The sequence below is a fragment of the Methylocystis sp. genome (assembly GCF_050246715.1).
Classification (GTDB): Bacteria; Pseudomonadota; Alphaproteobacteria; order Rhizobiales; family Beijerinckiaceae; genus Methylocystis.
Map to the genome: position 1 here is coordinate 113,893 of NZ_JBFWVN010000002.1, position 112,645 is coordinate 226,537.

Annotated in this window: 103 protein-coding genes, 1 other RNA gene and 2 pseudogenes (2 of these 106 running past the window's edge); 47 read left to right on the forward strand and 59 right to left on the reverse strand. The window is 63.0% G+C overall.

The annotated features are described in order from the left end of the window. The 3 genes from AB7I51_RS01835 to rpsA all read right to left on the reverse strand — a co-directional run. On the reverse strand, positions 1-80 hold the 5' end (the start) of the coding sequence (locus AB7I51_RS01835; protein ID WP_428404626.1) for a hypothetical protein. It extends 259 nt beyond the left edge of the window; the window shows 80 of its 339 coding nt (coding positions 1-80); its start codon is at positions 78-80; the stop codon falls past the left edge of the window. A 239-nt stretch (positions 81-319) separates the two neighbouring features. Next, a complete protein-coding gene (locus AB7I51_RS01840) occupies positions 320-1,234 on the reverse strand; it encodes a hypothetical protein (RefSeq protein WP_428404625.1) in 915 nt (304 codons plus the stop codon). A gap of 290 nt (positions 1,235-1,524) precedes the next feature. Further along, positions 1,525-3,267, reverse strand: coding sequence for a 30S ribosomal protein S1 (gene rpsA, locus AB7I51_RS01845; protein WP_428404624.1), 1,743 nt, complete (start codon positions 3,265-3,267; stop codon positions 1,525-1,527). 605 nt (positions 3,268-3,872) lie between these two features. On the opposite strand from rpsA, the gene AB7I51_RS01850 reads away from it, so the two are divergent. The 3 genes from AB7I51_RS01850 (at position 3,873) to AB7I51_RS01860 (ending at position 5,866) form a co-directional block, all read left to right on the forward strand. Continuing rightward, positions 3,873-4,106: a hypothetical protein gene (locus AB7I51_RS01850; RefSeq protein ID WP_428404623.1), complete on the forward strand. Its 234-nt coding sequence runs from the start codon at positions 3,873-3,875 to the stop codon at positions 4,104-4,106. An 81-nt stretch (positions 4,107-4,187) separates the two neighbouring features. After that, a complete protein-coding gene (locus AB7I51_RS01855; protein WP_428404630.1) occupies positions 4,188-5,033 on the forward strand; it encodes a DUF692 domain-containing protein in 846 nt (281 codons plus the stop codon). Continuing rightward, complete coding sequence (locus AB7I51_RS01860; RefSeq protein WP_428404622.1) at positions 5,030-5,866, forward strand: putative DNA-binding domain-containing protein; 837 nt, start codon at positions 5,030-5,032, stop codon at positions 5,864-5,866. Before AB7I51_RS01855 ends, AB7I51_RS01860 begins: the two co-directional genes overlap by 4 nt. Here the strand turns inward: AB7I51_RS01860 and fae are convergent. After that, positions 5,836-6,378, reverse strand: coding sequence for a formaldehyde-activating enzyme (fae, locus tag AB7I51_RS01865; RefSeq protein ID WP_428404621.1), 543 nt, complete (start codon positions 6,376-6,378; stop codon positions 5,836-5,838). The genes AB7I51_RS01860 and fae overlap by 31 nt on opposite strands. A gap of 221 nt (positions 6,379-6,599) precedes the next feature. Between fae and AB7I51_RS01870 the strand changes: the two genes are divergently transcribed. Beyond that, on the forward strand, positions 6,600-6,920 hold the full coding sequence (locus AB7I51_RS01870; protein ID WP_428404620.1) for a hypothetical protein: 321 nt from the start codon (positions 6,600-6,602) through the stop codon (positions 6,918-6,920). Positions 6,921-6,990: 70 nt separating this feature from the next. Here the strand turns inward: AB7I51_RS01870 and AB7I51_RS01875 are convergent, their stop codons facing one another. Genes AB7I51_RS01875 through AB7I51_RS01890 form a run of 4 tightly spaced genes read right to left on the reverse strand, consistent with a single transcriptional unit; the run spans position 6,991 to position 12,182 of the window. Continuing rightward, entirely contained in the window at positions 6,991-8,055 is a 1,065-nt protein-coding gene (locus AB7I51_RS01875; protein ID WP_428404619.1) for a quinone-dependent dihydroorotate dehydrogenase, read from the reverse strand. Beyond that, positions 8,052-8,396 (reverse strand): DUF952 domain-containing protein, encoded by a 345-nt coding sequence (locus AB7I51_RS01880; protein ID WP_428404618.1) that lies wholly within the window; start codon positions 8,394-8,396, stop codon positions 8,052-8,054. Before AB7I51_RS01880 ends, AB7I51_RS01875 begins: the two co-directional genes overlap by 4 nt. A gap of 49 nt (positions 8,397-8,445) precedes the next feature. Then, the gene (mdoH, locus tag AB7I51_RS01885) at positions 8,446-10,653 is read right to left on the reverse strand and encodes a glucans biosynthesis glucosyltransferase MdoH (RefSeq protein ID WP_428404617.1); all 2,208 of its coding nucleotides are present in this window, start codon (positions 10,651-10,653) and stop codon (positions 8,446-8,448) included. After that, positions 10,641-12,182, reverse strand: coding sequence for a glucan biosynthesis protein (locus AB7I51_RS01890; RefSeq protein WP_428404616.1), 1,542 nt, complete (start codon positions 12,180-12,182; stop codon positions 10,641-10,643). The genes mdoH and AB7I51_RS01890 overlap by 13 nt, the downstream gene beginning before the upstream one ends. A 247-nt stretch (positions 12,183-12,429) precedes the next feature. Between AB7I51_RS01890 and glmU the strand changes: the two genes are divergently transcribed. Beyond that, entirely contained in the window at positions 12,430-13,791 is a 1,362-nt protein-coding gene (glmU, locus tag AB7I51_RS01895) for a bifunctional UDP-N-acetylglucosamine diphosphorylase/glucosamine-1-phosphate N-acetyltransferase GlmU (protein WP_428404615.1), read from the forward strand. 74 nt (positions 13,792-13,865) lie between these two features. After that, positions 13,866-15,695: a glutamine--fructose-6-phosphate transaminase (isomerizing) gene (gene glmS, locus AB7I51_RS01900; RefSeq protein WP_428404614.1), complete on the forward strand. Its 1,830-nt coding sequence runs from the start codon at positions 13,866-13,868 to the stop codon at positions 15,693-15,695. Positions 15,696-15,700: 5 nt separating this feature from the next. Here glmS and AB7I51_RS01905 read toward each other — a convergent pair whose 3' ends face one another. Beyond that, positions 15,701-17,071 carry an NAD(P)-binding protein gene (locus tag AB7I51_RS01905; protein ID WP_428404613.1) on the reverse strand — a complete coding sequence of 457 codons (1,371 nt, stop codon included), beginning with the start codon at positions 17,069-17,071 and terminating at the stop codon, positions 15,701-15,703. A 288-nt stretch (positions 17,072-17,359) separates the two neighbouring features. Between AB7I51_RS01905 and AB7I51_RS01910 the strand changes: the two genes are divergently transcribed. Then, positions 17,360-18,184 (forward strand): ABC transporter permease, encoded by an 825-nt coding sequence (locus AB7I51_RS01910; protein WP_428404612.1) that lies wholly within the window; start codon positions 17,360-17,362, stop codon positions 18,182-18,184. Next, positions 18,174-18,986, forward strand: coding sequence for an ABC transporter ATP-binding protein (locus AB7I51_RS01915; protein WP_428404611.1), 813 nt, complete (start codon positions 18,174-18,176; stop codon positions 18,984-18,986). Before AB7I51_RS01910 ends, AB7I51_RS01915 begins: the two co-directional genes overlap by 11 nt. A gap of 10 nt (positions 18,987-18,996) precedes the next feature. Here the strand turns inward: AB7I51_RS01915 and AB7I51_RS01920 are convergent, their stop codons facing one another. Both AB7I51_RS01920 and AB7I51_RS01925 read right to left on the reverse strand, forming a co-directional pair. Continuing rightward, entirely contained in the window at positions 18,997-20,163 is a 1,167-nt protein-coding gene (locus AB7I51_RS01920) for an LptF/LptG family permease (protein ID WP_428404610.1), read from the reverse strand. Positions 20,164-20,282: 119 nt separating this feature from the next. Next, positions 20,283-21,176, reverse strand: coding sequence for a hypothetical protein (locus AB7I51_RS01925; RefSeq protein ID WP_428404629.1), 894 nt, complete (start codon positions 21,174-21,176; stop codon positions 20,283-20,285). A gap of 143 nt (positions 21,177-21,319) precedes the next feature. Between AB7I51_RS01925 and AB7I51_RS01930 the strand changes: the two genes are divergently transcribed. The 4 genes from AB7I51_RS01930 (at position 21,320) to hrcA (ending at position 26,075) form a co-directional block, all read left to right on the forward strand. Next, positions 21,320-22,597, forward strand: coding sequence for a glycosyltransferase (locus AB7I51_RS01930; protein ID WP_428404609.1), 1,278 nt, complete (start codon positions 21,320-21,322; stop codon positions 22,595-22,597). 98 nt (positions 22,598-22,695) lie between these two features. After that, positions 22,696-23,970: a glycosyltransferase family 4 protein gene (locus AB7I51_RS01935; RefSeq protein WP_428404608.1), complete on the forward strand. Its 1,275-nt coding sequence runs from the start codon at positions 22,696-22,698 to the stop codon at positions 23,968-23,970. Positions 23,971-24,129: 159 nt separating this feature from the next. Then, positions 24,130-24,906 (forward strand): outer membrane protein, encoded by a 777-nt coding sequence (locus AB7I51_RS01940; protein ID WP_428404607.1) that lies wholly within the window; start codon positions 24,130-24,132, stop codon positions 24,904-24,906. A gap of 83 nt (positions 24,907-24,989) precedes the next feature. Continuing rightward, positions 24,990-26,075, forward strand: a complete 1,086-nt coding sequence (gene hrcA, locus AB7I51_RS01945; RefSeq protein WP_428404606.1) for a heat-inducible transcriptional repressor HrcA — start codon at positions 24,990-24,992, stop codon at positions 26,073-26,075. 82 nt (positions 26,076-26,157) lie between these two features. On the opposite strand, the gene AB7I51_RS01950 is transcribed toward hrcA, so the two are convergent. The 4 genes and pseudogenes from AB7I51_RS01950 to AB7I51_RS01965 all read right to left on the reverse strand — a co-directional run. Continuing rightward, the gene (locus AB7I51_RS01950; RefSeq protein ID WP_428404605.1) at positions 26,158-26,433 is read right to left on the reverse strand and encodes a hypothetical protein; all 276 of its coding nucleotides are present in this window, start codon (positions 26,431-26,433) and stop codon (positions 26,158-26,160) included. Between the two features lie 140 nt (positions 26,434-26,573). Next, on the reverse strand, positions 26,574-28,817 hold the full coding sequence (locus AB7I51_RS01955) for a primosomal protein N' (protein ID WP_428404604.1): 2,244 nt from the start codon (positions 28,815-28,817) through the stop codon (positions 26,574-26,576). A gap of 93 nt (positions 28,818-28,910) precedes the next feature. Continuing rightward, entirely contained in the window at positions 28,911-29,192 is a 282-nt protein-coding gene (locus tag AB7I51_RS01960; protein ID WP_428406103.1) for a hypothetical protein, read from the reverse strand. 6 nt (positions 29,193-29,198) lie between these two features. After that, a pseudogene (locus AB7I51_RS01965) lies at positions 29,199-30,173 on the reverse strand (NAD(P)/FAD-dependent oxidoreductase); the annotation flags it as partial. Between the two features lie 203 nt (positions 30,174-30,376). Between AB7I51_RS01965 and rnpB the strand changes: the two are divergent. The 14 genes from rnpB to AB7I51_RS02035 all read left to right on the forward strand — a co-directional run bounded on the left by rnpB (position 30,377) and on the right by AB7I51_RS02035 (position 44,602). After that, an RNA gene (gene rnpB / locus AB7I51_RS01970) (RNase P RNA component class A) lies at positions 30,377-30,757 on the forward strand. Between the two features lie 305 nt (positions 30,758-31,062). Then, positions 31,063-32,067 carry a 16S rRNA (cytosine(1402)-N(4))-methyltransferase RsmH gene (rsmH, locus tag AB7I51_RS01975; protein WP_428403171.1) on the forward strand — a complete coding sequence of 335 codons (1,005 nt, stop codon included), beginning with the start codon at positions 31,063-31,065 and terminating at the stop codon, positions 32,065-32,067. Next, positions 32,067-32,474: a cell division protein FtsL gene (ftsL, locus tag AB7I51_RS01980; RefSeq protein ID WP_428403170.1), complete on the forward strand. Its 408-nt coding sequence runs from the start codon at positions 32,067-32,069 to the stop codon at positions 32,472-32,474. Before rsmH ends, ftsL begins: the two co-directional genes overlap by 1 nt. After that, the gene (locus AB7I51_RS01985) at positions 32,471-34,246 is read left to right on the forward strand and encodes a peptidoglycan D,D-transpeptidase FtsI family protein (protein ID WP_428403169.1); all 1,776 of its coding nucleotides are present in this window, start codon (positions 32,471-32,473) and stop codon (positions 34,244-34,246) included. The genes ftsL and AB7I51_RS01985 overlap by 4 nt, the downstream gene beginning before the upstream one ends. Then, a complete protein-coding gene (locus AB7I51_RS01990; protein WP_428403168.1) occupies positions 34,246-35,697 on the forward strand; it encodes a UDP-N-acetylmuramoyl-L-alanyl-D-glutamate--2,6-diaminopimelate ligase in 1,452 nt (483 codons plus the stop codon). The genes AB7I51_RS01985 and AB7I51_RS01990 overlap by 1 nt, the downstream gene beginning before the upstream one ends. Further along, the gene (locus tag AB7I51_RS01995) at positions 35,694-37,112 is read left to right on the forward strand and encodes a UDP-N-acetylmuramoylalanyl-D-glutamyl-2,6-diaminopimelate--D-alanyl-D-alanine ligase (RefSeq protein WP_428403167.1); all 1,419 of its coding nucleotides are present in this window, start codon (positions 35,694-35,696) and stop codon (positions 37,110-37,112) included. Before AB7I51_RS01990 ends, AB7I51_RS01995 begins: the two co-directional genes overlap by 4 nt. 9 nt (positions 37,113-37,121) lie before the next feature. Beyond that, on the forward strand, positions 37,122-38,204 hold the full coding sequence (gene mraY / locus AB7I51_RS02000) for a phospho-N-acetylmuramoyl-pentapeptide-transferase (protein ID WP_428403166.1): 1,083 nt from the start codon (positions 37,122-37,124) through the stop codon (positions 38,202-38,204). A gap of 2 nt (positions 38,205-38,206) precedes the next feature. Beyond that, on the forward strand, positions 38,207-39,634 hold the full coding sequence (murD, locus tag AB7I51_RS02005; protein ID WP_428403165.1) for a UDP-N-acetylmuramoyl-L-alanine--D-glutamate ligase: 1,428 nt from the start codon (positions 38,207-38,209) through the stop codon (positions 39,632-39,634). Beyond that, positions 39,631-40,785, forward strand: a complete 1,155-nt coding sequence (locus tag AB7I51_RS02010) for an FtsW/RodA/SpoVE family cell cycle protein (protein ID WP_428403164.1) — start codon at positions 39,631-39,633, stop codon at positions 40,783-40,785. Before murD ends, AB7I51_RS02010 begins: the two co-directional genes overlap by 4 nt. Before the next feature lie 13 nt (positions 40,786-40,798). Continuing rightward, complete coding sequence (gene murG, locus AB7I51_RS02015; protein WP_428403163.1) at positions 40,799-41,908, forward strand: undecaprenyldiphospho-muramoylpentapeptide beta-N-acetylglucosaminyltransferase; 1,110 nt, start codon at positions 40,799-40,801, stop codon at positions 41,906-41,908. 2 nt (positions 41,909-41,910) lie between these two features. Beyond that, positions 41,911-43,317 (forward strand): UDP-N-acetylmuramate--L-alanine ligase, encoded by a 1,407-nt coding sequence (murC, locus tag AB7I51_RS02020; RefSeq protein WP_428403162.1) that lies wholly within the window; start codon positions 41,911-41,913, stop codon positions 43,315-43,317. A 93-nt stretch (positions 43,318-43,410) separates the two neighbouring features. Further along, positions 43,411-43,830 (forward strand): GNAT family N-acetyltransferase, encoded by a 420-nt coding sequence (locus AB7I51_RS02025; RefSeq protein WP_428406100.1) that lies wholly within the window; start codon positions 43,411-43,413, stop codon positions 43,828-43,830. A 60-nt stretch (positions 43,831-43,890) separates the two neighbouring features. Then, positions 43,891-44,172, forward strand: coding sequence for a CopG family ribbon-helix-helix protein (locus AB7I51_RS02030; protein ID WP_428403160.1), 282 nt, complete (start codon positions 43,891-43,893; stop codon positions 44,170-44,172). Beyond that, positions 44,165-44,602 carry a type II toxin-antitoxin system VapC family toxin gene (locus tag AB7I51_RS02035; protein WP_428403159.1) on the forward strand — a complete coding sequence of 146 codons (438 nt, stop codon included), beginning with the start codon at positions 44,165-44,167 and terminating at the stop codon, positions 44,600-44,602. The genes AB7I51_RS02030 and AB7I51_RS02035 overlap by 8 nt, the downstream gene beginning before the upstream one ends. 104 nt (positions 44,603-44,706) lie before the next feature. On the opposite strand, the gene AB7I51_RS02040 is transcribed toward AB7I51_RS02035, so the two are convergent. Continuing rightward, on the reverse strand, positions 44,707-45,540 hold the full coding sequence (locus AB7I51_RS02040) for a class I SAM-dependent methyltransferase (RefSeq protein ID WP_428403158.1): 834 nt from the start codon (positions 45,538-45,540) through the stop codon (positions 44,707-44,709). A gap of 55 nt (positions 45,541-45,595) precedes the next feature. Beyond that, positions 45,596-46,327 (reverse strand): hypothetical protein, encoded by a 732-nt coding sequence (locus AB7I51_RS02045; RefSeq protein ID WP_428403157.1) that lies wholly within the window; start codon positions 46,325-46,327, stop codon positions 45,596-45,598. Here AB7I51_RS02045 and AB7I51_RS02050 point away from each other — a divergent pair. After that, positions 46,326-46,553 carry a hypothetical protein gene (locus AB7I51_RS02050; RefSeq protein WP_428403156.1) on the forward strand — a complete coding sequence of 76 codons (228 nt, stop codon included), beginning with the start codon at positions 46,326-46,328 and terminating at the stop codon, positions 46,551-46,553. The genes AB7I51_RS02045 and AB7I51_RS02050 overlap by 2 nt on opposite strands. 447 nt (positions 46,554-47,000) lie before the next feature. On the opposite strand, the gene AB7I51_RS02055 is transcribed toward AB7I51_RS02050, so the two are convergent. The 8 genes from AB7I51_RS02055 to AB7I51_RS02090 form a co-directional block, all read right to left on the reverse strand. Beyond that, entirely contained in the window at positions 47,001-48,770 is a 1,770-nt protein-coding gene (locus tag AB7I51_RS02055) for an OprO/OprP family phosphate-selective porin (protein WP_428403155.1), read from the reverse strand. Between the two features lie 270 nt (positions 48,771-49,040). After that, on the reverse strand, positions 49,041-49,556 hold the full coding sequence (locus AB7I51_RS02060; RefSeq protein ID WP_428403154.1) for an NADH-quinone oxidoreductase subunit B family protein: 516 nt from the start codon (positions 49,554-49,556) through the stop codon (positions 49,041-49,043). 10 nt (positions 49,557-49,566) lie between these two features. After that, the gene (locus AB7I51_RS02065; protein ID WP_428403153.1) at positions 49,567-51,084 is read right to left on the reverse strand and encodes an NADH-quinone oxidoreductase subunit C; all 1,518 of its coding nucleotides are present in this window, start codon (positions 51,082-51,084) and stop codon (positions 49,567-49,569) included. 17 nt (positions 51,085-51,101) lie between these two features. Beyond that, positions 51,102-52,550, reverse strand: coding sequence for a hydrogenase 4 subunit F (locus AB7I51_RS02070; RefSeq protein WP_428403152.1), 1,449 nt, complete (start codon positions 52,548-52,550; stop codon positions 51,102-51,104). Further along, positions 52,547-53,209, reverse strand: a complete 663-nt coding sequence (locus AB7I51_RS02075) for a hydrogenase-4 component E (RefSeq protein ID WP_428403151.1) — start codon at positions 53,207-53,209, stop codon at positions 52,547-52,549. Before AB7I51_RS02075 ends, AB7I51_RS02070 begins: the two co-directional genes overlap by 4 nt. Next, entirely contained in the window at positions 53,209-54,162 is a 954-nt protein-coding gene (locus AB7I51_RS02080) for a respiratory chain complex I subunit 1 family protein (protein WP_428403150.1), read from the reverse strand. Before AB7I51_RS02080 ends, AB7I51_RS02075 begins: the two co-directional genes overlap by 1 nt. Continuing rightward, the gene (hyfB, locus tag AB7I51_RS02085) at positions 54,159-56,156 is read right to left on the reverse strand and encodes a hydrogenase 4 subunit B (protein ID WP_428403149.1); all 1,998 of its coding nucleotides are present in this window, start codon (positions 56,154-56,156) and stop codon (positions 54,159-54,161) included. Before hyfB ends, AB7I51_RS02080 begins: the two co-directional genes overlap by 4 nt. A gap of 61 nt (positions 56,157-56,217) precedes the next feature. Then, positions 56,218-58,035, reverse strand: coding sequence for a SulP family inorganic anion transporter (locus AB7I51_RS02090; protein ID WP_428403148.1), 1,818 nt, complete (start codon positions 58,033-58,035; stop codon positions 56,218-56,220). Positions 58,036-58,315: 280 nt separating this feature from the next. Here AB7I51_RS02090 and AB7I51_RS02095 point away from each other — a divergent pair, with 280 nt between their 5' ends. Then, positions 58,316-59,035, forward strand: a complete 720-nt coding sequence (locus tag AB7I51_RS02095; protein ID WP_428403147.1) for a response regulator — start codon at positions 58,316-58,318, stop codon at positions 59,033-59,035. Further along, on the forward strand, positions 59,032-60,471 hold the full coding sequence (locus AB7I51_RS02100) for an ATP-binding protein (protein WP_428403146.1): 1,440 nt from the start codon (positions 59,032-59,034) through the stop codon (positions 60,469-60,471). Before AB7I51_RS02095 ends, AB7I51_RS02100 begins: the two co-directional genes overlap by 4 nt. Before the next feature lie 4 nt (positions 60,472-60,475). On the opposite strand, the gene AB7I51_RS02105 is transcribed toward AB7I51_RS02100, so the two are convergent. Then, positions 60,476-60,892 carry an Lrp/AsnC family transcriptional regulator gene (locus AB7I51_RS02105; protein ID WP_428403145.1) on the reverse strand — a complete coding sequence of 139 codons (417 nt, stop codon included), beginning with the start codon at positions 60,890-60,892 and terminating at the stop codon, positions 60,476-60,478. 134 nt (positions 60,893-61,026) lie between these two features. Between AB7I51_RS02105 and AB7I51_RS02110 the strand changes: the two genes are divergently transcribed. Beyond that, the gene (locus AB7I51_RS02110) at positions 61,027-61,947 is read left to right on the forward strand and encodes a dimethylarginine dimethylaminohydrolase family protein (protein WP_428403144.1); all 921 of its coding nucleotides are present in this window, start codon (positions 61,027-61,029) and stop codon (positions 61,945-61,947) included. Here AB7I51_RS02110 and AB7I51_RS02115 read toward each other — a convergent pair. Genes AB7I51_RS02115 through AB7I51_RS02125 form a run of 3 tightly spaced genes read right to left on the reverse strand, consistent with a single transcriptional unit; the run spans position 61,931 to position 63,086 of the window. Next, entirely contained in the window at positions 61,931-62,488 is a 558-nt protein-coding gene (locus AB7I51_RS02115) for a peroxiredoxin (RefSeq protein WP_428403143.1), read from the reverse strand. The two genes, AB7I51_RS02110 and AB7I51_RS02115, sit on opposite strands and share 17 nt — an antisense overlap. Positions 62,489-62,518: 30 nt before the next feature. Next, positions 62,519-62,818 carry an antibiotic biosynthesis monooxygenase family protein gene (locus tag AB7I51_RS02120; protein WP_428403142.1) on the reverse strand — a complete coding sequence of 100 codons (300 nt, stop codon included), beginning with the start codon at positions 62,816-62,818 and terminating at the stop codon, positions 62,519-62,521. A 31-nt stretch (positions 62,819-62,849) separates the two neighbouring features. Further along, a complete protein-coding gene (locus tag AB7I51_RS02125) occupies positions 62,850-63,086 on the reverse strand; it encodes a hypothetical protein (protein ID WP_428403141.1) in 237 nt (78 codons plus the stop codon). A gap of 345 nt (positions 63,087-63,431) precedes the next feature. Between AB7I51_RS02125 and AB7I51_RS02130 the strand changes: the two genes are divergently transcribed. Next, entirely contained in the window at positions 63,432-63,731 is a 300-nt protein-coding gene (locus tag AB7I51_RS02130; protein WP_428403140.1) for a hypothetical protein, read from the forward strand. Positions 63,732-63,748: 17 nt separating this feature from the next. Continuing rightward, positions 63,749-64,426: an SOS response-associated peptidase gene (locus AB7I51_RS02135; protein ID WP_428403139.1), complete on the forward strand. Its 678-nt coding sequence runs from the start codon at positions 63,749-63,751 to the stop codon at positions 64,424-64,426. A gap of 18 nt (positions 64,427-64,444) precedes the next feature. Here AB7I51_RS02135 and AB7I51_RS02140 read toward each other — a convergent pair whose 3' ends face one another. Genes AB7I51_RS02140 through AB7I51_RS02150 form a run of 3 tightly spaced genes read right to left on the reverse strand, consistent with a single transcriptional unit; the run spans position 64,445 to position 67,550 of the window. Continuing rightward, the gene (locus AB7I51_RS02140) at positions 64,445-65,287 is read right to left on the reverse strand and encodes a GNAT family N-acetyltransferase (protein WP_428403138.1); all 843 of its coding nucleotides are present in this window, start codon (positions 65,285-65,287) and stop codon (positions 64,445-64,447) included. Positions 65,288-65,338: 51 nt separating this feature from the next. Next, entirely contained in the window at positions 65,339-66,841 is a 1,503-nt protein-coding gene (locus tag AB7I51_RS02145) for a ribose-phosphate diphosphokinase (RefSeq protein WP_428406101.1), read from the reverse strand. 58 nt (positions 66,842-66,899) lie between these two features. Further along, positions 66,900-67,550 carry a dienelactone hydrolase family protein gene (locus AB7I51_RS02150; protein WP_428403136.1) on the reverse strand — a complete coding sequence of 217 codons (651 nt, stop codon included), beginning with the start codon at positions 67,548-67,550 and terminating at the stop codon, positions 66,900-66,902. A gap of 162 nt (positions 67,551-67,712) precedes the next feature. Between AB7I51_RS02150 and AB7I51_RS02155 the strand changes: the two genes are divergently transcribed. The 6 genes from AB7I51_RS02155 to AB7I51_RS02180 all read left to right on the forward strand — a co-directional run bounded on the left by AB7I51_RS02155 (position 67,713) and on the right by AB7I51_RS02180 (position 72,548). Then, on the forward strand, positions 67,713-68,276 hold the full coding sequence (locus tag AB7I51_RS02155; RefSeq protein WP_428403135.1) for a cold shock domain-containing protein: 564 nt from the start codon (positions 67,713-67,715) through the stop codon (positions 68,274-68,276). A gap of 10 nt (positions 68,277-68,286) precedes the next feature. Then, entirely contained in the window at positions 68,287-68,733 is a 447-nt protein-coding gene (locus AB7I51_RS02160; RefSeq protein ID WP_428403134.1) for an archease, read from the forward strand. Between the two features lie 15 nt (positions 68,734-68,748). Further along, complete coding sequence (locus tag AB7I51_RS02165; RefSeq protein WP_428403133.1) at positions 68,749-70,179, forward strand: RtcB family protein; 1,431 nt, start codon at positions 68,749-68,751, stop codon at positions 70,177-70,179. A 14-nt stretch (positions 70,180-70,193) separates the two neighbouring features. After that, positions 70,194-71,240, forward strand: coding sequence for a hypothetical protein (locus AB7I51_RS02170; RefSeq protein ID WP_428403132.1), 1,047 nt, complete (start codon positions 70,194-70,196; stop codon positions 71,238-71,240). Between the two features lie 19 nt (positions 71,241-71,259). After that, complete coding sequence (locus AB7I51_RS02175; protein WP_428403131.1) at positions 71,260-71,916, forward strand: phosphoribosyltransferase; 657 nt, start codon at positions 71,260-71,262, stop codon at positions 71,914-71,916. 62 nt (positions 71,917-71,978) lie between these two features. Further along, on the forward strand, positions 71,979-72,548 hold the full coding sequence (locus tag AB7I51_RS02180) for a L,D-transpeptidase (RefSeq protein ID WP_428403130.1): 570 nt from the start codon (positions 71,979-71,981) through the stop codon (positions 72,546-72,548). Here AB7I51_RS02180 and yidD read toward each other — a convergent pair. The 6 genes from yidD to rplJ form a co-directional block, all read right to left on the reverse strand. Further along, positions 72,545-72,901, reverse strand: a complete 357-nt coding sequence (gene yidD / locus AB7I51_RS02185; protein ID WP_428403129.1) for a membrane protein insertion efficiency factor YidD — start codon at positions 72,899-72,901, stop codon at positions 72,545-72,547. The genes AB7I51_RS02180 and yidD overlap by 4 nt on opposite strands. 161 nt (positions 72,902-73,062) lie before the next feature. Continuing rightward, positions 73,063-73,560 carry an AAA family ATPase gene (locus AB7I51_RS02190; protein WP_428403128.1) on the reverse strand — a complete coding sequence of 166 codons (498 nt, stop codon included), beginning with the start codon at positions 73,558-73,560 and terminating at the stop codon, positions 73,063-73,065. A 106-nt stretch (positions 73,561-73,666) separates the two neighbouring features. Continuing rightward, positions 73,667-77,845 (reverse strand): DNA-directed RNA polymerase subunit beta', encoded by a 4,179-nt coding sequence (gene rpoC / locus AB7I51_RS02195; RefSeq protein WP_428403127.1) that lies wholly within the window; start codon positions 77,843-77,845, stop codon positions 73,667-73,669. Positions 77,846-78,017: 172 nt separating this feature from the next. Further along, complete coding sequence (gene rpoB / locus AB7I51_RS02200; RefSeq protein WP_428403126.1) at positions 78,018-82,157, reverse strand: DNA-directed RNA polymerase subunit beta; 4,140 nt, start codon at positions 82,155-82,157, stop codon at positions 78,018-78,020. A 188-nt stretch (positions 82,158-82,345) separates the two neighbouring features. Continuing rightward, positions 82,346-82,732, reverse strand: a complete 387-nt coding sequence (gene rplL, locus AB7I51_RS02205; RefSeq protein ID WP_428403125.1) for a 50S ribosomal protein L7/L12 — start codon at positions 82,730-82,732, stop codon at positions 82,346-82,348. A 39-nt stretch (positions 82,733-82,771) separates the two neighbouring features. Next, positions 82,772-83,287 carry a 50S ribosomal protein L10 gene (rplJ, locus tag AB7I51_RS02210; protein ID WP_409978949.1) on the reverse strand — a complete coding sequence of 172 codons (516 nt, stop codon included), beginning with the start codon at positions 83,285-83,287 and terminating at the stop codon, positions 82,772-82,774. Between the two features lie 605 nt (positions 83,288-83,892). On the opposite strand from rplJ, the pseudogene AB7I51_RS02215 reads away from it, so the two are divergent. Next, positions 83,893-84,204 (forward strand): annotated as a pseudogene (locus AB7I51_RS02215) (transposase); the annotation flags it as partial. Here AB7I51_RS02215 and AB7I51_RS02220 read toward each other — a convergent pair. Together AB7I51_RS02220 and AB7I51_RS02225 are read right to left on the reverse strand one after the other, a co-directional pair. Beyond that, positions 84,099-84,455 carry a hypothetical protein gene (locus tag AB7I51_RS02220; RefSeq protein ID WP_428403124.1) on the reverse strand — a complete coding sequence of 119 codons (357 nt, stop codon included), beginning with the start codon at positions 84,453-84,455 and terminating at the stop codon, positions 84,099-84,101. The pseudogene AB7I51_RS02215 and the gene AB7I51_RS02220 overlap by 106 nt on opposite strands. Positions 84,456-84,471: 16 nt before the next feature. Further along, positions 84,472-84,750 carry a DNA methyltransferase gene (locus AB7I51_RS02225; RefSeq protein WP_428406102.1) on the reverse strand — a complete coding sequence of 93 codons (279 nt, stop codon included), beginning with the start codon at positions 84,748-84,750 and terminating at the stop codon, positions 84,472-84,474. Here AB7I51_RS02225 and AB7I51_RS02230 point away from each other — a divergent pair. Further along, on the forward strand, positions 84,731-85,729 hold the full coding sequence (locus AB7I51_RS02230) for a sulfotransferase domain-containing protein (RefSeq protein ID WP_428403122.1): 999 nt from the start codon (positions 84,731-84,733) through the stop codon (positions 85,727-85,729). The two genes, AB7I51_RS02225 and AB7I51_RS02230, sit on opposite strands and share 20 nt — an antisense overlap. A gap of 389 nt (positions 85,730-86,118) precedes the next feature. On the opposite strand, the gene AB7I51_RS02235 is transcribed toward AB7I51_RS02230, so the two are convergent. From AB7I51_RS02235 to AB7I51_RS02270, 8 genes are all read right to left on the reverse strand, one after another. Continuing rightward, positions 86,119-86,517, reverse strand: a complete 399-nt coding sequence (locus tag AB7I51_RS02235; protein WP_428403121.1) for a hypothetical protein — start codon at positions 86,515-86,517, stop codon at positions 86,119-86,121. After that, entirely contained in the window at positions 86,514-88,928 is a 2,415-nt protein-coding gene (gene pheT, locus AB7I51_RS02240) for a phenylalanine--tRNA ligase subunit beta (RefSeq protein ID WP_428403120.1), read from the reverse strand. Before pheT ends, AB7I51_RS02235 begins: the two co-directional genes overlap by 4 nt. 193 nt (positions 88,929-89,121) lie before the next feature. Beyond that, complete coding sequence (gene pheS, locus AB7I51_RS02245) at positions 89,122-90,201, reverse strand: phenylalanine--tRNA ligase subunit alpha (protein WP_428403172.1); 1,080 nt, start codon at positions 90,199-90,201, stop codon at positions 89,122-89,124. A 258-nt stretch (positions 90,202-90,459) separates the two neighbouring features. Then, complete coding sequence (locus AB7I51_RS02250) at positions 90,460-91,452, reverse strand: bifunctional enoyl-CoA hydratase/phosphate acetyltransferase (RefSeq protein WP_428403119.1); 993 nt, start codon at positions 91,450-91,452, stop codon at positions 90,460-90,462. A gap of 15 nt (positions 91,453-91,467) precedes the next feature. Further along, entirely contained in the window at positions 91,468-91,989 is a 522-nt protein-coding gene (locus tag AB7I51_RS02255; RefSeq protein ID WP_428403118.1) for a DUF3280 domain-containing protein, read from the reverse strand. Continuing rightward, positions 91,986-92,750, reverse strand: coding sequence for a M48 family metallopeptidase (locus AB7I51_RS02260; protein WP_428403117.1), 765 nt, complete (start codon positions 92,748-92,750; stop codon positions 91,986-91,988). Before AB7I51_RS02260 ends, AB7I51_RS02255 begins: the two co-directional genes overlap by 4 nt. 117 nt (positions 92,751-92,867) lie before the next feature. After that, positions 92,868-93,515: an SCO family protein gene (locus AB7I51_RS02265; protein WP_428403116.1), complete on the reverse strand. Its 648-nt coding sequence runs from the start codon at positions 93,513-93,515 to the stop codon at positions 92,868-92,870. Between the two features lie 72 nt (positions 93,516-93,587). Then, positions 93,588-93,938: a hypothetical protein gene (locus AB7I51_RS02270; RefSeq protein ID WP_428403115.1), complete on the reverse strand. Its 351-nt coding sequence runs from the start codon at positions 93,936-93,938 to the stop codon at positions 93,588-93,590. Positions 93,939-94,094: 156 nt separating this feature from the next. On the opposite strand from AB7I51_RS02270, the gene AB7I51_RS02275 reads away from it, so the two are divergent. From AB7I51_RS02275 to AB7I51_RS02290, 4 genes are all read left to right on the forward strand, one after another. Continuing rightward, positions 94,095-95,615, forward strand: coding sequence for a helicase HerA-like domain-containing protein (locus AB7I51_RS02275; protein ID WP_428403114.1), 1,521 nt, complete (start codon positions 94,095-94,097; stop codon positions 95,613-95,615). Between the two features lie 69 nt (positions 95,616-95,684). Then, positions 95,685-95,900, forward strand: coding sequence for a DUF2283 domain-containing protein (locus AB7I51_RS02280; RefSeq protein ID WP_428403113.1), 216 nt, complete (start codon positions 95,685-95,687; stop codon positions 95,898-95,900). A 180-nt stretch (positions 95,901-96,080) separates the two neighbouring features. Continuing rightward, positions 96,081-96,968 (forward strand): RNA polymerase sigma factor RpoH, encoded by an 888-nt coding sequence (gene rpoH, locus AB7I51_RS02285; RefSeq protein WP_428403112.1) that lies wholly within the window; start codon positions 96,081-96,083, stop codon positions 96,966-96,968. Positions 96,969-97,203: 235 nt separating this feature from the next. Next, positions 97,204-97,881: an SDR family oxidoreductase gene (locus AB7I51_RS02290; protein ID WP_428403111.1), complete on the forward strand. Its 678-nt coding sequence runs from the start codon at positions 97,204-97,206 to the stop codon at positions 97,879-97,881. A gap of 186 nt (positions 97,882-98,067) precedes the next feature. Here AB7I51_RS02290 and AB7I51_RS02295 read toward each other — a convergent pair whose 3' ends face one another. The 9 genes from AB7I51_RS02295 to AB7I51_RS02335 form a co-directional block, all read right to left on the reverse strand. Beyond that, a complete protein-coding gene (locus AB7I51_RS02295; RefSeq protein ID WP_428403110.1) occupies positions 98,068-98,844 on the reverse strand; it encodes an ABC transporter ATP-binding protein in 777 nt (258 codons plus the stop codon). Further along, on the reverse strand, positions 98,786-99,541 hold the full coding sequence (locus tag AB7I51_RS02300; RefSeq protein ID WP_428403109.1) for an ABC transporter permease: 756 nt from the start codon (positions 99,539-99,541) through the stop codon (positions 98,786-98,788). Before AB7I51_RS02300 ends, AB7I51_RS02295 begins: the two co-directional genes overlap by 59 nt. Further along, positions 99,538-100,521, reverse strand: a complete 984-nt coding sequence (locus tag AB7I51_RS02305) for an ABC transporter substrate-binding protein (protein ID WP_428403108.1) — start codon at positions 100,519-100,521, stop codon at positions 99,538-99,540. Before AB7I51_RS02305 ends, AB7I51_RS02300 begins: the two co-directional genes overlap by 4 nt. Before the next feature lie 358 nt (positions 100,522-100,879). Further along, a complete protein-coding gene (locus tag AB7I51_RS02310) occupies positions 100,880-101,617 on the reverse strand; it encodes an MBL fold metallo-hydrolase (RefSeq protein ID WP_428403107.1) in 738 nt (245 codons plus the stop codon). Between the two features lie 26 nt (positions 101,618-101,643). Beyond that, positions 101,644-102,978 carry a metallopeptidase TldD-related protein gene (locus tag AB7I51_RS02315; RefSeq protein WP_428403106.1) on the reverse strand — a complete coding sequence of 445 codons (1,335 nt, stop codon included), beginning with the start codon at positions 102,976-102,978 and terminating at the stop codon, positions 101,644-101,646. Positions 102,979-102,981: 3 nt separating this feature from the next. After that, complete coding sequence (locus tag AB7I51_RS02320; protein WP_428403105.1) at positions 102,982-104,490, reverse strand: TldD/PmbA family protein; 1,509 nt, start codon at positions 104,488-104,490, stop codon at positions 102,982-102,984. Between the two features lie 87 nt (positions 104,491-104,577). After that, complete coding sequence (locus tag AB7I51_RS02325) at positions 104,578-105,267, reverse strand: RluA family pseudouridine synthase (protein WP_428403104.1); 690 nt, start codon at positions 105,265-105,267, stop codon at positions 104,578-104,580. Positions 105,268-105,302: 35 nt separating this feature from the next. Further along, entirely contained in the window at positions 105,303-106,100 is a 798-nt protein-coding gene (locus AB7I51_RS02330; protein ID WP_428403103.1) for an SGNH/GDSL hydrolase family protein, read from the reverse strand. A gap of 75 nt (positions 106,101-106,175) precedes the next feature. After that, positions 106,176-107,219 carry an acyltransferase family protein gene (locus AB7I51_RS02335; RefSeq protein ID WP_428403102.1) on the reverse strand — a complete coding sequence of 348 codons (1,044 nt, stop codon included), beginning with the start codon at positions 107,217-107,219 and terminating at the stop codon, positions 106,176-106,178. Positions 107,220-107,507: 288 nt separating this feature from the next. Between AB7I51_RS02335 and AB7I51_RS02340 the strand changes: the two genes are divergently transcribed. Continuing rightward, positions 107,508-108,308: an enoyl-CoA hydratase gene (locus AB7I51_RS02340; protein WP_428403101.1), complete on the forward strand. Its 801-nt coding sequence runs from the start codon at positions 107,508-107,510 to the stop codon at positions 108,306-108,308. A 43-nt stretch (positions 108,309-108,351) separates the two neighbouring features. On the opposite strand, the gene AB7I51_RS02345 is transcribed toward AB7I51_RS02340, so the two are convergent. Beyond that, complete coding sequence (locus tag AB7I51_RS02345; protein WP_428403100.1) at positions 108,352-110,055, reverse strand: hypothetical protein; 1,704 nt, start codon at positions 110,053-110,055, stop codon at positions 108,352-108,354. A 139-nt stretch (positions 110,056-110,194) separates the two neighbouring features. Here AB7I51_RS02345 and AB7I51_RS02350 point away from each other — a divergent pair, with 139 nt between their 5' ends. Both AB7I51_RS02350 and AB7I51_RS02355 read left to right on the forward strand, forming a co-directional pair. Beyond that, the gene (locus tag AB7I51_RS02350) at positions 110,195-110,731 is read left to right on the forward strand and encodes a SixA phosphatase family protein (RefSeq protein ID WP_428403099.1); all 537 of its coding nucleotides are present in this window, start codon (positions 110,195-110,197) and stop codon (positions 110,729-110,731) included. A gap of 31 nt (positions 110,732-110,762) precedes the next feature. Next, entirely contained in the window at positions 110,763-111,944 is a 1,182-nt protein-coding gene (locus AB7I51_RS02355) for a hypothetical protein (RefSeq protein ID WP_428403098.1), read from the forward strand. Here AB7I51_RS02355 and AB7I51_RS02360 read toward each other — a convergent pair. After that, a protein-coding gene (locus AB7I51_RS02360) for a hypothetical protein (protein ID WP_428403097.1) crosses the window boundary here: on the reverse strand, positions 111,908-112,645 show its 3' portion. 63 nt of this gene lie beyond the right edge of the window; the window shows 738 of its 801 coding nt (coding positions 64-801); its start codon lies off the right edge, out of view; it ends in the stop codon at positions 111,908-111,910. The two genes, AB7I51_RS02355 and AB7I51_RS02360, sit on opposite strands and share 37 nt — an antisense overlap.

The window sequence follows — 112,645 nt, forward strand, 5'->3', positions numbered from 1 at the left end:
CGCGACTTGGCGAGCGCGTCGCCCGCCGCCAACAACACGAGGCAGGCGAGTCCCGCCGACAACATTTTATTCTTGCGCATCACGATCCCCTTTGGACTGAACGCTAGGCTTCATCATAGCGGATCGTTTCGCAAAAGCGAATTGGCGCGGCCATTTCCGGCGAGCAAATTCGTCGTCAGGGTGAATGCGTCGGCGGGAGGCGCTAGATCACGCTGCATTTGGACGGAATCTCCCAAATGCAGAAGAATTGATCGATCTCGAAAGTTTGGAGCGCGTTTTATGCGGAAAAGCCGGGTTCCACCTTTTCGCGAGCCGCGCTCTAGCGCATGGGCTGCGCGGGCTGACGCGTCGTCTTCGCATGCGAGCGGCGGGCGGCGTTCTTGCGACCCGGAATTGTCGCGGTCAGATCGTCGCGCGAGATATTGTCGCAAACCGCGGAACGGGACGCCGCCGCCTGCGTGAAGAATGCATTCAATTCAGGCCGATCCGGACTCGCAGTATAATCGATGCGGTCGAGCAGGCAGCCGAGCGCGACGCGGTCAATCGGCTTCGCCGCCTGGCCGCAGGCAAGGCCCGCGATTTCGATCGCAAGCTTTTTATCGATGAAGCGCGTCGCGAGACAGTTGCGCTCGCTTGCGCCGACGCCATCAGATGCAGGCTGGGACAATCGTATTTCCGCCGTCTCGAACGCGCCGAATTTGGCGATGAGTTCGCCTGGCTGACTGATTTTCTCGACATTCAGTCCCGCCTGTGCGGCATGTCGAGTCATGTCGAGGAAGAAATCGGCCGTCTTTTCCTTCTCGGCGATTTCCTGATGAATGTCGACGCGCATGAATGGCGCGCCCATAGCGAACTGCCCGAGGGAAATCGTGTCGATGCGGCCTGAGCCGTTCTCTCCATCGCGCGCGGCGATGGTCTTTTTCTCCCGTCTGAATTCGGGCGCCGATATGTCGAATACGCTGAAGGGCTTGGCCATCAGCGCGGACGCTTCGACGGCTTCAATGGAGATTTTGGTGGAAATCTTGCGCGGCGGCGCGATGGCGGCGCGCGGCGCGGGCTTTGCCGCGCCTTTCGGTTCGGCAATTTTGGGCTCGCGGGGAAAAATGATGAGGGCGGCGAGAAGAATGAGCGTCGCGCCGCCGCCCATTCCGATCGCCGCGCGCGCGCCGGCCGGCCGGGCGCGCAGCGGGCGCGCATAATGCCTGTCGTTCGGGTCGAATTCGGCAACGCTCATGGGACGCGACTCCGGCGGCCTGTAACGCCGCGCAAGAAAAACGCGTCGAGCTTGCATCGCCGCTTCGAAAATTACGGTTAACGGCCTCGGATGAATCGAGCTTTTGGTGAACGAAAGATTGACGCGGCGAAGCCGCAAGGTCCGCCGCGCCGCTTGCGACAGATCCATCCGCGCGCTTACGCCACCCCGCATAGCCGCGCAATGCGACCCTCATTCGCCGGGGCAGGGCGGACGCCCAAACAAAAACCCGCGCCTTTCGGTGCGGGCTTGAATGTCGCGTCCAAGGAAACTTACTCCTCGGACTTCTTGCCCTTCTTTGGCGTCTCCTCGCGGGCTTTCAGCGCCGCGCCGAGAATATCGCCCAGTGACGCGCCCGAGTCGGCGGAGCCATATTGGGCGATCGCCTCTTTTTCCTCGGCGACTTCCAGCGCCTTGATCGAGACCGAGACCTTGCGCGCCTTGCGGTCGAAAAGCGTGACGCGGGCGTCGACCTTCTCGCCGACGGCGAAGCGTTCGGGCCGCTGGTCGGCGCGGTCGCGGGCGAGTTCGCTGCGCTTGATGAAGGCGGTGAGATCGGTGCCGGTGATTTTTACGTCGATGCCGGAATCTTTCACCTCGGTCACTTCGCAGGTGACGACGACGCCCTTCTTGAGTTCGCCGCCTTCTTCGGCGCTCACCGAAGCGAAAGGATCGCCCGCCAACTGCTTGACGCCCAGCGAGATGCGCTCCTTCTCGACGTCGACGTCGAGGACCTGGGCGTTGATCATGTCGCCCTTCTTAAAATCCTCGATCACCTGCTCGCCGGGACGGTTCCAGTCGAGGTCCGAGAGATGGACCATGCCGTCGACATCGCCGTCGAGGCCGATGAAGAGACCGAATTCGGTCTTGTTTTTCACCTCGCCGGAGACAGTCGAGCCGACCGGATGTTTCTCGGCGAAGGCTTCCCACGGATTCTGCAGGCACTGCTTGAGGCCCAGCGAAATGCGGCGTTTGACCGGATCGACTTCGAGCACCTGAACGTCGACTTCCTGGCTCGTCGAGACGATCTTGCCGGGATGGACGTTCTTCTTCGTCCAGCTCATTTCGGAGACGTGGACGAGGCCCTCGATGCCGGGCTCCAGTTCGACGAAAGCGCCATAGTCGGTGATGTTGGTCACGCGGCCATGGAATCTGGCGCCGATCGGATATTTCGCCTCGATGCCCTGCCAGGGGTCTTCGAGGAGTTGCTTCATGCCGAGCGAGATGCGGTGCGTCTCGTGATTGATCTTGATGATCTTCACCTTGACGGTCTGGCCGATGGTCAGCACCTCGGACGGGTGGTTGACGCGCCGCCAGGCGATGTCGGTGACATGCAGCAGGCCGTCGATGCCGCCAAGATCGACGAAGGCGCCGTAGTCGGTGATGTTCTTCACGACGCCGTCGATCACCTGTCCCTCTTCGAGGTTGGCGACGATCTCATGGCGCTGCTCGGCGCGGCTCTCCTCGAGCACGGTGCGGCGCGACACGACGATATTGCCGCGACGGCGATCCATCTTCAGGATATGGAACGGCTGCGGCACATTCATCAGCGGGCCGACGTCGCGGATCGGCCGGATGTCGACCTGGCTGCGCGGCAGGAACGCCACTGCGCCGTCGAGATCGACGGTAAAGCCGCCCTTGACCTGATTGAAGATGACGCCGTCGACCTTTTCATTGGTCTCGAAGGCCTTTTCGAGCTTCACCCAGCTCTCTTCGCGGCGCGCCTTGTCGCGCGAGATGACGGCTTCGCCGAGCGCGTTCTCGACGCGCTCCAAATAGACTTCGACCTCTTCGCCGACCTGCGGGGCAGGGTCGCGCCCATAGCCGGTGAATTCCTTGATCGGGACGCGGCCTTCGGTCTTGAGGCCGATGTCGATGACGGCGACATCCTTTTCGATGGCGACGACCCGGCCCTTGATGACGGAGCCTTCGAAGGCTTCGTTCTGGCCGTAGCTTTCATCGAGGAGGGCGGCGAAATCTTCGCGCGTGGGGGCGCGATCGGTAGTAGCGGACATTTGTTCTCCTGAAGGCCCCGGAAAGGGCGGCGCCGGCGAAGTGTTAGCGTTGCGGGTCGGTCATCGACGATCGGACGTCCTCCGCGGCTGAAACGCGAGGGAAGACGAAAAGTTCGCTAAACGAACTGGCCGGCGCGGCCCGAGGTCGAAAACCAAAACGAATGCGCCGGATTGGTCTCCGGCGCGGGCGTTATCTATCAGCGACGCGCCGCCGCCGCAAGCGCTTCAAGTAGAAAGCGTTTCGGAGGGCGCAGCGGCAAAACCATGATATTGCAACGCAATATACCACTAATATACTGATTTAATATATTAAACATAAAATGAACGCGCGTTGCATTGTCGAATTTATTGCTAGCGGAATCGAAGTTGCATGCATAGTGTGCATGGCCAAGCTTGGATGCGCGGCCCGGATTCGCACTGATCCGCGGGCGCGAAATTGCGCAAACAGGAAGGAGCGCGCTGGAATCCCGCTAGCGCGCTGGTTCCTCCCGCCTGCCAGGGCCGAGATTAAGCCCGCGAGCGCTAAGTAGAAGCTGGCATACGCCGCGCCAGCGGCGAGCATCGACTTCCCCTCACAGCGAGGGGGATGTAAAGAGGAGAGAGAAATGAAACCCAATATTATTTCAGGATCGGCGCTTGCGGCCGCCGCCGTCGCCTTGGCCTTAAGCGGCGCGTCAGTCGCGCCCGCTCATGCGCATGGCGCCAAGGCGGTCCACGCCAAGACCCATTGCGGCGGCAAGTCGAGCTGCCGCGGCATGGCCAAATGCCATCACAAGGCCAAGTGTCACCATCATAAGGGGCACTGCAATATGAAGAGCCGCTGCCACACCAAGAAATAGTCGTCATGTGCGGGGGCGGTTCATTTGGCCGTCCCCGTGACCGGCTTCGGCGTGAGCGGCGGCGCCAAAGGGGGAAATACCATGGAAAAGCCCGCGCCTCTCGGCTACGGCTTAGGACTGAGGCCCGTCTATTACGACGAGATTCTGGCGTCGCGCCCGCCGATCGACTGGTTCGAAATTATCTCTGAAAATTACATGCTCGCCGGCGGTCGGCCGCTGGCGATGCTGGACCGCATACGCGCCGATTATCCCGTCGTCATGCATGGCGTCTCGATGTCGCTCGCTTCGACCGATCCGCTCAACATGGATTATCTGCGGCAATTGAAGGCGCTCGCCGAACGGGTCGAGCCGGCATGGATTTCCGATCATGTCGCCTGGACGGGCGTACATGGCGTCACGCTCCATGATCTGTTGCCCATTCCCTATACGCGCGAGTCGCTTGCGCATATCGTCGAGCGCATCCAGCGGGTGCAGGACTTCCTCAAGCGCCGGCTCGTCGTCGAAAACGCCTCGACTTACGTCTCCTTCGTCGACTCCGAGATGAGCGAACATGAGTTCGTTCACGAAATGGCGGAGCGCGCCGACTGCCTGTTGCTCCTCGACGTCAACAATGTTTTCGTTTCGAGCTTCAATCACGGCTTCGATCCCATCGCCTTCATCGACGGCGTTCCCGCCGAGCGCGTCATGCAGTTCCATATGGCGGGCCATACCGATAATGAGACGCATCGTGTCGATACGCATGACCAGCCGGTCTGCGACGAAGTCTGGGCGCTCTATGAGCATGCGCGCCGGCGCTGCGGCGACGTCTCCGCGATGATCGAGCGCGACGACAATTTTCCGCCATTCTCGGAGCTTCTCGACGAGCTGCAGCATATGCGCGACATTGACGCCCGCATCGCGAATGAGCAGGCGCTCAGCGCGGCATGAAGCTCGCGGATTTTCAGTCCCTTTTTCAGGAGAGCGTGCTGACGGGCGCCGGAGCGGCGGACAAGCCGCTCCTGAAAAAATTGCGCTCATCGCCGCGCGGCGCGACTCCAGAGACGCTGCTCGGCGTCTATCAAGGCGGCTATCGCCTGCGACTAGCCGATTTTGTGTCTCAGGATCATCCGGGACTGCACGCCGTCCTCGGCGACGAGGCGTTTGAAACGCTCATTGACGATTACATCGATCAGCGCCCGTCGCACGATCCCAACGCGCGCTTTTTTACCACCGGACTGCCGGATTTCATGCGGGATTGTCCGACGTGGCGCGACAATGCGCGGGCCGTATCGATGGCGCTGTTCGAACGCGCGATGGTCGACGCATTCGACGCCGCCGACGAAACGCCCTTGGCGGTGCACGCGCTCGCGGAATTTGCGCCTAATGATTGGCCGCAGCTCGCCTTCGAATTCGACCCGAGCCTTGCTCTGCTCGAACTCGCCGCCGGCACGATCGCCGCTTATGGCGCCGCGATCAGCGAGGAGGCTCCAGAAAAAATCGAAGCGCCGGCGGACGACGCCGTCGAACACGCCGCGGTGTGGCGCGTCGAACATGAATCGGCCTATCGCCAGCTTGAGCCCGATGAATATGTCGCGCTCTGCGAAGCCCGCGCCGGCCACGCCTTTGGCGACATCTGCCAAATGACCGCCTTCCAGCAATCGGGCGAGATTGCGCCGGAGCGGCTGGCGCAATGTCTCTCAAGCTGGTTTCAGGACGGCATGATTATCGGCGTGCGCGTTTGCAGCGAGGATCAGTCTTCGAACACGCCTTCAAGCGCGTAGTGCTGTACGCTCTTGCGGTTGGCGATGAGTTCGTCGGCCGTCGGCTCGCCCTTCATCGCGCGCGAGATCGCCAGCTTGGTCGCCTCATAATTGGTGCGATAGAGGTCTTTCTTGTCGAGCTTCTTGTGCTTGGCGCAACGCGGATCGAGCCAGACCATGATGACCATGCAGAGCTCGTTGAGCTGATCCTTAGGGAGGATCCCTTCAGCGACGCAGTCGACGATGGCGTCGCCGGTCGCCGCCTGCACGATTCCGCCGAGCAGCTCGACGTAATCTTCCGACTTCACCGTCATTTTGGTGGTCATCATCGTGGCGGGGCGCACCTGCTGGTTGAGGTCGCGGATGACGAACATGCGCGGATGGCCGGCGACCTGACCCGCCATGCTGGCAAAGGCGTGCCCGACCGGTCCCTTGACGTTGCCGATCATCACTTCCGGCATGGCGTCAGTATATTGTCCGTCAGCCGCCAGAACCGTCGCCTCGCCCGTCGCCAGCCAGATATGCTCGGTCATTTGATGTCCTCGTGTATGTTGTTGGCGGGAGATAGCATTGCGCGCTGTCACAGGGAAGATGGCGATCCTTGTGGGCGAGGGATTGCTGGCGCTTGCGCCGCGCGTCACAGTTGGCGCAAGCGATTTTCGCCATAAAGGGGCTACAACGGGGGGCGGCTGTGACAATCCATCGAAATAGGTCGTCCGTTCTTCTGTGCGTCGCCTTCGCCGCCGTTGCCTCCGTGGGAGCCGCAAGCTTCGCGTATGCCGGCTGTCCGAAGGCGCGTTCGCAAAACAGCAACGTCGCCACGACGATTACCTTCATCAATCAATCCGGCGAATATCGCGGCATTTACTGGAAGGATTTCTCAGGCGGGGACAAGAGCTACGGCGGTCTCAATCCAGGAGAGAGCAAAACGATCAGCACTTTTCTGACTCACCCCTGGGAAATCACCAACGGTCCCGGAGATTGTCTCCAGGTCGTGTTCCCGCGCCGCGGCGGCTCGACGGTGCGTCTGACGGCGCCTCGCAAGCGCGAACGTCGGCCCGCGCAAGAGGAATGACTCGCGACAGTCTTGGCTTCACCAGCAGCGGTGGCGAGACGCTGAGGCGGCAAGGCGAATGATCCGAAGCTTAATTGGCGTCGGATAACGCGGTCGCACGTTTGCCAATCCTCGCCGACAGCGCCTCTTTGTCGCGCGCAAGAACATCGATTAACCCGCGCTTGATGCGTGTGACGAGGTTCGGCCCCTCATAGACGAGCGCCGAATAAAACTGCACCAGCGTCGCGCCGGCTTCGATCTTGGCGAGCGCCGCGCCCGCGCTGTCGATTCCGCCGACGCCGATCAGCGGAAACTGTCCTTCGACGCGCAAAAAGGTTTGCGCGAGCATGCGCGTCGAGAGGCCGAAGAGCGGCGCGCCGGAAAGTCCGCCACCCTCCTTCGCCAAAGGCGAGCGCAAAGCAGCGGGTCGCGAAATCGTCGTGTTCGATACCATCATCCCGTCGATGCGCCTCTCGCGAGCGACGCGCACGATTGAATCGAGCTGATCGAGCGTGAGGTCCGGCGCGATTTTAAGGAGCAGGGGGGGCCGAACGCGCGCGGCGTCGCGCGCTTCAATCACGCGGGCGAGCAATTCGGAGAGCGCTTCCGGCTGCTGCAAATCGCGCAGGCCAGGGGTGTTGGGCGAACTGACGTTGATCGTAAAATAGCTCGCGACATCCGCGAAAGCGGCGACGCCCGCAACATAGTCGGCGATGCGATCGTTTGCGTCTTTGTTGGCTCCGATATTGACGCCGACAATCCCGCGCCGTGCGCGTTTGGACAGGCGCGCCAGCGCCGGCGTATGGCCGTCATTGTTGAAGCCATAGCGATTGATGACGGCGCGATCTTCAATGAGGCGGAAGGCGCGCGGGCGCGGATTGCCCGGCTGCGCGCGCGGCGTCAGCGTGCCGACTTCGACGAAGCCGAAGCCGAAGCCGAGCATCGCGTCGGGAATTTCCGCATTCTTGTCGAAGCCTGCCGCAAGGCCGATCGGATTGGGAAAGTCTAGACCGAAGGCTGAGACCGTAAGACGCGGATCGTCCGGCGGCGGCGCGCGCGGCGGTAGCGTTTTCAGCGCCGCGACCGTCGCGCGATGCGCCGTTTCCGCGTCGAGCAGGCGCAGCAGCGGAGATACGATCGCGAAGGCGTCGATCATTTGAGGACGCGGGAGAAGTCGTGCCGGCCGTCGGAGCCTATGGAAAGCGGATCGACGCGCGCGACGCTTTCGAGAGCGAGCGGCGCATAAAGATGCGGGAAGAGCGCGCCGCCGCGCGAGGTCTCCCATTTGAGCGCTTCGCCGAGTGCGGCGGCGTCCGCCGCGACGAGCAGCAGATCGGTTCGACCGGCGAAATATTTCGAGGCGGTTTCCTCGACCTGCTCGGCGGTCGAAAAGTGAATGAAGCCGTCGGCGATGTCGATCTCGGCGCCATTGAAGACGCCAGTCGCGTTCGCCGCGTCCCAGTCAGCGCGCGAGACGAGTTTGTAAATGAGAGTCACCGGCCGGCCAGCCTTATCTCAAGCGCGCTCACTCGGCGGCGTGCGCGGTTCACTGCGCCGCGGCGGCAAGTTCGGCGCGGCGCGGCAGACGCGCGATCATCCCGATCAGCGCGCGGTCGGAGAGCGCCACGAGCCGCTCGCCGCGGTTCAGCCAATTGACCGCGTCCTCGATCGTCTCGGCGTCAGCGATTTTAGCTTCGGCCAGGGCGCGGTCCGCGCTGATCTGCCCGCGCTGTCTCGAGCGACGGGTCGGCAACCAGTTTTCATGCAATTCCCGCAACTCCGGGTCATCGTGGATCGCCACCAGACCATTGACGTCGTCTTCGTCGGCGCGCCCCAGCGCCTTCGAAAGCGCCTTGCCGCGCTTGGCGATCGGCGGCGTCGTCGTTTCTTCGGGCGTGTTCAGCACGCCGGCGCGCCGGAACACCAGCCCGAGCCAACGCTGACTAGTCACCCATGAGATGAAAATCGCGAGCACCAGGCCGGCGATCGTCGGCGACATCCAGGCGACGAGCGAAGGCGAAATCATGAAGCCGGCGATCAGGCTCAGCAGTCCGAGCGCAACGTGCCAAATATGACGGCGGACGATGTCAGTGAAAGGCACGGAGCCGTCGTCGCGCCGCTGCGGATCCCAGCCAGTATCGAAACCAAAGACGATGTGCAGCACATGGCCGGTCTGAATGAGCATCATGATCGGCGCGAGCAAGGCGGAAAGCACGATCTCGAAAAGCGTCGAGATCAGCAGCATGATCACGCCGCCAGAGCCTTTGCGCGTTTCGGGCTCGCTTATGGCGACGATCAGGCCGAACAGCTTTGGAGCAAGCAGGATGCTCATCGTCAGTCCGAACAGTTCGAGCGACCGTTCGGCGTCGAACCGCGGGAACGTCGGAAACAGCACGAATTCGCCAGTAAAATATTCCGGCCGGAAATAGCTCGCCTGAAAGACGATGACGATGCCGATGAGCAGCTGCAAGAGCCACAGCGGCGAGGTCAGATAGCCGAAGATGCCGGTGAGGAAATGCTGTCGCGACGCCCAGTGAAAGCCTCTGCCAAACAACACGCGCGCATGCTGCAGATTGCCCTGACACCAGCGACGGTCGCGAATCGAGATGTCGATGAGCGAGGGCGGGCTTTCCTCATAGGAGCCGCCAAGCATCGGCATCATGTAGACGGCATAGCCGGCGCGCCGAATCAGCGCGGCTTCGACGAAATCGTGACTCAAGATATGGCCGCCCCAGGGCGGACGGCCGCGGAGGTCGGGCAGGCCGCAGTGGTTCGCGAAGGCTTCCGTGCGGATGATGGCGTTATGACCCCAATAATTGCCGTCGCGACCCATCCAGGCCGTTAGGCCCATAGCGATGACGGGGCCATAGATGCGCGCGGCGAATTGCTGGACGCGGGCGAACAGCGTGTTGCGGTTGATGATCAGCGGCAGCGTCTGGATAATGCCGCTGTCGGGATCGGCCTCCATCGCGGCGGCGAGTTGCACGATGGTCGGGCCGGTCATCAGACTGTCGGCGTCGAGCACGACCATGTGCTTATAGGCCCCGCCCCAGCGCGAGACGAAATCCTCGATATTGCCGGCCTTGCGGGCCGTGTTCTTTTCGCGCCGCCTGTAAAAGATGCGAGCCTGTGGGCCGAGCCGTCGGCGGACGGCGACGAAGGCGCGCTCTTCCGCGATCCAAATATCGGGATTGGTCGTATCGGAGAGGAAAAACCAATCGAAATGCGCGCCAAGGCCGGTCGCGTGCACGTCTTCATAGATGGTCTGCAAGGCGGCGAAGACCCGGCTTGCCGCCTCATTGTAGATCGGCATCACCACGGCCGTGGTCTCGGCGAGGCTCGACGGCAGCGGCGCGCGCCGGCGCTGGCGCATCAGCAGGGCGAAACCGACGACGCAACTCGCGAAAGAGAGCGCGATCCATGAAAAATTGAGCACGAACAGGGCCAGCAGCGCCCACTTCAACGTCGTCACGCCGCCGACGTCGACGACCTTATACATTTCATAAGCGCCATAGGCGGTCAGCGCGAAACCGCCGCCAAAGGTCAAAATCCTCGCCAGCCACGGCGTTCGCCACAGCCACGGCGCTTCGGGTTTCCGTCGCTGGCGCGCGTCGAACTTGAAGAGATGTTGCGCCGGCATGGACAACCGGCTCTCGATCGGCATCGGCGGCGCCGCGGCCGGATCGGAATCGCCGGCTCTCCGTTCCCTTGACGGCGGCGGGTCGTCTAAAGCGGCGAAATTCACGACGTCCATCGATAGAGCCAGGTCTCGCTGATCGGGCGTTCATCCGACTGCAGAACGAGCCGAAGCTCGCAGTAGTTCTCGCCGGAGGGGTCAACGTCGAAGACGACGCGGCACGACTTCCCTGACGCATTCAAATAGGTCTGAATATTGGTCGCCAATCCGGGAGAGGTCGTCAACGCCGCATTTAGTTGCGCCGTGCGCTGGGGGTCCGCCAGTAGATCGCCGGAAAAGACGACAACAAAACGGCGGAGCTTGACTCTTGGCGCACGGCCGGAGCGCGCGCTTGCGGCGATCGCCAGCGGCGGCCGCGCCGGCGGCTCCCAGCACCAGAACTGCCGATAGGCGAAGGACGCTTCCCTACCGGCGACGAGAGCGGTCTTGGGCCGCCAATAGGCGACAATATTGGCGTTATTTTCGGATTCCGAGGGAATCTCGACAAGCTGGAGGGCGCCTTCGCCCCATTCGCCGAGCGGCTCGACCCAGAGCGACGGACGACGCTCCCAGTGCTGCTGGTCGTCCTGATAGTCGTCGATATCGCGTTGCCGCATCAGCGAACCGAAGCCCTGCGGATTGACGTCGACGAAAGAGGAAAATTGCAAATTCTCGCGGTTGGACACAGGTCGCCAAAGCCATTCGCGCTGGCCGGTAAGCATCTGAATGCCGTTGATGTCGGCGACCATCGGCCGCCAATCGTCAGGCCTGGCGCGGTCGAGCGGCGTAAACAGCGAAGCCGCTGCAAAGCCGGCGAGCCCGAAATGATCGATCGCCGTTCGCGGGTAGAGCGTCAATTCCGTGTCGATGAGCGTCGCTTCGCCCGGCCGCAGCGTGAAGCGGTAAACGCCGGCGACGCTCGGGGAATCGAGCAGCGCGTGGATAACGAGCGCGTTGTCGCCCAGAGCCGGCTTCTCGATCCAAAAGCTTCGAAACGCTGGAAACTCCTCTCCGCGCGGATCGGCTGTCCGAATCGACAGGCCGCGCGCCGTCACGCCGAGATTCTGCCCCTGCGCGACCGCGCGATAGAAGCTCGCCCCTTGAAATATGGCGAGTTCCGCCTCGGCGGCGCCATTTTGCGTGTGAAGCACTCGAAAACCCGAGAATCCGAGGTCGGGCAGCGCCTCGGGAACATTCAGCGCGCCATAGTCGAAGCGGCGCCTTTCATAGGGCAGCCGCGCGGCGGCGCCGTTCTCGACAAGGTAAATGTCGACCGCAGCCGCAAAAATATGGCCGCGGTGAAGCGGCTCGATGCTGAAGCCGGCGTTGTCCTGACGCCAGATCGCAGAGTCTGGCTTTGTCTTGATTCCAACGAATTGCTCGTAGGAGAGATTGGCGAAAGGCTCGGGCAGGTCGGTCCGCGGCGCCGTATAGGGTTTTGCGGCCAGCGCGCGCGCCAGCTCTACGACCATGTCCCGCGAAAAAGGCGCCGGCTCGGGAGCCTTCGGGTTCGCCGTCTGGCCAGCCGCGCTCGCGCTTGCCGGCGGGACGATTCCCGCCGCGATTGCGCCCAAACCCGCTTTCAAAACATCTCGACGTTCGAACATGCGCTACCGAAGGAAGCCGATCCGAGCGGTCCAGAACGGGCGATTGAGCCTTTTTGCGGCGCTGGGCTGGCGACAGTCCCTCTATACAAGAAAGCTAAGGAGACAAAATGGTTTTCTTGGCGGTTTTTGAAGGCCGCGCGCGAAGGCCGCGGCGCGTTGCGTTTTGTGGCTCGAATCTGCCAGAACCGCGGCTCAAGCGGCGCCGCTCCGCCGTTCCCGTTCGCAACGTCTAGCCTTTGGGCGCCTGATGCCGACAGAAAGAAGCGCGCTCGCGATCGTCCTCGCCGCCGGCGAAGGCACAAGGATGAAATCCGACCGTCCAAAGGCGCTGCACGAGGTCGCCGGCCGGTCGATGCTCGCAAATGTTCTGTCGAGCGCCGTCAAAGCTGGCGTCAGCCGAGTGGCCGTGATCGTCGGTCCCGGACGCGACGACGTCGGCGCTGAAGCGCGACGCTGCATTCCCGACGCGGAAATGTTCGTCCAGAGCGAAAGGCGCGGCACGGCGCATGCCGTTCTCGCCGCGCGCGCCGCCATCGCGGCAGGGTGCGACGACCTCATTGTGCTTTTCGCCGATACGCCGCTCCTGACCGCGCCGACGATCGGCGCAATGCGCGCCGCCATCGCCGAGGGCGCCGCCGTCGCGGTTCTAGGCTTTGAAGCGTACAACCCCTTCGGCTACGGACGCTTGTTGCGCGACGCGGAGGGTCGCCTCGTCGCGATCCGCGAGGAGAAGGACGCGAGCGAGGACGAGCGCGCGCTCACGCTCTGCAACGGCGGCCTGATGGCGATCGACGGCGCCCATGCGCTGCGCCTGCTCGAAAAGATCGACAATAAGAACGCCAAGGGCGAATTCTATCTCACCGACGTCGTCGAACTGGCGCGCGCCGACGGCCGCGACGCCAAAGTCGTCATCGCCGACGAAAGCGAAGTGCTCGGCGTCAACGACCGAATCCAGCTTTCTCAGGCCGAAGCCGTCGCGCAGGCGCGCCTGCGTCGCGCCGCCATGGCGGGCGGCGCGACGATGATCGCGCCGGAAACCGTCTTTCTTTCCGCCGACGCGGTGATTGGCCGCGACGTGACCATCGAGCCGCATGTCGTCATCGGCCCCGGCGTGACGATCGCCGACGGCGCCGTGATCCATTCTTTCTCGCATCTTGAAGGCGCCAGCGTCGGAAAGGGCGCGACGATCGGCCCCTTCGCGCGGCTGCGGCCGGGCGCGGCGCTGGCGGAAAAAGCCAAGGTCGGGAATTTCGTCGAGATCAAGAACGCCACTGTCGCGCAAGGCGCCAAGGTCAATCATCTCACCTATATCGGCGACGCCGACATCGGCGCCAACGCCAATATCGGCGCGGGAACCATCACCTGCAATTACGACGGCTTCCTCAAATATCGCACGACGATCGGCGCCAACGCCTTTATCGGCTCCAATTCGTCGCTCGTCGCGCCGGTGACGATCGGCGCGGGCGCCTATGTCGGTTCCGGCTCCGTGATTACCAAGGATATCGCGCCCGATGCGCTCGCGGTGGCGCGCGGCCGGCAGATGGAGAAGGCGGGCTGGGCGGCCTCGTTTCGTTTGATGCAGGCGGCGAAGAAGGCGAAGGGGCGATAAGCCGGACTTTCTTTTCCGCTCCTGCGCCTGTCCCCTTTGTCGGCGCTCTTGCTACTATCGTTTCGGAGGTCGTCATGTGCGGCATTGTGGGAATTATCGAAACGGGTCCGGTCGCGGGGCGGATCGTTGAAGCGCTCAAGCGTCTCGAATATCGCGGCTATGATTCCGCCGGAATCGCCACGCTGGAGAACGGCCGGCTGACCCGGCTGCGGGCGGGCGGCAAGCTCAAAAATCTTGAAGAAAAGCTCGCGGCCGAACCGCTTTCCGGCGCCGTCGGCATCGGCCATACGCGCTGGGCGACGCATGGCCGCCCCACCGAGAACAACGCCCATCCGCACGCCAATGACCGCGTCGCGGTGGTTCACAATGGCATCATCGAGAATTTTCGGGAGCTGCGCGCCGAACTTTCGGCGAAGGGCCATGTCTTTTCGACCGAGACGGATTCGGAGGCCGTCGTTCATCTCGTCGCCGACGAACTGCGCAACGGCGCGACGCCGGAGAAAGCCGTCGCCGCGGCGCTGAAGCGGCTCAAGGGCGCCTTCGCGCTCGCCTTTCTCTTCGAGGGAGAGAATGATCTCCTGATCGGCGCGAGACGCGGTTCGCCGCTAGCGGTCGGCAGGAGCGACGAAGGCGTCTATCTCGGCTCCGACGCTTTGGCGCTCGCGCCATTCGCAACCTCAATCGCCTATCTCGACGAAGGCGACTGGGTGACGCTGACGCGCGAGGGCGTGCGCTTCCGTGACGCCAATGACGCTAATGTCGAGCGGCGCTTTCAGCCGCTCGTCGCCGGCTCCTTCCTGGTCGACAAGGGCAACTACCGCCACTTCATGGCCAAGGAGATTCACGAACAGCCCGAGGTCGTCGGCCGCACGCTGGCCCATTACCTCGATCTCGCCGAAGGCGCCGTGCGCTTGCCGTTCGACCTTAAATTCGATCCCAAGGCGCTGTCGCGGGTGACCATTTCCGCCTGTGGCACCGCCTATTACGCCGGGCTTGTGGCGCGCTACTGGCTGGAGCGCTTCGCCCGCCTGTCGGTCGAAATCGACATCGCCTCCGAATTTCGGTACCGCGAGGCGCCGCTGCCCGAGAACGGGCTGACCATTCTCGTCTCGCAGTCGGGGGAAACCGCCGACACGCTCGCCGCCTTGCGCTACGCTCGCGAGCATGGCCAGCACATTCTCTCGATCGTCAATGTCGAAACATCGACGATCGCCCGCGAGAGCGACACTGTCGCCCAGACATTGGCGGGCCCCGAGATCGGCGTCGCGTCGACGAAGGCCTTCACCTGCCAGCTCGCGGTCTTCGCCTGTCTGGCGCTGGCGCTGGGCCGCGCGCGCGGCGTTCTGAGCAAGGAACGCGAACGCGAACTCGTCGCGGAGCTTGTCGCCGCGCCGGGTCAGATGGCGCAGGCGCTCGCGCGCGAGGCGCAGATCGAACCTGTGGCGCGCGACGTGGCGCGGGCGTCGAGCGTGCTCTATCTCGGGCGCGGCCCCGCTTTTCCGCTGGCGCTCGAAGGCGCGCTGAAGCTCAAGGAGCTGTCCTATATTCACGCCGAGGGTTATGCGGCGGGCGAATTGAAGCATGGGCCGATCGCGCTCATCGACTACGCCATGCCGGTGATCGTGCTGGCGCCGCCGGACGCGAGTCTTGAGAAGACCGTCTCCAATCTCCAGGAGGTCGCGGCGCGCGGCGGACATCTGATCCTCATCGGCTCGCCGCATGCGCGAGACGCTGCGGCCGCCGAGCTTGCCGGCTTTATCGAAATGGCGGAGAGCGTCGCCGGGCCGTTCGCGGTCATCGCTTACGCCGTTCCCGCGCAGCTTCTCGCCTATCACGTCGCGACCTTCATGGGCAAAGACGTGGATCAGCCGCGCAATCTCGCAAAGAGCGTGACGGTGGAGTAGGGCGCTCAGCCCTTTTTGATGGTCTCGACGGCGCTCAGCGCCTCGACAATCGCGCTTTCCACCGCCGGCATTCCCTGGCCATCCGAATGCGCCAGCAGCACATTGCCGAAGCGCTTGGGTAGAGCGCGCATCGTCGCGACGATCCCCGGCGCGGCGATGAGGTGATGGTGCCCCCAGCGCGTTAGCCGCGCTTCGACAAGTCGGGCGCCGCCGAACGCCTCAGGCAGAAAGCGCCGCAACTCTTCGACGATCGGCGCGGCGAGGGCGGCGCGATCGCCCGCGAGCAGGCGCGCGCGGCCGGCGCGCGGGTCGCGGAACGGTGCGTAAACGGTGAGCACGCTATGATCCTTGGGACGCTCGGCGGCGGGAACGACGGCGGTCGCGTTGACCGCGTCACTAAAGCTTTGCGCGCCCAGCGCCCAATTGTCGTAACGCAGATCAGGGGGAGGCCCCTCGAAACAGCAATTGGCGACGAGATAGCTTCCCTGCCGCAAGCTTGTCATCTTCGCCGTGACGGCCGGGTCGACGCCGCGCAGAATGCGGCCGGCGAAGAAATAGGGGGCCGCGACCACCGCCCACCTTGCCTCGAGGCAGCGGGGCGCAGCTGGATGAAGCGCGTCGAACCAGCCGACGCGGGCGTAGCCCTCATCCGCCGGCTCGATCGCATAGACCGCGGCGCCGGTGACGATGCGGCCTTCGCCGGCGCGTGAAATGCGCGCCGCCATGGCGCGGGCGCTCGCGGCGTTGCCGCGCGGGAAGGCGTATATGGAAGTGTTGATCTCAGAAAGAAAATTGACGCCGGCATAGGCCGAAATTTCGGCCGCGGGCGCGCCGAGCGCCGACAGGCAATAGGCGTCGAGGAGGCCGAAGAGTTCGCCGCCGATATGTTCGCCGCGCAGGAAATCGAACAGCGACAGCCTGTCCAGCGCCAATGCCGACTCCGACGCCCTGGCGATCGGTATCGTCGGGAAGTCAGGCCCATCAGCGAGGCGGCGCAACAGCGCTTTGAGCGCCCCATAAGCATTTCGCCATCTCCCGCCGCGCGGATCGCCTTCGCCGCCGACGCCGCTAAGAACCCTGTCAACAGGCTCGCCGACGGCGCGCGGCGCGAGACCGAGCGTCTCGTAAAATTCGCTAAAAGGCTCCGATAGATCAACGATATATGCCGAGCCAAGCGCGTAGTCGACATCGCGCCACCGTGCGGATTTGGCGACGCCGCCGGGCTCGGTTTCACGCTCGAAAACAAGCAGGTCGCGGTCTCTCAGGAGGGCGGCGACGGCAAGGCCGGCAAGGCCGCTGCCAATAACGGCGACTTCAATACGCCGTTCGGGGCTCGGCAGTGGCGCGCGCCACAGCCCGTCGCGGATGGCGTGCATGGGCGAGAAACCGTCGCCCGTCCATTCGCTCAGTAGGTAGGGGGCTCTTGCGCAGCTCCCGCGCTTGGCAAGATCAGCTGCGCGCCCAAAGCTCCAAGGCCGGCGATCGCCTTGCGCCGCGTCACGATGGCGGTTTCCAAAGACAATTCCTGAGGGTTGAACGCCGCCATTGACATCGGGCCCCCTGAACTGGTCTATGCGGGCGACGCCACGCCCCGCGCTTCAGCGCGCAGGAACGTTCGGCGCTTTAAGAGATAAGGCTTTAAAAATAAAAGGACGCGCCGCCTCTTGCTTGCCTCTACCTCACCCGTCTATGTCGAGCCCTTTGAAAGGGCCTGGCGCAATCGGGAACTCATTCGCGCCGTTGTGCGGCGCGAGTTCATTTCCAGGTTTCGCGGCTCGGCGCTTGGACCGCTCTGGGCAGTGCTCTCACCGCTCTTCATGCTGCTCACCTATACCGCTCTGTTCTCCATCACCGTGCCGCAGCTTTCCGCCGGCCAGAGGGTCACCGATTATGCGAGTTCGATATTCATCGGACTTATCGTATTCAATCTGTTTAGCGAACTCGCCTATCGCGCGCCGATGCTTCTGCATGAGCATGTCAACTTCGTGAAAAAGTCAATTTTTCCAAGCGAGACCATAGCCTGGACCGCGACCATCCGCGCATTCACATATTCCGGCGTGGCTTTTGCCGTATATGTCGTCTTCCGATTGCTGACAGCAGGAACGATTCCTCTTACGATTATGTTGACACCGCTCCTGGTTGCGCCCTTCTTCCTCTTCATATTGGGGGTGGTATGGTTTCTTATGGCGCTCGGGGCGTTCACGCGAGACGTCGCCCATATCATGGCGTCGGTCGTGCCGATGCTCATGTTTGCAACGCCGATTTTTTACCGGATTGACCAAATCGCGGAAATATCGAAATCGGCCGCATTCTGGTTGCGGTTTAATATCGTGGGCGATTATATCGAGCTGCTGCGCGATCTCGCTCTCGACGGAAATATGCCGAACATTTACGCATACCTCGGGATTGTAGCCATCTCCTACGCGGTGTTTCTTGGAGGATACCAATTTTTCATGCGCTATAAGTCGGTGATCGTCGATGTCATCTGAGCTTGCCATTCGCTGCGAGGGCGTCGGTAAGGCGTTCCAGCTTTATGCGCATCAGAACGATCAGCTCAAGCAGATCCTGTTTGGCCTGATAAAGAAGTTCTATAAGGACAAATGGGTGCTGCACGACGTGAGTTTCACGGTAGCGAAGGGCGAACGCGTCGGCATCGTGGGGCGCAACGGCGCCGGCAAAACGACGCTGCTGCAGATCCTCTGCGGCATCACTCAACCGACGAAGGGCGACTTCGAGGTCAAGGGTCGGATCGCGCCGATCCTGGCGCTGGGCTCGGGCTTTGACGGTCTGCTCACCGGACGAGAAAACGCCCGTATCGGCGCGGCGATCCTCGGACTTTCGCGGAAAGAGGTCGACGCCTGCATCGAAGACATCGCGGCCTTCGCCGACATCGGGCCTTTCTTCGAACAGCCAATGCGCATCTATTCGATGGGTATGATCGCGCGCGTCGCTTTCGCAATTTGTGCTCACGCCAAAGCCGATGTGCTCATCGTCGACGAGGCGCTATCGGTCGGCGACGAAATATTTCAAAAAAAATGCGAGAAGTACATCGGCGAATTCGCCAGGCACGGGACAATTCTCATTGTCTCTCATGGCCTGGACTTTCTCCAAACGCTGTGCACGCGCGTATTGTGGCTCGAAGATGGAGTCGTGCGGGACATCGGCGATCCCAAAAGGGTGATCACCCATTATCGCGCGGCGATGAAAGCCGAACAGACTCAAGGGATCGCGCAGCGATGGTATCAAAATATCGCGCAGCGATGGTATCAAAATATCGCGCGGCGACGATAGCGGAGCAGGCTCAAAAGAGCGGCGTGGCGTAGGCGCCGGTCGCCTCCGCGCTCCAAGCGCTGGAGAGTCGGCGTGGTTTCGTGCTCCAGTTCAGCCGCGTGATGAGCCAAACAGACAGACCGACTTCGGCGACGGCGGCCGCGGCGAGCAGCAGGACGAACAGCCCGTTGAGGCGCAGCAGCGATTCGAGCGCGACCAGAAAGCCGATGTGCACTGCCGGAACCGCGATCGTGGTAAGGCCGCCCGCCGCGCCGCGCCGGCCGGTGATATTTCCGAAGGTCAGAACCAGCGCCATTGCGAGCAGCGTATGGGCGATGGCGAGCGTCGGCACGCCGAAGCGCTTGGCCGCTTCGGCCATCCATTCTCCGAGTTGGCGCGGATCGCGCTTCGCCGTGGCGAAATTGGCGATAAAATCGCCAGCGGACAATTCATAGACCCCTCGCCAGCCCCGGTCGGGCAGCGACGCGCTGCCCTGCATCGGCAACGCCATGGCGTATTCGTCGAAATTGGCGATGCGCACCTCGTTCGTGGTCAGCGAGTGCGTCTGGATGCTGCCGTTGGAGAGCGCGACAATGACGCCTGATTCGTTACGCCGGAATTCGGCGCGCGCCGCGGTCACCGTCTCTTCCTGCATCTTTTCGACCGAAAGCTGGCGAACGAACAGGTTGACTGCAAGGTCGGGCGTTTCCCAGCGCTCGATGTAGAGCGTCTTCACGCCATTATCGAAAGTATAGAAATGCGCGGCGTCGAGCATGCGGTGGTTGAGCGAATTGCGCACCACATTGAGCACGTCCTGCATTTCGCTCGAATAATGCGGCGCCGCGAAATTGGCGAGCAGATAGCCCAGGACGACCACGCCCGAGGCCAAGACCAGCGCCGGGCGACAGATGGCCCAGACCGAAAGGCGCAAGGCATAGAGGACAGCGATCATGCCTTCGCTCGCCATGCGGCCGAATTCGAGCGCTGTGGCGACGCCGACCGCCATCGGCAGCGTCACAAAGGCCACGGTCGGCGTCACGCCGATGAGGGCAGGGATGACAAGGCCGCCGCGCACCGCGGCGGGCGGCAGCTGGTAAAGCAGATAGGACAGGACGACGGGAATCGAGAGTGCGAACTGGACGACGAGCAGCCCAAACCCGATGCGCTTGAAGAGATAGAGGAACAGCAGGCGCGGCATGGCGGGCGTTTCGCTTTATCGTTCGCGGTTTCGCGCGGAAACCAGCATCCGCGCTGCGTCGCTTAAGCCGGAAAGCGGCGCTTCGCTGCGATACAGGGCGGGAAGCAAAGCGCGCGGCGTCACTGTTTGAACCTCGCCCAGGCGGCCTTCGAATATTCGGTCCATGCCTGATCAAAAACGCCACTTTTGGGCAAAGCGGTGGCGCCCGCCCAATGCGCGAAATAGATTTCCTTGCCTTCGTAATCGACCGGCTTGCCATTCTTGAATTCGACGCCCGGCGCTTTGTAGAAGCTTTCGTGCGAAGCGCCGGAGACCACATTTGGCAAGAGTTCGATTTTTACGCCGCGCCGGTGGGTGACGAAATTGACGAGCGGCTGGGCGAAAAGCTGACCGCGTTTGCGCACGTCGTGAAAGATCGCCGCGTCGTCGCGGATCGTGTCGATGAAGTCCGAGAGCTTCAGATATTGACTCGAGGTGATCCAGAAGCCGTCATTGAAGAGGAGCGCATCCTTCAAGAAGGGATAGCGGTCGCGCCGGTCGTTGTAGACATATTCGAAGCTTGGCGAGGCGACGATGAACTCCATCTTGCCCTTTTCAAGCCGGCCGAAGAGCGGCGTGAAGTCGCGAAACAAAATGACGTCCACGTCGACATAGGCGACTTCATCGAGCGGGAGCGCGAGCGCCTGAAGCTTTCTCAATCGACGGCGGTTGCTGTTGAAGACGCCGGGGTAGAGTTCATGCGAGAGCTTGTCAATTTCGGTCGGTTCTTCGCCGACGTAATGCGCGCCGTATATCTCCGCGGCGCGGCGCGTCATGGCGACATTGTCGTCATAGGGAATGAGATAAAGCGGCAATGACGAATTGGTGTCGCGGTAGCTTTCGAGGAAAGGCAACAGCCAGTCGATGATCTTGTCGTTGCCGACGATGGCGACGCCGTAACGCTTGGCCGGGACGCCGCTTGGCGCCGCCGCGCTCTCGGGCGATAAGACTGGATTTGGGAAGCGAGGCCTCATATAGGGGATGTATTTGAAAACGGCGGGCAAATGCAAGAGGCTGTCCGGTGACGGGCGAAGAGCCGATTCGAGACGCCGTTAGCGGCGAGGCCACGCGTCCGAATTTGTTACGGAATTTGAGACAACCACGATGTCGCAGCGCCATGTCTGATACGATGAGCCAAATTTCCTCATCCGCGACAGGTCGAGACCAGTCCCTGGGCGCAACGCCGCGCCCGTTTGCCGGCAAGACCGTGGCCGTCGTTCATGCCGCCTGGCACAGTTGCGGCAGCTATCAGGTGAACGTCGGTCAGATCGCCGCTTACAAGGCCCTCGGGGCGCGGGTCATTTCCGTGGCGATGATGGACGATCTCGCGCCTCGCCCGCCGCGCGGGGCGCGCTGGCCGACCTATATCGAAGCGTCGCAGGACATCGGCGCCGACCGCCGCTATTATTCGGGCGCGCCATTCTCGGCATTGGCGTCGCGACTTCTCGTCGATGGCTGGTGGCGACTGATCCACGGCGATCAGGCGTCATGGCTGATCGAACTCGCCAAACGCACGCCTTTGCCGGAAGGATTCGAGAGCGAAACGATCGACTTCATTCACGCCAATCATTATTTCACGCTGCCTTTCGTCGAGACGCTGATGCGCGGGCGTAAAGTCCCGGTGGTTCTGGAGACGCAGGACATCCAGGCGCGCCAATATATGCTGCGCAACAAGGGCGGATTCTTCATTCCGCCCTATGCGACGTACGACGACATGCTCGAGCTCGAACTCTCATGGATGCGCCGCGCCGATCTCTGCGCCCATCTCAACGAAGAGGAGCATCGCGATTTCCAAAAGCTGCTGCCGGAGCTTCGGCACGCGCTGATCTATCCGGCCGTGCTGTCGGCCCCATTGGCGCGCGGGCGCGACGTCATCATCGTCGCGAGCGACAATTACGGCAATTACGTCAGCCTGCGCTGGTTCCTGGAAGAAGTCGTCCCGTTGGCGCGCGGCGCGCGCGTCGCGATTTACGGCAACATCGACGGCGGCGTGAAGCGACGCGACGCAGGTCTTTATGAAGCGCATCGCAGCCTGTTCAAAGGCCGGGTCGACGACATCGGCGCGGTCTACGCCAACGCCGGCTGCGTGCTGCTCCCCACCGTCGAAGGCCATGGCCTGTCGATCAAGGCGGTCGAGGCGCTCTCCTGCGGCGTGCCGCTTGTCGCGACGCCGCTGGCGTTTCGCGGCATGCAGGTCGATCCGGCGACATTGGGCAATGTCGCGCTCGCCGAAAACGCCCAGCAATTTGCGGAACTGTGGCGCGACGCTCAGGCGCGGGCTGAAGGCGGACATGCGCCGTCGCCTGAGCGAAGCGACACCCGACGCCTGTATGAAGACGCGTTCAGCCAGGAGGCTTATGCGCGCGCCCTGGCGACCGCCGCCGCCGAGCTCTGAACATCGCCGCATTCCGGGTCGTTCAAGAGCGCGCCGGAAGATTGTCGGAATGCTCAAAGTCTGATTAGGCTGCGGCTCGCGCCAGTCGGAGGATCGGGTTGAGCGTTTCATCGAGTGACCGCTCGGCCTGCGCTGCGCGTCCGCTGCTCGGCCGGCGTGTCGCGCTCATCCATCCGGCTTGGCACTCCTGTGGCACCTATCGCGTCGTCCTTGGCCAAATCGCCGCCTATCGCGCGCTGGGCGCCGAAGTTTTTCCGATCGCAATCAGTTCCGATCCGGGCTTCGTTCCAGGCCGGAAGTGGATATGGAAGGCGTTCAATCGGGCGACTCCGGAGCTTGACGATGGCGCCCGTTTTTATGGCGGCGCGCCGCTTTTCGCGGTGTTCTCGCCGCGATTTCTGGGCAAGGCGCTGTGGCCCTATATCCATGGCGATCAGGCGGCAGTGCGCCTCGGCATGGCGGAACGCACGATTCTGTCGCCAGGTCTCGACGGCGCGATTTTCGATCTCGTGCATTGCAATCATTTTTTTCTGATGCCGGTCGCACGCCGACTGTCTCGCGGGACCGCCCCGATCCTGCTCGACACGCATGATCTGCAGGCGCGCCAATTCGCGCTGATCAACGAAACGATGCCCTGGCTTTCGCCCCGCGCCACCTATGAGTCGATGCTGGCGCGAGAACTCGAAGCGATGCGCGGCGCCGATCTCTTGCTGCATCTCAACGCTGAGGAGGCCGAGACTTTTCGCGCGCTGCTGCCCGAGAAGGCCCATGCGCTGCTCTATCCAGCCATTCCCGAGGCGCCGACCGGACCTGGCGGACCGGACATTGTTCTCGTCGCGAGCAACAACGCCGCCAATGTCGAAAGCGTGATCTGGTTCCTGCGCGACGTCGCGCCAAAGACGCAGGGCGTCGCAGTGAAGATCGTCGGCAATGTCGACGCCGCGATTCGCTCAAAGGCGCCTGAGCAATACGCCGCGTATAAGGATTGGTTCCTGGGCCGGGTCGACGATCCGCGCGCGGTCTATGCCAATGCGCGAATCGCTCTGCTGCCGACGATCAGCGGCACCGGTCTTTCGATCAAGTCGGTCGAAGCGTTGTCGAGCGGTCTGCCGCTGATCGCGACCACGCAGGCGATGCGGGGGATGGATGAGGAGGCGTTGCGCCTGCCGGGCGTCGTCATCGCCGATTCCGCTTCGGAATTCGCCGATGCGCTGAGCCGTGCGGCAGCGACCGCGCCTTTGGACGAATCCGCGCGTCGCGTCAGTCCGGCGCGCCGCTATTACGAGTCGCGCTTCTCGCTCGCCGCCTACAAGGCCAGCCTCGGCGTGCTGACGGGGGCGCTGATCAGCGCCGGCGCAGAGAATAGGACATGAGAAACAGTGCATTGCGCAAGGGTGTGGCGCATCGGCAACGGCACCGGGAAAACGGCGTTCCACCCTGTCGCGCTAATTACGTCTTAGGATTGATGATGCTACTTTGCCTCTGACACTGCCGCTCGTCCCGAGAGGACGGGCTTATTGGAGGCGCCTCGGATGTCTTTTAGAAGCTTTGTTGTCGGCGCCTTTGCGTCAGTGTTGGCAGTCAGCGCCGTGTCGGCGGCTGACCTTCCGATCTACAAGGCCCCGCCGCCTCCGCCGCCGCCGGTTTTCAGCTGGGAAGGCTTCCACATCGGCATCAGCGGCTCTTACGCGGGCGGCGACTCCAGCCATTATTCGCAGGTCTACCTGCTGTCGCCCGGACCCTTCCTCGCGATTCCAACAACGACTTCGATCGGAACGAGCGGCTATTTGGTCGGCTACCAGAACGGCTACAATTGGGTGTTCGCCAACAACGTCGTTGTCGGTTACGAGAGCGAATTCAACTACGCCAATGTTCACCCGACGAATACTGGGGCGTATTATTTTGGCGCTAGCGCCGGCAGCCGCCTGCAATGGCTTGGCATGGAGCGTCTGCGCTTCGGTTACGCTTTCGGCCGGTTTCTTCCTTACATCACCGGCGGCTTGGCCTATGGCAAGGTGCTTCCTTATGGCCAGTTTTGGGGGTCGGGATTCGCTGTCAACCGGTCCGTGTGGCAGGCGGGTTTCGCCATTGGCGCCGGCGTCGAATACGCCATCCTCGACAACTGGACCGTCAAGGCGGAGTATATCTTTACCCGCATGAACGGGTCTTCCAGCGCGAGCATCGCCCTCCCGTTCGCCTACCGCACCGCCACCGGCAATCACCTGGATACGAACATCGCCCGCGTCGGCGTCAATTATCAGATTAGGAGCTTCGGCGCGCTGATCGGCATGCCCGAACTCGGTATCTGATCGACCGTCCTCCCCGACGTCGACGAAGCCCGGCCTCGCGGCCGGGCTTTTTCGTTGGGGCCCGGATGCGATAGACTCGAACCATGATCCGCAACCCGCCGCATGCCCACCCTTCGGCTTTAAGCCTCGCGCAACTTAGCGACCGCGCCCGCGAAATTTTCCGGCAGATCGTCGACAGCTATCTTGCCTCCGGCGATCCGGTCGGCTCGCGGAACCTCGCCAGGCTTCTGCCGATGACGTTGTCGCCTGCATCTGTGCGCAATGTCATGCAGGATCTTGAGGAACTCGGCCTCATCTATGCGCCTCATACCAGCGCGGGTCGGCTCCCAACCGAGCTTGGGCTGCGCTTTTTCGTCGATTCCATGCTGCAGATTGGCGATGTCGAAGAAAACGAACGCGCGCGGATCGCCGCCGAGGTCGAAGCGGCGTCTAAGGACCATGATTTCTCCGGCGTTCTCGCGGAAGCGACGACTTTGCTGTCGGGCCTGACGCGCGTCGCCGGCGTCGTCGTCGCCTCCAAGGATAATGTGCGCCTAAAGCAGATTGATTTCGTTCGGCTCGAGCCCGAGCGGGCGCTCGTCATTTTGGTCGCCGACGACGGATCGGTCGAGAACCGGGTCATTCCCGTCGCGCGCGATCTTCCGGCCTCGGCGCTGACCGAAGCCGCGAACTATCTGAACGCGCGAGTCTGCGGTCGCACCATCGCGGAGGCGAGAGCGAGCATTGAAAGCTCGCGTCAGGCCGCGCAAAGGGAGCTCGACGAACTCGCCGCCCGTCTCGTCGAAGCGGGGTTCGCGACCTGGGCCGGCGCGATGGGCGAATCGCGGCAATTGATCGTGCGCGGTCAGGCGCATCTTCTCGAAGATCTGACCGCCGCCGCCGATCTTGAACGCGTTCGGCTGCTGTTCGCCGATCTGGAGACAAAGACCGAGGTCATCGATCTCCTGGAGCGCGCCGAACAGGGCGAAGGGGTGCGCATCTTCATCGGCTCGGAGAACAAGCTCTTCTCGCTTTCCGGCTCGTCGATGATCGCCGCGCCGCTGCGCGACAGCGAACGTCGGATCATCGGCGCGCTCGGCGTCATCGGCCCGACAAGGATCAATTACGCGCGTATCGTTCCGATGGTGGATTATACAGCGAGGATCGTCGCCCGCGTCGTCGGCGGATAATGGGTCGAAGACGGGAGGCGCGCCGCTTCCCGTCTTCCTTCGTCAACGTCCGCTCAGGCGCATCTTGCGCAATCCGTAATTCCTACCAGTAGCGGCGGCGCCAGTAGGGCCGACGCCAATAAGGCCGACGCCAGTAGGGCCGGCGCCAATAAGGCCGCGGCCCCCAGTAGCGCGGCCCCGGACGCCACCAGCAGCGTCCGTAGCGGCAGACCCATAGCGCCTTTTGCACGCCGGTCGCATCATCGACCGACTGTGAAACGCTGTTATCGAGCGGCATCGCTTTTGCCGCTGGCGCTCCGTAAGCCAGCGCGCCCGCCGCCAAGGCGGCGAAAAGACAGGTTCTCACATGTTTGATCATGCTCTGCGCCTCCTGCTCTTTGCGTGTGTGCAAATATGAGCGCAGCGCCGTCGCCTATGCGCTCACCAGCCGCTAACTAGATGTTTGCAACTTCGGTTCAAGACTCGTCATCTCATTTCTCGCCTTGCGATTAGTGTCGCTTACGAGAAGCTTTGCGGGTCGACATCGATTTGAACGCGCACGCCGCCTCGCTCCTTAGGTCCTGTGGCGAGCATGTCGCGTAGAAACGCCTGCATGTCGGCGCCGCGCGGTCCCTTCGCCAACAACCGAAATCGGTAGCGGCCGCGGATCAGCGCGATCGGCGCTTCCGCAGGGCCAAGCAGGGTGATTTCATTTTCCTCGGGCCATGCGCCGGGCGCGGCGACGCTGTAGCGCGGCGATGGCGGCAATTCATGCGCGGCTCTGGCCAGCGCGCGCGCATGCGCTTCCGCCGTGGCGGCGTCTTTGGCGGAAACGATCAGCGCCGCGAGACGGCCGAAGGGCGGAAGTCCGGCGCGCTCGCGCACGGCGATCTCCTGCGCGTAGAATTTCTCCGCGTCTCCAGAGAGCAGCGCCTCGATCACCGGATGCGACGGCTGAAAGGTCTGGATCAGCGCGCGTCCCGGCCTGTCGCCGCGACCGGCGCGTCCTGTCACCTGATTGAGAAGTTGAAACGTGCGCTCAGCGGCGCGCGGGTCGCCGCTGCCCAAACCTAAATCCGCGTCAATCACGCCGACGAGCGTGAGATAAGGAAAATTATGGCCCTTGGCGACGAGTTGCGTGCCGATGACGATGTCGAAGGCGCCATTTGCGATCTCCTCTAATTCGCGCCGCAGCCGCTCGGCGCCGCCAGGGAAATCCGACGAAAGAACCAGGATGCGGGCGTTGGGAAAGAGCGTCGCCGCTTCTTCGGCGAGTCGCTCGACGCCGGGTCCGCAGGCGGCGAGCGAATCTTCGCTGCCGCATTCGGGGCAGACGTCGGGCCGGCGCTCAACATGGCCGCAATGATGGCACATCAGCGCGCGGCGGAAGCGATGCTCAACCAACCAGGCGTCGCATTGTGCGCAGCGGAAGCGATGGCCGCATGTGCGGCAGACCGTCAGCGGCGCATAGCCGCGCCGATTGAGAAAGAGCAGCGCCTGCTCGCCGCGCGCGATCGTTTCGCCGACCGCCAAAGCGAGGCGTGGGGCGATCCATCTGCCGCGCGGCGGGCCTTCCTTGCGCATGTCGATCGCTTCGAGCGTCGGCATCAGCCGCGCGCGCGCCCGTGAATCGAGCTTAAGATAGCCGTAGCGTCCGCGCATGGCGTTGACGCGGGTTTCGATCGAGGGCGTCGCCGAGGCGAGGACGATCGTCGCTTCCTCCATCCGCGCGCGCACCACCGCCATGTCGCGCGCGTGATAGCTCACGCCGTCGTCCTGCTTATAGGCGCCTTCATGCTCCTCATCGACGACGATCAGCCGCAGTTTCGAAAAGGGCAGGAACAGCGCCGAGCGCGCGCCGACGACCACACGCACGTCGCCGGTCGCGCAGCCGCGCCAGATGCGCGCGCGTTTGCGGGCGCTGACGCCAGAATGCCATTCGGCCGGCCTCTCGCCGAAACGCGAAGCGAAGCGCTCGAGAAATTGAGTGGTGAGCGCGATTTCCGGCATCATCGCCAGCGCCTGTCCGCCGGCCTGTAGGGTCGCGGCGATCGCGTCGAAATAGACTTCGGTTTTGCCGGAGCCGGTGACGCCTTCGAGCAGAAAGGGCTTGAACGTCTGCGACGAAAGTGCCGTCTTCAGCGCGTCGGCGGCTTCTTGCTGCGCGGGCTCCAATACCGGCGTTGCGAACAAGGGATCAAGCGGTGGCGCAATCGGCTCTGGCGGCGCGGCGACCGCCTCCAGCGCGCCTTCGTCAACGAGCGCGTCGATGACGCCGGTCGAGCAGGCGGCGGCTTCGGCAAGCGCTTTCTTGGCGAATGCGACGCCGCCTTCCGCAGCCTTGAGGACGCGCGCGCGCGTCGGCGTCAATCGTTCCGGCGCCGCGCCGCTGGCGCAATAGAGCGTGCGCGGCGCTTCCGGTCCGGCGTCTTCCGCGGCCCTTGTGGCGAGGCGCAGCGCCATGCCGCGCGGCGTCAGCGTGTAACGCGCCAGCCAGTCGATGAAGTCGCGCAGTTTTCGCGAGAGCGGCGGACGGTCGAGCCGGGCGCTGACCGTCTTGAGATTGCCGCCCGGAGGGGAACCGCCGTCGATCGACCAGACGACGCCATAGGCCTCGCGGCGTCCGAGCGGCGCCCGGACGCTGTCGCCGGGCTGAAGACGCATCGCCGCCGGCGCGAGATAGGAATAGGTCGAGTCGACCGCGACGGGCGCCAAGATGTCGACGACTCGCGCTCGTTCTTCCTCGTCCTGCGCCGCATTCATGTGGAGGATTTAATCCATTCCGCTCTCGAGCGGAAATCTTGCAGCGCTAGCGGTGGCAATGACGGTTCGTTTTCGCGCCATGCTCGGATTGTCTCAGCGGATAATCAGCCGGGCGCCGCGATGGCTCGTCAGATAGGTCGCGATCCAACTCATCGCCACGAAGATGCGGCTGCGCAAATTCACCAGAAAATAAATATGCACGATGCTCCAGAACAGCCAGCCGGGGAACCCGGTCAATTCCAGCCGTCCCAGTTTGACGATCGCCGAGTTGCGGCCGATTGTCGCCAGACTGCCGTAGTCGCGATAGCGGAAGGGTTTGCGCGGCGAGCACCCCTTGAGACGCAACCGGATGGCGCGTCCGGCGTATTTGCCCATTTGCTTGGCGGCAGCGGCGAGCGCCGGAACCGGCGCCCCGTCGGGACCCGTCAGAAACGCGAGATCCCCGATCACATAGACGTCGGGCAGGCCGGGAACCGTTAGGTCCCCATTCACCGCAATGCGCCCGCTGCGATCGCCGTCGACGCCCAGCCAATTCGCCGCGGGCGACGCCTGCACGCCGGCGGCCCAGAGAATCGCGCCGGCGGCGATCTCCTTCTCTCCCGCGACAATTCTGTCTTCGAAAATGTGATCGACTGGCATGTCCGTCAGCACGTCGACACCGTTTCTTTCGAGCGAATTGCGTGCATATTGCGAAAGCCGTTCGGGAAAGCTTTCCAGAATGCGAGGCCCTGCTTCGAGCAGGATGATGCGCGCCTTCCTCGGATCGGCGCGGCGAAACTCAGGCGGGAGCGTTCGCTGGGCGAGTTCCGAAATGGCGCCGGCAAGTTCGACGCCCGTCGGACCGCCGCCGACGATGATGATGGTGAGCAGCCGCTCGCGCTCGATCGGATCGGCGCTGATCTCCGCGCGTTCGAATGCCAGAAGCAGTCTGCGGCGGATGCGCGCTGCGTCGGCGATGGTTTTCAGCCCTGGCGCCAAACTCTCCCAGTCATGGCCGAAATAGGAATGCGTCGCCCCCGTCGCGACGACGAGAAAGTCATAGCCGATCTCGCATGTTTTGGTCGCGACGACTTTGCGCGCGGCATCGACGCCGGTGACCGTGAGCATCGGCACGGTTGCGTCCTTCTGGCGCCGCATGACATGACGTATCGGCCAGGCGACTTCCGGCGCGGCTAGGGCCGCGGTCGCGACCTGATAGAGTAGGGGCTGGAAGCAGTGATGATTGGTGCTGTCCAATATCGTTATACGCGCGCCGGACCCGGCGAGCGCCTGGGCCGCCGCGATGCCGGCGAAGCCGCCGCCGATGATGACGACACGGGGGTCTCTCTTGGCGGCGCTGCTTTGCGGCATGACGAACCGTCCGGGAAAAACTTGTCGCCGCTATGATCAAGCCGCGCATGCGACTGGGACTTTAAGCGCTAAAACGCCTGCAAGGTTCCAGTTTCCGCGACCATCTCGCCGATTTCGAGACGCGGAATAAAAATCCGCAACTGCAGGCGTCGCGCTCGCGATTTCGCCAGTCTTGCATTCCGTCGCTTGGGCGCCTATCCCTCATTACGCCAGTCGGCTGGACGGCCGCTGCGTTAAGCAGAGGAAAGTCCGGGCTCCACGGAGACACGGCGCCGGATAAGGTCCGGCGGGGGCGACCCCAGGGATAGCGCCACAGAAAGCAAACCGCCGCGCAAGCGGTAAGGGTGAAAGGGTGCGGTAAGAGCGCACCGCCCGAGCGGCGACGTTCGGGGCACGGCAAGCCCCGCCGGGAGCAAGACCGAATAGGGGCGACGGAAGGCCTAAAAGCGCAAGCTTTGCGTCTTCGACCCGTCTCCGGGATTGTCGCCCGGGTTGGTTGCTTGAGGCGGGCGGCAACGTCCGTCCCAGAGGAATGGTCGTCACGTTCTGCAAAGGACGTACAGAACCCGGCTTACAGGCCGACTGGCGCTCACATCGACGATTTTGTCGTCAATCAAAAATTGCGGCAGGGAAGCTTTGCATCGCTCTTCGCCGCCACGAGGCCGCCAAATTCGAAGCTACCGTAAACGCTCCCTTAACGATAAAAAAGCCTAATGAAGCCGGTTGCCGAATTCGGCGCGTGGCGACCCGCCTGCTCCCGACGCCTCGCGGTTCCATGTCGATTAAAACCGCCCAGCCGCAAATACGCCGTCTCGACGCGCCTGCGCGCGCGGGACGCTTGGCGTCGCGCCGCCGGCCGCCTCGCGCCGCGCGCCGCCTGATGAGGAGCATGCCGATGACGTCCGCAGGGACGCATATTCCGGTGCTGCGCGATGAGGCGATCGCCGTTTTCGGCGTGCGGCGCGGCGGACGCTATGTCGACGCGACCTTCGGCGGCGGCGGCTATACGCGCGCCATGCTTGCAGAGCCGGATACGCGCGTGCTCGCGCTTGATCGCGATCGGACGGCGGTGACGGCCGGCGCTTCGCTCGTCGAAGAGATGCGCGGACGGCTCACGCTTGTCGAAGCGCGCTTTTCCCAGCTCGAAGATATTGCGCGCGCGCAAGGCTTCGCACCGGTCGACGGAATCGTCTTCGATATCGGCGTCTCGTCGATGCAGTTCGACGAAGCTGAGCGCGGCTTTTCCTTTCGCGCCGAGGGGCCGCTCGACATGCGCATGGGCGGGCAGGGCCGCAGCGCCGCCGACATCGTCAATGAGGCGGATGAAGAGACGCTCGCCGACATTCTGTATTTTTACGGCGAAGAGCGCGCCGCGCGGCGCATCGCCCGCGCCATCGTCCATGACCGCAACATCGCGCCGTTCGAAACGACGAAAGCGCTCGCCGGACTGATCGAGCGCGTCGCGCCCAATCGTCCGGGCGACATTCATCCGGCGACGAAGAGCTTCCAGGCGCTGCGCATTGCGGTCAATGAAGAACTCGAAGAATTGCTGAACGGCCTCGTCGGCGCCGAACGGCTGCTCGGCGAAGGCGGCCGGCTTGTCGTCGTGACCTTTCATTCCCTTGAGGATCGCATCGTCAAGCAGTTTCTCGCAGAACGCTGCGGACGGGGCGAAACCGGCTCTCGCCGCCTTCCCGGCGAAACGGCGCCGCCGGCGCCGAGTTTCGTCTGCCAGGGCCGCCAGCCCATCACGCCGACATCCGCCGAGACGGCGGCCAATCCGCGCGCGCGTTCGGCCAAGCTGCGCTATGCGACGCGCACGGCGGCGGCGCGGCATCCGCTCGACGCGAGGCTCGCGCGGCTTTCTCGCCTGCCCGATCGCGACAAGGGAAAAGCCTGATGCTGCGATTCCTCAACATCGTTGCGATCGTGGTCCTGGTCGGTTCGGCGGTCTACGCCTATTCGATCAAATATCAGACGAGCTATCGCGCCGAGCAGATTACGAAAACCAAGATCGAGATCAGGCAGGAACGCGACGCGATCGCGGTGCTGCGCGCCGAATGGGCCTATATGACCCGGCCCGAGCGCATTCAGCAGCTCGCTGACAAGTATCTCTCCGGCATGAAACAGGTCGATGCGACCCAGATCGTTTCCGCCCAATCGCTCCCCGAAAGATCGGCGCGCGTCGACTCGATCGGCGAGAAGCTCGACTCACTTGGATTGAGCATGCCGGCGACGCCGCCCGTCTCCGGCGGCGCGTCGACAACGACGCCCAAAGCGCAAGGACAAGAGCGACCCAAGCCATGACGCAGACCATGCGCGATCCGCCACCATCGCTTTCTCGAATGCGCGAGATGCAGGCGCTGCTGCGCGCCATGTTTTCGACAAGCCTCGATTTGAGCGCGCCGCGCATGCGGCTCGCCGCCCTGGGCTTTCTGGCGCTCTACGGGGTGATCGCGATCAAGCTCATCTATCTGGGCTTCAAGCCGGAAGCGGCGACCACGCGGCGGGCTGCGGCGGAAGCCGTCGCCGCGTCGCGTCCGGACATTCTCGATCGCAACGGCGAGGTGCTCGCCAGCGACGTGAAGGTGATGTCGGTCTTCGCCGAGCCGCGCCGCATCATCGACAAGGATGAAGCGACCGAGCTGTTGACCGCCGCTGTGCCGGGACTCGACTCGCGCGAATTGCGCGAGCGGCTCGGATCGAGAAAAGGCTTCGTGTGGGTAAAGCGCGAAGTGACGCCGCATCAGCGCGACGAAGTTTTCCATCTTGGACTGCCGGGCGTCGGACTGATCGCCGAAAACAAGCGCGTCTATCCCAATGGGCCGATCGGCGCGCATGTGCTCGGCTTCGCCAATATCGACAATCAAGGCATCGCCGGCATCGAAAAATACATCGACGGGCAGGGGCTTGCCGATCTGCACGGCGCCGGCTTTGGCGTGACGCCCGAGGAACTGAAGCCGGTGTCGCTTTCGCTCGACATGCGCGCGACGCATGCGCTGCGCGACGAACTCGAGAAAAGCGTCGCGCATTTCAAGGCGAAGGCCGGCGCCGCGGCGATCATGGACGTCAACACCGGAGAAGTGATCGCGCTGGCGTCGCTGCCCGACTATGATCCGAACAAGCCGACGGAAGCGCTCGATCCCATCCATATCAACCGCATGAACGTCGGCGTTTATGAGATGGGCTCGACCTTCAAGGCGCTGACCATCGCGATGGCGCTCGACTCCGGCAAGGTCAATCTCAATTCAAGACTCGACGCGCGCGGCGTGCTGTCGTTCGGCCGCTTTAAGATCCATGATTATCACGCGCAAAATCGCGCGCTCACCGTGCCGGAAGTCTTCACTTATTCGTCCAACGTCGGCACCGCGCGCATGGCGATGGGCCAGGGCGTCGAGCGGCACAAGGCGTTTTTGCGCAAGATGGGCCAGCTTACCCGCATGCGCACTGAACTGCCCGAAAGCGCCGAGCCGATCGTGCCGAAAAAGTGGGGCGAGCTGAACACCATGACCATCGCCTTCGGTCACGGCCTCGCGGTGGCGCCGCTCCAGGCGATGATGGCGGTCGGCGCGCTGATGAACGGCGGGTATCTGATTACGCCGACCTTTATCAAGCGCGGCGAGGCGGAAGCCAAGGACGGCGCCGAACGCGTGATAAGGCCTGAGACGAGCGAGGCGATGCGCTATCTGATGCGCCTCAACGCCGAAATCGGCACGGCGCGAAAAGTCAATATCGCCGGCTATTTCGTTGGCGGCAAGACCGGCACGGCGGAAAAGGTCATCAACGGGCATTATTCGAAGACCAAGCTGTTTAACACCTTCATGGCCGTCGCCCCCGCGGACAAGCCGAAATATCTGTTCCTCACCATCATGGATGAACCGCAGGGCCTGCCGGAAACCGGCGGCTATGCGACGGCCGCCTATAACGCCGGGCATGTGACGGGCGAGATCGTCGAGCGAGTCGGTCCGATCCTCGGACTCGCCCCGCGCTTCGAGCCGCCGCACCAGCCTTTCCCCCTCCTCGCCAAATTGGGTTATGGCTATGCCAATGTTCCCGCCCGCGGCGGGGGAGGGCATTGATGCTGCTGTCCGAACTGCTTGCGACGCCTGACCTTGAGCCCGCCTTGCGCGGGCTCAAGATCGCCGGCCTGACGGCCGACAGTCGAATGGCGCGCGACGGCTTCGCATTCTTCGCCATACCTGGTCATGCCGGCGACGGCATGTCCTATGTCGCCGACGCCGCCGCGCGCGGCGCCTGCGTCGTCGTCGCGCGGCGCGCTGGCGAATGTTCGTTGCCGCTTGTTGTCGTCGACGACGTTCGGCGCGCGCTGGCGCTTGCCGCGGCGCGATTCTTTCCTCGTCAGCCGTCAACCATCGCCGCCGTCACCGGAACGAGCGGCAAGACCTCGGTCGTCGCCTTCTTGCGCCAAATCTGGGCCGTGCTCGGTCATGAGGCGGCCTCGCTCGGCACCGTCGGAATCGTCGATTCGCGCGGCGCGCATTATGGCGCGCTGACGACGCCCGGACCGGTCGAGCTGCACCAGACCCTTGACGATCTTGCGGGGCGCGGCGTGACGCATCTGGCGATGGAAGCGTCGTCGCTCGGCATCGATCAGCGCCGCCTCGACGGCATGCGCGTCGATGTCGCCGGCTTCACTAATTTTTCGCGCGACCATCTCGATCATCACGCTGACATGGACGAATATTTCGCGGCGAAGATGCGGCTCTTCGATACGCTGATGCGTCCCGGCCAGACCGCGGTGATCGACGCCGACAGTGATGTCGCGCCTCGCGTGATGGAAATCTGCCGAGCGCGCGGCCTCAAGATTTTCAGCGTCGGTTTGAAGGGAGAAGCGATCAGGCTGCTGTCGGCGGCGCCGTCGGCCCTCGCCACTTCCTTGCGGCTAAGCTATGAGGGCGTCGAATATGAAGCGAAGCTGCCGCTCGCTGGCGCGTTTCAGGTGTCGAACGCCCTCGTCGCCGCCGGCCTTGCGATCGCGAGCGGCAATGACCCGCGGCGGGTTTTTGCGGCGCTCGAAGCTCTCAAAGGCGCGCCGGGGCGTCTCGAACTCGTCGGCCAGCGCGAGGGCGCGCCGATTTTCGTCGACTATGCGCATAAGCCTGACGCGCTGGAGAAAGTGCTCGCCACTTTGCGGCCGTTGACAAAAAATCGCCTGATTGTCGTCTTCGGTTGCGGCGGCGACCGCGACCGCGGCAAACGCCCGCTGATGGGCGAAATCGTCGCCCGCGCCGCTGATGTCGCCATCGTCACCGACGACAATCCGCGCAGCGAGGACGCGGCCGCCATTCGCGCAGAAATTCTGGAAGGAACCCGCGGCGGCGCAGCGCAAATCATCGAGATTGGGGACCGTCGCGCGGCGATCGCCAGCGCCGTTAGTAAACTTCACACGGGCGACGCGCTTGTCGTGGCGGGAAAAGGTCACGAGACCGGGCAGATCGTCGGCGGGCGCGTTCTGCCTTTCTCCGATCATGAGGCGATCGCGCAGGCGCTTAAGGAGCATCATTCATGACCGGAAAGCCGCTGTGGTCAGGATTGGCGCTGGTCGGCGCGCTTCGCGCGCGCGCCAGCGGCGGCCTTGCGCGCGAAGCACACGGCGTTTCCATCGACACGCGCACGCTTCAGCCCGGAGACCTGTTCGTCGCCATCAAGGGTGAAACGCGCGACGGCCATGACTTCGTGCGGGCGGCGTTCGAGAAGGGCGCGGCGGCGGCGGTGATCGACGAAGCGCATGCTGCCGAGCTTTCCGGCGCCGGCCCGCTCTTCGTAGTCAAGGACGTGCAGCAGTCGCTCGAATCGCTCGGTCGGCGCGCGCGCGAACGCACCGGCGCTTTCGTTGCCGCGATCACAGGTTCGGTCGGCAAGACGTCGACGAAGGATATGACCCGGCTCATGCTGTCGCGCTTCGGCGCCACCCATGCGTCGACGGCGTCTTACAACAATCATTGGGGCGTGCCGTTGACGCTCGCGCGCATGCCGGCGGAGTCGAATTTCGGCGTGTTCGAACTCGGCATGAATCACGCGGGCGAGATCGCCGCGCTCGTCGCTCAGGTTCGGCCCCATGTCGCCGTCGTCACCCGTATCGCGCCGGTCCATCTCGAATATTTCGGATCGATTGGAAATATCGCAGACGCCAAAGCCGAAATCTTCTCCGCGCTCGACGGCGGCGTCGCAATCATCAACCGCGACGATGGTTTTTACGAGCGTCTCGCCGCGGCGGCTGCGCTAAGCGCCAGCCATGTCTTCGGTTTTGGCGAGACGGAAGGCGCTGACGCGCGGCTGCTGTCTTACGCGCCGGCCGGCGAAGGCGCGCTGGTCGAGGCGGAAATTCTCGAGCGGCGACTGCGCTTCCGCATCGGCGCGCCGGGCAAGCATCTCGCCGTCAACGCGCTGGCGGCGCTGCTCGTTGGGGCCGTTTTTGACGTCGATCTGGAGGAAGCGGCGTCGGCCTTCGCCGATTTCACGCCGCCGTCCGGACGCGGCCAACGCGAAAAAATATCGACGCCAGATGGCGAGCTTACGCTCATTGATGAAAGCTACAACGCCAACCCCACCTCGATGCGCGCGGCGCTGGAGCTGCTTGGCGGCGCGCCGACAGGGGCCGGCGGCCGGCGGATCGCGGTCTTGGGCGACATGCTGGAGCTTGGGCCTCAGGCTGGCGAACTGCATGCCGCGCTCGCCCAGGACCTTATCGACGCCAGGGTTGATCTGCTATTCACCTCCGGCCCGTTGATGTCGCGCCTGAGTTACGCCGCGCCTGATGAGATGCGCGGCGCGCATCGGGCGACGCCGCTGGAACTGGAAGAGGCGGTTCTCTCCGCCGTTCGGCCCGGCGACGTTGTGATGGTGAAAGGCTCCAATGGTTCGCGGATGTCGCGGATCGTCTCGGCCTTGAAAACCGCGTTCGCCGAAGAAATGGCGAACTGAGGAGAGACGATGCTCACGCTGCTTGCGGACTTATCTTACCTTTACAGTCCGCTAAACATCTTCCGCTACATCACTTTTCGCGCCGCCATGGGGGCGGCGACGGCGCTGTTCTTCGTCTTCTTCTTCGGACCTGGCGTGATTGCGGCGTTGCGCATCAAGCAGGGCAAGGGGCAGCCGATCCGCGAGGACGGACCGGCCTCGCATCTCGTGACTAAAAAAGGCACGCCGACGATGGGCGGCCTGATGATTCTGTCGGGATTGGTGGCGGCGACGCTGCTCTGGGCGAATCTGCGCAATTCCTATGTGTGGATCGTGCTCTTCGTCACCGTCGGTTTCGGCCTCATCGGTTTTTATGACGACTATCTCAAGGTGACCAAACAGTCGCACGCCGGCTTTTCCGGCAAGCTTCGACTGGCGCTCGAATTCCTGATCGCCGGCCTCGCCTGCTACGCGCTGATGCATAGCGGCGGAGAGAATATGACGAAGCTCGCCATTCCCATGGTCAAGGGCTATGTCGCGACGCTCGGCCCCTATTTCATCCTGTTTGGCGCATTCGTCATCGTCTCGGCGGGCAATTGCGTCAATCTCACCGACGGGCTCGACGGGCTCGCCATCGTGCCGTCGATGATCGCCGCCGGCGCCTTCGCGATCTTCGCCTATCTCGTCGGCAATTCGATCTTTTCGAACTACCTCGGCGTCAATTACGTGGCGGGCGTCGGCGAATTGACCATCGTCTGTTCGGCGTTCATCGGCGCCGGCCTCGGCTTTCTGTGGTTCAACGCGCCGCCTGCGCAAATATTCATGGGCGACACCGGTTCGCTGGCGCTGGGCGGACTCGTCGGCTCGGTGGCGGTGGCGGTGAAGCAGGAATTCGTGCTCGTCATCGTCGGCGGCCTTTTCGTTCTGGAAGGCGCGTCGGTGATCATCCAGGTCGTCTATTTCAAGCTCACCAAGAAGCGCATTTTCCTGATGGCGCCCATTCATCATCACTTCGAGCAGAAGGGCTGGAAAGAGCCTCAAATCGTCATTCGCTTCTGGATCATCGCCTTCGTGCTGGCCCTCATGGGCCTTGCGACGTTGAAACTGAGGTGACGATGACTCCGGTCGAATCCTTCAAGGGCAAACACGTCGCGCTTTTTGGCCTCGGCGGCTCGGGCCTCTCGACCGCCCGTGCGCTGATCGCCGGCGGCGCGCGCGTCGCCGCCTGGGACGACGGCGAGGCCGGCCGGCTCAAGGCGGTCGCGCAGGGCGTGGCGCTCGAAGATCTCGCGGTGGCGGATTGGCGCGAGTTCGATGCGCTTATCCTCTCTCCCGGCGTGCCACTGACTCATCCCGAGCCGCACTGGGTCGTGCAGGCGGCGAAAGCCGCCGGAGTCGAAATCATCGGCGACGTGGAACTCTTCTGCCGCGAACGCGAGGCGCGGGCCGGCGGATCGCCCTTCATCGCCATCACCGGCACCAACGGCAAATCAACGACGACGGCGCTGATCGCCCATATCCTGCGAGAAGCCGACCGCGACGTGCAGCTCGGCGGCAATATCGGCGTGCCGATTCTCGATCTCGCGCCGCCGTCCGACGAGCGCATTCACGTCATCGAATGTTCGTCGTTCCAGATTGATCTCGCGCCCTCGCTGGCGCCGACCATCGGCGTGCTGATCAATATTACGCCGGACCATATCGACCGCCACGGCACGATCGAAAATTACGCCGCGATCAAGGAACGGCTGGTAGCGGCGGCGGAAGTGGCCTTGGTCGGCGTCGACGATTCCTATTGCCATGCGATCGGCGCGCGGCTCGCCGAAGCCGCGTCGCCAGGCAAGCGCGTCGTGCCCGTGTCGGCGAAGCGCGCGCTCGATTGGGGATTTTACGTCGAGGATCGCAGCGTCTATTTCCGAGAGCAGGGGCATCCGCCCGATGAAGCCCAACTCATTGGTTCGCTCGACGGCGCGCGCGCGCTTCGCGGCGCACATAATGCGCAGAACGCCGCTTTCGCCGCCGCCGCGGCATGGGAGTGCGGACTGGATGACGACGAGATTGCGCGCGGCTTGTTGAGCTTCCCCGGTCTTCCGCATCGCATGGAGGAAGTGGGACGCATCGAGCGCGCGTTGTTTATTAACGATTCGAAGGCGACCAACGCCGACGCGGCCGAAAAGGCGCTGACCAGCTTTGCCGACATTTACTGGATACTCGGCGGCCGATCGAAAGAGGGCGGCGTCGAGCCGCTGCGGCCGCATTTCTCGCGCATACGTAAAGCCTATCTCATCGGCGAGGCGACCGACGATTTTGCGCGCACGTTGGAAGGCGCGCTGCCTTTCGAACGATGCGGAACGCTCGACGTCGCGACGACGCGCGCGGCGCTCGACGCGCTTCGCGAAGGCGCGCCGGCGCCAGTCGTGCTGCTGTCGCCGGCTTGCGCCTCCTATGACCAGTTCACCAATTTCGAGGCGCGGGGCGACGCCTTTCGCGGCCTCGTCGAAGGGCTTCCCGCCGTGATCGCGGCGCGAAAAGGAGAAGCGACATGATCTCGCGCGCGCAACGAACGCCATTCTCCGACTGGGCATGGACGGTGGATCGCTGGCTGCTGGCAAGCCTCGCTTTGCTGATCGTCGCCGGACTGGTCTTCGCCATGGCCGGCAGCCCGCCCGTCGCCGAGCGGCTGCATCTGGCGACCTTCCATTTCGTCAACAAGCAGGCGATCTATCTCGTGCCGGCGCTCGCCGTGATGATCGCGACCTCATTTCTTTCGCCGCGCCATGTGCGCCGGCTGGCGCTCGTCATTTTCATCATTTCGCTCGCGCTCGTCTTCGCCACGATCCTCTATGGCCAGGAGGTGAAGGGCGCGAGGCGATGGATATTGGGCATTCAGCCCTCGGAATTCTTGAAGCCGGCATTCGTCGTCCTGGTCGCCTGGGCGTTCTCGGAAGGGGCGCGGCGCAAGGACGTTCCTGGAAATCTGATCGCGCTTCTGCTGTTGCCGATCGCGATCGTGCCGCTGATGCTGCAACCCGATTTCGGGCAGACGATGCTGATTTCCATCGTCTGGGCGGCGCTGTTCTTCATGGCTGGCCTGCATTGGATATGGGTGGTCGGATTGGGCGGCCTTGGCGGCGTTTCGGCGCTGCTCGCCTATAAATTCGTGCCGCATGTCCATGCGCGCATCGAGACGTTTCTGGAGCCGCCGCCGCCGGTCGCCGGCGTGCCCGCCAATTTTCAGTCCGAGACCGCGCTCGAAAGCTTCATCGCCGGATCGTGGTTCGGGAGGGGACCCGGCGAAGGGGTGATCAAGCGTATCCTGCCCGACTCGCACACCGATTTCATCTTCGCGGTCATCGGCGAGGAATTCGGCGTTCTCGTCTGTATCGCGCTCGCCGCGGTCTTCGCCTTCGTGGTGGTGCGCGGCCTGTTCTCGGCGGCCCGCAACAGCGACCCCTTCTGCCGTTTCGCGACGGCGGGGCTGGTGATGCTGTTCGGTTTGCAGAGCTGCATCAATATGGCGGTGAATGTGCATCTCATGCCCGCCAAGGGGATGACGCTTCCCTTTGTCTCTTACGGCGGCTCCTCGCTTATTTCGCTGTCGCTTGGCATGGGCTTTCTGCTTGCCGTCACCCGGAAGCGGCCGCGAGTGAGAGTGATGAGCGAACTCGCCGCGACGGGCGCTCCGGCGGCGGCGTGATAAAAGCTTCAGTATGATTGATTCCCCAATTCTTCTCGCCGCGGGCGGCACCGGCGGCCATCTCTTTCCGGCCGAGGCGCTCGCTCATGCGCTCGCCGAGCGGGGACTGCCGGCGGAACTCGTTACCGAAGAGCGTGCGCTGCGCTATGGCGGAAGCTTTCCGGCAAGGGCCATGCATGTGATCCCCGCTGGAACGCCGCGCGGCGGTTCTCTCTTCGCCAAGGCCCAAGCGGTGGCGCGTCTGGCTATCGGCACGGCGCAGGCGGTCGCGTTATTGCGACAAGTGAAGCCGGCCGTGGTGATCGGATTCGGCGGCTATCCGACCGTGCCCCCCCTGTTGGCGGCGTCTTATCTCGGCGTGCCGAGCGCCCTGCATGAAGCGAATGGCGTCATGGGGAAGGCCAACCGCTTTCTCGCCGGCCGCGTCGACCGGATCGCCGCCGGCCTGCCGACTCTCGCCGCGCCTCCGGCCCTGAAAAGCAAGGTCGTCGTCACCGGCAATCCGGTGCGCCCCAATGTGCTCGAGGCGGCGGAGATTCCCTATCCGTCATTCGACGATTGGATTTTCCGGCTGCTCGTCGCCGGGGGATCGCAGGGCGCGCGCGTCATGGCGGATATCGTGCCGGCGGCGGTCGCGGCGCTCCCCGACGCGCTGCGGGCGAACATCGCCGTCGTGCAACAGGCGCGCCCCGAAGATATCGCGCGGGTCGAGGCGATCTACGCTGGCGCCAATGTCTCCGCCGAGATCGCGCCCTTTTTCGCTGATTTTCCCGCGCGGGTCGCAGCGGCGCATTACGTCATCGCCCGCGCCGGGGCCTCGACGGTCTCGGAGCTTGCGGTCATCGGGCGCCCCGCGATGCTGGTGCCGCTGCCGCATGCGCTTGACCAGGACCAGGCTGCAAACGCCGCCTTTCTCGAACAGGCGGGCGGCGCCGAAACCGTGCGCCAGAGCGATTTCACGCCGGAATTTCTGACGGGGCGCCTGTGCGATCTGATCAGTGCGCCAGCGCAACTTGCCGCGCGCGCGAAAGCTGCAAAGAGCGTCGGCGTCGCCGACGCCGCCGAACGGCTCGCCGATCTGATCTTGGACGTGGCGCGGAAAGGCGCTGCAAAACGGAGCTAAGGATGAAACTGCCGAGAGAATTGGGTCCGATTCATTTCGTCGGCATCGGCGGCATCGGCATGTCGGGCATCGCCGAAGTGCTGCTCAATCTTGGCTACAAGGTGCAAGGGTCGGACGCCGCCGAAAACGCCAATGTCAAACGCCTCGTCGAGAAGGGCGCGACGGTCAGCATCGGACACGACGCGAAGAATCTTGGCGAAGCCGCCGTCGTCGTCGTCTCGACCGCGATCAAGCGCGATAATCCTGAACTTGTCGCCGCGCGCGAAAAGCGGCTGCCGGTGGTGCGCCGCGCCGAAATGCTCGCCGAGCTGATGCGCCTCAAGCAATGCGTCGCCATCGCCGGCACGCATGGCAAGACGACGACGACCTCGCTCGTCGCGACGCTACTCGACGCCGGTGGGCTCGATCCGACGGTGATCAACGGCGGCATCATCAACGCTTACGGCACCAATGCCCGACTTGGCGGCGGCGACTGGATGGTCGTCGAAGCCGACGAGAGCGACGGCACTTTTCTCAAACTGCCGGCGGATGTCGCGATCGTCACCAATATCGACCCCGAACATCTCGACCATTTCCATACGTTCGACGCCATCAAGGAAGCCTTCCGCAATTTCATCGAGAACCTGCCGTTCTACGGCTTCGCGGTGATGTGCCTCGATCACCCGACGGTGCAGGAGCTCGTCGGCCGCATCGAGGACCGCCGGGTCATCACCTATGGCGAAAATCCGCAGGCCGACGTGCGGCTGCTTGATGTCGATCTCACCGGCGGCGTGTCGAAGTTCAACGTGCTGCTGCGCGACCGCAAGACGTCGCAGGCGATCTATCTTGAAGATCTGGTCCTGCCGATGCCCGGCCATCACAACGCGCTGAACGCCACCGCCGCGGTCGCGGTGGCCAATCAGCTCGGCCTGTCGCCAGAACAAATTCGCAAGGCGCTCGCCGGCTTTGGCGGCGTGAAGCGGCGCTTCACCAAGACCGGCGAATGGAACGGCGTGCAGATATTCGACGATTACGGCCATCACCCGGTCGAAATCGCCGCCGTGCTGCGCGCCGCGCGCGCCTCGACCAAGGGAAAGGTGGTCGCGCTGATGCAACCGCATCGTTACACGCGGCTGCAGTCGCTCTTCGATCAATTCGCGACCTGTTTCAACGACGCCGATGTGGTGATCATCGCCGATGTCTATCCGGCGGGCGAACAGCCGATCGCGGGCGTCGATCGCGACGCGCTGGTTTCCGCGATCAAGGCGCATGGCCATCGCCGCGCTATGGGTCTGCCGTCGCCCGAAGTGCTGCCGGCGATGATCCGCGAAATCGTCGCGCCCGGCGATTATGTCGTGTGCCTCGGCGCCGGCAACATCACCCAATGGGCCTATGCGCTGCCGGAGCAGCTCGCGGTGAGCGGGGGATGAGTGCTTTGAGGAATTGATCCACCAAGCATGCGAACAAAGACCATTCCAAAAATCCGCAAGATGAAACGCGCTGATGCAGAGGTGGTCGCGGAAATGATGGCGGCGCTTGCCGCCTATCATGGGCATGAAACGAGAATTGGCGCCGCTGAATTTGTCGCGCGGGGCTTAGGTTCGAAGAAGCTCACCACCATCTGGATCGCGACAGTCGACCGGGAACCGGCGGGTTTTGCCGCGACATTCGATTGGATGAACTTCGTGCGCGCTTTCCGCGTTCGCCATATAGATTTGCTGTTCGTAAGCGAGCGATTTCGGGGACAAGGAGTGGGGACCGCGTTGGTCGCCAATATCTTGAAGGATGCGAATGCGTCGGGTTGTTTGCGAGCAACGGTCGGCGTCGCAAATGAAAATGGAGAAGCGCGAGAATTCTATCGAAAGTTAGGATTTCAGCAGCGGCGCGACGACTCCCTTCGCTTCCAATATGAAATCTTGGATGACAGCCGGGTTTTCGCGTGATTTGACTTCGCCGAAACGCGGACTACAATTGACTACATCGTAGTCAGCCCTGTCGCCGCCGTGAAACCTGCGCCATCTACGCCGACATCCGTTCGTCTTACCGACGAAACGCGCAAAATCCTCGACGAGGCGGCGACGCGTACGCGCCGCTCGCGTTCTTATCTGGTGGAGGAAACGCTAAAGCAGTTTCTTCCACGCGTCGTGCAGAAGGAAACCCAGCCTTCGCCGCAAGAGCGCATTCGTCGCCTGAAGGAGCTGGAGGGCATAGGCGCGCGTCTGCTCGGGCCAAGAACGGTCGAGGAGATCGACGCCAGCATCCGCGAAATCCGCGGCGATGACTGATCTTGCGTTGAACGGTGTTTCTCGCGCCTATTTCGATACGAACGCGATCATCTATTTCATCGAGGCCAATATCGAATTTCAGAGCAAAGTCGCCAGTCTTTGGTATGGGCTGATCGATCGGAATGCGAGCGTCGTCACCAGCGAAATCGGCGTCGCGGAGTGTTTTTTCGGGGCGTTCCAGCAACAAAAGCCGCTGGTGGAACAAGCGTACGAGCGACTTTTCTTTCACGACGAAGTCTTCGACATCCATCCGGTGAACCTGACGGCGTTGATCGAGGCAGGGCGCTTCGGCGCAGGTCTGGGCCTGAAACTGCTGGACGCCGTGCATTTCCACGCGGCCGCGATGGCGAAGTGCGATATCTTCGTCACCAACGATCGCAGATTCCGCTCGAGTCACGGCGTGCGCGTCGTTCAAATCGCCGAGCTGTGACGTAGCGTCGATCAACGCCGTTGGCGACTGAGCATTGGCGCCGCCGCTCCCGACGTCAAGACGGCGCGCGCTACCATTGGCGCAACTGGCTTATCCTTGGCGGTTCAAGCCCGATCCACGGCGTTTTCGACGGTGCAGAGCGAATAATAGCCATAAATCGGCGACGCCAATGGCAGGTTCGGCCAGAAGCTTCGATGAAGCTCGGCGAGCGTGACGCGATCAATTACTTTCGCGCCGCAATTGGCGGCGATTTCGGAAAGGTCGTCGATTCCGTAAGTCCATGGCGCGCCCATCGCGGCGAATCTTTCGACGACTCTGGTGATTTCAGGATCGCCGGTTTGGTTCTGAATGACATCCTCGGCGAAAAAGTCGAAGGACGCCGAGCAGCGTTGAAATTCGCCCATCAGGTCGTTCAGAACTCGACGAACGGCGCCATCGTCCAAATACATGGTGTTGCCTTCCCAAATGACATGGGTGGGAAGGCTGAAATCCAATCCGCTTTGTCGCAGCAGATCGAGCATGCCATCCGTCACATAATCGGCGCCAATATAGGTCGTGTTGGGATCTACGGAATTTTCTTCGAGCCGCGCGCTCTTGAACGCCTGAGTTTCGGGCGCGTCGATTTCGAAATAGGCGACGCCCTCAACCGCAATCCGTTGCGCCCTTGTGTCGAGTCCGGCGCCAAGAATGAGTATCTGCCGGGCTCCCTGACCAATATGATGACGAAGCCGGTCATCGAAGTAGCGCGTCCTCAAGCGGACATTTTTTCTGATCGGCGGGAAAGACCGCGAGATACGATCCGCGGCTTTTCTCGAATCCTCATCCAGGAACAGGCCAACGAAGGGATCGCGGTAGAGCGGTTGTGACTCCTTGTTTTCGTCGTTGCGAAACTCGGCGACGACGAAAGCGGTGCCGGCGACTTTTTGTATTTCGGTCATGTTGAAGGCGTCGTTTCTTGTTGGGCAAAAGGCGATGCATTCAGCCTGCGCGCGTTCACTTATGAGGAAATCGTTCGAGCAACTGCGCCAGCGGGTCGGAAGCGATCGCATTTGGCGGCGAATAGGGTTCGTCCACGGAGGCGACGAGCGAGATCGGAACGATCGCCGCCAAGGCGAAAATCGCCTGTGCGAGGAGCTGCGGCCTGGGACGGTCGAGATGCGTCACGGCAAGCGCGATTTGAGTGATAAAGGCGATGACGAGCACAGCCGCCCACTCGCGATCATCGGGAAAGGCTTCCGCGATCGCGAGCCGCTGATCGCGCGCCGATCGCAGACGAATCACGGCGTTAAGGAGCGCGCGCTGGAAGGCCGGTCCGATCTTCGCGCCGCTTACCGCGCTGGTCAGCCTGTTCAGCGCGGCTTCCGCTTCGGGGGATTCTTCGCCGTTCTCCATCGCTCGCCATTCGAGGCCGACCACGGCCTCCACATATTCATGTATAGCGGCTAAGATTTCATCAGCGTCAATTCCGTGATTGCTGGAGAGCACAGAGAGGGTCGTCAATTGTTCGCGCTCCAGCGTGACGGCCTGAAAAGCGCGGCGATTTGCTTCCCAGACATCCTGCGAGAGGAACGTCATCAGCAGGCCAAAAAGCGTCGCTGGAACCGCGACGAAGGGCGGCACGACGCCTTTCCAGTTCTGCGCATGGACCGCAAAGCGTGAAGCGAAGCAAAGCCAGCACAAAAAGAGCGCGAGTACGGCCATGGCGCTCGCGAGCAGGAGCGCCATGACGGGCATCGATTGCGACATCCAAAATTTTAAAAGCACCTGTCCCCCTCAAGAACGGTTGTGTTCGGATCACATCCTTACCGAGATTCGCCGCGTCATCGCAAAAGGGAAAATCGGCGCAGGGAACTCGCTTCCAGGCGAAGCGCACGCAATGCCAGAGCGCGTTGAGGAGAACGGAAGGGCGCTTTTTCGCGGGAGCGACAAACGCCGCCGCTCGAACGCATAACGCCCCGCCGTGACGTCCACGGTCGGGGCGTTGCATTCTTAAAGGGCGTCACCGCGGGACCGACGACAGGCGTTTCCGTCGATCGTCGGGCTGCGATGAATCTACCTGCGGTCGCCGTGGCCGGCGGCGCTGGATGCGTTTCGCGCGAGCCGCGGACGAGGATGGCTCGACCACCCGCCTGACTGCGGCAGCGTGTCCTCACAGAAGGGCCGCGTATCGAGGTTTTGAAGAAGCGTCCTAATGGCGTTTCTTCGTCGCTGAAGTTTTCTCGTGGTCATTAGGGCTCTCCTTTTTAGAGATGGACCACCGAACAACCAGTTTCAAGCGTCACCCCAACAACACGCGAAATCAAGCTCTGTTCCGACCATCGTCGACGAAATTGGATGAGCGTTGCAAATTTGTCGCGTCGAACCGCTGGCGTCGCGGCTGGTTCTTTCAGCGGCCATCCTACCAATAGACCTGCGCGCGCGCCTCGAAGAGGTCAGGATGGGCTCCGTTGAAATAGGCGCCCTGTCGCGACGGAACGCCTGCGGCGAACAGAGCGTAATCGTTAAATGGCGCGGAGGCTCGCAGCACATGGATCCAGTTGAACTGGAGGTGGAATCCATTATCAGGATACCAATTGATTCCCATGGTGACATTCTGCTGACGGCCGCCGACGACGCCCGCATTGGCGATATAAGCAGCCGCGGCGTGATTGGGTGCGATCAGCGTCGTATAGGCAAGCATGTTATATAGGCTTGAGCCGGAATAAGGCCCGCTGTTGAGATTAAGGGCGCTGTAGCGCGCTGCTAGTCCAATTGCGCCGATGCCTCCCGTGCTCACCGGATTTTTGATCGGGACCTGATTGAAATTCGCGCCAAGCTTGTTCGTCACGTCATAGGCGGCGGCGCGTTCCTCGCCGGTGAGATACCATTGCCCGTAGACATAAAAGCCGCTGAAATATTGCGAGGCGCCGCCCGGCGCGAAAGCGCCGGCCATGCGCGCGAGCGCAACCTTGGTCGGGTTGCGGTTGACCTGCTGTCCCAGATATTCCGCCTGCAGCGAGAGCGGTCCATGGGCCGCGGAGAGTTCGATGTCGAAAGCTTCGACGTTATTGACGCAATGCGCGGATGCGGCCGACGTCCATCCAGGCAGGATGATCGAGCCGCAGGAGAGATCCGGCGTTCCGAGCAGCCCCTGATTGAGAATATAGGCTTCAGAGCGAATGCGGTTGCCCACCCGCAACACGCGATCGTCGGATAATCCCGTGGCGCTGTTGGGCTGGTGATAGCGGCCGGAAACGCCGACATGCAGGAGATCATGCTGAGTCATGATCGGCGCATAGGTCAATCGGCCGGTGAATTCGTAATATTGGCTGCCGCCCGTCGAAACCCACCCGGCTTTTGCAGGGATGCCGATGAGCGGCGGCGTGCCGACGGCGGGGTTGGTGTTCAAATCTTCAAAGCTTGTCGTGAAGGCGCCGCCCTTTGCGCTCCAATTCTCGCCATAGGCCCCGATCGCCGCGCCAAGGTGACGGCTGGCCCCGATAGCTTCGATCGCCATCGCGCGTTCGATGAAGTCGCGGTAACGCGAGGAAGTCGTGAACTCCAGAGTGAAGGGCTCGAAATAGCTGCCGACATGGATGAACGCCGGGTCCTTCGTGAAGGGCAATGCGAGAAGCGGATGCTGCACGCCAAGATAGAAATCGCGAATGCCGCCTTGTACGGGGGCATTGAACGGCGTGCCATATTGCGAGCCCGCGAAATCATATTGCAGCTTGTAAAACAAGTATTGTGCGGCCTTGCCCTCGACTTCCAGACGCACCTGGCGAACGCCGGCCTGATTTGACCAGCCGTTCAGCGGCTGCGTCGCGCCGCCGCCGTCGAACTGCAAGCGTCCGCCGACTTTGAAATTATAAGCCTTGTCCGCGGTTTCGACGAAAAGGCCGTTTCTGAAGGTCGTGAGGACCGGCGGCACAGGGGGCTGCGCCGAGACTTGCACTGCCGAGGCCTGCGCCGCCGCGGCTTTGGCGGCGCTGCTTTGAGCGGACTGCGCGGCCTGCTTCGCCTCGGATTTGGCCTGGCGCGCTTCGCGCCGCAATTTTGCGATCTCCGCTTCCAGCACGCGAAGCCTTGCCTCGATCGACTCGCTTGAGGCCGCATTCGCCGCGGTCGCTGAGAGAACTACGGCAAGGGCGCTTGTCGCGACGCCACACTTCCAGCCCAGGAATTTCATGTGTCAGCCTCGCTCGCGATTGAATTCGCAGCGAGCGGCCCCGTGCTTCGCTGCGCCGATCAAAACAGCCAGTTCATTGCGTTAAACGCGCGAAATGGATTTACGGATTGTTTAACGCTATTCACTTTGTAACCAAGGCCTTGCGTGCGTGTTTGTCTGGAGTTTATCTTCGTGCGCGCCAATGTTGCTCGCGCATTTCCCAAAGGCGGCGTCGCCATTTTTCAGACAGCGCGCGGCCTTTTTTTGTCATTGGCGCGGCGCCGCGGTGGCTCATTCCATATTTTCAACGAAGGCGATCAGACCTTTGAGCAGCGTCGTCGGATCAGGCGGACAGCCGCGAATATGGAGATCGACCGGGACCACGTTGGCGACGGCGCCAATGCACGCGTAGCTATTGCAAAAAACGCCGCCGTCAAAGGCGCAGTCGCCGACCGCGATCACCCATTTTGGGTCGGGCGTCGCCGCATAGGTGCGTTCCAGCGCTTCGCGCATGTTCTTCGTCACCGGACCGGTGACAAGCAAGACGTCGGCGTGACGCGGCGACGCCACGAAGCGCAGGCCAAATCTTTCGAGATCGTAATAGGCGTTGTTGAGCGCGTGAATTTCGAGTTCGCAGCCATTGCAGGAGCCCGCGTCGACTTCGCGGATCGAAAGACTGCGTCCGAGTTTCTGCCGCGCCGTACGGCCCAGCGTATAGCCGAGCTCGGCCGTCGACGCCGCATCGGGAATAGGGGCCCGCTCGGTCAACGCTCTTCGGAGCAAGCCTTGAAGCAAGAATTTCTGCATCGCGCTCGTCCTAGAGGTCGTGGCCCGAGTAGGAACAGTTGAAGGATTTGTTGCAGAGAGGGAAGTCGGCGACGATGTTGTTCTCGATCGCCGCTTCGAGCAGCGGCCATTGGAACCACGACGGATCGCGGAAATGGCAGCGCTGCACGACGCCGTCCGCGCGCATGCGAAGCCAGACGAAAATATCGCCGCGGAATCCTTCGACGAGCGCCGCGCCTTCGCGCGTCCAGTCGTCGGGCAGCGTCCAGGCGGCGATGATCGGTCCTGCCGGCGCTTCGTCGAGAATTTGTCTGACGATTTGCAGCGAGGCTTTGACTTCGTCGAATCGGACCCAGACGCGCGCGTCGACGTCGCCCTCTTTCGAGGCGCCGATTGCAAAAGCCAACTGCGGGTAGGGGGCGTAACCAATCGCCTTGCGCGCGTCGAACGCCCGGCCGGAGGCGCGCCCGACATAGCCGCCGCAGGCATATTGTTTCGCGAGGGCTTCGCTGACGAATCCGGTTCCGACGGTGCGATCCTGCAGCGACGTCGTGTCCCCGAAGAGCGCGATCAGCCGTGGAGTCATCAGTTCGATCCAGTCGACCATTGCGTAAAGCGCCGTGGCGCTCTCCGGCTTTAGATCGACGACGGCCCCGCCGGGCGCGATGCGATCCATCATCAGGCGATGCCCAAAAGCGCTCGCCGATTCTCGCAAGATGCGTTCACGCACGAGGTTGCAATGCGCCTGCATCAGTGAGAAGGCCGCGTCGTTGCATATGGCGCCGATGTCGCCGAAATGATTGGCGAGCCGTTCGAGTTCGGCCATCAAGGCGCGCAGATAGATGGCGCGTGGCGGGACGTTGACGTCAAAGGCCGCTTCGACCGCCTGGGCGAAGGCCAGACTGTAGGCGACGGTGCTGTCGCCGGAAACGCGCGCGGCGATCTGTGCGGCGCGCTCGATCGAGGCGCCGCTCATCAATTGGTCTATTCCCTTGTGCACGAAGCCGAGCCGCTCCTCGAGGCGTACCACGGTTTCGCCATTCGCGGAGAAGCGGAAATGACCCGGCTCAATGATGCCGGCGTGCACCGGCCCCACCGGGATTTGGTGCAGCGGCTCGCCCTCCGTCGGAAGGAACTCGTATGGGTCGCGACTGGTGTTGATCTCCTGGGGCGCGCCACAGGGCTGACGAACGCCCCAGCGGCCATGATCGAGCCAAGGACGCCGGTCGGGCGCGTCTTCAGGCTTGAGGCCAAAAAGATCGTGGATCGCGCGCTCGAGTCTCGACGCCGGAGGATGCAGTCGTCCGACCGACGGAAACGCGCCTTCCGGGCATTCCAATGTTACGATGCGCAGCGGCGGTTCGCGCGGTTCGAGCACGGCCATATGAACGCTTGAGCTTTCACCCCAGAGACTTAAGAGCTCGCGCTCGCCCTTCGCGAGGCTCTCGGCCAAGGCAAGCCAACCGGCCCGGTCGACGATTTCGCGCGGCCAGGGCAGGCAGGTCGGCTGCGACGGCTGAGCGGCGGTCTGTTTGCTGGCGAAGTTCATCTCTTTATCCTTCCAGCTCAACCCAACAGACGCGCGACATTCTGGAACCAGGTCACGACATGAGACGGAAGATACAGTCCGGCGAGCAGCACCAGCGAGAGATGCGCATAGAGCGGCAACATTGACGCTTTCACCTCGCCGACGTCCCGGCTCGGCTCGCCGAACGCCATTCCGGTGAGACGCAACAGCAAGGCGCCGAAGGCGAGAAGCAGGCCGAAAACGAGCGGGATGGCGAGCAGAGGCTGGCGGGCGAAAGTCGAACTCACGACGAGAAATTCGCTCATGAAAATGCCGAGCGGCGGCAGCCCGATAATCGCCACGACGCCAGCGACGAGAGTCCAGCCGAGCGCCGGCTGACTTTGCGTCAATCCCCTGATGTCGGCGATTTTCTGCGTGCCCTTGGCCTGAGCAATGTGGCCGACGGAAAAGAAGATCGCGGACTTCGTCAGGCTGTGCATGGTCATATGCAGCAGGCCGGCGAAATTGGCGAGCGGGCCGCCCATGCCGAAGGCGAAGGCGATGATGCCCATGTGCTCGATCGAGGAATAGGCGAACAGCCGTTTGATGTCGTCGCGGCGGTAGAGCATGAACGCCGCCATGATGAGCGACGCAAGGCCGAGGGTGATCATCAGGGGGCCCGGCGTGATCGCCGCCGCATTGGCGGTCAGCAGCATTTTGAACCGCAGCACGGCGTAAAGCGCGACATTGAGCAGGAGGCCGGACAACACCGCCGAAATCGGCGTCGGTCCTTCCGCATGCGCGTCAGGCAGCCAGGCGTGCATCGGCGCCAGGCCGACCTTGGTGCCATAGCCGAGCATCAGGAAGACGAAAGCGACATTGAGCATCCGCGGATTGAACTGCGGCGCCTGCGACATCAGCGTCTTCCAGACCATCGCGTCGTAGCCCTGGCCAAGCACCGGCTCGGCCGCCATGTAGATGAGGATGGTTCCGAACAGCGCCAGCGCAATGCCGACGCTGCCGAGGATAAAGTATTTCCAGGCGGCTTCGAGCGCGTGCGGCGTGCGGTAAATGCCGACCATCAACACCGTGGTCAGCGTGGCGACTTCGACCGCAACCCACATCAGACCGATGTTGCTGGCGAGCAGCGCCAGATTCATCGCGCACATCAGCGACTGATACATCGCGTGATAGAAGCGGACATTCGTCGGGGTCAGCCGGCCGGTTTCGATTTCATGATCGATATAGCTCGCGCTGTAGACGCTCGTGGTGAATCCGATGAAGGTCGAGAGCACGACGAAGACGATGTTGAGATCGTCGACGAAGAGATAGCCGCTGCTCTCTGGTTCGACGATCAGCAAAATAAGCGCGAAAAGAAAGGTCGCGCCGGAAGCGCAGACATTGATCACCGCCGAGCGCCGATATTCCGGTTCGATGGCGACGGCGACGGCCGCGACGACGGGAATGGCGATAAGCGCGTTAGAGACCAGGAACAGATCGGAGCTCATGAACGTCCCCCGCGCACGCGATCGAGTTCGAAAAGATCGACGTTGTCGAAGCGCTCGCGAATGCGAAACAGGAAGATGCCGATCACGATGAAGGCGATCAGGATCGAGAAGGCCGCGCTAATCTCGACGACGAGCGGCATGCCATTGGCGCCTGCCGCTGCAAGGACCAGGCCGTTTTCCAGCGACATGAAGCCAATGATCTGGCTGACGGCGTTGCGGCGGGTCACCATCATCAGCAGCCCGAGCAGCACGATCGCCAGCGCGAAGGCGATGTCTTCGCGCGCCAACGGGTCGGCGGAGGCCGTCGCCGGCAGCATGACCACGAGAGACAGCGCCACCAGAAAAATGCCGATGAGCATGGTGATGCCGACGCCGCCGATGACTTCGACGGTTCGATGGACGCCCAGACGCTCGATGATGCGGCGCAGGCTGAAGGGAATGATCAACGCCTTGAAAATCGCCGCAATGGCGGCGGTGACATAGAGGTGGGGGGCGTCTTGATAATAGGCCTGCCAGGCGACCGACAGCGAGAGAATGCCGGCGTGCAGCGTGTAGATGTTGATCAGTCCGGACAGCCGATCCTGATAGAGCAGCATGAAGCTCGTCAGCACCAGCGCGCCAGCGAGCACATGCGCGATGTCGATTGTCAGAAGCTCCATCAGAGACTCCGTGTCACAAAAACGAGCAGCGTGGCGAGGAGGCCGAGCATCAGCCCCGCGCCGAGAAAGTCGGGAACGCGGAAGACGCGCATTTTCGCTGTCGATGTCTCGAACAGCGCGAGCACGAAGCCGCCGATCGCGAGCTTCAGAACATAGGCGCCAAGACCGATGCCCATCGCCTGCAGGCCCGCATCATGCCGTGCGAGCCCGACCGGGAAGAAGACGCAGGCGATGAGCGAGATGTAGAGAAGAAGCTTCAGCGCCGAAGCGAGTTCGATGAGCGCGAGATAGCGCCCCGAATATTCGAGAACCATCGCTTCATGCACCATCGTCAGTTCGAGATGCGTCGCCGGATTGTCGACGGGGACGCGGCCATTCTCGGCGATGGCGACAATGAGCAGCGCGACCAGCGCCATGCCGACCGAGGCGCGCAATTCCAGATTCCCGGCCATATAGGCGGCGATTTCGGAAAGCTGCGTGGTTCCGGCGACGAAGGAGACGGTGAAGACGATCATGATCGTCGCCGGCTCCGCCAGCGAGCCGAACATCGCCTCGCGACTCGAGCCGATGCCGCCGAAACTTGTTCCAATGTCCATGCCGGCGAGGGCGAGGAAAAAGCGCGCGCTGCCGAGCAGGGCGATGATGGCGATGAGATCGGCCGACCAGCTGAACATCAACCCCGTGGCGAAGGTCGGCACGAGCGACGCCGCGACCCAGGTCATGGCGAAAATCATATAGGGCGCCGAGCGATACAGCCATGACGCGTTTTCGGCGAGGACGACCTCCTTGCGCAGCAGCCGAATGAGGTCGCGCCAGGGTTGGATGATCGGCGGTCCCTTGCGGCGTAGAAGCCGGGCCTTAAGCTTCCTCGTAAAGCCGATGACGAGCGGCGAGAGCGCAAGCACCAACAGCATTTGGACGCCTTGCCCGACGAGATCGAAGAGAAAGCTCATATCGCCACCAGAACCAGCAGGAAGACGAGCGCGGCGAAAACCAGCGCGAGATATTCCTGGATCGTCAGAAGACTGAGGATGTTGAAGCCGGAGGCGCAAGTCTCAACCGCCCGCGTCAGCGGCGCATAAAGATAGTCGAAGATACGGTCTTTGATGTCGATGCTCAGACGCGCCGCCCGCGTATCGCCTGGGGCCGGCATGTCGAGCCGCTCCTTTACCGAAAAGGCGATGATGCCGAGCGTGCGTCGGATCGGCTGTGCGAAGCTGCTGCCCGTATATTGGGTCGTGGGGCTTGGTTCGATGTAGCCGCAGTCCCAAGCGGGCGCGCGCCGCGACCGCGCCGAGCCAAATTTGTGGATGACCCATCTCGCCGAATAGGCGGAGAAGAGAATGAAGATGAAGACCAGAAGCCCGTTGTAGGAGCTGCGGCTTTCGGCGACAGGCGCGATCGAGAGCCATGAAAGTTCGCCCTGCGTCGGCATGCGGCCGCCGACGAAGTCCTTCGCCGCCGGCGAAATCGTGTCGATGACGAGGCTCGGCAGCAGACCGGCGAGCAGGCAGAGCGTCAGCAAAGCCGCCATCGTGCGGAGCGACCAGCGATCGGGGTCTTTCGCCGTGCGCGCGGCTTCGCTGCGGGGCCGTCCGAGGAAGGCGATTCCATAGGCGCGGATGTAACAGCCAGCGCCGAGCGCGGCGCTGAGCGCGAGTGCCACGCCGACAGCGGGAACGAGAAGCTTCACCGTCCATTGCGGCAGCGACGGGCTGAGAAGGATCGCCTGAAACACCAGCCATTCCGAGACGAAGCCGTTCAGCGGCGGCAGGGCGGAGATGGCGACGCAGCCGCCGAGAAACAGAAACGCGGTTTTCGGCATGGAATGAATGAGGCCGCCAAGCCGCTCAATGTTTCTCTCCCCGCTGCCGGTCAATACGGCGCCGGCGCCGAAGAACAGGAGACTCTTGAACAGCGAGTGATTGAACACGTGAAACAGCGCGGCGGTGAAGGCGAGCGCCGCCGGCAGCGCCAGGCCGTCCGCCTTGAAGGCCAGGGCAAGCCCAAGCGCGATGAAGATAATGCCGATGTTTTCAATCGTGCTGTAGGCGAGGAGCTTTTTCAAATCGCTCTGGATCGTGGCGAAAAGCACCCCGATGAGCGCGCTCGCGGCGCCAAAGGTCAGCGGTTCGATCGACCACCAGAACGCTGGCGGTCCCAGCAAATCGAAGACGACGCGAATGAAACCGTAGATGGCGACCTTGGTCATGACGCCGCTCATCAGCGCTGAGACATGGCTCGGCGCCGCGGGATGCGCCAGCGGCAGCCAGATGTGCAAAGGCGCGAGTCCGGCTTTAGAGCCCATGCCGACGAGCGCCAGCGCCAGCACCAGGCCGGCTTTCCAGCCCTCTTTCGTCGACTCGCGAATCGAGGCGAAGTCATAGGCGCCGCCAACCCCTCCGAGAACGCCAAAGGCCATCAGCAGCGCGAAGCCGCCGAAACTCGCCATCAACAGGTATACGAAGCCCGCGTGTCGGTTTTCCGCTTCATGATGGTGCGTCAGCACGAGCGCCCATGACGCGAGCGACATGAACTCCCAGGCGACCAGAAAGCTGAAGGCGTCGTCGGCGAGCACGACCATGTTCATGCCAGCGAGAAACGCCGGATAGAACGGCAGGACGCGCATCGGATCTTTCTCATGCGCGCCATAACCGACCGCATAGGCGCTCGCGGCGGCGCCGCCGAGATTGACGACGGCAAGAAAAAAGGCGCTCAGGACGTCGATCCTGAGATGCATGCCGATCCACGGCAGACCCAGCGGCACAGCGGTTGAAATAACGTGCGCGCCTCTCGGCATGACCGCCGAGAAGAAGAGAAGGCCGCATAGCCCAATGCAGATGCGATAGACGTTGCGGCTGATATCTGGGTTCCGCCTCTCGACGATGGCGTAGACGCTGACGGCAAGCAACGCGCTGATGCAGGTCAACGCGAGGTAGAGCGGCATGCTAATCACCTTCCTGTCGAAATAGCCTCGTCGGTCGGGTTTCTCCTGTGAGGCTCAGGATTTAGGCGTTGCGCTTGCGAGGCGCGAGAGGATGCTTGGATGTCGCGACGTGCTGATCGAGACCGCGAATCTCGGCATGCCCGCCGCTTGATTCATAGTCCTCGCAGAAATGATGGAGATTTTCCATCACCGTGTGATCGACGCACCAGGACTCGGAGAGATCAAAGATGACGGTCTTTCCCTTTGGGATTTTGGCGAGGTCTCCCTTGAGCGGGAGGTAATTGGCGAAGAAGGCGGCGCCGCCGATATTAACGCGAAAAACGCCGGGCTCGCTCTCTACGATGTCACGATGCAGCTTGAAGACCTGCCTCCAGTTGACGCTGCGCCAAACATGGAACAGGAGCTCGGCGACGATGCCGATCGCGACGCCGATCAAGAGATCGGTCGCCAGAACGCCAATGATGGTGATCACAAAAACGGCAAGCTGGTCCCAGCCGATCGCCAGCGTCTTCTTGAATTCGACCGGAGCAGCAAGGCGGTAGCCGGTGAACACCAGCAGCGCCGCAAGCGAGGCGAGAGGAATCTCGTGAATGAGCCGGGGGAAAAGCGCGACGAAAATCAGCAGGAACAATCCGTGAAAGAAATTCGCCCAGCCCGTGCGCGCGCCATTATTGACGTTGGCCGAGCTGCGGACGATTTCCGCGATCATCGGCAAGCCGCCGATCAGGCCGCAGATGATGTTGCCAACGCCGACCGCCGCGATGTCGCGGTTGAGGTCGGACGTGCGCTTGTAGGGATCGAGCTTATCGACCGCCGCCGCGCTGAGCAGACTTTCCAGGCTGCCGACGAGACAGATCGCGACGACCTGTTGCCAGAAGAGAGCGGAGCCGATCAGCGCGAAATCGGGAAAGGCGAAGCCGGACAGAAAGTTCTGGGGAATGGAGACCAAAAATTTCGGCCCGATCGTGAATTCATGATGCGGCAGGAACGGAGTTTCCGGCAAAAAGAGATAGATGTGTTCGTCGTCGAGATCGAAATATTGCGCGAGCGCCATGCCGACGATCACGACGATGATCGGCGCCGGGATCATTCTAAGACGGCGGCTCTTCACAATTGACCAGGCGATCAGGATGAGCAATCCGAGCCCGCCAATGATTGCGACCTCCGGGTTCATGTCGCGAAGGCTTGCCGGGATCGCGCCGATCGTCGCAAACAGAGATTGCGCGTCTGGCTTGACGCCAAGCATGACGTGAATCTGCTTGGCCATGATGATGATGCCGATCGCCGCCAGCATGCCGTGAACGGCCGACGACGGGAAAAAGGCGCTCATCTTGCCGGCTTTCATCAGGCCCATCAGGGTCTGGATGACGCTGGCGCATACGATCGCCGCCAAGGTGTAGTGATAGCCGGCCTTGGCGTCGCCGGCGCCGAGCGCCTGCACCGAGTCCAGAATGACCACGATGAGGCCGGCCGCCGGACCCATGATCGTGACGAAGGAGCCGTTGAACCGCGACACCAGCAGGCCGCCGACGACGGCGGTGATAATGCCTGCTTGCGGCGGAAAGCCCGACGCCATCGAAATGCCGAGGCACAGCGGCAAGGCGATGAGAAAGACTAGAAAACCAGATAAAATGTCGGCGCGCCAGTTTTCGGCCAAGCCTGCGAGCCCGGTTTTCGGCACGAAGCGAGTTGACGTCGTCTTCGTCATGTTTGCTTGGCTCTCGACCTTCACGGCGCCGTTCTGATCCGCGGTATGGACCAGTTCGGCGCCGGACGCGCGCGGATCGCCCTGCGCCGCGGAATCGGAGCCCTGAGAGCCGGACGCGCTGACAGCCGCTGCTTCCAGAACGTCTGGAAGAGCGTGAGCCTTGCTCTTCATGCTTTGTCCTTGCAATTATTGCGTCGCGGCGGAAGGGACGCCCGAGCGGCTTGTCGGGCGCCATAGCAGGATAAAACAAGCCATCGGCCCAAGTGTTTCCCCTTTTTTTCGGAACGCCGCGATTATTTCTGATTCTTTTCTGAATTCGGACGCCGCTTGCTCGAGCGGACCCCAAAAGGCGTCCAAACCCGGCGCCGGCAACTGATTTTTTGGTGGAAACTCTCTAGAAACGCTGCATTGTTAGGTTCCGCCAACCTCAACGAAAGCGATTGTCCGTCCTTTGACTTCCCCCGTTTCAATCCTGATCGTCGAAGACGATGCCGAAATCGGCGAGTTCATCTCGCTTTATCTCGCAACGCACGACATCCAGGCGAAAGTGGCCGCGAACGCCGAGGAGATGGACGCCGCTTTCGGCGCGGGCGCCTACGACCTGCTTATTCTCGATCTCAATCTGCCTGGCGAAGACGGTTTGTCGATTTGCCGGCGCGTCCGATCCGAAAGACGCATCCCGATCATCATTTTGACGGCGCAGTCTGAGGATATCGATAAGATATTGGGGCTCGAATTGGGCGCCGACGACTACATCGTCAAGCCGTTCAATTCGCGCGAATTGCTGGCGCGCATCCGCGCCGTCCTGAGGCGAACCGAGACGCCGACCCCCGTGGACGGGCGCGCCGTGCGGCAGGCTTATCTTTTCTCGGGCTGGCGCGTCGACGTGCTTGCTCGAGAAGTCGTCGCGCCTTGCGGAATAAAGGTCGCCATGACCGGCGCAGAATTCGATCTGCTGCATGCGCTGTGCGAAAACCCGAATCGCGTGTTGACGCGCGAGCAACTGATCAACATGACCCATGGCCCGACCTCCGGGCCCTTCGAACGGAGCATTGACGTTCTGATCAGCCGGCTTCGACAGAAGATAGAAACGGACCCAAAGAAGCCCGCATTCATCCAGACGGTGCGGTCCGAGGGGTATATTTTTTCGACACAGGTTGCACGCGCATGAACTCGACACGCGTTCCATGGCGTTTCCCGCTCAACAAGCTCGCCGTGCAGATCACGCTGCTTATTCTCGTGTCGATCGTCGCCTTCCAAATCATCGTCATTGGCATGTTTCACGTGTTCGGGCGGCGCCACATTGTCGACCAGGGCGACTTCATCGCGAGCATCATCGTCGCTTTGGACGTCGCGCCGCGCTCCGAGCGCGCCGACGTCATATCAGCGCTTTCTCACGCCGTTCCTTACGCCAATATCTCGATTCAGGAGTCGCGTCCTCCAATCGCGGTTTCCTCGACAGGCAGCGGCGACATCGCCTTCGATAATGAAATTCGGCATATCGATTCATTGTTGTGGGACGGCGCGGACGTGTTCAAAGTCGAGGGTTCGGCGCCGGGCGATTACGGCGTTCTCGCCGTCGAATTGCACAAAGGCGGCTATGCGACGATTTCGATCGCCCAGCATCAAAAGTCGCCGCGCTCAATATGGCGGTGGCTTTGGCAGCATGCGGAGGATGAGCCTTTCATCCTGACGCAGGGCGCACGAACCGCGCTGTCCTTTATCCTTTTCACGGCCATCTTCATATTCTGGGCGCTGAACGCGATCATGGCGCCGTTGCGACGGCTTGCAAAATATGCCGAGCAGATTCCAAACGACGTCGACCCAACGACGCAGCTGACAGAACAGGGACCGTATGAGGTTCGCGAATTGACGCGCTCGCTCAATCGCATGCAGGCGCGCATCAGCAAGATGATCGCCGCAAGAGCTCATGTGCTCGCAGCCGTCAGCCATGATTTGCGAACCATCATCACCCGGCTGAAGCTGAAGACGGAGTTCGTTTCCGATGACGGACTCCAGCAGCGCATGATGCGCGACATCGATCTCATGGATACGATGCTATTCAAGAATCTTCAGTATCTTCGCGCTGAAGGAGACGACAAATGCGACACGTCTCTCATTGATCTCGACAGCGTTCTGCAAACGGTCGCCGACGAATTCGGCGACCTCGGCCATAACGTGACCTACAATGGCGACGGCCATAAGATGATCTTCGGATCGCTCTGCGACGTGCAACGCATTTTCACTAATCTCGTCGAAAACGCGACGCATTATGCGAAGACCGTAGACATCTTCCTGTCGGAGCGCCCGGATGGACGGCTTCAGGTCGACGTGGTCGATGACGGGCCCGGGATTACGGCGGAGGGCAAGCAGACCGCATTTGAACCCTTCGTGCGTGGTCAGCCGGGCCGCACGATCGATCAGCACGGCGGCTTTGGACTAGGACTGTCAATCGTGCGGTCGCTTGTCGAGCATCATGGCGGTTCCGTAACGCTGCTCGACCGGAAACCACACGGATTGATCGCTCGCGTGATCTTGCCGCGCGCACGGGAACGCGACGAGAAACTAAGCGTCGCCGAATCGAAAGCCGCGCCAGCGCATCTTTAAAAATTCAGGCCGGCGCGAGCAGCAGGCTCGTCTCGCTTCTGGCGATTCCCTCAATCGTTCTTACGCTCGACAGCACGCGATCAAATTCCTCCAGATTGGCGCATTCGATTTCAGCGATGAGGTCGAACGACCCGTTGGTGCTGTACAGCGCATGGATTTGCGGCAGCCCGCGCAATGCATGGGCCACGCGACGGGAACTCATGCCGGAGACTTCGACCATCATGATCGCGCGAATGCGATCAGGCGTCGCCGGGTTTTTCAACCGAACGGTAAAGCCCAGGATCACATCCGAAGCGATGAGCTTATCAAGTCGGTTCTGGACAGTTCCGCGCGAGACGCCGAGCGCCTTGGCGAGCTGAGACAGGGAGGCGCGCGCGTCGGTTCGCAGCAAGGCGATCAATCGATGGTCGAGGTCATCCATGGCTGTCCGCCTCTGACGAATTGATCAATATGTATGACGGATTTCACAAAATTACAGTCAAATCGATAGGTTATGGCCATTTTGATTGGCGTCGACAGGCTTTAGGCTTGCCGACAATGTTAGAGGAATCGCTGATGGACTTCGACGCTGACGTCGCCGTGATCGGCGATTCGCCCTTGGCGGCTGCGCGCGACGCCGCTGTCCCGTCATCCGCGTACCGCCGTGGCGCCATTCTCATGTGCGCCCCGGACTTTTTCGGCGTCGACTACATCATCAACCCCTGGATGGAAAATCAGGTCGGCCAAGCGACGCTGGAGCGCGCTCAGGCGCAATGGGAGAATTTGCGCAGCAGTCTGGCGGCGCACAGCGACATCGCCTTCGTCGCGCCGACGCCCGGCTTGCCGGACATGGTCTTCACAGCCAATGCGGGGCTGGCGATCGGCGACAAGGCGGTGGTGAGTCGGTTCCATGCCAGGGAGCGGCGCCCGGAGGAGCGTCTGTTTTGCGACTGGTTCGAGGCGCAGGGCTATTCGATCGCGCCTTGGCCCGACAATGTCGCGTTTGAAGGCGCGGGCGATGCGCTCATCGACCATGCCCGCAACATCGTCTGGTGCGGCTATGGCTGGCGCTCTGGAGAAGAAGCGCCCAGACATCTGGAAAGGATTTTCTCGAGGCGAACGATCGCGTTGAAACTCGTCGATCCGCGCTTCTATCACCTCGACACATGTTTCTGTCCGCTGAGCGGCGGCTGGCTGATGTATTATCCGGCGGCTTTCGACCTTGCGTCACAAGAAGCGATCCGAGCGATCGTTCCCGCCGAGAGGCGGATCGAAGTCGGCGAGAAGGACGCGCTTTCTTTCGCCTGCAACGCCGTCGAGGTCGCCGGACGCATCTTTCTCAACGCCTGTTCGGACGATCTTCGCGCGCGCCTGATCGACGCTGGTTTCACGCCGGTCGAGACTCCGCTTTCCGAATTCATGAAGGCGGGCGGCGCAGCAAAATGTTTGACGCTGGAATTGCCCGGCGCCGCCCGTAAGTTCACGCCGCGGGGCTGAGGGTTTCGCCGCCCGGCGGCCGGTTGCAGGCGCAGAGCGCGCCGGTCTGCAGCGCGTCAAGCACGCGCAGCGTATCCTGTGGCGACCGGCCGACGTCGAGATTCGTCGCATAGACATGCTGAATGACATTGTCGGGATCGACGATGAAGGTGACGCGATGGGCGACGCCGGAAGGCGAACGCACGCCTAGGCCGTCGATCAGCTCACCCTTGCAATCGGCGAATTGCCAGATCGGCAGATTCTTCAAGTCTCCGTGGTCCCGCCGCCAGGCCAGCTTCACGAATTCATTGTCCGTCGAGCCGCCGAGAACGACCGCGTCGCGCTCAGCGAAATCCTGCGACAGGGCGGCGAAGCCGGCGATTTCAGTCGGACAAACAAAGGTGAAATCCTTCGGATAGAAAAAGATCACCTTCCATTTTCCCGGAAAGCTCGTCTCGTTCAGCGTTTCGAACGCCGTCTCGCCATTTTCTTCGATCTCGTTAAATCCCGGCTTCACGCCGATGGCGGCGAAATTCGGCAGTCTGTCGCCAATTCCCAACATGTTCATTCTCCTTGAGACGTCATCGGCGCTCTATTGCGGATTGCTTCTTGAAACGGCTGCGTCGAACTCTTCGAGCCGAGAGGCGCAGCGCGGTCCGATGTTTGGCGTCCCATAAAGTTCGGCGCGCCGCCAATCGATGAAGCGCTCTTCCGTCTCCCACATGGTGACCGAGAAATAGAGCACATGCGGACCGATCTCCCGTCCCTTGTGAAAGCGAAAGCCGATCAGCCCCGTCGCTTCTCTGAGCCGGACGCTGGTTTCTCTCCAAGCCGTCTCGAATGTCTCCTCGCAGCCCTTGACGACCCTGAACTGATTCGACGCCATGAACATCGCGCGTTCCTCTTCCTGTTCCTTGAGTCGCTCAAGCCGTCTGCCGCGCGCGCTGGGCGCGACGCGACATCGCCACGAGCGCGGCGAATTCATCGCATCTCTTGCGCATGCATTCGTCCGGACAGGACAGCGCATAGTGGCGGTGCAGCGCCGCAAGCCCGTAACCGGCGAGTTCGACTTCGTCGATCGACATTCGAACCGGATCCTGGCTCATCGCTTCGTCAAGGATCGAATCAATGCGTTTTCTTTCTTTCGCGAGATCGCACAATGCTTTTCTCCTTCAAAGATCGGCGGACAGCGGGCGGCGTCGACGCTGGTCCTGTCGCTTAAGGACGCGCGTTCGGGTTTTGACGAGTCGGCGCCGCCGCTTGCATCGCACAAAGATTTAACAAGCTATTCGCTTCGTCAATACGAGTAAGCTTTCCTCGGAAATCTTTCAAAAATCGTCTTTCTAAATATTCCTATTTGAAAGAGCGGCAAGACATAAGTCTTGCGCCTCCTTGTCCGCGTTGGCTGTCGCCGTTCGCCGCCAAGCCATCGTTCTGGCGCAAATCTGGGTTCATTCGGATAGGGGGCTGGCGTCGGCGGCGCGTCAGCGCAGGCCACGAACGGCATGAATGAGGAAATGAATATGCACAGCATCGCCACGGTTCGGCGGGCCAAGAAAGCTCTCCTTTTTGCGACGCTCCTGGCGGCCTCCGCGCCGCTCCATGGCTGCTATACGCCCGCCGAACGCGCGCTCGGCGGCGGCATGATCGGCGGCCTCGGCGGCGCCGGAATCGGCGCGCTCGCGTCGGGCGGACTCGCTGGGCCGACGCTTGCCTCGGCGGCGGTCGGCGCGGCCGGCGGCGCGATCATTGGCGCGGCGACGGCGCCGCGCCCATATTACCGTCGCCATCGGCGCTACTATTAGAAAGGTCCTCTCGCCCGATGTGCGGGCGCTTTACCCAGCATTTGTCTTGGGAGGAGCTGCAGCGGCTTGCCGACCTGATCGGCCAGCCGCGCAATCTGCAGCCCCGCTACAATGTGGCGCCGACGACGATGATCGAGGTCATCAGGCCGTCGCCCGCAGGCAACGAACTCGTTCCAATGCGCTGGGGGTTCGCGCCCTCGTGGTGGAAGAAGCCGCTGCGCGAACTGCCGGCGACCTTCAATGCGCGCGCCGAAACGATCGCCGAAAAGCCGATGTTTCGCTCCGCCTTCGCCAAGACCCGCTGCATCATTCCGGCGTCGGGCTTTTATGAATGGACCGGCCCGAAGGGCGCCAAGACGCCCCATTATTTTTCGGCGAGCGACGGCCGCCCCCTCGCATTCGCCGGGTTGTGGGACAGCTGCCGCGACGTTGAGAGCAATGCGCGGATCGAGTCGGCGACGATTATCGTCGGTCCGGCGAATGATTGGATGCGCCCTTTTCATGATCGCATGCCGATCATACTCGACTGGCGCGACGCCAAAACATGGCTGACGGGCGACGATCCCGCTTCATTGCTTCGGCCGGCGCCCGAAGACGCCTTGCAGGAATGGGTCGTGTCGCGGCGGGTCAACCGTTCGAACGAGGCCGATGACGATCCGACGCTGATCACACCAAGCGCCGCAGCCGCTTCCTAATAGGCCGCGCCGCGTGAACTATCCAAGCTCCAAGGTGGTCACGCCGTAACAATGTTCGATGCGTCCCGGCGGCGTTCCACGCGTAAACATGCGCGCGGCGTCGAAAAGGCGCGTCAACCCGCGCCGCTTCGCCAATTCGATCGCCTCGGGATTTGCTTCGGGCGTGTCGAGAAATAAAGGCGCGCCTGCCGCCCGCGCGCGCAGGCCTTGAAACAGCGCGTCGGCGATCTCTGGATCGTCAGCGAACAGCGGCCCGATCTTGTACCCTTCTCGGCACGCGCGCAGCACGCCATAGCCCGCGAGCTGTCGCCGCCTCATGAAGGCAAGCGCCGCGCCGCCCGGCTGAGCAATCCAGCGCGAAAGAAATTTCGCGCGCGCCGTCGGAAAGACAGTGGCGTCGTAGCGCAGGATTTCGTCAAAGGGAACGGAGGCAAGCTCGGTCAGATCTGTCGGGGCTTTGCCGCCGCCGACGCATTGATGGCGTATGTTGCGATAGGCAAACTCGAACCCGTATCGCCGATAAATGTCTTGCATGGCGATCGCGGCGTCGAGCCCGACATTGCGTCCCTGCACATGCCGCATCGCGACATTCAAGAGTCGAAGGCCGACGCCTTTTTCCCGAAAGGGCGGGCGAACGATGAGCAGTCCGACATAGCCGAAAGCCTCATCATAGGCGGTGGCGCAAATGCAGCCCAAAGCTTCGCCCGCGCATGCCGCAAGAAAAAATCCGTCGGGATCGACGGCGTAGAAACTCTCGGCGTCGCGGAGGCCGGGATTCCAGCCTTCGGCCGCCGCCCAATCGAGCGCGATATCAAGCTCGGCTTGGGACACGCGGCGAATGACGAGGTCGTCCAGGTTCATCTGAGGCTTGTGGCGCGACTCGTCGTATGGCGCAACTCGCGTCGCCGCCGGCTAGGGCCCTTCTTCAAGAAGCTGCGTGATCGAACCGTTCGCGTGCAGCCTGCGGATCGCCTCGGCGACGAGACCGGCGACGCTGACCAGCGTCAGGCGATCGCCGAGCGCGGTCGCGATTGCGGGCGCGAGCGGCACGGAGTCGGTGATGATCAGCCTGTCGATCGGAGCGTTGGCGAGCACGCCGGCCGCTGCTTCGGAAAAGACGCCGTGCGTCGCCGCCGCCCAGACGTCGGCGGCGCCATTGGCGCGGCATGCCGCGGCGGTGCGCGCCACCGTGCCGCCGCCGGCGATCAAATCGTCAATGATGATCGCAATGCGATCCTTGACGTCGCCGGCGAAAATGTCGCCGACGACGCGACCTTCGCTGCGATATTTGTCCATAAACGCCTTGGCGACAGGGCGCTTCAGCATGCGTTCGAGCCGCAGCCGGAACAGTTCAGCGCGTTTCTCGCCGCCAAGGTCAGGAGACACAACGGCGATAGGCGAGTCTTTGACATCGGCGACGACGCGGCGCGCGAAAAGCGACTGCGCGTCGAGATGGACCGCCTCGCAACGAAAGGCGTTCTGGAATGCGGCGATGTTATGCGCATCGATGCAGATCAGACGGTCGGTGCCAATCGCCTCGAAGAGCTGCGCGACGTAGCGCGTGGTGACCGGATCGCGAGGCTTCGTGCGCCGATCTTTTCTTGAGAAGCAGAGATAGGGCGTGACGGCTGTGACCCGCGCGGCCCCGGCGTCTTTCAGCGCGCCGATGAAGAACAATAGTTTGCACAGCCGGTCGGCGCTGCTCGCGACATGATCGCCATGCAGAGTAAAGACGGCGTAGCAGTCTCGGCCGCGCACATTTTCGAGCGGCCGGATCTTATACTCGCGGTCTTCGAATTCGCGGTCTTCGAGCGGCGTCAGTTCGGCGCCGAGCGCCTGCGCGACGTCTTCGCCAAACGCGGCGTTGGCGCCAAGCGCGAACAGCGCAAGCCCGCCATCCGATTCGCGCGGCGTCCGCGCCGGCGCGCCATCTAAGACATGCGCTGAGATGGCGGCTAGCGCCGAATCGACCGTGCGCCCGTCTTCGGAAAGCGGCATTGCCAGGATTTCGACAATAGCGCGATCGCGGCCATGTTCAACGCCGGTGTATTGCGCCAGCACAGGCTGGCCTGAGCGCCGCACTTCCTTAAGCAGACGACGCAGCCGCACCGCGCCGCGGCGATCCGTCGCCTCGCTCAGCCTGTCGCCGATGCGGCAGGGACCGAGCAATGTCGCGGCGGCCGACACGCCTTCGGTCAGAACGCCGTCGTCGCCCGGTCCTTCAAATCGATGCACGAAGACGGTTTCGGCTGCGTTGCGCTCCTGTGGCGCGAAGCTGATGGCGCTTCGCTTCGCCGCCACGGCGCCGTCGCGGGCCGCTTCCCAGCGCTCATGCACGATCTGGAGTTCGAACCGTTTCGGTTGCGGGGCGAAATCCAGCCGGTCGAACAGCCGCTTGAGCGGCGGGTCGGTCATCACCATCGTCGTCATTTGCTTAAGACTTTCTATCCTCGCGCAGCTCGCGCAAATGGAGCTATTCGTCGCGGGTCGCATCAAGATGGTCGATGAACCATTTTGTCGCGCGCTCGACGACGCTCTCCAGCGTGCCCGGCTCCTCGAAAAGATGGGTGGCGCCCGGGACGATATCGAGACGGTTGCGGCAGCTGAGCGATTGTTGCGCGCTGCGATTGAGCTCGATGACGCCGTAATCGAGTCCGCCGACGATCAGCAATGTCGGCGCTTGAACGCGCCGCAGCGCGTCGCCCGCGAGATCGGGACGGCCGCCGCGCGAGACCACGGCCGCCACGCGGGGCTCCTCGGCCGCAGCCGTGAGCGCCGCTGCGGCGCCTGTGCTGGCTCCGAACAGGCCGATCGGCAGGCGAGACACGTCGCTCTCGGCGCCGGCCCAGGCGATCGCTTCGATGACGCGCGCGCCGAGCAGGGGGATGTCGAAGACGTTGCGGCGATAGTCGCCTTCCTCGGCGGTCAGTAAATCGAACAGCAGACACGCGAATCCCTGCGCAAGAAGTCGCTCGGCGACATATCTGTTGCGCGGGCTGAAACGCGAGGAGCCGCTGCCATGCGCAAAAATGATTAGCCCCCTCGGGTCTTGAGGCAGGAATAGCGATCCCTCGAGCCGATGCGGCCCGATCGCGACATCGATTGTACTGGAGTCGTTCGTCATCCTCTGGACCTCGTTCGTACTGACGCTTCAGCTGGTCGAGCCCGCTTGGCGTCCTAGATGGCGTCGCTCCTTTAGTCGTCTATCTGGAGAAGCCGCTCAGTCCTCGCCATATTTATCTAAGGGCGCTCGCCTGTCCGTCTCAGCTTGGGGAGGATTTTTCGCATGCAAACGCAGCCGAAGATCGATTTTCAAGGGGTTGAGCCGTCATCCGACCGGCAGGAAAAAATACTGCGTCTGATAGAAAAACTTGAGGAACGCTACGGCCGTGCGACAGCCTGTCGCGTCGTCGTGAAAGGCCCGGGCGCGCATCACCGTACCGGAGGGCTTTATGAGATCAATCTCCATCTCGTTTTGCCTGACAGACGCGAGGTTGCGATCGAGCGCACGCCGCATCTCGACGAGCGCTTTCAGGATTTCGATTTCGCGCTGAACGATGCGTTCAAACGGGCGCGGCGGCGGCTGCAGGACCAGGTGCGGCGCATGCGCGGCAAGGTCAAGCTTCACGAGAACGCGCCGACCGGCGTTGTGAAGCAAATGTCGCCGGAGGATGGGTACGGCTTCATCGCGGCGCCGGATGGCCGAGAAATCTACTTTCACCGCAACAGCGTCGAGGGGCCGGGATTTGCCGCGTTGAGGCCCGGCGCGCGCGTGCGCTACCGGGAGGAGGAGGGCCGAGAGGGCCCGCAAGCCAGCCGCGTCACCCCGCTTGGCGGCGACGCTGGCTAATCTTAGTGTCATGTCCGCAGCGGGCGATCATATCGCGACCGGGCGCTGGGAGCATTTTCCGCACGACGCCGACATCGGGGTGCGCGGCTATGGCGCGACGCCGGGCGAAGCCTGCGAGCAGGCCGCGTTCGCGATGATGGCGGCGATCCTCGATCCGGCAGCCGTTCGGCTGGAGCATACGATAGACGTGGACGTCGAAGCGCCGAGCCTCGATCTGCTGCTCGTCGATTGGCTGAACGCGCTCATTTACGAGATGGCGGAACGGCGAATGCTGTTCGGAGCCTTCGAGGCGACGATCGAGGATCATTATCGCCTTAAGGGCCGCGCTTTCGGCGAATCGGTGTCGCGCGCGCGACATCAACCTGCCGTGGAAGCGAAAGGCGCGACCTACACCGAACTCGCCTTCGTCGAAGATCGGCCGGGACTGTGGCGGGCGCAATGCGTGGTCGACGTATAGCAACGGGAGGATGGCATGGATGTTTCCCGTTTCGAGAAGATTTCGGACACGGCGTGGCGGGTTGCGCCGTTCGGCGGGATGCGCGTGCCGGGGATCATTTACGCGACCGAAGACCTGATGCAGGAAATGGACGACAAGGTCTTCGATCAGGTGACCAATGTCGCGAAGCTTCCGGGCATCGTTCGCGCTTCCTACGCCATGCCCGACGCGCATTGGGGCTATGGTTTTCCGATCGGCGGCGTCGCGGCCTTCGACGCAGATGAGGGAGGCGTCGTGTCCGCCGGCGGCGTCGGGTTCGACGTTTCTTGCGGCGTGCGGACGCATTTGACGCATTTGACGCGCGCACAGATCGTTTCGGTTCAGCAGGAGCTTGCCGACGCGCTTTTCGAGCATGTTCCGGCAGGCGTCGGTTCTGAAGGAGAGATCGCCCTCGATGAGCAGGGCTTGAACGCCATGCTGCTCGGCGGCGCGCAATGGGCGATCGAGCGCGGCTTCGGGCGCGCCGAGGATCTCGACCGGATCGAGGAGGGAGGATGCGCGTCGGGCGCCGATCCCGCCGCCGTGTCGGAACATGCGCGCAAACGCCAGCGCCGCGAAATGGGCACGCTCGGCTCAGGCAATCATTACCTCGAGGTGCAGGAAGTTGTCGACATTTTCGATGCGAAGACCGCCGCCGCATACGGCCTCGTCAAGGGCGAATGCGTCGTGACGATTCATTGCGGCTCACGTGGTCTCGGCCATCAGATCGGCACGGAATATTTGCGGGAAATGGCGATTTCGGCGCAAGCCTACGGCATCGAATTGCCCGATCGTGAATTGGCCTGCGCCCCGATAAAGTCTGGCCTCGGACAGAAATATCTCGGCGCGATGCGATCGGCGATCAACTGCGCGCTGGCCAATCGTGAAATCATTGGCCATCTGGCGCGACAGGTCTTCGCCAAGTTCTTCGAGAATGAGGAATTGCCACTCATGTTTGACGTTTCTCACAACACCTGCAAGGTCGAGCGCCATGCGATCGATGGCGAAACGCGCCAGCTTTTTGTCCATCGCAAGGGCGCGACGCGCGCATTCGGGCCTGGTCATGAGAGTCTGCCCGAAGCGCTGCGACCTTACGGACAGCCGGTGCTCATCGGCGGAAGCATGGGCGCAGGCTCCTATGTGTTGGCCGGCATGGCGACGAGCGAGCGTCAGGCGTTTTCCTCGGCCTGTCATGGCGCAGGGCGGCGCATGAGCCGTCATGCGGCGACGCGCGTTTGGGGCGGACGCAAAGTCGTTGACGATCTGCGCGCTCAGGGAATCATCGTCAAGAGTCCATCGCTGCGCGGGGTCGCTGAAGAAGCGCCGGGCGCCTATAAGGATGTTGGCGCGGTCGTCGATTCCGCGGAGGCCGCAGGACTGGCGAAAAAGGTCGCCTTTCTCAAGCCGCTCATCTGCGTCAAAGGCTGAGAAGCGACGCGACGATGGAGCCAATCTCTCATAACCAAGCGCGCGCCGTTCGCGCGCCGCCCTCGACCGCCGACAAGGTTCGATATCTCAGCGCGCCCGGAGCCTATCCGAACGTTCCAGTGTCGGTGAGCGTGCTGGAAACGCATATGTCATACGTGTTTCTCGCGGGCGACAGGGTCTACAAACTCAAGAAGCCGGTGCGCTATCCTTTTCTCGACTTCTCGACGATCAAAGCCCGCGAACATAATTGTCGCGAGGAGGCGCGCCTCAATCGCCGGCTGGCGGCCGACATTTATCTCGGCGTCGTGCCGCTGACCTTCAGCGCCGCGCAGGGTCTGGCGCTTGGCGGCGATGGCGAGGCCGTCGACTGGCTTGTCGCAATGCATCGCCTGCCGCGCGAAGCGATGCTCGATCGGCTGATTGCCGAAGACCGTCTGACCACAGCGCATATTGACGCGCTCAGCGAGACATTGGCGGATTTCTATCGCCATGCGGAACGCTCCTCGATCGGCGCCGAGGATTACGCGCTGCGGTTTTTTCGCGAGCAGGAAAAGAATCGTGACATTCTGACGCGACGTGATTTCGCGCTCGATCATGGACGTACGCCGATTCTGCTCGACCTTCTCGACGCAAGACTCTCAGAGAGCCGCGCGCAGTTGCAGGAGCGCGTGCTTGCAGGCCGCATCGTTGACGGCCATGGCGATCTGCGTCCCGAGCATATCTGCTTTCGCGACCCAATCGCGATCTTCGACTGTCTGGAGTTCAACGCCGAATTGCGGCAGGTCGATCCTTTCGACGAGCTTGCCTATCTTGGCGTCGAATGCGCGCTCATCGGCGCGAAGACGATCGGCGCTAAGCTCGTCGACAAAGTCGCGCAGCGCCTCTCAATCGAACCGCCGTGGCGCCTGGTTTCGCTTTACGCCGCCTGGCGCGCCACGCTGCGCGCGCGGCAGTCGGTGGCGCATCTTCTCGACGCAACGCCGCGAGAGCCGGCGAAATGGGAGCCGCTGGCGACGCGCTATCTAAATCTCGCGCAATCGGCGCTCGCCGCCGGCGCATAGAAAAAGGTGAGGCGACGACATGTCCTTTTATGATCGCACTGACGCCGGACGCCGCCTCGCCGCCGAGCTCGAAAAATTCAAGGGCGAGGATGTCGTCGTTTTCGCGCTGCCGCGCGGCGGCGCGCCCGTCGCCGAGCCGATCGCGAATTCGCTCGATGCGCCGCTCGATCTCGTGCTGGTCAGAAAGATCGGCGTGCCTTTTCAGCCGGAGCTAGCGATGGGCGCCGTGGCCGACGGCGGAAATCCGGTCGTCGTGCGCAATGAGGACGTGATCGCCATGGCCGATGTCAGCGAGCGGGAATTTGAAGAAGTGTGCGCGCGCGAACTTGAAGAGATCGAGCGTCGCCGCCAGCTCTATCTCGGCAATCGCGCGCGACCCGAGGCGGGGGGACATGTCGCCATCGTCGTCGACGACGGCGTCGCCACCGGCGCGACGACACGCGCCGCGCTGCGCGCGGTTCGCGCGCGCGGGCCAAAGAAGCTGGTGCTGGCCGTGCCGGTCGCGCCGCCCGATACGCTGGAATCTCTGGCGTCGGAAGTCGATGAAATCATTTGCCTCGAGACGCATCGCGCCTTCGGCGCAATCGGGTTTTTCTATCGGGATTTTCGTCAGATCAGCGACGACGAAGTAATCGACATTCTCGATCGATGCGCCAGGAAGGCTAGCGGCGCGTAGTCGACCCGAAATCAGCCACAATCCCCGAAAAAGCTCGCTTTGCGGCTTTCAGGAGATCAGCCATGCGCGCTAAAGGCGGATCAATAGTTCTGGCGGCGCTTCTCGTCATGGTGGCGCCGGCGGAGGCGTTCGACAGCCCGATCAATCGGGGACCGCTCGCCGACTTCTTCAATGTCTTTCGCGAGCAGGCGATACCGCGGCAGGTCGTCTCGTGGCGCCATCCGCAATATAAGCGCGGAACGGTCGTCATCTCGACCAAGGATCGTCGGCTCTATTATGTGCTCGGCGACGGGCGCGCGATCGAATATGGCGTCGGCGTTGGCCGGATGGGCTTCACCTGGTCTGGCGTGAAAACAATTTCGCGCAAGCGCGAATGGCCGGACTGGAGTCCGCCGCCGCAGATGCTCAAGCGCAGGCCTGACCTGCCGCGCCATATGGCCGGCGGCATGGACAATCCGCTTGGCGCACGCGCGCTTTATCTCGGCTCAAGCCAATACCGCATTCACGGCTCCAATGAGCCGGACACGATCGGCGCCGCCGTATCGTCTGGCTGCATCCGCATGACCAATAACGATGTCGTCGATCTCTACGGCCGCGTGAAGGTGGGCACGCAAGTCGTCGTGCTCAATTAAGGCGACTCGGGTTTTATGTCGTTTTCGCTCTTTACGGCCTCGCAGACCGGGCGCTGGCGCCAGACTCCATAGCGCCAGGGCGTGAGCGGGCCGGCATCGGCGCGCAGCCTTTCAGGCACAGGATCGAATCCCGCGCCGCCGCCAGGCCGGCAGCGGCAGACGCGCGCAAAACCCATCCAGCCGCCGGCCCATAGGCCATGGCGCGCGATCGCCTCGTCGGCATATTCGGAGCAGGTCGGCGCATAGCGGCAGAAGCGCCCGGCGATCGCCGAGAAGGTGACGCGATAGAAAAGGATCAGCCCGCGCGCCGCGCGGGCGGGGAGGGATTGCAGCAGAGAAAGGAGGGTCGGCACAACCGCAATCTATTTCCGCCGGACGCAAATCTGAAGGGCGCGCGCCTCATTTGCCGAGCCCGAGCGAGACAGCGGCCTTGCATTGAGCGCAGCATGCAATGTTCGGTGCGCAGGAGAAATGGGGGAAGGATGGCGATCTCTGAGAATTGGCCGGGGGTGCATCAGTCCGATTCTCGATAGAAGATGGTATTGAAACCCTCATCCTGCGCCGGAGGCGCAAAATAGCTCGTGATCAAATCGAACTGATCGTCTGTTACAAGAAACTCGTGCTCGCCGCGCGCGTAACGCGCATGCATACGCGCTCTACAAAGAGCGTCTGAAGCTTTTAGATAATGAAGCTGATGCGCGACCCCGGCGTTTTCGAAAATGCCGTGCATCCATTGGCGAGTAGCGACAGTGTTCGCCGGGAAATCCAGGACGACCGACAGCCCCGCGCGCAGCACATCCTCTACATGCGGGCCCATCACATCGCGGATGCGCGCCGAGTAACGCGCATAATCCTCTACCGAATGCAATTCGGGACCGTAAAGGCGCTTAATCCACCGGTCTTCGCTGACGAGCAAGGTCGCTGGCTCCGCGGCGAGGCGATTGCAGAGCGTCGATTTTCCGGCCGCGATCTTGCCGCAGACTAAATGGAGGGTGGGTCGATGAGTAGTCACGATCGTCATCCGCCACGTCGGAATTCGAAAACGAAACTCGGCATTAGATCGAAAAAGGCCGCCCGTTTCGGGGCGGCCTTTTCGATTTTCAGCGCTTTGAGTCGTCTCACTCCGCCGGCGGCAGGGCCGGGGCGGGTTCGGCGGCTTCGGCGCGCTGCTCGATGATCAGTTCGTCGCGGCCGCCGGCGATTGAGCGGAACTTCGACATCGCCGCGCCGGTGCCGGCCGGGATCAGGCGGCCGACGATGACGTTCTCCTTGAGGCCGACCAGCGGGTCGATCTTGCCGTTGACGGCGGCCTCGGTGAGGACGCGCGTCGTCTCCTGGAAGGAGGCGGCCGAGAAGAAGGAGCGCGTCTGCAGCGACGCCTTGGTGATGCCGAGCAGCACCGGCGTGCCGCTTGCGGGCTTGCCGCCATTCTCGATCGCCTTGGCGTTCGCCTCTTCGAGCTCCAGCTTGTCGACCTGCTCGCCTTCGAGGAAGCCGGTGTCGCCCGGATTGACGATGTCGACCTTCTGCAACATCTGACGCACGATCACTTCGATGTGCTTGTCGTTGATGTTGACGCCCTGCAGCCGGTAGACCTCCTGGATCTCGTTGACGAGGTAGGCGGCAAGCTCCTCCACGCCCTTGATCGCCAGAATGTCGTGCGGCGCCGGATTGCCGTCGACGATGTAATCGCCCTTTTCGACGACGTCGCCGTCCTGAAGGTGAATATGTTTGCCCTTCGGGATGAGATATTCGACCGGCTCGGCGCCTTCCTCCTGCGGGACGATCGAGAGACGCTGCTTGTTCTTATAGTCCTTGCCGAACTGCACGACGCCGGAGATTTCCGCGATGATCGCGTGATCTTTCGGCCGGCGCGCTTCGAACAGTTCCGCGACGCGCGGCAGACCGCCGGTGATGTCGCGCGTCTTGGCGCTCTCGACCGAAATACGCGCAACAATGTCGCCAGCCTTCACCGTGGAGCCGGGCTCGACTGCGATGATCGAGTCGACGGGCAGCAGATAGCGGGCGTCGCCGCCGCGGGCGAGCTTGGCGATCTTGCCGTCCTCGCCCTTGATGACAATCGCCGGCTTAAGGCTCGCCGAACGCATGTTGAGGCGCCAGTCCATCACCATGCGCTTGGCGATTCCGGTCGATTCGTCGACGGTCTCCGACATCGACTGGCCCTCGACGAGATCCTCGAAGCCAATGACGCCGTCGACCTCGCTGATGATCGGCCGGGTATAGGGGTCCCATTCGGCGATGCGCTGGCCGCGCTTGATCTTGTCGCCTTCGTCGATCTTCAGCTTGGCGCCGTATTGGATACGGTTGACGGCGCGTTCGGCGCCGTCGGGGCCGAGGATCACCACGGCGACGTTGCGCGCCATGACGATGAGGTCGCCGTCCGAGTTGCGGGCGACATGGCGGTTGCGCACATGCACCTTGCCCTCGAAATTCGACTCGATGAAGGACTGGTCGGCGAGCTGCGCCGCGCCGCCGATGTGGAAGGTGCGCATGGTGAGCTGGGTGCCCGGCTCGCCGATCGACTGCGCCGCGATGACGCCGACCGCTTCGCCCATATTGACGGGCGTGCCGCGCGCGAGATCGCGTCCGTAGCACTTGGCGCAAACGCCGTTCGTCGCTTCGCAGGTCAGGACCGAGCGGATTTTCACCTCCTGAATGCCGGCGGCGTTGATCGCGTCGACATGCTGCTCCTGGATCATGTCGCCGGCGCGCACGATGACGGTCTTGCCGTCCTGCGCCATCAGATCCTCAGCCGCGGTGCGGCCGAGAATGCGCGAGGCGAGCGACGCGACCACCTGTCCCGCGTCGATGATCGCGCGCATGCGGATGCCATTCTCGGTGCCGCAATCGGTCGAAGAGATGATCGAATCCTGCGCGACGTCGACGAGGCGGCGCGTGAGATAGCCCGAATTCGCGGTCTTCAACGCCGTGTCGGCGAGGCCCTTGCGGGCGCCATGCGTGGAGTTGAAATATTCAAGGACGGTGAGGCCTTCCTTGAAGTTCGAGATGATCGGGCTCTCGATGATTTCGCCCGAGGGCTTGGCCATCAGGCCGCGCATCGCCGCGAGCTGCTTCATCTGCTGCGGCGAACCGCGCGCGCCCGAATGCGACATCATATAGATCGAGTTGATCGGCATGTCGCGGCCGTGCTCGTCCTTGCGCACCGCGGAGATGCGCTGCATCATCTCCTCGGCGAGCTTGTCGGTGCATTTCATCCAGGCGTCGACGACCTTGTTGTATTTTTCGCCCTGGGTGATCAGCCCGTCATTATACTGCTGCTCATATTCCTTGGTCGCGGCGCGCGTTTCGGAGACGATTTTTTCCTTGGTCTCCGGCACGACCATGTCGTCCTTGCCAAACGAGATGCCGGCCTTGAAGGCTTCGCGGAAGCCAAGCGCCATGATGCGGTCACAGAAGATGACCGTCTCCTTCTGACCGCAGTTGCGGTAGACGGTGTCGATCATGTTCGAGATTTCCTTCTTGGTCATCAGTTTGTTGACGACGTCGAAGGGAATCTTGGTGTGCTTGGGGAGAAGCTGGCCGAGCATCATCCGGCCGGGCGTCGTGTCGAAAATCTTCGACACGCGCTTGCCTTTTTCGTCCCAGGTCCAGGCGCGGCCCTTGATCTTGCTGTGCAGCGTGATCGCCTTGGCGGCGAGCGCGTGCTCGATCTCGCCCTGGCTCGCGAAGGCCATGCCCTGTCCGGGCTCGCCGTCGCGATCGAGCGTCAGATAATAGAGGCCGAGAACGATATCCTGCGACGGCACGATGATCGGCTGACCATTGGCCGGATGCAGGATGTTGTTCGTCGACATCATCAGCACGCGCGCTTCAAGCTGCGCTTCGAGCGACAGCGGCACGTGGACGGCCATCTGGTCGCCGTCGAAGTCGGCGTTGAAGGCGGCGCAGACCAGCGGATGCAGCTGGATCGCCTTGCCCTCGATCAGCACCGGCTCGAACGCCTGAATGCCGAGGCGATGCAGGGTCGGGGCGCGATTGAGCAGCACCGGATGTTCGCGAATGACCTCGTCGAGAATATCCCAAACCTCGGGCTTCTCCTTTTCGACGAGTTTCTTCGCCTGCTTCACGGTCGCCGAATAGCCCTTCGCGTCGAGGCGCGAATAGATGAACGGCTTGAACAGCTCCAGCGCCATTTTCTTCGGCAGGCCGCACTGATGCAGCTTCAGCTCAGGACCGACGACGATCACCGAGCGGCCGGAATAGTCGACGCGCTTACCAAGCAGATTCTGGCGGAAGCGGCCCTGCTTGCCCTTCAGCATGTCGGCGAGCGACTTCAGCGGGCGCTTGTTGGCGCCGGTGATCACGCGGCCGCGCCGGCCATTGTCGAACAGCGCGTCGACCGCCTCCTGCAACATGCGTTTCTCATTGCGGATGATGATGTCCGGCGCGCGCAGTTCGATCAGCCGCTTCAAGCGATTGTTGCGGTTGATGACGCGGCGGTAGAGATCGTTCAAATCCGACGTCGCGAAACGGCCGCCGTCGAGCGGCACAAGCGGCCGCAAATCCGGCGGGATAACCGGAATTTCCTTGAGGATCATCCATTCCGGACGATTGCCGGACTGAATGAACGCCTCGATGATCTTCAGGCGCTTGGCGAGTTTCTTCGGCTTGAGCTCGGTCTTCGCCTCGGCGATCTCGATGCGCAGGCTGGCGGCGATCGCCTCGAGGTCCATCGATTCGAGGAGTTTGCGGATCGCCTCGGCGCCGATCATGGCCGTGAACGTGTCCTGGCCATATTCGTCCTGGGCGCGCAGATATTCCTCTTCCGAGAGCAGCTGACGCTCCTTGAGCGGCGTCAGACCCGGATCGATGACGATGTAGGACTCAAAGTAGAGGATGCGCTCGAGATCCTTGAGCGTCATGTCGAGCAGCAGACCGATGCGCGAGGGCAGCGACTTCAAGAACCAGATATGCGCGACCGGCGCCGCGAGCGAAATATGGCCCATGCGGTCGCGCCGCACACGCGCAAGCGTCACCTCGACGCCACACTTCTCGCAGATGACGCCCTTGTATTTCATCCGCTTATATTTGCCGCACAGGCACTCATAGTCCTTGATCGGACCGAAGATGCGCGCGCAGAACAGGCCGTCGCGTTCGGGCTTGAACGTGCGGTAGTTGATCGTCTCGGGCTTTTTGATTTCGCCGTACGACCAGGAGAGAATTTTCTCCGGGCTCGCGATCGAAATCTGAATCTGATCGAAGGCCTGCGTGGCCACGACCGGATTGAAGAGATTCATGACCTCTTGCTGATTCATGGTCTTCTCCTGGGGCGCGGCGGATGCGGCATCGGGCCGTGATCCGTGCGCCGTAAAATTTCTCTGTTCACGCCGTCATTGCGAGGAGCGTAGCGACGAAGCAATCCAGTTCGTTAGCCGTTGCTCTGGATGGCTTCGCTTCGCTCGCAATGACGATGGCGGCGATCACGCGCTACTCCGCCGCCTCTGCAGGCGCCGTCGGCGGCGCTTCCTCTTCCGGCTCCGCATTGGTCAGTTCGACGTTGAGCGCCAGCGAACGCATTTCCTTGATGAGCACGTTGAAGCTTTCCGGAATGCCCGACTCGAAAGTGTCGTCGCCGCGCACGATCGACTCATAGACCTTGGTGCGGCCGGCGACGTCGTCCGACTTCACGGTCAGCATTTCCTGCAGCGTATAGGCGGCGCCATAGGCTTCGAGCGCCCAGACCTCCATTTCGCCGAAACGCTGGCCGCCGAACTGCGCCTTGCCGCCCAGCGGCTGCTGGGTGACGAGCGAGTAGGGGCCGATCGAGCGCGCGTGAATCTTGTCGTCGACGAGGTGATGCAGCTTCAGCATATAGATGTAGCCGACCGTCACCTTGCGGTCGAAGGTCTCGCCGGTGCGTCCGTCGAAGAGCGTCACCTGTCCGGACGAGGCGAGTCCCGCCTTCGCCAGCATGTCGACGATGTCCTTCTCGCGGGCGCCGTCGAAGACCGGCGTCGCGATCGGCACGCCGCGCTTCAAGTCTTTGCCGACTTCGACAAGGCTCGCCTCGTCGAGCGCAGCGAGTTCCCGGTCGTCGCCGTAGATGTCGGTCAACGTCTTGCGCAGCGGCTTGACGTCCTTGCTGCGATAATAGGCGTCGACCGCCTGGGCGACCTGTTTGCCGAGACCGGCGCAGGCCCAGCCGAGATGAGTCTCGAGAATCTGTCCGACGTTCATGCGGCTCGGCACGCCAAGCGGATTGAGCACGATGTCGACAGGCGTGCCGTCCTCGAGGAACGGCATGTCCTCCTGCGGCACGATGCGCGAGACGACGCCCTTGTTGCCGTGACGGCCGGCCATCTTGTCGCCGGGCTGAATCTTGCGCTTCACCGCGACGAAGACCTTGACCATCTTCATCACGCCGGGCGGCAGTTCGTCGCCGCGCTGCAATTTCTCGACCTTGTCGAGGAAGCGGTTTTCGAGCCCCTTCTTCGACTCGTCATATTGCTTGCGCACCGCTTCGATCGACGCCATCAGCGCGTCATCCTCGACGACGAAGGTCCACCACTGCGAGCGGGGATATTCGTCGAGGATCGTTTGAGTCAGCTTCTCGCCCTTCTTGAACGACTTCGGGCCGGCGACGGCCGCCTTGCCGATCAGCGTCTCGGCGAGGCGCGCATAGACGTTGCGGTCGAGGATCGCGAGCTCGTCGTCGCGGTCCTTGGCGAGACGCTCGATCTCCTCACGCTCGATCGCCTGGGCGCGCTCGTCCTTCTCGACGCCGTGGCGATTGAAGACGCGCACTTCGACGATCGTGCCCTGAACGCCCGGCGGCACGCGCAGCGACGTGTCGCGCACGTCGGAGGCCTTTTCGCCGAAGATGGCGCGCAGAAGCTTCTCTTCCGGCGTCATCGGGCTTTCGCCCTTGGGCGTGATCTTGCCGACGAGAATGTCGCCCGCCTGCACCTCGGCGCCGATATAGACGATGCCAGCTTCGTCGAGATTCTTCAGCGTCTCTTCGGAGACGTTGGGAATATCGCGGGTGATCTCTTCCGGACCGAGCTTGGTGTCGCGGGCCATCACCTCGAATTCATCGATGTGAATCGAGGTGAACACGTCGTCCTTGACGATGCGTTCGTTGAGAAGGATCGAGTCCTCGAAGTTGTAACCGTTCCACGGCATGAAGGCGACGAGCACATTGCGTCCGAGCGCCAGATCGCCAAGGTCCGTCGAGGGGCCGTCGGCGATGATGTCGCCCTTCTGCACAAGATCGCCGACGCGAACGAGCGGCTTTTGATTGATGCAGGTCGACTGGTTCGAGCGCTGGAATTTCATCAGCCGATAGATGTCGACGCCGGGCTTGCCCGGATCGAGTTCTTCGGTCGCGCGGACGACGATACGGGTCGCATCGATCTGGTCGACCACGCCCGAGCGGCGCGCCGAAATCGCTGCGCCAGAGTCGCGGGCGACGACCGGCTCCATGCCGGTGCCGACGAGCGGGGCGTCGGCCTTCACGAGCGGCACCGCCTGGCGCTGCATGTTCGATCCCATGAGCGCGCGGTTGGCGTCGTCGTTCTCGAGGAACGGAATCAGCGCCGCGGCCACCGACACGAGCTGCTTGGGCGACACGTCCATCGCGTCGACTTTTTCGCGCGGCACCAGCATCACATCGCCGGCGTGACGGCAGAGCACGAGGTCTTCCGTCAGATTGCCGTCCTTGTCGACCGGCGCGTTCGCCTGGGCGACGTGATATTTCGCCTCTTCCATCGCCGAGAGATAGGCGACTTCGCCCGTCACCTTGCTGTCGCGCACGCGGCGGTAAGGCGCTTCGATGAAGCCGTATTTGTTGACGCGGGCGAAGGTCGCGAGCGAATTGATCAGGCCGATGTTGGGACCTTCAGGCGTCTCAATCGGGCAGATGCGGCCGTAATGCGTCGGATGCACGTCGCGCACTTCGAAGCCGGCGCGTTCGCGCGTCAGTCCGCCCGGCCCAAGCGCCGAAAGACGACGCTTGTGGGTGATCTCCGACAGCGGATTGGTCTGGTCCATGAACTGCGACAGCTGCGACGAGCCGAAGAACTCGCGCACCGCCGCCGCCGCCGGCTTGGCGTTGATCAGGTCCTGCGGCATCACCGTGTCGATGTCGACCGACGACATGCGCTCCTTGATCGCGCGCTCCATGCGCAGCAGGCCCAGGCGATACTGATTCTCCATCAATTCGCCGACCGAGCGTACGCGGCGGTTGCCGAGATGGTCGATGTCGTCGATCTCGCCGCGGCCATCGCGGAGATCAACGAGCGCCCTGACGACGGCGATGATGTCTTCGCGACGCAGCGTGCGCGTCGTGTCCGGCGCGTCGAGATCGAGGCGCATGTTCATCTTGACGCGGCCGACCGCCGAGAGGTCGTATCGTTCCGGATCGAAGAACAGCGAATGGAACATGGCTTCCGCCGTGTCCATCGTCGGCGGCTCGCCCGGACGCATGACGCGATAAATGTCGAACAGCGCTTCCTCGCGGTTCGAATTCTTGTCGACCGCAAGCGTATTGCGGATGTAAGGGCCGACATTGATGTGATCGATGTCGAGAACCGGCAGTTCGTCGAAGCCTTTTTCGATCAGCGACGGCAGCGTCTTGGCGGTGATTTCGTCGCCGGCTTCGGCAAAAATCTCGCCGGTCTCCGGATCGAAGAGGTCCTGTGCGAGATATTGTCCGTAGAGGTCCTCGGGCGCGACTCGAATCGCCTTCACGCCCTTTTCGGCGAGCTGACGCGCGGCGCGCACGGCGAGCTTCTTGCCGGCTTCGAGAATGACCTGGCCGGTGTCGGCGTCGATCATGTCGGCGACGGCCTTCACGCCCTTGATGCGTTCGGCGTCGAAGGGCATGCGCCAGTTCTCGCCGTCCTGCGTGTAGGCGATCGTCTTGTAGAAGGTCGACAGAATTGCTTCGCCGTCGAGGCCGAGCGCGAACAGCAGCGACGTCACCGGAATTTTGCGGCGACGGTCGATGCGCGCATAGACAATATCCTTGGCGTCGAATTCGATGTCGAGCCAGGAGCCGCGATAGGGAATGATGCGGGCGGCGAACAGCAGCTTGCCCGAGGAATGGCTCTTGCCCTTGTCGTGGTCGAAGAACACGCCCGGCGAGCGATGCATCTGGGAGACGATGACGCGTTCGGTGCCGTTGACGATGAAGGTGCCGTTCGACGTCATGAAGGGCATGTCGCCCATGTAGACGTCCTGCTCTTTGATGTCCTTGACCGACTTCGCCTGGGTGTCGGGATCGACGTCGAACACGATCAGCCGCAGCGTCACTTTGAGCGGCGCGGCGTAGGTCATGCCGCGCTGGCGGCATTCGTCGACGTCATATTTCGGCGCTTCGAATTCGTAGCGCACGAATTCGAGCAGGGAGACCTGCGAAAAGTCGGAGATCGGAAAGACGGACTTGAAGACAGCCTGCAGCCCCTCGTCAGGACGGCCGCCCTTCGGCTCGTCGACAAGCAGGAACTGATCGTAGGAGGCCTTCTGGACCTCGATCAGATTGGGCATTTCCGCGGCTTCGCGGATATGACCGAAGAATTTGCGGATGCGCTTGCGACCGGTGAACTTTCTCGCCGACGTCTGAGCCATGTCGCCTTTCGAGCCTCTTTCTTCATGGGGGCCGACCGTCCCGCTGCGAGACGTCCTTTGCCCGTCAGGCGTTCTTCATCGCGGCGTAATTCCCGCGTCCGTGAGCGCCTTGTTGTTTGTTGGCCGCAGCCCCGGCTTGCCGAGGCTGCGGCGATCGCAGCGCCGCGCGAAAAGCGCGGCGGAAAAACTTAGGTGAGATCGACCTTGGCGCCGGCCTTTTCGAGCGCGGCCTTGATCTTCTCGGCCTCTTCCTTGCTCGCGCCTTCCTTGACGGGCTTGGGCGCGCCTTCGACCAGATCCTTGGCCTCCTTCAGGCCGAGGCCGGTGATCGCGCGGACCTCCTTGATGACCTCGATCTTCTTCTCGCCGGCCGCGGCCAGGATCACGTTGAACTCGGTCTTCTCCTCGGCGGCAGGAGCGGCGGCGCCGCCCCCGCCGGCGCCAGGAGCGGCGGCGACGGCGACGGCCGCGGCCGCTGAGACGCCCCACTTCTCTTCAAGCATTTTGGCGAGCTCGGCCGCCTCGAGAACGGTAAGCGCCGAAAGGTCTTCGACGATTTTTTCCAGATTTGCCATGATTGACGTCCTTTGAATTTGGTTCTGCGTGATGGCCTCTTAGGCCGCGTCTCGTTTGGCGTAGGCCCCGAACACGCGCGCCAGCTTGGCGGCCGGCGCGGTGGAGAGCTGAGCGATCTTGGTCGCGGGCGCCTGGATGAGGCCCACGAGCTTGCCGCGCAGTTCGTCAAGGGACGGCATCGTCGCAAGCGACTTGACGCTGTCCGGATTCAGAGCAGTCTTGCCCATGGCGCCGCCGAGGATGACAAACTTGTTGTGATCCTTGGCGAAGGCCACGGCGACTTTCGGCGCCGCCACCGGATCGTCCGAATAGGCGATCAGGGTCGGCCCCTTGAGCAGGGGCGCGATGGAGGCGACGTCGGCGCCATCGAGAGCGATCTTGGCGAGGCGGTTCTTGGCGACCTGAACCGTCGCGCCAGCGTTGCGGGCCTGCTTGCGCAGGTTCTGCAGCTGGGCCACGGTCAGGCCGGAGTAGTGGGCGACGACGACGACGCCGGTCTTCGAAAAGACTTCGCGCAGCGCCGCGACCGCTTCCTGTTTCTCCGCTCTGTCCACGGTTGCTCTCTCTAACTGGCGGGAAAATCCCGCCGGCTGCGACATGCCGCTCGTTTGGGGCGAGCGGCGCCGTAGATCCTGTCCCCGTCGCGGGCGAACCGCGGCGGTTGAAGGGGCGCGAACCAAACTTGAAGGACGCTTGCGGGGCGAGCCGTCTGCGCCATTAAAATTCCGGTTTCCCCGTCTATGCAGGCCGCCTTCAAGACGACGGATCGCTCCGTCCTCATCGGGCCGATTGAGCCGCTGCAGGGCCTAAAAAGCCCCTTGCGCGCGCCGGCAGTCTCGGACAGGACATGGCCGGACAAGACACGAGGGGGAACCCCGGGTCCGCCGGCCTATCCGCCGCCTTTTCCTAAGTCCTTGAACCGACTTGGGTCGAGGCGGAAGCTCAAATCTGAAAACGGGGCCGCAGGTCGATTGGCCAGCCCCGGAGGGCCTTATTTAAGGGGGCGTGAGCGGTTTGCCAAGGGGAAAATTTGTTCGCTGATTTTAGTCACCGCTCCGGTTACGCCCCTAGTCGGGGAGCTTAAAGCCAAGTTTAAGCTAAATGGAAAGCGATGAACGCGTCACGAATTTGAGCGAAAAAACCGGGGCGGCGGAAAACCGAATTGAAAATCGCGCTCAATTGGACGCGGCCTTCTTGTCGCTCCTTCGCCGCCAAAGCCGTTCGCCTTCAGCTTCACGCGCTCGCGTACGGCCGCGGCAATTTCCTCCGCGCGCTGACGAAGCCGGAACCGATCGAAGATTGGTCGCCGACGACGCTCAAGGATAGGCTGATCAAGTTCGGCGCGAAGGTCGTCGGTCACGCCCGCTATGTGGTCTTCCAGATCGCGGCGGCCATTTCACGAGACCTGTTCGCGAACATCTTGCGGATAATCGCGGCGCTTCGGCCACCGCCAGTCACATCAACAGCGTAGTGCTTTTGGTTGTAACGAGCGCGAGATACGACGGGAGAAGGCGCGTCTCGATGACGGGAATCGCGACAATTTTCAACGCTCGGCGTCGCGTTCGCCGGCGCCAAGGTCTTGCAAGCGCCCGTCAGTCTGGACAGGATGGTCACAAACTCGCAGTCAATCCGGCGCATGTGAGTTGATGCTCCAATCCGCCCAGATGCGGATAGAAAGCCTTCATTGTCGCCGATGACCGCCATGCGGCTTTGTTGGGTCATACACGTGCTTATCCATTCACTGTGTTGTCACCACGCCTGCGCGCAAATGGAATATTCTATCCCACGCGATCGATAGGTCGTCTTCAACGACATTGCATCCAAAGCCTTTTCGACCGTGCTTTAGGGCGGCAATTGCAGATGAGCCGACGCCCATATCACATACCGAATCTCCAGAGTTCGTTAGAGACAGCGCAAGTCGTTCCACGAGCGCTACCTGAAATTGACAGGGATGCTTCGTTTTTTCGACACGGTCGTCCTCGATATTCGGGCTCACGATGAGCACGCCGACGCGCACCCACGTTTACACCGGCGTTGTCTATGACAGCGCACGTTGGAACAGCTTCGTCCTGCGCGCGGGCGACATCATCGTCTGCTCGCCGCCCAAGTGCGGCACGACCTGGACGCAGATGCTGTGTGCGGTCCTCGTGCATCAGAGCGCGACGCTGCCACAGCCGCTGACGCGCCTTTCGCGCTGGCTCGACCGATTGGCGCAGCCGATCGATGAAGTCGTCGCCGACTTCGACGCGCAGCCTTTCCGCCGCATCATCAAAACCCACACGCCGCTCGACGGCCTTCCCTTCGATGCGCGCGTATCTTACGTCGTCTGTGGCCGCGATCCGCGCGACGCTTTCCTGTCGATGATGGACCATGTCGGCAATCTCTCCGACGAGACCGTGGCCGAGATCATGAATCGGTTGGGCGCGCCGGGCGAGAGTCTTCCGTTCCCGAACGATCCCAACTTGTTGTTCCCCATCTGGCTGACGACGCCCGAAATGCCTTGGATGGAAGACGGTTTTCCTTGGGGCTCGGCGTTCTACTTTATGCGCAGCTTTTGGAAATTCCGTACGCTGAATAATATCGCCTTCTTGCACTATGCCGATTTGTGCGACGATCTCGACAAAGAGATGCGCCAGCTGAGCGCGTTTCTCGGGATTCCCATTGACGAGGCAATATGGCCGTCGCTCGTCGCCGCCGGCCGCTTCGACGCTATGAAGACGATCGGCGAAGAAGTCGCGCCGGGCGCGCATTTGGGCGAATGGAGCGACGCCAACGCGTTTTTCAAGATGGCGCGCCGCGGGCAGTGGCGCGACGCGCTCTCGCCAGCGAATCTGGCGCTCTATGAGAAGCTTTCCGCCGAGCGTCTCGATCCGAACTTGAAGGCCTGGCTCGAAGGTGGCGCTCGCGCCGCTAGCGCGAAGACAGGTGAACGCTCTAAGCAGCAACAACAGTCCACGGTAGGACAGACGCAGCGTGCGCGACCGCAAATGGCGTAAGCGTTGCGAGGGCTTTGTCACGGGGCGCCATATGACAGACGCGAAATGTTCGTCGGCGACAGCAGCGCTCATGGCGCTGCAGCGGCCGCAAGCCATGTGTCGATGGCCGAGGCCCGAAAAGCTCGATGCGTCTCTTGCTGAGATGAGATGGCGTTGATCGTTGAAGGTAATGTAGGCGGCGGCGTGAAAGAAACGAAATCCTTGTGCTGAATCGACGTTCCGAAACCCTGCATCTTGCGTTCTCGTCGTCGGGTCGGCCGACGTGCGTTCCTATTCGTCGGCGGGGACGAAATAACCCCGAATCTGACCGTGACCGGTCGCCGGTTCTGCGCTCTTTTTGGACGAGCATCCAGTAACGGGCGAATATCCGGGTCGCTGCGCGGCTCTCCTCACCGCCGCCCCGGCGTGAACTCCATCCGCATCCGGCCGCCGCGCCGATAAGAAAACTGCGCGCCGCCGTAACGCGGCGCAGCGCGATAGGCGCTACGGCCGGCGCCGCCATGAACGCCTTCGCTGGCGACGCCCGGATAGGTCGCGCCGCGCTGGCCGCGCGTCGGCCCGAAAGACGCGAGGCAGCGGTTGTAGGCGTCGGCCTCCTGAATTTTCTCGCAGTCGGCGATCGATCTTGGCGCTGCGAAGGCGGGAAGAGCGAGAAGGCATAGCAATGTGGCGACCAACAGGGCGTCATTGCGAGGCGCCCAGCGACGAAGCAATCCTGCGGCGGCGCCGCGGTTCTGGATTGCTTCGCTTCGCTCGCAATGACGACCCACGCGAAGCATGTCAGTCATCCCCTCAGCGTCGCGCCGCATTTCTTTTCCGCCTCTGAAACGATCTTCTGCGCGATCGCTTCGATTTCCGCGTCGGTCAGAGTCTTCTCGCGCGGCTGCAAAGTGACGGCGAGGCCGATCGACTTCTTGCCCTCCGGCACGCCTTTCCCTTCGTAGAGGTCGAAGACGGCGACATCGACGATCAAGGCTTTGTCCGCGCCTTGGGCGGCTTTCGCCAGATCGCCCGCGCGCGCGGCGCGATCGACGATGAAGGCGAAGTCGCGCGAGACCGGCTGCAGATCGGATATCTCCAGCTTCGGCTTGATTTTCGTCGGCTTCGCCTTGGGCGCGGGGAGCGCGTCGAGAATGATCTCGAAAGCCGCGACCGGTCCCTCAACGTCCATCGTTTTGAGGGCGCGCGGATGCAATTCGCCGAAATGGCCGACGACCGTCTTCGGCCCGAATTGCAGCGTCGCCGAACGGCCGGGGTGAAACCACGCCGGCCCGCCGGGAACGATCTGCAGGCCGCCGGTCGGAACGCCGAGCGCGCCGAGCAACGCCATGGCGTCGGCCTTGGCGTCGAAGGCGCCGGTTTCCCGCGCTGTCGCGGACCAGTGACGCCCGGCGCCAGCGAGTCCGCGCCGCACGCCAGCCGCGGCTAGGCGCTGGCCGGTCTCAGTGGCGTCGAGAAAGATCTGGCCGACTTCGAAGAGGTTCTGATCGCCCAGGGCCCGTGCGGCGTTGCGTGCGGCGGCGGCGACAAGGCCAGGCAGCAGGCTTGGCCGCATGTCGGAAAGATCGGCGGCGATCGGATTGGCCAGCGCCAGCGCCGGCGCGCCGCCGCCGAAGGCTTCCGCCTGTTCTTTCGAGACGAAGGACCACGTCACCGCCTCGACAAGACCCTGGCCGGCGAGCGAACGGCGGGCGTTGCGGGCGCGCTTCTGCATCATGGTCAGCACGGGCGCCGCGACGCCTTCAGCGCGGGGCAGCGGCGTCGAGGGCACATTGTCGACGCCGATCAATCGGACGACTTCCTCGACGATGTCGGCCTTGCCCTCGATGTCCGGACGCCATGAAGGGACGCTGATGCGCGCGCCGGCGTCGCCGCGCTTTTCGACGGTAAAGCCGAGACGTTCGAGAATGACCGTCGCTTGCGCGGGCGCGACGTCGATCCCGGCGAGCCGCTTGATCTCGCTCCAGGGGAAGTCGATGACGCGCGGCTCGCGTGGAACGGATCCGGCGAGCAAGAGTTCCGACGGCTCGCCGCCACAGAGCTCGAGCACGAGCTGCGTCGCCAGTTCAATGCCGGGAAGCGCAAAGGCCGGGTCGACGCCGCGCTCGAAGCGATAACGCGCATCGGTGACAATGCCGAGTTTGCGGCCGGTGTGGGCGATATTCATCGGGTCCCACAGCGCCGTTTCGATCAGCACCTCGGTGGTGTTCTCATCACAGCCTGACGCCTCGCCGCCCATGACGCCGGCAAGCGATTCAGGGCCATTGTCGTCGCAGATGACGACCATGTTCTCATCGAGCTCATAAGTCCGTCCGTCGAGCGCCAGCAGAGTCTCGCCCTGCTTCGCGCGCCGCACGACGAGATCGCCCTTCACCTTCTTCGCATCGAAGACGTGAAGCGGGCGCGCGCGATCGAAGGTCAAGAAATTCGTGACGTCGACCAGCGCGTTGATCGGGCGAAGGCCGATTTCGCGCAAGCGCGCCTGAAGCCAGGCGGGGCTTTGTCGATTCTTGACGCCGCGCACCAGGCGCAGGCCGAAGAAGGGCGCGAGATGCTTGTCTTCATGCGAAAAATCGAGCGTCACGCCGACGGGGCAGGGGAATTTGCCCTCGACCGGCAGAATGTCCTTCTCCTTGAGAACGCCGAGGCCCGCCGCGACGAGATCGCGCGCGACGCCATGCACGCCGGCGGCGTCGGGGCGATTGGGCGTCAGATTGATCTCAATGATCGGATCGTCGAGCCCGGCCCATTGCGCGTAGATGGCGCCGACCGGCGCGTCCTCGGGCAGATCGATGATTCCTTCATGATCGTTGGACAGTTCGAGTTCGGCCGAAGAGCAGAGCATGCCGAGCGACTCGACGCCGCGGATGACGCCCTTGCCGAGCGTGATCTTCTTGCTGGGAATGTAAGTGCCTGGCGGCGAGAAGACGCTCTTCATGCCGGTGCGGGCGTTGGGCGCGCCGCAGACCACCTGCACCGGCGCGCCGCTTCCCGTATCGACCATGCAGACGCGCAGGCGATCGGCGTTGGGATGCGGCTTCGCCTCGATCACGCGCGCGATGGTGAAGTCTTTCAGCTGCGCGGCGGGGTCATGCACATGTTCGACCTCGAGGCCGATGCGCGTCAGCGTTTCGACGATCTCGCCAAGCGAAGCCGACGTGTCGAGATGTTCTTTAAGCCAGGAGAGGGTGAATTTCATCAGTTGCGAACTTTGAAGTTGTCGAGCGTCGGCGCCAAGGGCTCGTCATGCCTGCGCTTGTCGCGGGCATCCACGCCAAGCACTTCGACATTGATGAAGGAGAGCGGCGCCATTCTAGTTTCGTGTCTCAATTACTGTTCGGCGTGACGTGGATGGCCGGGACGAGCCCGGCCATGACGCGGAGAGATTGTCGTTACCCGCTCAACCCGCCCGCGAGCGACGGGAAGTCGAGCGGCCTGAACCCATAATGCTCCAGCCAGCGCGTGTCGGCGTCGAAGAAGGCGCGCAGGTCCGACATGCCATATTTGAGCATCGCCAGCCGGTCGACGCCGACGCCGAAGGCGAAGCCCTGATAGCGGTCGGGATCGATGCCGCAATTTCTGAGCACATTGGGATGCACCATGCCGCAGCCCAAAATCTCCATCCAGTCCTCACCTTCGCCGAAGCGGATTTCGCCGCCCTGGCGCCGGCACTGAACGTCGACCTCCATCGACGGTTCGGTGAAGGGGAAAAAGGAGGGACGAAAACGCAGCTTCACGCCTTTCACCTCGAAGAAGCTCTTTAAAAATTCTTCGAGCGTCCATTTGAGATGCCCAAGATGCGTCGTCTCGTCGATGACGAGGCCTTCGATCTGATGGAACATCGGCGTGTGAGTCTGGTCGAAGTCGCAGCGATAGACCCGGCCGGGGCAGATGACCCGGATCGGCGGCTTCTGCGACAGCATGGTGCGCACCTGTACCGGGCTCGTATGGGTGCGCAGCAGCCGTTTCTCGCCGCCCGCCGGCGCGAGAAAGAAAGTGTCCTGCATTTCCCGCGCTGGATGTCCCTCGGGGAAGTTGAGCTTGGTGAAATTGTAGTCGTCGCTCTCGATGTCGGGCCCTTCGGCGACGGCGAAGCCCATATCGGCGAAGATGATCGAGAGTTCGTCGGTGACCTGGGAGATCGGATGGATGCGCCCGCGCTCCAGCGGACTGGCCGGCGCCGGCAAGGTCACATCGAGGGTCTCGGCCTTAAGCCGCGCTTCGAGCGCCGCGCCGGCGAGCGCCTCGCGTCGCGCGGCGATGGCTTCAACCGCCTTGTCTTTGAGCGCATTGATCTTGGCGCCCTCGGTCTTGCGGTCCTCGGGCGACATTTTGCCCAAGCTCGCGAGCAGCGCCGAGATTGCGCCCTTCTTGCCGAGCGCGGCGAGGCGCACGGCCTCAAGCGCCGTTTCGTCGGCGGCCTCGTCGATTTGGCGCAGCGTATCTTCTTCGAGTTTGGCGATGTCGGTCATGACGGTTTCGATTTTGGCGACGCCCATTGCGTCCTCATCCTGAGGAGCCGGCGCCCAAGTCCGGCTTACCCGACTTGGGCGCGGGCGTCTCGAAGGACGAGGACGCGATGAATGCGCGGCCTATGCCCTCGTGCCTCGAGACGGCTCGTGCGGAGCCTCCTCAGCATGAGGGCTTAGATGGGCCGTTCACGCCGGGAATTCTTGCGCCGGGTTCTGCCACGCGGGGGGCGTTCTGTCGAGAACGCCAGATCACGCGCTCTAAGGCGCGGCGCGGGGCCGGTGGGTGAAAATCTGCGCTAGCGCCGAAGAAACGACGCGTGAATCGATGTCGTCGGCGCGGCTCGTCAGAACAATCGGGACGCGCGCGCCGAGCACCAGACCCGCCGTATCGGCGCCGCCGAGGAAGACGAGCTGCTTGGCGAGAATATTGCCTGCTTCAAGATCAGGCGCGACGAGAATGTCGGCGTCCCCGGCCACTTCCGATTCGATATGCTTCGCCTCGGCGGCGTCGCGCGAAATGGCGTTGTCGAAAGCGAGCGGCCCGTCGAGCTCGGCGCCGACGATCTGGCCGCGATCCGCCATTTTGCAGAGCGCCGCCGCCTCGATGGTCGACGGGATTTTGCCTTCGACTGTCTCTACCGCCGAAAGCAGCGCCACCTTGGGACGCTCGATGCCGATCGCATGGGCGAGGTCGACGGCGTTGCGGACGATATCCCGCTTGATGTCGAGCGTAGGCGCGATGTTGATCGCGGCGTCGGTGACGAGCAGCAGCTTGTGGTAGCTCGGCGCGTCGATGACGAAGACATGGCTGATCCGGCGATCCGTTCGCAGCCCGGCGCCGTCGCGCACCACTGCGGTCATCAATTCGTCGGTATGCAGCGCGCCTTTCATCAAAGCGTGCAGACGGCCGCGACGCACGAACTCTACCGCTTCGTCGGCGGCGGCGTGGCTATGCGGCGCGTCGACGATCTCGACGCCTTCGAGCGAGACGCCGCTGGCATGCGCCGCCGCTTCGATTTTCGCCCGAGGTCCGATAAGGGTCGGAACGATCAACCCTCTATCGCGCGCCGCGATCGCGCCTTCAATCGACCGCGTGTCGCAAGGATGGACGACGCCCATGCGAATGGGCGGCAGCGCCTGCGCACGGCTCACCAGCTCATCAAGCAGCGCGCCGCGCGCGCGGGCCTGAGCCACCATGGACCAGGGCGGGCGCGACGTCGCCGTCGGTTCACAGCCAGCGCTCTGGCTCATGCGGGCCTCCTTCGCTCAAACCGGCGGGTCGCGGGCGATGCGATCGACGAAGAATTTCGTCGCGCGCGCCCAGGATTGGTCATTGTCGCCGCGAAAATCGAAACCTTGATGATAGATCAATTCGCCCGTCGAGGCGCGCGCGATCGAAACGCCCATGCTGAGAATAAGCGTGCTGACCTTGTTGACGACGCCCGTGAGCACGAGATCGGCGCCGGCTTTTGCAGCAAGCGACAGTTCGCAGCCGTTGCAGGTACGAATGTAAGTCCGTTTGAGGATCGCGTCGAGATCCGCAGCGATCGGCGCCCGATCGACGACGTCATAGACGCCTCGCGCGGCGAGGCCCGCGCCGATGTCGTCACGCGCGCGCGCCAGTCTTTTCGCATGTTCGGCGCTTTGGTCGACCGGTTCGTTCGACGTGTCGATCAATTCGAAATCGAGAACCAGCAGGCGTCGTCGCGGCGCTTCGGCCAGCGCCGGCGCGGCCTCCAACAGCGGCAGGAGCAGGGCGAGCCCGAGCAGGCTGCGCCGGCCGATCATCGCGCCCTGGCTCCGTATTTATGCAGATGCGCGCCATGCGCCGAGAGCCAGGCTTCGGCGCGATCCGTATCGGCGCACAGCCGCCGCGTCAGCTTCCAGAATCGCGGCGAGTGATCGAGGTGCGCGAGATGCGCCACCTCATGGGCGGCGAGATAGTCGAGAACGAAGGGCGGCGCCATGATCAGCCGCCACGAAAAATTGAGCGAGCCTGAGGCCGAGCACGACCCCCAGCGGCTGATCGGATCGCGAAGGCCAACCCCGCGCGGCGGCAGGCTCAGCGCGGCGGTATGGCGGGCGACCGCCTCCTCGAGGTCGTGGCGCGCCTCTCGCTTGAAATAATCCTGAACGCGTCGATGCACATGCGCCGCCTGACCGGCGACGCAAAGCGCGAAGGGAACCTCACAGTCGTTCCGCGGCTCGACCCAGGTGACGCCGCGGCGTTCCGGGTGATGGGCGATCATGTGATCGACGCCGCGCAGCGGCGTGATCGAACCATGCGCGAAGGGAATGGTTTCGGGCAGTCTGTTAAGACGCGCGGCGATCCAGGCGGCGTGGCGCTGAGCGAAATCGCGCGCATCGCGCAAGGACGCCCGCTGTGGCATGGTCAACACCGCGTCGCGCGCGGCGAAGCGCACGCGCAAGGTGAATCGTCGCGCATTCTGCGATCGGCGCAGAGCGACGTGAATTGGTTCACCCGCGTGAACTAGTGTTAGAATCGACGCGCCATTCGGCGCCGGTCCTTCGCGCAGCAGTCGCAGCATGATTCACATGCTACCGCAAAGGCCGCATGAGTCGCGAGTTCGAAAATTGCAGGCGGACAAAAATATTTCGCTTGCGCGGCGCCTTTGGCGCCGCTCTCCGCTCATAGACCGCGAGCGCTACAGATAGCGCTGAAGCTCGCGCGCGGCGTCCGCTGGGCGTCGCGCCACGTTGAACGGCGCGACAAAACGGCCGTTCTTGTCCATCAGATAGACGACAGTGGTGTGGTCGACGGAATAATCTTCGTCCTTGTCTCCCGCGCGTTTCGAGAAGATGCGGTATTCGCGCAGCACGGGATCGATCGAGGCGCGCGGCCCGGTGACGCCAATGATGCGCGGATCGAAATTGGAGAGATAGTCTTTCAGGACTTCGGGCGTGTCTCGCTCAGGATCGACGGTGACGAACAGCGCGCCGACCTTCGTATCCGGTCCCATCGCCCGCAGGATTTCCGACATTTCGAAAAGAGTCGTGTGACAAATGTCGGGACAATGCGTATAGCCGAAAAAGACCAGGAATGGCCGGCCGAGGAAATCCTGTTCGGTCACCTGCTGTCCGGTATGGGCGGTGAGCTGAAACGGGCCGCCAATCGTCTCCGTCGGACCCGTCGGCTTGCCGCTGGTGAAGTAAACGAAAGCGACGAAAACCGCCGCGAAGACGGCGCCGACGCCGATCAGCAGCGGCCTTGAGACGCCCGGCCCGCTCGCGGATTGTGCGCCTTTTGCGCCGCGCTTCAGTCCCTTTGCGCCACCCTTCGATCCGTTGGCCATCGTGCGTTTCCTGTGATTGTTTTCATGGGCGGCGAGTCGCCGCATTCGCTCCGCGGGCGGAGCGCGAGCCGGTCAGTCAGCGAAAACTATACGGGCGTTATTGCACAAGTCCACGTCGCCCGAATCTTTCGCGTCATCGAACGCCCAGCGCGCCTCAAAAAGACAGCCCGCAGCGCCAGTGATCGGAAATTGCGCGTGATCGCCCGCGGCGACCGGCCTATCGATCTTGGCGACTATGGTTTCCGAGGTCTTGTCCTTCGCCGTCATGACGATCTCGAAGCTCTTCAGCGGCACGAGACGCCGGTTCTCAAGATTGACGGCTTGCGCCAGCTTCGAAGGCGTCGGTCGCAGCTTCGTCGCGCCGACCGCCTGCACGACTCCGACGGCGGCGATAATGCCGACCATCGCCAAGCGTAGCTTCATTGGACGTTCTCCCGGGCGGCGAACTTATCCCGCCTGTCGCCGTTCGCCAAGCGCTGCCGGAGCCTAAGCAGGAGCGAACCGCCCGAAACATGCGCACGCGGCTCCGATGGTGTAGCTTGCCGCATTCCGATTCCTAAATTGCGAAAGCGCTTCACCATGAGCGACGCTCCCAACGCGGTTCCGGGCAAAATACTCGTCGGCGCAAGCGTAAAGGACGGGAAACCGCGCGATTATCGATACCTTACGCTCGCACTCGGCAATCGTCATGGATTGATCGCGGGCGCGACCGGTGGTGGCAAGACCGTCTCCTTGCAGCTTCTCGCCGAGGGCTTCTCCAACGCCGGCGCCTCGGTCTTTCTCGCCGACGTCAAAGGCGATCTCGCCGGACTGTCGCAGCCTGGCGACGGCAAGCCGGCCTTCGTCGCGCGCGCCAAGGAGATTGGCGTCGCCTATGAGCCGGACCGTTTTCCTGTCGTCTTCTGGGACGTTTTCGGCGAGCAGGGACATCCGGTTCGCGCCTCGATTTCCGCGATGGGCCCGCTGTTGCTGTCGCGTCTGCTCGATCTCAACGACACGCAAGAAGGCGTTCTCAATGTCGTATTCAAGGCGGCGGACGAGCAGGGCCTGCTGCTGCTCGATCTTAAGGATCTGCGCGCGATGCTCGCTCATGTCGCCGAGAACGCGGCGACATACAGGGCGAAATATGGAAATGTCGCATCGGCGAGCGTCGGCGCTATTCAGCGACAGCTGCTGGTGCTGGAATCGCAGGGCGGCGAGAAATTCTTCGGCGAGCCGGCGCTCGACATTATGGATTTCCTGCGCGTCGATCGAGACGGACGCGGGGTGATCAATATCGTCTCCGCAGACAGATTAATGCGTGCGCCTCGACTTTACGCGACCTTTCTTCTTTGGATGCTTTCCGAACTGTTCGAAACGCTGCCGGAAGTCGGCGACCTCGACAAGCCGAAGCTCGTCTTCTTTTTCGACGAGGCGCATCTTCTCTTCAATGATGCGCCGAAGGCGCTGCTTTCGGCCATCGAACAGGTTGTGCGGCTCATCCGCTCCAAAGGCGTCGGCGTCTATTTCGTCACTCAAAATCCGATTGACGTGCCGGACACGGTGCTCGGTCAGCTCGGCAACCGCATTCAACATGTGCTGCGCGCCTTCACGCCGCGCGATCAAAAGGCGGTGCGCGCCGCCGCGGAGACCTTTCGCGACAATCGCAGCCTAGAGGAAGCCGAGGCGATCATGCAGCTCGGCGTCGGCGAAGCGCTGGTGTCGATGCTCGACGCCAAGGGAACGCCCGAAGTCGTCGAACGGACGCTGATCGTGCCGCCGTCGGCGCGCGTCGGGCCGATATCGCCGCAGGAGCGCGAGGCGATCATGGCGGCGAGCCCTTTCGCCGGAAAATACGACACGATGATCGATCGCGAATCCGCCTTCGAAAAGCTCCAGGCGCGCGCTGGGAAGGGCGAAGCGGAGAGCGGCGCGGCGGGCGGCGGCCTGCTCGGCACGCTTGGCGGCATTTTGGGCGGCATTTTCGGCAAGGGCGACAGAAAGCGCATGTCGCCGGCCGAACTCGCGGCGCGCGCTGCGATTCAATCGGCGGCGCGCTCCGCAGGCACGCAGATCGCGCGCCAGATTCTGCGCGGCGTGCTCGGCGGGATGTCGAAATGACGTTGGCGTTGAGCTGCTTGAAAGCGCGTCATTGACGAAGCCAACGCGCTTGCATCGGAAAGAAGCGCCATGAAGCTCAACTACTACCCGGAGACGGGCAGTCTTTATATCGAGTTGACGTCTTCGCCCGGAATGGAAACGCACGACATCATCACCGGCGTCAATGTCGAGCTCGATGAAGCGGGCGACATCGTCGGTTTCGATATCGACGGCGCCTCAAAAAAACTCGATTTAACAATGCTCGAAACGATTTTCTTGCCTCTGTTCGCGGCGAAGGTCGCCTGAGCGACTTTTTTAACCGTTGTTCACATTGCTGAAACTTAATCCGCGCTTTAGCCTCCCTTCACGCAATCGTCATTTTCGAGACCCTAGGCGGCGCCCTATAATGACCTCCTGTCGCGGTCGACGTTTCGTGACTCGCGCTTTGCGGACTCGCCGCGGTCGGGAGTTCGTCAGGAGGGACTCATGGCGAATGCCTTGCCCATCGTTTCAGAAGACGGCCTCTCGCGCTATCTGTCTGAAATCAGGCGGTTCCCAATGTTGGAGCCGCAGCAGGAATATATGCTCGCCAAGCGCTGGCGCGAGCATGAGGACCCGAAGGCCGCGCAAGAGCTGATCACGTCGCATCTGCGGCTCGTCGCCAAGATCGCCATGGGCTATCGCGGCTACGGCCTGCCGATTGGCGAGATCGTCTCGGAAGGCAATGTCGGCCTCATGCAGGCGGTCAAGCGTTTCGAGCCCGACCGCGGCTTCCGCCTCGCCACCTATGCGATGTGGTGGATCCGCGCCTCGATTCAAGAATATATTCTGCGCTCATGGTCGCTCGTCAAAATGGGCACGACCGCGAGCCAGAAGAAGCTGTTCTTCAATCTGCGCAAGGCCAAGAGCCGCATCTCCGCCTTCGAGGAAGGCGACCTCAGGCCCGAAAACGTCGAGAAAATCGCGCATCGGCTCGGCGTGTCCAAGCAGGACGTCATCGATATGAACCGCCGCATGGGCGGCGACGCCTCGCTCAACACGCCGCTGCGCGAAGAGGGCGAAGGCGAATGGCAGGATTGGCTGGTCGATGACAGCGTCGATCAAGAACATCTGCTTGTCGCCCAGGAGGAAAGCCAAAATCGCCTCAAGGCGCTGCGCGGCGCGCTCGACGTGCTCAACCCGCGCGAGCGGCGCATCTTCGAGGCGCGGCGTCTTGCCGACGATCCCGTCACGCTCGAAACCCTGTCCGAGGAATTCGGGGTCTCGCGCGAGCGGGTGCGCCAGATCGAGGTGCGCGCCTTCGAGAAGGTGCAGGCGGCGGTGCGCGAAGGCGTCGCGCACATCGAGTCGGCGCATTCGCCGGCGGCGATGTGACCTTTCCAAAGGCGTCGCGACAATCGGGCGGTGGCGGCTGCGCCGCCGCGTGAGAGGCGCGCCTGCTCTCTGCGGTCGCGAGCCAAGGCGACGCCATGAAATAACTGAATCGGTCAGAGGAGCGTTGGCGAGCCTCCTGGCTCGCAAGATTCAAACAAGCCGGATTTGGCGCACTTAATTCGCGGCGCGCGCTAAGTAAGATGCCGGCGAGAATTGACAGCGCGCGAGGAGCGCCATGTCTCACTGGCTCATCGTCGGCGCGGGCCGCGGCATTGGATTGGAGGCCGCGCGTCAGCTTTCGGCGCGGGGCGAGCGCGTGACCGCAAGCGTGCGCAGCGCGGCGGGCCTCGCCGCGCTCGAAGCGGCGGCGCCGCAGGCGACGCCCTTGCAATTTGACGTTCGCGACGCGGCGGCGATCAGCGCCGCCGCCGCGCAGGTTGCCGATCCGATCGACATGCTGATCGCCAACGCCGGCGCCTATGGGCCGCAACGCCAATCCTCGACCGACATGGATTTCGACGGCGCCCTCGATCTTCTTTCCGTCAATGCGCTCGGCCCGTTGCGCGTCGTTCAGGCCTTCCTGCCGTATGTGAAGCGCAGCGCCCATCCCCGCATCGTATTGATGACCAGCAGATTGGGCTCGATGTCGCTCGACGGGACGTTCAACGTCGCCTACCGCGCCTCAAAGGCGGGACTGAACAAAATCGCGCAATGTCTCGCCGACGATCTGAGGCCGGAAGGAATCATCGTCGTCGCGCTCAGTCCGGGCCGGGTGCGCACCGACATGGGCGGGCCGAACGCTACGCTCCACGTGCGCGACAGCGTCGCCGGCATTATTCGAACAGTCGAGTCGCTGACTCTCGCCGACACGCGCCGCTATCTCGACTATCGCGGCGAAGACTTGCCCTGGTAAGGCGCGCGACGGTAAACGCTAATTCGGTTTGGTACAAAATCGGTCTGAACGGCTCGGGCGTCATTCCCGACGCGCGCAACGCGCGCGATGGGGAATCCAGAGCAACATCCATGATTCTTGTTGTGACTCTGGATTTCCGGTCAGGCCTTCGGCCTGCCAGGAATGACGCTGGTCCAAGCAAATGGATTATCCGGTATCCGAATGAGACTGCCGTTGCGACCCCGCGTGTGCAGCGGCGAGCGCCGCCAGCGCCTGCGCCTCGATTCTCGCCGCCGCTTCTTCGTGCAATTGGCTTCGCGGCGCCGGCGCGTCGATCGTCGCCACGACCCGAGCGGGACGGGGCGACAATAGAAACAGACGATCTCCCAGCGCAATCGCTTCGCGTAGATCGTGCGTGACGATCAGTGTGGTGATGCGCCGCTCGTCGATTAGCCGCGCGATCATCTCGCGCAGATCGCGAGCGAGGGCGGCGTCGAGAGAAACCAGCGGTTCATCCAGCAGCAGCAGGTCAGGCTTGACGGCGAGCGCGCGGGCGAGCGCGACGCGCCGGGCGAGCCCGAGCGACAATTCGCGCGGGAAATGCGACGCATGTTCGGCGAGTCCGAGTTCGTCGAGGAGCGCGGCGATCTCTTCTTCGCGCGCATTGGGCGCGGCGATGCGGATATTGTCGACGGCGCTGCGCCAGGGCAGCAGCCGCGGCTCCTGAAAGACCATGCCGAGCCGACCATGTTCGGGGAGCGTAATCCTGCCGACATAATCCTTGTCGAGTCCGGCGATGAGCCGCAGCAGCGTGGTCTTGCCGCAGCCGGACGGCCCGACGACCGCGCCCGCCTGTCCGGCAGGCAGCGTCAGCCGCAAATCCTCCAGCGCGCGAAGCGGCTGTCCGCTCGCCGAATGATAATCCTTAGACGCGATCGAGACGTCGAGAGACGCCGCGCCGCCAGCGTGAGACGTGTCGTTCAAGAGGCTGCACCAGAAAGGCTTCGACGCTAAGCATCAGCGCGACGAAAGGAAGCGCGTAAGCGAGCAGAAGCTTCATGTCGAAGAGCTGAAAGGCCATGTTGATCTCGAAGCCGACGCCGTTCGAGCGCCCGAGCAGTTCGACGACGAGAACGATCTTCCACACCAGCGACAGGCCCGAGCGCGTCGCCGCCGCAAGATAGGGCGCGAGCTGGGGCAGGACGAGATGCTTAAACCGCGTGGCGGGCGAGAATCGAAAGACTTGCGCCATGTCTTCAAGATGCGGATCGAGCGCGCGGGCGCCTTCGCGCACGACGACGATGGCGTTCGGCAGCTTGTTGATTGCAACGGCGCCGATCGCGGCGACTTCGGTCAGTCCCGCCCAGACATAGGCGAGCACGATGACGACCAGCGCTGGAAGATTAAGCAGCGTGACGAGCCAGGGATCGAGCAGCCTGTCCACGAGCCGGTTGCGGCCCATGACATAGCCGATCGCCGCGCCGAAACTCATGGCGAGTGCGAAGGCGGCGACGACGCGCGCCAGCGTGATCGCGAGATTGAAGAACAGCGCGCCGGAGATTGCCTCCTCGTAGATTTTCTCGAAGACGGCGGCGGGTCCGGGAAGGCGATGCGGATCGGACAGAGACGCGCCGATCTGCCAAAGGAGGAGCAGCGCCGCAAGCGAGAGGAGGCGGATCAATTCGGCCTGTCCTCGGCGCCTTTGTAGAAGGTTCCGGGATCGAGCGTCTTGCCGGGGCCGATGAGCTTTTCGCCGCCGACCGCGGCGAGCGCGCCATAGAGCGTGCGGGCGTCGGCCTCTTCCTCGGCGATCGGGCGCTGCGGCGCGCCGGCGACATAGCGCTTGCGGTAGACGTCGAGCGTCCTGGCGTCCTTGCTGGCGAGGCGCTGCGCGATGACCGCGCCCCAGGCCCTGTCGGATGTCGCGATCAGTCTTTTGGCTTTGCTCGTCATGGCGAAGAACCGCGCCAGCGGGTCCTTGTTCCTTGCGGCGAAGCCTTCGTCGAAGACATAGCCGGTGACGACGACGCAGCCCTTGGCGCCGAGCGCCTTTTCGACGTCGGTCAGCTCAATGGCGCGGGCAAAGCCTTGCGCTTCGAGATCGGCGGCGAAATTCCAGAATTCGAGCGCGGCGTCGATCTCGCCTTGCAGCGCCTTTTCGGCGATGAGCGGCGGCGCGCCATAAAGCACGGTCGCGCTCTTGTCGAGGTCAACCCCATCCTTCAGCGCATAGGCCTTGAGCATCAGCCAGCTCTTGTCGAGCGGCCCGCCGGCGACGCCCAGAGTCTTGCCGGCGAGATCACTGACGTTTTTGATCTCCGGATTCTTCGTCATCACCGCGCCGATCGCGCAAGAATGCGGGTAGAAGGTCAGCTTCTGGCCTTGCGCGCGCTGACGGGCGACCCACAGCCAGTCGGATAGGATAAGGTCGGTGCCGCCGCCCTGAATGGCGATTTTGCCGGCGTCGGTCGATGCGAGTTCGGTCACGTCAATGTCGAGCTTCGCCTCCTTGCCGAGGCCAAAAGCCTTGATGACGGCAAGCTCCCAGCCGAGCGTGCCGGTCTTCTGCAGCGCGATGCGCAGCTTCTCGGCCTGCGCCGGCGCGACGGCGAGGAAGAGGGCGGCGAGACCGACGGCGAGAGCGACGATGAAGCTACGCATAATTCCTTCGAGTTTGGTTTGGATGTCTTACCGCAGGATCGACATATCGTCGATGCGCGTCGCCTTGCAGCAGGCCACCTTCTTCCCCCTTTTGGTGAGGTCGGTCGCAGAAGGATAGGGAGGAGGCGGTATTAACCGACGTGCGGAGCGCGATCGAGGATCCAGAGGATCGATTATTCGCAACGTTGCTCTGGATGCCCGATCACGCTTCCGCCCGTTGGGAATGACAGCGCAAACTCTCCGCGTCATGCCCGGCCTTGTGCCGGGCATCCACGCGCCGCCGCCGCGCGTCTCTCAAAATCATTGCGCAGCGTCCCGGCGTGGATGGCCGGGACAAGCCCGGCCATGGCGGTCGCTCTTAAGAAGAGGTTTGGCTCTTCGCCGCAAGCGCCGCATCATAATAATCGGCGAGCTGCGAAAGCAGCGCGGCGCAATCGCCGTCATAACTGGAACCATGCATCGTAGCGAGCCGACGCGGCGCGAGCGTCGCCAGCATGCGAATGGTCGGGCCGGTCGCCGGCGTCAGCGACGTGGCCTGAAAGGCGTTCTCCGCCACGATTGCGGCTTCCAGCACGCTCTCTTTGACGAGCGCCGGCCCTTGGCCGATCTGCGTGAAGAGATCGCCGCAAAAGAGTGTGCGGGTGATCTCTTCATAGATCAGCCCCGATTCCCATGCATGCGGCACATGTGGCGTATCGATGTAGCGCACCCGCCTTCCGCCGACGTCCATGATCTCGCCGTCGGCGAGCGCGCGCGGCGGCCGGTCGGCGAGATCGTTGAGCGACACCATGCAGGCGATCTGACCGTGAACCACTTGCGCCTGCGGCGCGGCGGCGAGCCATAGATTCATCGCGCCGCATTCATCGGCTTCGACATGGCCGAATGAAATCCAGCGCAGCCCTTCGATCGGCGTGATCGCGCCCAGCGCCTTCGATACGGGCGGAAACAGCGAGCGCGGCCCGCAATGAAAAAGGAACGGCTCATCGGCGTCGATAAGGAACTGGTTGAAGGTGAAACCGGCCGGCGCGGCGATCTCGGGCACAAATGTCGACAAGCGATAAATGCGCTCGGCGATTTCGTCGACCTTGGTTTCCATGTTCAGCCCCCGACGCCTATCATTTGCTAAATACCGCTTGATTTCGACGAGAAATTGAAGCCTTCGACGAGCATCGCCGGCGCCGCCGGCGCGCCGCCTTCGCCCGCCGCGCGCCAGGTTCGGCGCGTCGGGCCGAGCGCCTTGATATTGGCGAAGAGCTCGCCGAGCCGCTGATTGAAGCGCATGTTGCGCATCGGCGCGACGATGCGTCCGTTCTCGATGAAAAAATTGCCGTCGCGGGTGAGGCCGGTAAGCAGCAAGCTCTTCGGCTCGACGATATTGGTGTACCAAAGCCTCGTCACCAGAACGCCGCGCCGCACCGAACGGACCATGTCGTCGATCGTAACGTCGCCGCCCGCCATCACGAAATTGCGCGCAAAAGGGATCGGTTCGGCGCCCGTCCGTTGCGCCCAGGCGCGCGAGCGATAGAGCGTCGTCGCGACGCCCCTCTCGACAAAGGCGCGGGCGCGATGCGGCAGGCCGTCGAAGCCGACCGCCGCTTCGGGCGCTATCGGATCGGCGGGATCGACGCGGATCGTCAGCTTTTCGTCGAACAGAATTTCGCCGATCAGTGCGCCGCCACCGGGCCGGGCGAAGAAGCTTCTGCCTTCATCCGCCGCGCGCGCCTCCATCGCTCTCATCAGCCAAAAGGCGAGTTCAGCCGTGGCGTCCGGCTCAAGAACCACCGTATAGGCGCCGGGTTCGAGATCGACGGGCGTCGAATCATGCGCGCCCTTCGCACAGGCGACGCGGGCGATCGCCTCGGCGTCGAGACGGTCGCCGAAGAAGTGATGCGCAGCGGCCCAGCCCGACCATGAATCGGCGCGGTTGCGGGCCGTGGCCGAGAGATCGATTTCGCTGCGCCGCTCATAGGCGAAGAGCCCGGCGCTCGTGGCGTAAGCGTCGAATCGCCGCGCGGATGTAGCGCAGCCGAAAGTATCGACGCCGATCCGCGCGCCTTCCGCGATCACCCGCGCCGCGGCGCCCGCGAGCGCGTCGAGTCGCAAATGCGCCGTCGCCTCGTCATAGCGATTGGCGAAGCCGTAATTTTGCGGACCGAGCGGCGCGACATAATCCGGATCGACAGGCAACATGCGCGCAATCTCTTCCGAACGCGCGACCGCGGCGGCGAGAGCGTCGTCGTCAAAGCGCGAGATGCTGCAGGCGCCGATGCGCCCGCCGACATGCGACGAAATCCGCAGATTGGCTTCAGCGCTCGCGAGATTGGTCGTCGCGCCGCCGCGTGCGAAGCGCAGACTTTGATCGAGGCCGCCTTGGATATGCACCGCGCAGGCGTCGGCCTTGGAATGCGCGAGAACCTTGTCGGCGATCGCCTTTGTGTCTTCTGAGGAAAGAAACATGCTCTATGCGTCGTCGCTCGTGTTCAGCACGCGCACGTTGCGAAACAGCGCTGGCGGACTGCCATGCGAGACCGGCGCAAGCTGCACCGGCTCGGCCTTGCCGCAGGTGAAGGTGCCGTCGAGGTGATAGGCGCTTTCATCGCACAGGCCTGAAAGAGAATTCCAGAATTGCGTGTTGCGTCCCTGGTACGCGCCGTCGCGCAGCAGCTCGCCGAGCCTGCCGTTCTTGATTTCATAGAAGAGCTGCCCGCCGAACTGGAAATTGTCGCGCTGCTGATCGATGCTCCAGCTGCCGGCGCCGACAACATAAATCCCGTTCTCGACGTCATTGATCAGATCGTCAAAAGAGCACTTCCGAGGATTGGGCTTCAAGGAAATATTCGGCATGCGCTGGATCGGAAAGGTCGTCGGGCTGTCGGCATAGGCGCAGCCGTTCGAATGCGACAGGCCGATGAGATGCGCCTGTCCCAGCGCCATCTGGAAATTCCTGAACACGCCTTTTTCGACAATCGCGAATTCAGCGGCCTTCGCCGGGGCGCCGTCGTCGTCATAGCCGATCGTGGCGAGCGCGCCAGGCTGGGCGCGGTCGGCGACGATCGTCATCAGCTCCGAGCCGAACCGCAATTCATTCAGCATGTGAGGTTTGACGAAGCTGGTGCCGGCGAAATTCGCCTCCCAGCCGAGCACGCGATCGAGTTCGGTCGAATGGCCGACCGTCTCATGGATTGTCAGCCACAGATTGGTCGGGTCGATCACCAATTCGTAATCGCCCGGCGTCACCGGCTTGGCGTCGAGCTTGGCGCGCGCCTCTTCGCCCGCCCGCGCGGCTTGCTCAATCAGGCCGGCGCCGAGGACATAATCCCAGCCGGCCCCACGCGCCGGCGTCAGGCAGTCGCGCGTCGCGAGTCGGCCCTTGGCGCGATCGATCGCGGCCGCCTGAAAATTCGGCGCGACCCGGGTGCGCGTCTGATGAATCCGGCTGCCGAGGCTGTTGGCGAAGAATCGCTCTTCGCGGGCCGCCGAGAGAGACGCCGAACAAAAATCTGCGCCGTGATCGCGCGCGCTGGCGATGATCGCCAGCAGCAAATCGGCCTTCTCGCCGGCTGACGCTTCGAATGGATCGACGCCCATGGGCATGATCCATTCGGCCTCATGCGCGGGCAGACGCTCGAGTTCGATCGGCTGAAACTGTATCGGCTTTACGGCGCGGGCGTTCTCCAGCGCGCGCTCGACGCCGTCACGCAGACTTGAAGGATCGAGCCGGCGCCCGCCGCAAAACCCCCAGCAGCCGTCGAGCAGCACGCGTAGGCCAAAGCCCTGCGAAGCGCGCTCGTCGAAATTCTCCAGCCTCTCGTCCTTGGCGAAGGCATATTCGCGCCGCGTCTCGCCGATCCTGAGGTCGGCGTAGCTCGCGCCACCTTGCCGCGCGGCGGCGAGCGCAATATCGGCGAGATCGTAAAGCAGCCCACGGTCGAGCCCGAAGGCGCTACGGCTCCGGCATGAGGATTCCACTGGAGAATGCGTGGCGGCGGCCTCCGTCAGTCGCTCCAAATCACTGTGACATGTTCGGCGTTTCGGCGCCGATTTGCAATCGCTCCGCTACGGCTGCGCTTCGCCCCGCCAGTCGCAGGCGGCGAGCGCCTCAGCCATATGCGCGGGCGGCGCGGCGAGAGCCTCGACGGGCGGCTTGCCGTCCTGCATCGGCACGCTCACCGCGCGCGCATGAAGATGAAGCGGCGGCGCGCCCTCGCGGCGGCCAGAGCCATAGATCGGGTCGCCGAGAATCGGCCAGCCCATCGCCTGCGCATGCACGCGGATTTGATGCGTGCGGCCCGTATGCGGCGTGAATTCCATGAAGGCGAGCGCGCCGTCGGCGCTTCTGCCGAGCGCGCGCCAGGACGTGCGCGCCGGCAGACCGAGCGCGTCCGGCCGCATCCACCAGCCGCGCCCCGCGTCGAGCCGCCCAAGCGCCAGGTCGATCTCGCCCTGTTCGCCCGCCGGCGCGCCCTCGACCACCGCCCAATAGGTCTTGCCGACGCGGCCAGATTTGAACAGCCGGCCGAGCCGCTCCAGCGCCTTGCGGTGGCGCCCGAGCACGAGACAGCCGGAAGTGTCCTTGTCGAGACGGTGCGCCAGCGCCGGCGGACGGGGGAGACCGAAGCGCAGCTGGTCGAAGGCGTCTTCAAGGCTCGGGCCGCCCTTTGGGCCGCGATGGACGGCGACGCCGGCGGGCTTGTCGATGATCAGCATCAGCCCGTCGCGGTGGAGCAGGCGAGGGAGGAGGTCCATGGCGGGCTTATAGCAGGGCCTGGCGCCGGAAGGCGCTATTTCGCGGCGTGTTTTTCGAGCGAGAGCGCGCCGCCGATAAACGCGCCATATTTGTGAAAATACTCGTCAGTCAGATGCACGCCGTCGGCGGTGTAGCGCCGCTCGTTTCCCTCGTAGCGATCGATGAAATCGTCATATTCGATAATGTTGAGTTCGGGATGGTCGCGCCAAAGCGCCACCCGATAGAGGTCGTTCACCTGCTTCTGGCACTGGTCGTAAAAGCAGCTCAATATCGACCGCTTGACGGCGCTGTAGAGATTGGGCGGTTTGAAGCTGCGTTCGTTGACGCGAGGAATTGCGATGATTTCGACGTTGTCGACGTCAGAAAAATATTCGACGAGCTTTTTGGTATATTCGACATAGGCCGATGCGCCGACGTGCTGGATTTCGTCATTGACGCCGTTCATGATCACGACCGTGTCGGGTGCCTTGCCGTCGAACAGGCGATAGAGTTTTTCTCTCGGGAATTTGTCGCTCAATTCGGTGTAGAGCAGGCGCGAGTTTCGGCCGGCGAAACCGAGCGAGCAGGCCTTGACGCCGCGACCGTGAAGTCTCTCCGAAACTGCGCGCGGCAGTTCAGGCAATGTCTTGCCGTCCGACGCCCAGGATTCGCCGACGACAAGGATGTTGTAATCGTCGCCGCCGCCGTTGACGCTCGCGCAGCTAAGCGTTGGCTCGTCCGAGCGCCTGAGGCTGAGCAGAGTCAGGCCGCTTGTGACAGCCAGAATAAACGCCAGTCGTTGCGCGCCAGGGAACATGGCGAAGCCATATCCCGGCAGACTGGACTCAAGCAAATTTCAAAATACGCGCTCTGCGACGCGATCGGATCAGGCAGGGGCGGGGGAAGGCTCCCGCCCTTAGCGTGCGGCCTAGGCCATCGCCGGCGCGGCGCCGGCGACTCCCGCCGAACCGAATCCGACTGGCGCATGGAGAATCCGCCCGGAGACCCAAGAGGCCCGCAATTTGTTGATCGGCCGATCGAACAGACGCCAGATCAGGTAAGAGGCGACGAAGATGATGACGAGCGCTTCCGAGCAGAGGAGCGCGCGATCGAGATAGGAGCCTTCGCCGGTTTTCAAAGCGCCGATCACCGACCAGTGCAGCAGGTAGAAGATGTAAGACAATTCGCCGAACATACGGTCCTTGGTGCCGCTCGACTGCTGCGTGGTGTAGAGCGCCCAGGGCGTCATCGTCGCGGCGATGAGCAGATTAGTCTTGCTGCTGAAGGCGAGCGCCATCGCGCCTTGCGCCGAGCCGAAATAGAGTTCTTTGGCGAGCAGCGCGGCGCAGAAGACGAGCACGGCGAGCGACGCATAGAGCGCGCGGTAGGCGAAGGCGCGGCTCGGCTTCAACTCATGGCTCGCGGCCGCGACGCCGACGCCAAAAAACAGCAGGAAAGGCGCGACGGTGGCGGAGCCGCCAAGCCATGGCGCGGCGGCCGAAATGATAAGGCAAATCAGCAAGAGCTGAATGTTCTTCGAAATGAGGAAAATGATCGCCGGCGCGATCAGATAGAACTGCAATTCCATATCCAGCGACCAGCCGGGAATGTTGGCCTGGAACGGCAGCGAGTTGTAGCCGAGGATCATGATGTTGGAGAAGAGCTGATGCATCAGCCCGCCAAAGGCCATTGGCGCATCGCCGCGCCAGAACAAAAGCGCCCAGGTGATCGCTGAGCACAGCGCGAAAACCGGCGCGATGCGCCAGACGCGCGAGACGAGGTAGGTGAAATAAGCCGACGTCGTCTTTGAATAAGTCTTGTTCCACATCGCCGCGACCCAGTAGCCGCTCAACACGAAAAAGATCAGCACCGCGGACATGCCGAGGTTGAAACTCGTCGTGTGGTGAACAAAGACCGCAAAGGCTAAAGTCAGCCGCAATGCTCCCGGCGACGCGAATTTGTCGGTTCCCATCGCCTTGGCGCTCCAAATTTGCGAAGAGAGTTTCTCGAATGCGTGAAATCGACCTTAGTCGTCCTTGGGACACGGCGTGCTGTGGCACGAGGTCGCGATCGCCGCGGCGCGCCGCGGCATTGCGTCGCGCATCGCGGCTTCGAGGCGTGCGCCCGTCCGTGGCGCGATGCTTTCCTCTTCTGTGGTCACAGTGTGGTCGGCGTGTGTGGTCCGATCGCCCGGCGAATTGCGTTTAGTCAACGAACGATGACCGATCGAACGACCTTCGAAGAATGCTCAAGAGGAACGATGGCGATTCAATCTCCGACTCCCAAGCTGCGCGTTACGGTGAATTTCGGCGTCGCGCGGCTCCATATCGATAATCCCGCCAAGCGTAACGCCTTCGACTTCGAGATGTGGCGCGCGCTGCCGTCGCTGATGCGCGACATCGATGCGGAAGAGGAGGCGCGCATTCTCGTCATCGGCGGCGCGCCGGGCATGTCGTTTTGCGCCGGCGCCGACATCAGCGAATTCTCCAACCTGCGCGCGACCAGCGACGGCGGCCGCGCTTATGAGAAGGCCAATGTCGAGGCCTTCGACGCGATTTCGAATTTTTCTAAACCGACAATCGCCGCCATCTCTGGTTTCTGCATGGGCGGCGGCTTCGGCATCGCCGCAGCCTGCGATCTGCGCGTCGCCGATGCGAAGGCGGTGTTCGCCATCCCGGCGGCGAAGCTCGGCGTCGGCTATCCGCCGGCGGCGATGTCTTACGTCGTCGCCGCGGTCGGCCTGCAGTTGGCGTTCGATCTCTTTTACACCGCGCGCCGCCTGACCGCCGCCGAAGCCAATGAGCGCGGCTTCGTCAGCCGCCTGTTTGCGTCGGAGAGTTTCGAAGGGGGCGTGCACGCGCTCGCCGAAACGATCGCCGCCGGCGCGCCTTTGACCCTGCGCGCCGCCAAAGCGGCGATCCGCGCCGCCGGACGATTGCCGGAAGCGCCATCGCATGAACAGTGCGAAGCTCTGGCGAGCGCTTGTTTCGACAGCGACGACTATATGGAGGGACGCGCCGCTTTTCTCGAGAAGCGTGAGCCGCGTTTCTCGGGGCGCTGACGCGCCTCGCCGCCGGAACGTCCATGCAGCTTCTGGCGCATCATCAACGGTCCGCGCTCGCCTCGACGTCGAGGCTTTCCAAAATCTCGCCCGGCTTTCGCAAGAGCGCGTCGAAGGCGTTGATTCCCTTTGGCGCGACGAGATGAAGATGCAGGCGCTTCGGCTTCTCGATATAGGCGGAAACCGCTTCGGCTAATCGGCTGGCGTTGGCGCCGGCGCCGAGAAGCGCGGCGATCGCCGTCGTTGCGGATTTGGCGTAATCGGATCGCACTTGTTCGATCGAGGTCTTTCGTTCCTTGGCCTCCAGAGCGAGCGTGCGATCGACAAGGCCTCCGCCTTCGAGCGTGAGATCGATCGATTTGATCGACGTCGTCAGCATCGCCGCGCGGGAGGTCACTGGCGAGGACGAAAAGGCGGCGCTCGACACATTGCCAAAGTGCGCCGAGACGGCGGCTGCGCCCATGTCCTTGGCGTCGATCACGACCGGCTCCAGCGCCGCTTCGGACGTCTTCTCGCGCCATTCGCCGGCGGCGAGTCCGGAGAGCGCGATTTCGCGATAGCCCAACGCCAAGAAAGGCGTCGTCGTCTGGGTTTCGCCGCGCGCCGTAAGATCAATGCTGAAATTGTCGATGCGGCCAGAGAATTTCGTCGGCGTCGTTTCGAGAAAATTCTCGAATGTCCCGCTCGCGCCCTCGACGCTGAATTTGATCCGCGCCGTTTCGCCGGCCTTGGGATCTGGCAGGTCGGCGGCGACGCCACGCATGTCGAAGCGAGCGATCCTGGGATAGGCGCCGTCCTGCAAAACAGGGGCGAGCCGCAAGTCGTTCAGCGCGATTTGCTTTACCGTCAGATTGCCGCCGTCCGACGCCGCGAGCGAAAAATCCTCAAGAAACATTTCGCCAGCGCCGGCGCCCGCCGCTTTGCGGACGCCGAAGCGCGCGGCCTTCGCCGCAAACGGCTTTGCCGCCGGTTCGCCCTTGCCGGTCATCGCGACATGATCGACGTCGATCGACGCGGCCTCAAAAGATTGGAGCGCGTCGAGGATATCGCGCATCAGCGCGGGATCATCCTCGGGTTTCGTCGGATCGAGTTTCTCGATCCGCTCGATGAGGCGCCCGGCGGGCGTCTGCAACGCGCGTCCGCGCACGCCAGCGATTTTTATGCGGCCCGTCGTCACGACGACATTGGCGTCCGCATCTTCGAGACGCGTCGAGTCGACGACTTCCTCGTCGACCAATGGCTTCAGCGGCGCGTCGGCTTCATTGCGCATTGTTCCGAGGCGCGCGATTTCGACGAGGTCGACGCCTTTCGCCTGCGAGCCCCCCCATCGAACGCGCCGAACGCCGCCCTTCGCGGATTCGATCGTCTCTTCGCCGCCGTCGGCGCGCACGATCGCGGCGCGCCCGGAAACGACATTCTCGAACACCAGGTTGCGGTAGGCGGCGCGTTCGACATGCGAATCATTGCGGCTTTCGCTCGACATCGCCGGCAAGGCGATTCGCCGCGCCGAAATCCGCGCGAGCCGCGCCGCGACATTGGAGTCGCCGCTTAAGAACAGCTTGGCCAGTTCCGCAAACGGCAGGCTTGCGCCGTCGATTTCCATATGAGGGATGCGATAGGTCGTCGCGCCGAGCGTGACGACGATGTTGTCGAGCGTCAGCGGTTTCTCGCCGGCGGCCTGCGACGAAAAAGCGACGCTTGCGAGAGTGAGCGGCGTTACGACGCCGGCGACGATGAACCTGCGCATCAGAAAACCCTCCTGAGGCGGAGGCGACAGAGGTTGCATGAGGCGCCCTTAAGGTAAAGAGGCGCGTGCTTTCGTCGCAGCCCGGATTCGGCGCGGCGCGGCGCGTGGCGGCGCGGCGGCGCCGTGATAGAGAGACGGCATGCGTCGACTCCTGCTCCTGCGCCATGGCAAGGCCGACCGCCATTCAGCGGGCGGCGACCGCGAACGTCCGCTCACCCACAGAGGCGTGGAGGACGCGCGCCGCATGGGCGAGTTCCTGCGCCAGTCCAAGATTGCGCCCGACCTCGCGGTGGCCTCCAACGCCCGTCGGGCCAGGCAGACGCTCGACAAGGTGCTCGACTGCTTTGCCGGCCATGTCATCCATTTGATCGAGAATACGATCTATCTTGCGACCGTCGACCATCTGGTCGAAATTTTGCGCCAGACGCCGGACAAGGTCGGAACGCTGCTCGCCGTGGGCCATAATCCCGGCTTCGCTGAACTTGCGTCCTGGCTCGCCGGCTCGGGCGAGGCGGATGAATTGGCGGAGATGCGCGCTAAATTCCCTACGGCGGCGCTGGCGGTGCTCGATTTCGAGATCGATCATTGGTCGGAGGTCGGCAGAGGCGGGGCCCGCCTCATGCGTTTCGTGACGCCGGGCATTCTGCGGGGCGAGGCGACGGAAGACCCCGACTGATTTAGAGTTCGGAACCCTTTGACGGAAGGCCATGCTGATCGAAGCGCTCCTGACGATGCTGGCCGTGGCGGCGCCTCAAAAGGCGCCGGCCGTCTTAACTGCGCCAGCCTCGGCGCTGGCGGCCGCGCCCGGCGCCGCTTATCTGCCGGAGACGCGCGCCGTGGACAATTGGCGCGTCGAGAGCGCGGTGGCGCTGGAGATGGCGCCTGTCGCCGCGATCCGCCGCGCGGTCGGCGCCGAAGAGGGCGAGCCGGCCCGCTGCGTCAAGCTCAATAATTACTGGTGCATCAAGAGCGCCGGGTGGAACGGCGAAATCGCCGCCGATGCGGACGGCCATGTCGCCTTCGCCTCGGCGGGGGAGGGCGCCGCCGTCGCAGCGCTGCTGCTGCGCCGCTATTATGTCGACTATGGGCGGCGCAGCGCGCGCGCCATTGTCGAGCGCTGGGCGCCGTCGCGCTGTTCGCTCGGCGTCGCGACGCCCAGTCGCAGCGCGGCGGCGGCCTTCCTTGCCCGGCTGGCGTCGCGGGCCGGCGCGGCGGGCATGCCGACGCAGCGCATCGCGACGATCCGCCTCGCGCCGCGCGGCATTCAGAACACGGTGCGCGCCCGCTGGCTGGCGGCGCATGGGCGCGGCGGCGTCGACCCGAAGATGGCGCGCGGCGGCGGCGTCGATCGGAAAAAAGCGCGCCAGCCTCTCGCGACGACGATCGATCTGATGCCGCCGATCGATCTGATGCCGTCGCCTTCGATCATGGCCGGCGTCTCCGAGCGGCCGGCGCGGGGAAAGAAGCATGCCGAACCAAAGGCGCCGGCGCTTCCGACGAAGCTCGCCGATATCGCGCCCCTGCCAGCTCCTATGCCGGCGCCGGACGTTGGCGTTACGAGTTGCGCCGGGGAGATCGCGCGGATCGCCAATTATGCCGCCAGCGTCGCCCGGGGCGTCGTCGGCGGCCCCAATGAGGATCTGGGATTGTTCACCGCCGATGGCCTGCCGACCGACAATCTCGCCAAGGTGATGGCCAATATGGCGGCGGTCGAGATTGGGCCGGCGCGGCCGCGCGAGGCGCTGATCAGGGTCGCCGTCGCGCAAATGCGTCAAACGCTCGAAGAGTCCGGCAAGAACAGCGCCGCCGCCGCGCCCCCGTCCACGACGCGGACACAGCCGGCGCAGTCGGGTCAGGATCGCGCCATCAGCTCCAGAGCGAGGCCGTAAACTTTGGTGCGCGCCGGCTCGGGCAGGGTTTTCAGCACTTCGAAATAGGTCTGCCCGGCGCCGCACATCCGCGCGTCTTCAAGCGGCGGATCGGGCATTTTGCCGTCGAGCAGCGCGTCGATCTCGACCTTGTCGAGACCACGGGCGGCGAGCGCGTTTTCTAAAATGCGGAAGTCCGCCTCGGTCGGCGCAGCCCGTTCGATCTTGCTGGCCTGTCCGCTGACGATCGCTTCAAGCCCGGCCAGCGCCATGTCCGAGACGATCCGGCGGCGCGAGGAGGCGAATCGCTGGAAGTCGAGATTGGTCGCCCCGTAAAGGAAGGCGACGCACATGCGCTTGTCTTCCCTCGCCACCGCCTGCAGCACATCGAGCTGCTTTTCAAAGACGCGGGCGATCGGTTCGGGTTCGGCTTTCGCCGCCAGCGCGCCATGCGAGCTTCGAATCCGGCGCACCGCCTCGGAAAGATAATAGTCGACGCTTTGCTCTTCCTTCGTCTGGGCGAGGCGGGCGGCGAAATCACTGAGCGCCGCCTCGTAATCGGCGGTGAAGGTTTCGCGGAGCCGGGCGAAATAGCGCGCATAGTCCGGCGTCGCGGCGATGAGGGTCTCGATCTGCTGGCGTGCGCCGCCCTTGTCGATTGACGCCAAGGCGTCAGCGCCGGCTGGGCGCAATGCCGGATGGAGGGCCATCCACGTCAAGCC

What these genes read in the sequence shown, in the direction of transcription:
- AB7I51_RS02345 (WP_428403100.1), bottom strand. Translation starts at nt 110,055, where the DNA reads ATGCGCAGGTTCATCGTCGCCGGCGTCGTAACGCCGCTCACTCTCGCA.
- AB7I51_RS02070 (WP_428403152.1), bottom strand. Translation starts at nt 52,550, where the DNA reads ATGAGCTCCGATCTGTTCCTGGTCTCTAACGCGCTTATCGCCATTCCC.
- hyfB (WP_428403149.1), bottom strand. Translation starts at nt 56,156, where the DNA reads ATGCCGCTCTACCTCGCGTTGACCTGCATCAGCGCGTTGCTTGCCGTC.
- AB7I51_RS02220 (WP_428403124.1), bottom strand. Translation starts at nt 84,455, where the DNA reads ATGACCCAACAAAGCCGCATGGCGGTCATCGGCGACAATGAAGGCTTT.
- pheS (WP_428403172.1), bottom strand. Translation starts at nt 90,201, where the DNA reads ATGACCGACATCGCCAAACTCGAAGAAGATACGCTGCGCCAAATCGAC.
- AB7I51_RS01950 (WP_428404605.1), bottom strand. Translation starts at nt 26,433, where the DNA reads ATGATCAAACATGTGAGAACCTGTCTTTTCGCCGCCTTGGCGGCGGGC.
- AB7I51_RS02275 (WP_428403114.1), top strand. Translation starts at nt 94,095, where the DNA reads ATGAGCGACGCTCCCAACGCGGTTCCGGGCAAAATACTCGTCGGCGCA.
- AB7I51_RS02110 (WP_428403144.1), top strand. Translation starts at nt 61,027, where the DNA reads ATGGACTTCGACGCTGACGTCGCCGTGATCGGCGATTCGCCCTTGGCG.
- AB7I51_RS01920 (WP_428404610.1), bottom strand. Translation starts at nt 20,163, where the DNA reads ATGCCGCGCCTGCTGTTCCTCTATCTCTTCAAGCGCATCGGGTTTGGG.
- AB7I51_RS01905 (WP_428404613.1), bottom strand. Translation starts at nt 17,071, where the DNA reads ATGCACGCCATCCGCGACGGGCTGTGGCGCGCGCCACTGCCGAGCCCC.
- AB7I51_RS02080 (WP_428403150.1), bottom strand. Translation starts at nt 54,162, where the DNA reads ATGAGCTTTCTCTTCGATCTCGTCGGGCAAGGCGTCCAAATGCTGTTG.
- murC (WP_428403162.1), top strand. Translation starts at nt 41,911, where the DNA reads ATGAAACTGCCGAGAGAATTGGGTCCGATTCATTTCGTCGGCATCGGC.
- AB7I51_RS02050 (WP_428403156.1), top strand. Translation starts at nt 46,326, where the DNA reads ATGACGGGCATCGATTGCGACATCCAAAATTTTAAAAGCACCTGTCCC.
- AB7I51_RS01915 (WP_428404611.1), top strand. Translation starts at nt 18,174, where the DNA reads ATGTCATCTGAGCTTGCCATTCGCTGCGAGGGCGTCGGTAAGGCGTTC.
- mraY (WP_428403166.1), top strand. Translation starts at nt 37,122, where the DNA reads ATGCTCACGCTGCTTGCGGACTTATCTTACCTTTACAGTCCGCTAAAC.
- AB7I51_RS02260 (WP_428403117.1), bottom strand. Translation starts at nt 92,750, where the DNA reads ATGCTGCGACTGCTGCGCGAAGGACCGGCGCCGAATGGCGCGTCGATT.
- ftsL (WP_428403170.1), top strand. Translation starts at nt 32,067, where the DNA reads ATGCTGCGATTCCTCAACATCGTTGCGATCGTGGTCCTGGTCGGTTCG.
- AB7I51_RS02180 (WP_428403130.1), top strand. Translation starts at nt 71,979, where the DNA reads ATGCGCGCTAAAGGCGGATCAATAGTTCTGGCGGCGCTTCTCGTCATG.
- AB7I51_RS02120 (WP_428403142.1), bottom strand. Translation starts at nt 62,818, where the DNA reads ATGTTCATGGCGTCGAATCAGTTCAGGGTCGTCAAGGGCTGCGAGGAG.
- AB7I51_RS02100 (WP_428403146.1), top strand. Translation starts at nt 59,032, where the DNA reads ATGAACTCGACACGCGTTCCATGGCGTTTCCCGCTCAACAAGCTCGCC.
- AB7I51_RS02350 (WP_428403099.1), top strand. Translation starts at nt 110,195, where the DNA reads ATGCGTCGACTCCTGCTCCTGCGCCATGGCAAGGCCGACCGCCATTCA.
- AB7I51_RS01985 (WP_428403169.1), top strand. Translation starts at nt 32,471, where the DNA reads ATGACGCAGACCATGCGCGATCCGCCACCATCGCTTTCTCGAATGCGC.
- mdoH (WP_428404617.1), bottom strand. Translation starts at nt 10,653, where the DNA reads ATGGACGTCGTGAATTTCGCCGCTTTAGACGACCCGCCGCCGTCAAGG.
- AB7I51_RS02270 (WP_428403115.1), bottom strand. Translation starts at nt 93,938, where the DNA reads ATGAAGCTACGCTTGGCGATGGTCGGCATTATCGCCGCCGTCGGAGTC.
- AB7I51_RS01960 (WP_428406103.1), bottom strand. Translation starts at nt 29,192, where the DNA reads ATGGGCAAATACGCCGGACGCGCCATCCGGTTGCGTCTCAAGGGGTGC.
- AB7I51_RS02340 (WP_428403101.1), top strand. Translation starts at nt 107,508, where the DNA reads ATGGCGATTCAATCTCCGACTCCCAAGCTGCGCGTTACGGTGAATTTC.
- AB7I51_RS01955 (WP_428404604.1), bottom strand. Translation starts at nt 28,817, where the DNA reads ATGAATGCGGCGCAGGACGAGGAAGAACGAGCGCGAGTCGTCGACATC.
- AB7I51_RS02315 (WP_428403106.1), bottom strand. Translation starts at nt 102,978, where the DNA reads ATGTTTCTTTCCTCAGAAGACACAAAGGCGATCGCCGACAAGGTTCTC.
- AB7I51_RS02250 (WP_428403119.1), bottom strand. Translation starts at nt 91,452, where the DNA reads ATGAGCCAGAGCGCTGGCTGTGAACCGACGGCGACGTCGCGCCCGCCC.
- rpsA (WP_428404624.1), bottom strand. Translation starts at nt 3,267, where the DNA reads ATGTCCGCTACTACCGATCGCGCCCCCACGCGCGAAGATTTCGCCGCC.
- AB7I51_RS02135 (WP_428403139.1), top strand. Translation starts at nt 63,749, where the DNA reads ATGTGCGGGCGCTTTACCCAGCATTTGTCTTGGGAGGAGCTGCAGCGG.
- AB7I51_RS02010 (WP_428403164.1), top strand. Translation starts at nt 39,631, where the DNA reads ATGATCTCGCGCGCGCAACGAACGCCATTCTCCGACTGGGCATGGACG.
- AB7I51_RS02280 (WP_428403113.1), top strand. Translation starts at nt 95,685, where the DNA reads ATGAAGCTCAACTACTACCCGGAGACGGGCAGTCTTTATATCGAGTTG.
- AB7I51_RS02130 (WP_428403140.1), top strand. Translation starts at nt 63,432, where the DNA reads ATGAATGAGGAAATGAATATGCACAGCATCGCCACGGTTCGGCGGGCC.
- fae (WP_428404621.1), bottom strand. Translation starts at nt 6,378, where the DNA reads ATGACCGAGCATATCTGGCTGGCGACGGGCGAGGCGACGGTTCTGGCG.
- rpoB (WP_428403126.1), bottom strand. Translation starts at nt 82,157, where the DNA reads ATGGCTCAGACGTCGGCGAGAAAGTTCACCGGTCGCAAGCGCATCCGC.
- AB7I51_RS01990 (WP_428403168.1), top strand. Translation starts at nt 34,246, where the DNA reads ATGCTGCTGTCCGAACTGCTTGCGACGCCTGACCTTGAGCCCGCCTTG.
- AB7I51_RS01840 (WP_428404625.1), bottom strand. Translation starts at nt 1,234, where the DNA reads ATGAGCGTTGCCGAATTCGACCCGAACGACAGGCATTATGCGCGCCCG.
- AB7I51_RS02040 (WP_428403158.1), bottom strand. Translation starts at nt 45,540, where the DNA reads ATGACCGAAATACAAAAAGTCGCCGGCACCGCTTTCGTCGTCGCCGAG.
- hrcA (WP_428404606.1), top strand. Translation starts at nt 24,990, where the DNA reads ATGATCCGCAACCCGCCGCATGCCCACCCTTCGGCTTTAAGCCTCGCG.
- AB7I51_RS02355 (WP_428403098.1), top strand. Translation starts at nt 110,763, where the DNA reads ATGCTGATCGAAGCGCTCCTGACGATGCTGGCCGTGGCGGCGCCTCAA.
- AB7I51_RS02175 (WP_428403131.1), top strand. Translation starts at nt 71,260, where the DNA reads ATGTCCTTTTATGATCGCACTGACGCCGGACGCCGCCTCGCCGCCGAG.
- AB7I51_RS02145 (WP_428406101.1), bottom strand. Translation starts at nt 66,841, where the DNA reads ATGACCGACCCGCCGCTCAAGCGGCTGTTCGACCGGCTGGATTTCGCC.
- rplL (WP_428403125.1), bottom strand. Translation starts at nt 82,732, where the DNA reads ATGGCAAATCTGGAAAAAATCGTCGAAGACCTTTCGGCGCTTACCGTT.
- AB7I51_RS01940 (WP_428404607.1), top strand. Translation starts at nt 24,130, where the DNA reads ATGTCTTTTAGAAGCTTTGTTGTCGGCGCCTTTGCGTCAGTGTTGGCA.
- AB7I51_RS01930 (WP_428404609.1), top strand. Translation starts at nt 21,320, where the DNA reads ATGTCTGATACGATGAGCCAAATTTCCTCATCCGCGACAGGTCGAGAC.
- glmU (WP_428404615.1), top strand. Translation starts at nt 12,430, where the DNA reads ATGCCGACAGAAAGAAGCGCGCTCGCGATCGTCCTCGCCGCCGGCGAA.
- AB7I51_RS02170 (WP_428403132.1), top strand. Translation starts at nt 70,194, where the DNA reads ATGGAGCCAATCTCTCATAACCAAGCGCGCGCCGTTCGCGCGCCGCCC.
- AB7I51_RS02115 (WP_428403143.1), bottom strand. Translation starts at nt 62,488, where the DNA reads ATGTTGGGAATTGGCGACAGACTGCCGAATTTCGCCGCCATCGGCGTG.
- AB7I51_RS02305 (WP_428403108.1), bottom strand. Translation starts at nt 100,521, where the DNA reads ATGCGTAGCTTCATCGTCGCTCTCGCCGTCGGTCTCGCCGCCCTCTTC.
- AB7I51_RS02065 (WP_428403153.1), bottom strand. Translation starts at nt 51,084, where the DNA reads ATGAACTTCGCCAGCAAACAGACCGCCGCTCAGCCGTCGCAGCCGACC.
- AB7I51_RS02105 (WP_428403145.1), bottom strand. Translation starts at nt 60,892, where the DNA reads ATGGATGACCTCGACCATCGATTGATCGCCTTGCTGCGAACCGACGCG.
- AB7I51_RS01925 (WP_428404629.1), bottom strand. Translation starts at nt 21,176, where the DNA reads ATGAGGCCTCGCTTCCCAAATCCAGTCTTATCGCCCGAGAGCGCGGCG.
- AB7I51_RS02165 (WP_428403133.1), top strand. Translation starts at nt 68,749, where the DNA reads ATGGATGTTTCCCGTTTCGAGAAGATTTCGGACACGGCGTGGCGGGTT.
- AB7I51_RS01875 (WP_428404619.1), bottom strand. Translation starts at nt 8,055, where the DNA reads ATGATCGACGCCTTCGCGATCGTATCTCCGCTGCTGCGCCTGCTCGAC.
- AB7I51_RS02150 (WP_428403136.1), bottom strand. Translation starts at nt 67,550, where the DNA reads ATGACGAACGACTCCAGTACAATCGATGTCGCGATCGGGCCGCATCGG.
- AB7I51_RS02090 (WP_428403148.1), bottom strand. Translation starts at nt 58,035, where the DNA reads ATGAAGAGCAAGGCTCACGCTCTTCCAGACGTTCTGGAAGCAGCGGCT.
- pheT (WP_428403120.1), bottom strand. Translation starts at nt 88,928, where the DNA reads ATGAAATTCACCCTCTCCTGGCTTAAAGAACATCTCGACACGTCGGCT.
- AB7I51_RS02290 (WP_428403111.1), top strand. Translation starts at nt 97,204, where the DNA reads ATGTCTCACTGGCTCATCGTCGGCGCGGGCCGCGGCATTGGATTGGAG.
- AB7I51_RS02310 (WP_428403107.1), bottom strand. Translation starts at nt 101,617, where the DNA reads ATGGAAACCAAGGTCGACGAAATCGCCGAGCGCATTTATCGCTTGTCG.
- AB7I51_RS02230 (WP_428403122.1), top strand. Translation starts at nt 84,731, where the DNA reads ATGAGCACGCCGACGCGCACCCACGTTTACACCGGCGTTGTCTATGAC.
- AB7I51_RS02060 (WP_428403154.1), bottom strand. Translation starts at nt 49,556, where the DNA reads ATGCAGAAATTCTTGCTTCAAGGCTTGCTCCGAAGAGCGTTGACCGAG.
- AB7I51_RS02075 (WP_428403151.1), bottom strand. Translation starts at nt 53,209, where the DNA reads ATGGAGCTTCTGACAATCGACATCGCGCATGTGCTCGCTGGCGCGCTG.
- AB7I51_RS02335 (WP_428403102.1), bottom strand. Translation starts at nt 107,219, where the DNA reads ATGGGAACCGACAAATTCGCGTCGCCGGGAGCATTGCGGCTGACTTTA.
- rpoC (WP_428403127.1), bottom strand. Translation starts at nt 77,845, where the DNA reads ATGAATCAGCAAGAGGTCATGAATCTCTTCAATCCGGTCGTGGCCACG.
- murD (WP_428403165.1), top strand. Translation starts at nt 38,207, where the DNA reads ATGACTCCGGTCGAATCCTTCAAGGGCAAACACGTCGCGCTTTTTGGC.
- AB7I51_RS01860 (WP_428404622.1), top strand. Translation starts at nt 5,030, where the DNA reads ATGAAGCTCGCGGATTTTCAGTCCCTTTTTCAGGAGAGCGTGCTGACG.
- AB7I51_RS02035 (WP_428403159.1), top strand. Translation starts at nt 44,165, where the DNA reads ATGACTGATCTTGCGTTGAACGGTGTTTCTCGCGCCTATTTCGATACG.
- AB7I51_RS02155 (WP_428403135.1), top strand. Translation starts at nt 67,713, where the DNA reads ATGCAAACGCAGCCGAAGATCGATTTTCAAGGGGTTGAGCCGTCATCC.
- AB7I51_RS02045 (WP_428403157.1), bottom strand. Translation starts at nt 46,327, where the DNA reads ATGGCGCTCCTGCTCGCGAGCGCCATGGCCGTACTCGCGCTCTTTTTG.
- AB7I51_RS01855 (WP_428404630.1), top strand. Translation starts at nt 4,188, where the DNA reads ATGGAAAAGCCCGCGCCTCTCGGCTACGGCTTAGGACTGAGGCCCGTC.
- AB7I51_RS02160 (WP_428403134.1), top strand. Translation starts at nt 68,287, where the DNA reads ATGTCCGCAGCGGGCGATCATATCGCGACCGGGCGCTGGGAGCATTTT.
- glmS (WP_428404614.1), top strand. Translation starts at nt 13,866, where the DNA reads ATGTGCGGCATTGTGGGAATTATCGAAACGGGTCCGGTCGCGGGGCGG.
- AB7I51_RS02140 (WP_428403138.1), bottom strand. Translation starts at nt 65,287, where the DNA reads ATGAACCTGGACGACCTCGTCATTCGCCGCGTGTCCCAAGCCGAGCTT.
- AB7I51_RS02265 (WP_428403116.1), bottom strand. Translation starts at nt 93,515, where the DNA reads ATGGCCAACGGATCGAAGGGTGGCGCAAAGGGACTGAAGCGCGGCGCA.
- AB7I51_RS01995 (WP_428403167.1), top strand. Translation starts at nt 35,694, where the DNA reads ATGACCGGAAAGCCGCTGTGGTCAGGATTGGCGCTGGTCGGCGCGCTT.
- AB7I51_RS02055 (WP_428403155.1), bottom strand. Translation starts at nt 48,770, where the DNA reads ATGAAATTCCTGGGCTGGAAGTGTGGCGTCGCGACAAGCGCCCTTGCC.
- rsmH (WP_428403171.1), top strand. Translation starts at nt 31,063, where the DNA reads ATGACGTCCGCAGGGACGCATATTCCGGTGCTGCGCGATGAGGCGATC.
- AB7I51_RS02235 (WP_428403121.1), bottom strand. Translation starts at nt 86,517, where the DNA reads ATGACTGACATGCTTCGCGTGGGTCGTCATTGCGAGCGAAGCGAAGCA.
- AB7I51_RS02025 (WP_428406100.1), top strand. Translation starts at nt 43,411, where the DNA reads ATGATGGCGGCGCTTGCCGCCTATCATGGGCATGAAACGAGAATTGGC.
- rpoH (WP_428403112.1), top strand. Translation starts at nt 96,081, where the DNA reads ATGGCGAATGCCTTGCCCATCGTTTCAGAAGACGGCCTCTCGCGCTAT.
- murG (WP_428403163.1), top strand. Translation starts at nt 40,799, where the DNA reads ATGATTGATTCCCCAATTCTTCTCGCCGCGGGCGGCACCGGCGGCCAT.
- AB7I51_RS01850 (WP_428404623.1), top strand. Translation starts at nt 3,873, where the DNA reads ATGAAACCCAATATTATTTCAGGATCGGCGCTTGCGGCCGCCGCCGTC.
- AB7I51_RS01890 (WP_428404616.1), bottom strand. Translation starts at nt 12,182, where the DNA reads ATGTTCGAACGTCGAGATGTTTTGAAAGCGGGTTTGGGCGCAATCGCG.
- AB7I51_RS02255 (WP_428403118.1), bottom strand. Translation starts at nt 91,989, where the DNA reads ATGATCGGCCGGCGCAGCCTGCTCGGGCTCGCCCTGCTCCTGCCGCTG.
- AB7I51_RS02325 (WP_428403104.1), bottom strand. Translation starts at nt 105,267, where the DNA reads ATGGACCTCCTCCCTCGCCTGCTCCACCGCGACGGGCTGATGCTGATC.